This is a genomic window from Paracoccus tegillarcae, assembly GCF_002847305.1.
Taxonomy (GTDB): Bacteria; Pseudomonadota; Alphaproteobacteria; order Rhodobacterales; family Rhodobacteraceae; genus Paracoccus; species Paracoccus tegillarcae.
Window position 1 is genome coordinate 1 of the sequence record NZ_CP025408.1, and the last position, 113293, is coordinate 113293.

The 113293-nt window shown below is 61.3% G+C and carries 109 protein-coding genes, 3 tRNA genes and 9 pseudogenes (1 of these 121 cut by a window edge); 54 read left to right on the forward strand and 67 right to left on the reverse strand.

The annotated features are described in order from the left end of the window. Nucleotides 1-4: 4 nt before the first annotated feature. From CUV01_RS00010 to CUV01_RS20285, 7 genes and pseudogenes are all read left to right on the forward strand, one after another. A pseudogene (locus CUV01_RS00010) lies at nucleotides 5-493 on the forward strand (M3 family metallopeptidase); the annotation flags it as partial. A 105-nt stretch (nucleotides 494-598) separates the two neighbouring features. Further along, on the forward strand, nucleotides 599-883 hold the full coding sequence (locus CUV01_RS19865) for a GNAT family N-acetyltransferase (RefSeq protein WP_198731946.1): 285 nt from the start codon (nucleotides 599-601) through the stop codon (nucleotides 881-883). 104 nt (nucleotides 884-987) lie between these two features. Further along, nucleotides 988-1740 (forward strand): annotated as a pseudogene (locus tag CUV01_RS00015) (SDR family NAD(P)-dependent oxidoreductase). A 73-nt stretch (nucleotides 1741-1813) separates the two neighbouring features. Further along, nucleotides 1814-2218, forward strand: a complete 405-nt coding sequence (locus CUV01_RS20275; protein ID WP_338418327.1) for a hypothetical protein — start codon at nucleotides 1814-1816, stop codon at nucleotides 2216-2218. A 5-nt stretch (nucleotides 2219-2223) separates the two neighbouring features. Beyond that, entirely contained in the window at nucleotides 2224-2406 is a 183-nt protein-coding gene (locus tag CUV01_RS20280) for a hypothetical protein (RefSeq protein WP_338418328.1), read from the forward strand. Then, nucleotides 2379-2756 (forward strand): annotated as a pseudogene (locus tag CUV01_RS20335) (membrane dipeptidase); the annotation flags it as partial. The gene CUV01_RS20280 and the pseudogene CUV01_RS20335, both read left to right, overlap by 28 nt. A gap of 55 nt (nucleotides 2757-2811) precedes the next feature. Continuing rightward, nucleotides 2812-2943, forward strand: coding sequence for a hypothetical protein (locus CUV01_RS20285; RefSeq protein ID WP_338418329.1), 132 nt, complete (start codon nucleotides 2812-2814; stop codon nucleotides 2941-2943). A gap of 43 nt (nucleotides 2944-2986) precedes the next feature. Here CUV01_RS20285 and CUV01_RS00025 read toward each other — a convergent pair. The 3 genes and pseudogenes from CUV01_RS00025 to CUV01_RS00035 all read right to left on the reverse strand — a co-directional run bounded on the left by CUV01_RS00025 (nucleotide 2987) and on the right by CUV01_RS00035 (nucleotide 4748). Further along, nucleotides 2987-4029 (reverse strand): annotated as a pseudogene (locus CUV01_RS00025) (5-(carboxyamino)imidazole ribonucleotide synthase). Continuing rightward, nucleotides 4010-4493, reverse strand: a pseudogene (gene purE, locus CUV01_RS00030) (5-(carboxyamino)imidazole ribonucleotide mutase). Before purE ends, CUV01_RS00025 begins: the two co-directional pseudogenes overlap by 20 nt. A gap of 54 nt (nucleotides 4494-4547) precedes the next feature. Then, entirely contained in the window at nucleotides 4548-4748 is a 201-nt protein-coding gene (locus CUV01_RS00035) for a YdcH family protein (RefSeq protein WP_101458685.1), read from the reverse strand. On the opposite strand from CUV01_RS00035, the gene CUV01_RS20290 reads away from it, so the two are divergent. From CUV01_RS20290 to CUV01_RS00045, 3 genes are read left to right on the forward strand one after another with little or no spacing between them, the layout of a single operon-like run. Continuing rightward, nucleotides 4740-5045, forward strand: a complete 306-nt coding sequence (locus CUV01_RS20290) for a hypothetical protein (RefSeq protein WP_338418330.1) — start codon at nucleotides 4740-4742, stop codon at nucleotides 5043-5045. The two genes, CUV01_RS00035 and CUV01_RS20290, sit on opposite strands and share 9 nt — an antisense overlap. 2 nt (nucleotides 5046-5047) lie before the next feature. Further along, nucleotides 5048-5344 (forward strand): Hsp20 family protein, encoded by a 297-nt coding sequence (locus CUV01_RS00040; RefSeq protein ID WP_338418331.1) that lies wholly within the window; start codon nucleotides 5048-5050, stop codon nucleotides 5342-5344. Between the two features lie 16 nt (nucleotides 5345-5360). Next, nucleotides 5361-5585 carry a DUF1150 family protein gene (locus CUV01_RS00045; RefSeq protein WP_101458686.1) on the forward strand — a complete coding sequence of 75 codons (225 nt, stop codon included), beginning with the start codon at nucleotides 5361-5363 and terminating at the stop codon, nucleotides 5583-5585. A gap of 287 nt (nucleotides 5586-5872) precedes the next feature. Here CUV01_RS00045 and CUV01_RS00050 read toward each other — a convergent pair whose 3' ends face one another. The 4 genes and pseudogenes from CUV01_RS00050 to CUV01_RS20295 all read right to left on the reverse strand — a co-directional run. Continuing rightward, entirely contained in the window at nucleotides 5873-6130 is a 258-nt protein-coding gene (locus CUV01_RS00050; RefSeq protein ID WP_101458687.1) for a TolB family protein, read from the reverse strand. Continuing rightward, nucleotides 6124-6447, reverse strand: a complete 324-nt coding sequence (locus CUV01_RS00055) for a hypothetical protein (RefSeq protein ID WP_157994734.1) — start codon at nucleotides 6445-6447, stop codon at nucleotides 6124-6126. The genes CUV01_RS00050 and CUV01_RS00055 overlap by 7 nt, the downstream gene beginning before the upstream one ends. Nucleotides 6448-7738: 1291 nt before the next feature. Next, nucleotides 7739-7864, reverse strand: coding sequence for a hypothetical protein (locus tag CUV01_RS20340; protein ID WP_422385883.1), 126 nt, complete (start codon nucleotides 7862-7864; stop codon nucleotides 7739-7741). Nucleotides 7865-8175: 311 nt separating this feature from the next. Next, nucleotides 8176-8394: pseudogene (locus CUV01_RS20295) on the reverse strand (hypothetical protein); the annotation flags it as partial. Between the two features lie 339 nt (nucleotides 8395-8733). On the opposite strand from CUV01_RS20295, the gene CUV01_RS00070 reads away from it, so the two are divergent. Continuing rightward, nucleotides 8734-9126 carry a LysR family transcriptional regulator gene (locus CUV01_RS00070; protein WP_157994735.1) on the forward strand — a complete coding sequence of 131 codons (393 nt, stop codon included), beginning with the start codon at nucleotides 8734-8736 and terminating at the stop codon, nucleotides 9124-9126. 28 nt (nucleotides 9127-9154) lie between these two features. Then, the gene (locus tag CUV01_RS00075; RefSeq protein ID WP_157994736.1) at nucleotides 9155-9625 is read left to right on the forward strand and encodes a LysR substrate-binding domain-containing protein; all 471 of its coding nucleotides are present in this window, start codon (nucleotides 9155-9157) and stop codon (nucleotides 9623-9625) included. On the opposite strand, the pseudogene purN reads toward CUV01_RS00075, so the two are convergent. From purN to CUV01_RS00100, 6 genes and pseudogenes are all read right to left on the reverse strand, one after another. Then, nucleotides 9626-10215, reverse strand: a pseudogene (gene purN / locus CUV01_RS00080) (phosphoribosylglycinamide formyltransferase). It abuts the gene before it with no gap. Continuing rightward, nucleotides 10212-11258: a phosphoribosylformylglycinamidine cyclo-ligase gene (gene purM, locus CUV01_RS00085; protein WP_101458692.1), complete on the reverse strand. Its 1047-nt coding sequence runs from the start codon at nucleotides 11256-11258 to the stop codon at nucleotides 10212-10214. Before purM ends, purN begins: the two are co-directional and overlap by 4 nt. 370 nt (nucleotides 11259-11628) lie before the next feature. Continuing rightward, a tRNA-Ile gene (locus tag CUV01_RS00090) sits at nucleotides 11629-11705 on the reverse strand. A 76-nt stretch (nucleotides 11706-11781) separates the two neighbouring features. Further along, nucleotides 11782-12441 (reverse strand): alpha/beta fold hydrolase, encoded by a 660-nt coding sequence (locus CUV01_RS19870; RefSeq protein ID WP_198731853.1) that lies wholly within the window; start codon nucleotides 12439-12441, stop codon nucleotides 11782-11784. Further along, nucleotides 12390-12953: an alpha/beta hydrolase family protein gene (locus CUV01_RS19875; protein WP_198731854.1), complete on the reverse strand. Its 564-nt coding sequence runs from the start codon at nucleotides 12951-12953 to the stop codon at nucleotides 12390-12392. The genes CUV01_RS19870 and CUV01_RS19875 overlap by 52 nt, the downstream gene beginning before the upstream one ends. A gap of 147 nt (nucleotides 12954-13100) precedes the next feature. Continuing rightward, nucleotides 13101-13526 carry a Fur family transcriptional regulator gene (locus CUV01_RS00100; protein ID WP_101458693.1) on the reverse strand — a complete coding sequence of 142 codons (426 nt, stop codon included), beginning with the start codon at nucleotides 13524-13526 and terminating at the stop codon, nucleotides 13101-13103. 87 nt (nucleotides 13527-13613) lie between these two features. On the opposite strand from CUV01_RS00100, the gene CUV01_RS00105 reads away from it, so the two are divergent. The 4 genes from CUV01_RS00105 to CUV01_RS00120 are packed head-to-tail and all read left to right on the forward strand — an operon-like array spanning nucleotide 13614 to nucleotide 17149. Continuing rightward, nucleotides 13614-14534 carry a metal ABC transporter substrate-binding protein gene (locus CUV01_RS00105; RefSeq protein ID WP_101458694.1) on the forward strand — a complete coding sequence of 307 codons (921 nt, stop codon included), beginning with the start codon at nucleotides 13614-13616 and terminating at the stop codon, nucleotides 14532-14534. Then, nucleotides 14531-15391 carry a manganese/iron ABC transporter ATP-binding protein gene (locus tag CUV01_RS00110; protein WP_101458695.1) on the forward strand — a complete coding sequence of 287 codons (861 nt, stop codon included), beginning with the start codon at nucleotides 14531-14533 and terminating at the stop codon, nucleotides 15389-15391. Before CUV01_RS00105 ends, CUV01_RS00110 begins: the two co-directional genes overlap by 4 nt. A gap of 37 nt (nucleotides 15392-15428) precedes the next feature. Then, entirely contained in the window at nucleotides 15429-16319 is an 891-nt protein-coding gene (locus CUV01_RS00115; RefSeq protein WP_101458696.1) for a metal ABC transporter permease, read from the forward strand. Continuing rightward, nucleotides 16316-17149, forward strand: coding sequence for a metal ABC transporter permease (locus CUV01_RS00120; protein WP_101458697.1), 834 nt, complete (start codon nucleotides 16316-16318; stop codon nucleotides 17147-17149). The genes CUV01_RS00115 and CUV01_RS00120 overlap by 4 nt, the downstream gene beginning before the upstream one ends. Here CUV01_RS00120 and CUV01_RS00125 read toward each other — a convergent pair. Next, nucleotides 17146-18867: an amidohydrolase family protein gene (locus CUV01_RS00125; protein WP_101458698.1), complete on the reverse strand. Its 1722-nt coding sequence runs from the start codon at nucleotides 18865-18867 to the stop codon at nucleotides 17146-17148. The genes CUV01_RS00120 and CUV01_RS00125 overlap by 4 nt on opposite strands. Before the next feature lie 42 nt (nucleotides 18868-18909). Next, on the reverse strand, nucleotides 18910-20541 hold the full coding sequence (locus tag CUV01_RS00130; protein WP_101458699.1) for a GMC family oxidoreductase: 1632 nt from the start codon (nucleotides 20539-20541) through the stop codon (nucleotides 18910-18912). A 208-nt stretch (nucleotides 20542-20749) separates the two neighbouring features. Between CUV01_RS00130 and CUV01_RS00135 the strand changes: the two genes are divergently transcribed. The 3 genes from CUV01_RS00135 to CUV01_RS00145 are packed head-to-tail and all read left to right on the forward strand — an operon-like array spanning nucleotide 20750 to nucleotide 22934. After that, nucleotides 20750-21034 carry a virulence factor gene (locus CUV01_RS00135; RefSeq protein WP_101458700.1) on the forward strand — a complete coding sequence of 95 codons (285 nt, stop codon included), beginning with the start codon at nucleotides 20750-20752 and terminating at the stop codon, nucleotides 21032-21034. Nucleotides 21035-21046: 12 nt separating this feature from the next. After that, entirely contained in the window at nucleotides 21047-21928 is an 882-nt protein-coding gene (locus CUV01_RS00140) for a methylenetetrahydrofolate reductase (protein WP_101458701.1), read from the forward strand. A 19-nt stretch (nucleotides 21929-21947) separates the two neighbouring features. After that, entirely contained in the window at nucleotides 21948-22934 is a 987-nt protein-coding gene (locus tag CUV01_RS00145) for a methyltetrahydrofolate cobalamin methyltransferase (RefSeq protein ID WP_101458702.1), read from the forward strand. Nucleotides 22935-23059: 125 nt separating this feature from the next. Here the strand turns inward: CUV01_RS00145 and CUV01_RS00150 are convergent, their stop codons facing one another. The 8 genes from CUV01_RS00150 to CUV01_RS00185 all read right to left on the reverse strand — a co-directional run bounded on the left by CUV01_RS00150 (nucleotide 23060) and on the right by CUV01_RS00185 (nucleotide 32496). Continuing rightward, nucleotides 23060-23830 carry an enoyl-CoA hydratase-related protein gene (locus CUV01_RS00150; RefSeq protein WP_101461742.1) on the reverse strand — a complete coding sequence of 257 codons (771 nt, stop codon included), beginning with the start codon at nucleotides 23828-23830 and terminating at the stop codon, nucleotides 23060-23062. Between the two features lie 78 nt (nucleotides 23831-23908). Continuing rightward, nucleotides 23909-24367, reverse strand: a complete 459-nt coding sequence (locus tag CUV01_RS00155; RefSeq protein ID WP_101458703.1) for a cytochrome c-type biogenesis protein — start codon at nucleotides 24365-24367, stop codon at nucleotides 23909-23911. After that, nucleotides 24364-26325 carry a heme lyase CcmF/NrfE family subunit gene (locus CUV01_RS00160; RefSeq protein WP_101458704.1) on the reverse strand — a complete coding sequence of 654 codons (1962 nt, stop codon included), beginning with the start codon at nucleotides 26323-26325 and terminating at the stop codon, nucleotides 24364-24366. Before CUV01_RS00160 ends, CUV01_RS00155 begins: the two co-directional genes overlap by 4 nt. 97 nt (nucleotides 26326-26422) lie before the next feature. Next, nucleotides 26423-26956: a holin family protein gene (locus tag CUV01_RS00165; protein WP_101458705.1), complete on the reverse strand. Its 534-nt coding sequence runs from the start codon at nucleotides 26954-26956 to the stop codon at nucleotides 26423-26425. Beyond that, entirely contained in the window at nucleotides 26947-27558 is a 612-nt protein-coding gene (locus CUV01_RS00170) for a holin-associated N-acetylmuramidase (RefSeq protein ID WP_101458706.1), read from the reverse strand. The genes CUV01_RS00165 and CUV01_RS00170 overlap by 10 nt, the downstream gene beginning before the upstream one ends. Before the next feature lie 176 nt (nucleotides 27559-27734). Beyond that, complete coding sequence (gene ccmE / locus CUV01_RS00175) at nucleotides 27735-28184, reverse strand: cytochrome c maturation protein CcmE (protein WP_101458707.1); 450 nt, start codon at nucleotides 28182-28184, stop codon at nucleotides 27735-27737. Between the two features lie 18 nt (nucleotides 28185-28202). Continuing rightward, nucleotides 28203-29015 (reverse strand): glutamate racemase, encoded by an 813-nt coding sequence (gene murI, locus CUV01_RS00180; RefSeq protein ID WP_101458708.1) that lies wholly within the window; start codon nucleotides 29013-29015, stop codon nucleotides 28203-28205. Between the two features lie 76 nt (nucleotides 29016-29091). Beyond that, on the reverse strand, nucleotides 29092-32496 hold the full coding sequence (locus CUV01_RS00185) for an indolepyruvate ferredoxin oxidoreductase family protein (protein ID WP_101458709.1): 3405 nt from the start codon (nucleotides 32494-32496) through the stop codon (nucleotides 29092-29094). Between the two features lie 162 nt (nucleotides 32497-32658). On the opposite strand from CUV01_RS00185, the gene CUV01_RS00190 reads away from it, so the two are divergent. Further along, nucleotides 32659-33564 carry a LysR family transcriptional regulator gene (locus CUV01_RS00190; RefSeq protein WP_101458710.1) on the forward strand — a complete coding sequence of 302 codons (906 nt, stop codon included), beginning with the start codon at nucleotides 32659-32661 and terminating at the stop codon, nucleotides 33562-33564. Between the two features lie 384 nt (nucleotides 33565-33948). Here the strand turns inward: CUV01_RS00190 and CUV01_RS00195 are convergent, their stop codons facing one another. Continuing rightward, a complete protein-coding gene (locus CUV01_RS00195) occupies nucleotides 33949-34812 on the reverse strand; it encodes an SMP-30/gluconolactonase/LRE family protein (protein ID WP_101461743.1) in 864 nt (287 codons plus the stop codon). Between the two features lie 317 nt (nucleotides 34813-35129). Here CUV01_RS00195 and CUV01_RS00200 point away from each other — a divergent pair, with 317 nt between their 5' ends. Beyond that, nucleotides 35130-35417, forward strand: a complete 288-nt coding sequence (locus CUV01_RS00200; RefSeq protein ID WP_157994737.1) for a hypothetical protein — start codon at nucleotides 35130-35132, stop codon at nucleotides 35415-35417. Between the two features lie 36 nt (nucleotides 35418-35453). On the opposite strand, the pseudogene CUV01_RS00205 reads toward CUV01_RS00200, so the two are convergent. The 6 genes and pseudogenes from CUV01_RS00205 to CUV01_RS00230 form a co-directional block, all read right to left on the reverse strand. Continuing rightward, nucleotides 35454-36293, reverse strand: a pseudogene (locus CUV01_RS00205) (IS3 family transposase); the annotation flags it as partial. 32 nt (nucleotides 36294-36325) lie between these two features. Next, nucleotides 36326-37455 (reverse strand): IS3 family transposase gene (locus CUV01_RS00210; RefSeq protein ID WP_101458713.1). Its coding sequence is split into 2 segments (ribosomal slippage): nucleotides 36326-37221 and nucleotides 37221-37455, totalling 1131 coding nucleotides; the frame shifts between segments, so codons are not numbered across the junction. Nucleotides 37456-37879: 424 nt separating this feature from the next. Continuing rightward, nucleotides 37880-38758 carry a hypothetical protein gene (locus tag CUV01_RS19560; RefSeq protein WP_157994738.1) on the reverse strand — a complete coding sequence of 293 codons (879 nt, stop codon included), beginning with the start codon at nucleotides 38756-38758 and terminating at the stop codon, nucleotides 37880-37882. A gap of 741 nt (nucleotides 38759-39499) precedes the next feature. After that, nucleotides 39500-39589 (reverse strand) — tRNA-Ser (locus CUV01_RS00220). Nucleotides 39590-39633: 44 nt separating this feature from the next. Further along, a complete protein-coding gene (gene phaR, locus CUV01_RS00225; RefSeq protein WP_101461744.1) occupies nucleotides 39634-40266 on the reverse strand; it encodes a polyhydroxyalkanoate synthesis repressor PhaR in 633 nt (210 codons plus the stop codon). Nucleotides 40267-40734: 468 nt separating this feature from the next. Then, complete coding sequence (locus CUV01_RS00230) at nucleotides 40735-41166, reverse strand: VOC family protein (RefSeq protein WP_101461745.1); 432 nt, start codon at nucleotides 41164-41166, stop codon at nucleotides 40735-40737. A 229-nt stretch (nucleotides 41167-41395) separates the two neighbouring features. Here CUV01_RS00230 and CUV01_RS00235 point away from each other — a divergent pair, with 229 nt between their 5' ends. Next, the gene (locus tag CUV01_RS00235) at nucleotides 41396-42016 is read left to right on the forward strand and encodes a TetR/AcrR family transcriptional regulator (protein ID WP_101458715.1); all 621 of its coding nucleotides are present in this window, start codon (nucleotides 41396-41398) and stop codon (nucleotides 42014-42016) included. Between the two features lie 220 nt (nucleotides 42017-42236). Here the strand turns inward: CUV01_RS00235 and CUV01_RS00240 are convergent, their stop codons facing one another. Beyond that, on the reverse strand, nucleotides 42237-42689 hold the full coding sequence (locus CUV01_RS00240) for a phasin family protein (RefSeq protein WP_101458716.1): 453 nt from the start codon (nucleotides 42687-42689) through the stop codon (nucleotides 42237-42239). Between the two features lie 169 nt (nucleotides 42690-42858). Further along, complete coding sequence (locus tag CUV01_RS00245) at nucleotides 42859-44610, reverse strand: PHA/PHB synthase family protein (protein ID WP_232962358.1); 1752 nt, start codon at nucleotides 44608-44610, stop codon at nucleotides 42859-42861. An 88-nt stretch (nucleotides 44611-44698) separates the two neighbouring features. Here CUV01_RS00245 and CUV01_RS19975 point away from each other — a divergent pair, with 88 nt between their 5' ends. From CUV01_RS19975 to CUV01_RS00255, 3 genes are all read left to right on the forward strand, one after another. Next, entirely contained in the window at nucleotides 44699-45304 is a 606-nt protein-coding gene (locus tag CUV01_RS19975; protein WP_232962360.1) for a hypothetical protein, read from the forward strand. 154 nt (nucleotides 45305-45458) lie between these two features. Continuing rightward, nucleotides 45459-46763 (forward strand): polyhydroxyalkanoate depolymerase, encoded by a 1305-nt coding sequence (gene phaZ, locus CUV01_RS00250; RefSeq protein WP_422385856.1) that lies wholly within the window; start codon nucleotides 45459-45461, stop codon nucleotides 46761-46763. A gap of 121 nt (nucleotides 46764-46884) precedes the next feature. Continuing rightward, entirely contained in the window at nucleotides 46885-47358 is a 474-nt protein-coding gene (locus tag CUV01_RS00255; RefSeq protein ID WP_101458718.1) for a pyridoxamine 5'-phosphate oxidase family protein, read from the forward strand. Nucleotides 47359-47369: 11 nt separating this feature from the next. On the opposite strand, the gene CUV01_RS00260 is transcribed toward CUV01_RS00255, so the two are convergent. Together CUV01_RS00260 and CUV01_RS00265 are read right to left on the reverse strand one after the other, a co-directional pair. Continuing rightward, nucleotides 47370-48332 carry an alpha/beta hydrolase gene (locus CUV01_RS00260; protein ID WP_101458719.1) on the reverse strand — a complete coding sequence of 321 codons (963 nt, stop codon included), beginning with the start codon at nucleotides 48330-48332 and terminating at the stop codon, nucleotides 47370-47372. Nucleotides 48333-48344: 12 nt separating this feature from the next. Then, on the reverse strand, nucleotides 48345-49088 hold the full coding sequence (locus CUV01_RS00265) for an alpha/beta hydrolase (protein ID WP_101458720.1): 744 nt from the start codon (nucleotides 49086-49088) through the stop codon (nucleotides 48345-48347). A gap of 201 nt (nucleotides 49089-49289) precedes the next feature. On the opposite strand from CUV01_RS00265, the gene thrS reads away from it, so the two are divergent. The 5 genes from thrS to CUV01_RS00290 all read left to right on the forward strand — a co-directional run bounded on the left by thrS (nucleotide 49290) and on the right by CUV01_RS00290 (nucleotide 55168). Next, on the forward strand, nucleotides 49290-51236 hold the full coding sequence (thrS, locus tag CUV01_RS00270) for a threonine--tRNA ligase (RefSeq protein WP_101458721.1): 1947 nt from the start codon (nucleotides 49290-49292) through the stop codon (nucleotides 51234-51236). Nucleotides 51237-51446: 210 nt separating this feature from the next. Then, the gene (locus CUV01_RS00275) at nucleotides 51447-51653 is read left to right on the forward strand and encodes a cold-shock protein (RefSeq protein WP_101458722.1); all 207 of its coding nucleotides are present in this window, start codon (nucleotides 51447-51449) and stop codon (nucleotides 51651-51653) included. A 114-nt stretch (nucleotides 51654-51767) separates the two neighbouring features. Then, nucleotides 51768-53255: a class I adenylate-forming enzyme family protein gene (locus tag CUV01_RS00280; RefSeq protein ID WP_101461747.1), complete on the forward strand. Its 1488-nt coding sequence runs from the start codon at nucleotides 51768-51770 to the stop codon at nucleotides 53253-53255. Further along, the gene (locus tag CUV01_RS00285; RefSeq protein WP_101458723.1) at nucleotides 53233-53874 is read left to right on the forward strand and encodes a DsbA family oxidoreductase; all 642 of its coding nucleotides are present in this window, start codon (nucleotides 53233-53235) and stop codon (nucleotides 53872-53874) included. Before CUV01_RS00280 ends, CUV01_RS00285 begins: the two co-directional genes overlap by 23 nt. A gap of 67 nt (nucleotides 53875-53941) precedes the next feature. Further along, nucleotides 53942-55168: a multidrug effflux MFS transporter gene (locus CUV01_RS00290; protein ID WP_232962362.1), complete on the forward strand. Its 1227-nt coding sequence runs from the start codon at nucleotides 53942-53944 to the stop codon at nucleotides 55166-55168. A 77-nt stretch (nucleotides 55169-55245) separates the two neighbouring features. Here CUV01_RS00290 and CUV01_RS00295 read toward each other — a convergent pair whose 3' ends face one another. From CUV01_RS00295 to CUV01_RS00305, 3 genes are all read right to left on the reverse strand, one after another. Beyond that, complete coding sequence (locus tag CUV01_RS00295; protein WP_101458724.1) at nucleotides 55246-56019, reverse strand: ATP-binding cassette domain-containing protein; 774 nt, start codon at nucleotides 56017-56019, stop codon at nucleotides 55246-55248. Further along, nucleotides 56016-57089: an ABC transporter permease gene (locus CUV01_RS00300; protein WP_101458725.1), complete on the reverse strand. Its 1074-nt coding sequence runs from the start codon at nucleotides 57087-57089 to the stop codon at nucleotides 56016-56018. Before CUV01_RS00300 ends, CUV01_RS00295 begins: the two co-directional genes overlap by 4 nt. A gap of 81 nt (nucleotides 57090-57170) precedes the next feature. Beyond that, nucleotides 57171-58199, reverse strand: coding sequence for a sugar ABC transporter substrate-binding protein (locus CUV01_RS00305; RefSeq protein ID WP_101458726.1), 1029 nt, complete (start codon nucleotides 58197-58199; stop codon nucleotides 57171-57173). Nucleotides 58200-58317: 118 nt separating this feature from the next. Here CUV01_RS00305 and CUV01_RS00310 point away from each other — a divergent pair, with 118 nt between their 5' ends. The 3 genes from CUV01_RS00310 to rpsD all read left to right on the forward strand — a co-directional run bounded on the left by CUV01_RS00310 (nucleotide 58318) and on the right by rpsD (nucleotide 61660). Then, complete coding sequence (locus tag CUV01_RS00310) at nucleotides 58318-59445, forward strand: ROK family transcriptional regulator (protein ID WP_101458727.1); 1128 nt, start codon at nucleotides 58318-58320, stop codon at nucleotides 59443-59445. A gap of 22 nt (nucleotides 59446-59467) precedes the next feature. Beyond that, the gene (gene xylB, locus CUV01_RS00315) at nucleotides 59468-60895 is read left to right on the forward strand and encodes a xylulokinase (RefSeq protein WP_101458728.1); all 1428 of its coding nucleotides are present in this window, start codon (nucleotides 59468-59470) and stop codon (nucleotides 60893-60895) included. A gap of 144 nt (nucleotides 60896-61039) precedes the next feature. Further along, nucleotides 61040-61660, forward strand: coding sequence for a 30S ribosomal protein S4 (rpsD, locus tag CUV01_RS00320; RefSeq protein WP_101458729.1), 621 nt, complete (start codon nucleotides 61040-61042; stop codon nucleotides 61658-61660). Nucleotides 61661-61840: 180 nt separating this feature from the next. On the opposite strand, the gene CUV01_RS00325 is transcribed toward rpsD, so the two are convergent. From CUV01_RS00325 to CUV01_RS00340, 4 genes are all read right to left on the reverse strand, one after another. Beyond that, the gene (locus CUV01_RS00325; protein ID WP_198731855.1) at nucleotides 61841-61984 is read right to left on the reverse strand and encodes a hypothetical protein; all 144 of its coding nucleotides are present in this window, start codon (nucleotides 61982-61984) and stop codon (nucleotides 61841-61843) included. Nucleotides 61985-62047: 63 nt separating this feature from the next. Further along, a complete protein-coding gene (locus CUV01_RS00330) occupies nucleotides 62048-62311 on the reverse strand; it encodes a hypothetical protein (protein ID WP_101458730.1) in 264 nt (87 codons plus the stop codon). 107 nt (nucleotides 62312-62418) lie between these two features. Next, a complete protein-coding gene (mfd, locus tag CUV01_RS00335) occupies nucleotides 62419-65856 on the reverse strand; it encodes a transcription-repair coupling factor (RefSeq protein WP_101458731.1) in 3438 nt (1145 codons plus the stop codon). A gap of 41 nt (nucleotides 65857-65897) precedes the next feature. Continuing rightward, a complete protein-coding gene (locus tag CUV01_RS00340) occupies nucleotides 65898-66455 on the reverse strand; it encodes a hypothetical protein (RefSeq protein WP_101458732.1) in 558 nt (185 codons plus the stop codon). A gap of 70 nt (nucleotides 66456-66525) precedes the next feature. On the opposite strand from CUV01_RS00340, the gene hemB reads away from it, so the two are divergent. Both hemB and CUV01_RS00350 read left to right on the forward strand, forming a co-directional pair. Continuing rightward, the gene (gene hemB / locus CUV01_RS00345) at nucleotides 66526-67521 is read left to right on the forward strand and encodes a porphobilinogen synthase (protein ID WP_101458733.1); all 996 of its coding nucleotides are present in this window, start codon (nucleotides 66526-66528) and stop codon (nucleotides 67519-67521) included. 70 nt (nucleotides 67522-67591) lie between these two features. Next, nucleotides 67592-68161: pseudogene (locus CUV01_RS00350) on the forward strand (lipid-binding SYLF domain-containing protein); the annotation flags it as partial. Nucleotides 68162-68373: 212 nt separating this feature from the next. Here CUV01_RS00350 and CUV01_RS00355 read toward each other — a convergent pair. From CUV01_RS00355 to CUV01_RS00365, 3 genes are all read right to left on the reverse strand, one after another. After that, complete coding sequence (locus CUV01_RS00355) at nucleotides 68374-69126, reverse strand: intradiol ring-cleavage dioxygenase (RefSeq protein ID WP_101458735.1); 753 nt, start codon at nucleotides 69124-69126, stop codon at nucleotides 68374-68376. 100 nt (nucleotides 69127-69226) lie between these two features. Beyond that, nucleotides 69227-69892 (reverse strand): GntR family transcriptional regulator, encoded by a 666-nt coding sequence (locus CUV01_RS00360; RefSeq protein ID WP_101458736.1) that lies wholly within the window; start codon nucleotides 69890-69892, stop codon nucleotides 69227-69229. Between the two features lie 31 nt (nucleotides 69893-69923). Beyond that, nucleotides 69924-70610: a M48 family metallopeptidase gene (locus CUV01_RS00365; RefSeq protein WP_232962789.1), complete on the reverse strand. Its 687-nt coding sequence runs from the start codon at nucleotides 70608-70610 to the stop codon at nucleotides 69924-69926. Between the two features lie 102 nt (nucleotides 70611-70712). Here CUV01_RS00365 and CUV01_RS00370 point away from each other — a divergent pair, with 102 nt between their 5' ends. Both CUV01_RS00370 and CUV01_RS00375 read left to right on the forward strand, forming a co-directional pair. Next, nucleotides 70713-71036, forward strand: a complete 324-nt coding sequence (locus CUV01_RS00370) for a TIGR02300 family protein (RefSeq protein WP_101458737.1) — start codon at nucleotides 70713-70715, stop codon at nucleotides 71034-71036. Between the two features lie 215 nt (nucleotides 71037-71251). After that, a tRNA-Ala gene (locus tag CUV01_RS00375) sits at nucleotides 71252-71327 on the forward strand. Nucleotides 71328-71409: 82 nt separating this feature from the next. On the opposite strand, the gene CUV01_RS00380 is transcribed toward CUV01_RS00375, so the two are convergent. The 19 genes from CUV01_RS00380 to CUV01_RS00470 form a co-directional block, all read right to left on the reverse strand. Continuing rightward, nucleotides 71410-71913 carry a hypothetical protein gene (locus tag CUV01_RS00380; RefSeq protein ID WP_101458738.1) on the reverse strand — a complete coding sequence of 168 codons (504 nt, stop codon included), beginning with the start codon at nucleotides 71911-71913 and terminating at the stop codon, nucleotides 71410-71412. Further along, nucleotides 71910-72422, reverse strand: a complete 513-nt coding sequence (locus tag CUV01_RS00385; RefSeq protein WP_101458739.1) for a hypothetical protein — start codon at nucleotides 72420-72422, stop codon at nucleotides 71910-71912. Before CUV01_RS00385 ends, CUV01_RS00380 begins: the two co-directional genes overlap by 4 nt. Nucleotides 72423-72425: 3 nt before the next feature. After that, the gene (locus CUV01_RS00390; RefSeq protein WP_101458740.1) at nucleotides 72426-73502 is read right to left on the reverse strand and encodes a phage portal family protein; all 1077 of its coding nucleotides are present in this window, start codon (nucleotides 73500-73502) and stop codon (nucleotides 72426-72428) included. After that, on the reverse strand, nucleotides 73502-74056 hold the full coding sequence (locus CUV01_RS00395; RefSeq protein WP_101458741.1) for an HK97 family phage prohead protease: 555 nt from the start codon (nucleotides 74054-74056) through the stop codon (nucleotides 73502-73504). Before CUV01_RS00395 ends, CUV01_RS00390 begins: the two co-directional genes overlap by 1 nt. Further along, nucleotides 74056-75291, reverse strand: a complete 1236-nt coding sequence (locus CUV01_RS00400; protein WP_101458742.1) for a phage major capsid protein — start codon at nucleotides 75289-75291, stop codon at nucleotides 74056-74058. The genes CUV01_RS00395 and CUV01_RS00400 overlap by 1 nt, the downstream gene beginning before the upstream one ends. A gap of 8 nt (nucleotides 75292-75299) precedes the next feature. Next, nucleotides 75300-75635 carry an HNH endonuclease gene (locus CUV01_RS00405; RefSeq protein WP_101458743.1) on the reverse strand — a complete coding sequence of 112 codons (336 nt, stop codon included), beginning with the start codon at nucleotides 75633-75635 and terminating at the stop codon, nucleotides 75300-75302. Further along, nucleotides 75626-77083, reverse strand: coding sequence for a terminase large subunit domain-containing protein (locus CUV01_RS00410; protein WP_232962364.1), 1458 nt, complete (start codon nucleotides 77081-77083; stop codon nucleotides 75626-75628). The genes CUV01_RS00405 and CUV01_RS00410 overlap by 10 nt, the downstream gene beginning before the upstream one ends. Before the next feature lie 167 nt (nucleotides 77084-77250). Continuing rightward, on the reverse strand, nucleotides 77251-77805 hold the full coding sequence (locus CUV01_RS00415; RefSeq protein ID WP_157994740.1) for a head-tail connector protein: 555 nt from the start codon (nucleotides 77803-77805) through the stop codon (nucleotides 77251-77253). 206 nt (nucleotides 77806-78011) lie between these two features. Further along, nucleotides 78012-79139 (reverse strand): AAA family ATPase, encoded by a 1128-nt coding sequence (locus CUV01_RS00420; RefSeq protein ID WP_101458745.1) that lies wholly within the window; start codon nucleotides 79137-79139, stop codon nucleotides 78012-78014. After that, on the reverse strand, nucleotides 79136-79489 hold the full coding sequence (locus CUV01_RS00425; protein ID WP_101458746.1) for a hypothetical protein: 354 nt from the start codon (nucleotides 79487-79489) through the stop codon (nucleotides 79136-79138). The genes CUV01_RS00420 and CUV01_RS00425 overlap by 4 nt, the downstream gene beginning before the upstream one ends. Beyond that, nucleotides 79489-79692: a helix-turn-helix transcriptional regulator gene (locus tag CUV01_RS00430; RefSeq protein ID WP_101458747.1), complete on the reverse strand. Its 204-nt coding sequence runs from the start codon at nucleotides 79690-79692 to the stop codon at nucleotides 79489-79491. The genes CUV01_RS00425 and CUV01_RS00430 overlap by 1 nt, the downstream gene beginning before the upstream one ends. Nucleotides 79693-79782: 90 nt before the next feature. After that, nucleotides 79783-80397 carry a hypothetical protein gene (locus CUV01_RS00435; RefSeq protein WP_101458748.1) on the reverse strand — a complete coding sequence of 205 codons (615 nt, stop codon included), beginning with the start codon at nucleotides 80395-80397 and terminating at the stop codon, nucleotides 79783-79785. A gap of 2 nt (nucleotides 80398-80399) precedes the next feature. Next, entirely contained in the window at nucleotides 80400-81620 is a 1221-nt protein-coding gene (locus CUV01_RS00440; protein WP_101458749.1) for a tyrosine-type recombinase/integrase, read from the reverse strand. A gap of 519 nt (nucleotides 81621-82139) precedes the next feature. Continuing rightward, a complete protein-coding gene (locus CUV01_RS00445) occupies nucleotides 82140-82823 on the reverse strand; it encodes an aspartate/glutamate racemase family protein (RefSeq protein WP_101458750.1) in 684 nt (227 codons plus the stop codon). A 6-nt stretch (nucleotides 82824-82829) separates the two neighbouring features. Then, nucleotides 82830-83552 carry an ABC transporter ATP-binding protein gene (locus tag CUV01_RS00450; protein WP_101458751.1) on the reverse strand — a complete coding sequence of 241 codons (723 nt, stop codon included), beginning with the start codon at nucleotides 83550-83552 and terminating at the stop codon, nucleotides 82830-82832. A gap of 3 nt (nucleotides 83553-83555) precedes the next feature. Then, nucleotides 83556-84338, reverse strand: a complete 783-nt coding sequence (locus CUV01_RS00455) for an ABC transporter ATP-binding protein (RefSeq protein WP_101458752.1) — start codon at nucleotides 84336-84338, stop codon at nucleotides 83556-83558. After that, nucleotides 84335-85315 (reverse strand): branched-chain amino acid ABC transporter permease, encoded by a 981-nt coding sequence (locus CUV01_RS00460; RefSeq protein WP_101458753.1) that lies wholly within the window; start codon nucleotides 85313-85315, stop codon nucleotides 84335-84337. Before CUV01_RS00460 ends, CUV01_RS00455 begins: the two co-directional genes overlap by 4 nt. 4 nt (nucleotides 85316-85319) lie before the next feature. After that, complete coding sequence (locus CUV01_RS00465) at nucleotides 85320-86189, reverse strand: branched-chain amino acid ABC transporter permease (protein WP_101458754.1); 870 nt, start codon at nucleotides 86187-86189, stop codon at nucleotides 85320-85322. 88 nt (nucleotides 86190-86277) lie between these two features. Further along, on the reverse strand, nucleotides 86278-87465 hold the full coding sequence (locus CUV01_RS00470; protein ID WP_101458755.1) for an ABC transporter substrate-binding protein: 1188 nt from the start codon (nucleotides 87463-87465) through the stop codon (nucleotides 86278-86280). A 229-nt stretch (nucleotides 87466-87694) separates the two neighbouring features. Between CUV01_RS00470 and CUV01_RS00475 the strand changes: the two genes are divergently transcribed. From CUV01_RS00475 to CUV01_RS00510, 8 genes are all read left to right on the forward strand, one after another. Then, the gene (locus tag CUV01_RS00475) at nucleotides 87695-88414 is read left to right on the forward strand and encodes a GntR family transcriptional regulator (protein WP_232962791.1); all 720 of its coding nucleotides are present in this window, start codon (nucleotides 87695-87697) and stop codon (nucleotides 88412-88414) included. A 462-nt stretch (nucleotides 88415-88876) separates the two neighbouring features. Then, nucleotides 88877-91600, forward strand: coding sequence for a nitrate/nitrite transporter (locus tag CUV01_RS00480; protein WP_101458756.1), 2724 nt, complete (start codon nucleotides 88877-88879; stop codon nucleotides 91598-91600). A 13-nt stretch (nucleotides 91601-91613) separates the two neighbouring features. After that, nucleotides 91614-95381 (forward strand): nitrate reductase subunit alpha, encoded by a 3768-nt coding sequence (locus tag CUV01_RS00485; RefSeq protein WP_101458757.1) that lies wholly within the window; start codon nucleotides 91614-91616, stop codon nucleotides 95379-95381. Then, nucleotides 95378-96895, forward strand: coding sequence for a nitrate reductase subunit beta (gene narH / locus CUV01_RS00490; protein ID WP_101458758.1), 1518 nt, complete (start codon nucleotides 95378-95380; stop codon nucleotides 96893-96895). The genes CUV01_RS00485 and narH overlap by 4 nt, the downstream gene beginning before the upstream one ends. Further along, complete coding sequence (gene narJ, locus CUV01_RS00495) at nucleotides 96892-97578, forward strand: nitrate reductase molybdenum cofactor assembly chaperone (RefSeq protein ID WP_101458759.1); 687 nt, start codon at nucleotides 96892-96894, stop codon at nucleotides 97576-97578. The genes narH and narJ overlap by 4 nt, the downstream gene beginning before the upstream one ends. 12 nt (nucleotides 97579-97590) lie before the next feature. Next, on the forward strand, nucleotides 97591-98304 hold the full coding sequence (gene narI / locus CUV01_RS00500) for a respiratory nitrate reductase subunit gamma (protein WP_101458760.1): 714 nt from the start codon (nucleotides 97591-97593) through the stop codon (nucleotides 98302-98304). Nucleotides 98305-98319: 15 nt separating this feature from the next. Continuing rightward, a complete protein-coding gene (locus CUV01_RS00505) occupies nucleotides 98320-99150 on the forward strand; it encodes a peptidylprolyl isomerase (protein WP_232962366.1) in 831 nt (276 codons plus the stop codon). Continuing rightward, nucleotides 99147-99674 (forward strand): DUF2478 domain-containing protein, encoded by a 528-nt coding sequence (locus CUV01_RS00510; RefSeq protein ID WP_101458762.1) that lies wholly within the window; start codon nucleotides 99147-99149, stop codon nucleotides 99672-99674. Before CUV01_RS00505 ends, CUV01_RS00510 begins: the two co-directional genes overlap by 4 nt. Nucleotides 99675-99680: 6 nt before the next feature. On the opposite strand, the gene CUV01_RS00515 is transcribed toward CUV01_RS00510, so the two are convergent. The 3 genes from CUV01_RS00515 to pdxR all read right to left on the reverse strand — a co-directional run bounded on the left by CUV01_RS00515 (nucleotide 99681) and on the right by pdxR (nucleotide 101826). Further along, nucleotides 99681-99863 carry a hypothetical protein gene (locus CUV01_RS00515; protein ID WP_101458763.1) on the reverse strand — a complete coding sequence of 61 codons (183 nt, stop codon included), beginning with the start codon at nucleotides 99861-99863 and terminating at the stop codon, nucleotides 99681-99683. A 72-nt stretch (nucleotides 99864-99935) separates the two neighbouring features. Continuing rightward, on the reverse strand, nucleotides 99936-100112 hold the full coding sequence (locus CUV01_RS19565; protein WP_157994741.1) for a hypothetical protein: 177 nt from the start codon (nucleotides 100110-100112) through the stop codon (nucleotides 99936-99938). Nucleotides 100113-100350: 238 nt separating this feature from the next. Further along, nucleotides 100351-101826 carry a MocR-like pyridoxine biosynthesis transcription factor PdxR gene (pdxR, locus tag CUV01_RS00520; protein ID WP_101458764.1) on the reverse strand — a complete coding sequence of 492 codons (1476 nt, stop codon included), beginning with the start codon at nucleotides 101824-101826 and terminating at the stop codon, nucleotides 100351-100353. Between the two features lie 114 nt (nucleotides 101827-101940). Here pdxR and CUV01_RS00525 point away from each other — a divergent pair, with 114 nt between their 5' ends. From CUV01_RS00525 to CUV01_RS00565, 9 genes are all read left to right on the forward strand, one after another. Then, nucleotides 101941-102945, forward strand: coding sequence for a TRAP transporter substrate-binding protein (locus tag CUV01_RS00525; RefSeq protein WP_101458765.1), 1005 nt, complete (start codon nucleotides 101941-101943; stop codon nucleotides 102943-102945). 89 nt (nucleotides 102946-103034) lie between these two features. Next, nucleotides 103035-103595 (forward strand): TRAP transporter small permease, encoded by a 561-nt coding sequence (locus CUV01_RS00530; protein WP_101458766.1) that lies wholly within the window; start codon nucleotides 103035-103037, stop codon nucleotides 103593-103595. Beyond that, the gene (locus CUV01_RS00535) at nucleotides 103595-104935 is read left to right on the forward strand and encodes a TRAP transporter large permease (protein WP_101458767.1); all 1341 of its coding nucleotides are present in this window, start codon (nucleotides 103595-103597) and stop codon (nucleotides 104933-104935) included. Before CUV01_RS00530 ends, CUV01_RS00535 begins: the two co-directional genes overlap by 1 nt. Before the next feature lie 15 nt (nucleotides 104936-104950). Further along, nucleotides 104951-105346 carry a nuclear transport factor 2 family protein gene (locus tag CUV01_RS00540; RefSeq protein WP_101458768.1) on the forward strand — a complete coding sequence of 132 codons (396 nt, stop codon included), beginning with the start codon at nucleotides 104951-104953 and terminating at the stop codon, nucleotides 105344-105346. Between the two features lie 9 nt (nucleotides 105347-105355). Next, nucleotides 105356-106747: an NAD(P)/FAD-dependent oxidoreductase gene (locus tag CUV01_RS00545; protein WP_101458769.1), complete on the forward strand. Its 1392-nt coding sequence runs from the start codon at nucleotides 105356-105358 to the stop codon at nucleotides 106745-106747. A gap of 13 nt (nucleotides 106748-106760) precedes the next feature. Further along, entirely contained in the window at nucleotides 106761-108542 is a 1782-nt protein-coding gene (gene xsc / locus CUV01_RS00550) for a sulfoacetaldehyde acetyltransferase (RefSeq protein WP_101458770.1), read from the forward strand. Between the two features lie 55 nt (nucleotides 108543-108597). Next, complete coding sequence (locus CUV01_RS00555; protein ID WP_198731856.1) at nucleotides 108598-109623, forward strand: YeiH family protein; 1026 nt, start codon at nucleotides 108598-108600, stop codon at nucleotides 109621-109623. Nucleotides 109624-109737: 114 nt separating this feature from the next. Then, complete coding sequence (gene pta, locus CUV01_RS00560; protein WP_101458771.1) at nucleotides 109738-110694, forward strand: phosphate acetyltransferase; 957 nt, start codon at nucleotides 109738-109740, stop codon at nucleotides 110692-110694. A gap of 349 nt (nucleotides 110695-111043) precedes the next feature. Beyond that, on the forward strand, nucleotides 111044-112153 hold the full coding sequence (locus CUV01_RS00565) for a GTP pyrophosphokinase (RefSeq protein ID WP_101458772.1): 1110 nt from the start codon (nucleotides 111044-111046) through the stop codon (nucleotides 112151-112153). 60 nt (nucleotides 112154-112213) lie between these two features. On the opposite strand, the gene lpdA is transcribed toward CUV01_RS00565, so the two are convergent. After that, nucleotides 112214-113293, reverse strand: the 3' portion of a protein-coding gene (gene lpdA, locus CUV01_RS00570; protein WP_101458773.1) for a dihydrolipoyl dehydrogenase. Its footprint extends 312 nt past the window's final position; the window shows 1080 of its 1392 coding nt (coding positions 313-1392); its start codon lies off the right edge, out of view — the gene reads right to left on this strand; it ends in the stop codon at nucleotides 112214-112216.

Here is a 113293-nt window from a genome sequence, read left to right on the forward strand (position 1 = left end):
GGCATTGTTGGCAACAACCACCGATCCGGCGGAGAAAAAGGCGCTGCTGCCGGCAAGGTCGAGGATATGATCAACACGGTCGTCCGCCAGATCCTTCTATGATTTCGAATGCAAGCTGCATGCAGCCCGTGCCGAGGGCGAATTGACCCCTGACGATATCAACGCCTTGTGGATGAGCGTTCAGGGCGAAAGCCTGGGCCGATCTTTGACTTCATGCCGGGGTACGAGACCTTCTGGACCTACGTCCCGCATTTCGTCCACTCGCCCTTTTATGTCTATGCCTATGCTTCGGCGACGGGTTGGTGAACGCGCTTTACGCCGCCTACGAGGACGGCTTGCCCGATTTTCAGGCCAAGTATTTTGACATGCTGAAAGCCGGCGGGTCCAAGCATCACAAGGAACTGCTCTCGCGCCGTTCGGACTGGACGCCAGCGACCCCGCCTTCTGGGACAAGGGACTGTCGATGATCGAAGGGCTGATAGACGAGCTTGAGCGCTGGAGGAGTGATAACCCTGCACGATGTCCCCGCCGATGCGCTGAACCGGCTTGCCGGTCTGCGCCTTGGCGACGGACCCGAATATGCCTCGCCCGCGACAGGATGATCCTTGATACCACGCCGGGATCAGCTTTCACGATCAGGGCCGACGGGCAGTTGATCGGGGCCTTCAAGCTGGACCCGCATTACCATGAGCGTCACGATTTCGCCGGACCAGACGACATTGGCCTGCGCGGTGTGCTGATCGACGTTGATCATCGCGGCAAGGGTTTTGGCGCGCAGGCGATGGCCGCCTTGCCCGCCTTGGCACGCGCGCGGTTTCCAACAGCTACCGGGTTGGTCCTGACAGTGAATGTCAAAACCCGCAAGCCAGCGCCGCCTATCTGAAGGCAGGTTTCGCGGATGACGGCGAATTTATCATGGCGGCGCATTGGGCCGCAGCATATCATGCGCCTAGTCCTGCGCTGACGAGCACCAAGGAAGGTTTCGAGATGACCGAGGAATTTGCCACCTACCCCAGCCTGAAGGGTCGATCCGTCATTGTAACAGGCGGCGCATCGGGCATCGGCGCGGAAACGGTGAGGGCATTTGCTGCGCAGGTGCCAGGGTCGGATTTGTCGATCTGGATACCAAGGCGGGTGAGGCGCTGGCCAGCCAGACCGGCAGTGCCTTTGCCACCTGCGACCTGCGCGATATTGATGCGATGCGGTCGGCCTTTGCCGATCTGGCCGCGCAGAATGGCCCGGCCACAGTACTTGTCAACAATGCCGCGCGCGATGACCGTCATGACTGGCGCGAGGTGACACCGGACTATTGGGACGAACGCATGGCCACCAACCTGCGCCATCAGTTTTTTGCCATTCAGGCGGTCGCGCCGGACATGATTGCGGCCGGTGGTGGCTCGATCATCAATCTGGGCTCGAACAGCTGGTGGCAGGCCTCTGGCGATATGCCGGCCTATACAACGCGCGAAATCCGCAGTGCACGGGCTGACGCGCGGGATGGCGCGCGATTTGGGCGGGTATCGGATCAGGGTCAATACCGTGGTTCCAGGCTGGGTGATGACCGAACGCCAAAGGCAATTATGGGTCACCGAGGAAAAGATGTCCGCCCAACTTGCGCGCCAATGTCTGCCCGACGCGGTGCAGCCCGTGTATATCGCGCGCATGGTGCTGTTTCTGGCGTCCGACGATGCCGCGATGTGCACCGCGCAGAATTTCTTTGTCGAAGGTGGCGCCGTCTGATCTGCGCGCCGTTGAAGGGTGACGGGCGCATCCCGGCAGCCTATTCTGCGGCCAACTGGCAAGGGATGTGTTAATGCTGCGCAAGATTTTTTGGGGGCTTCTGGGTATGATCCTTTTGGCGGTCGCGGCTGTCCTGATCTGGGGGCCGGCCTATGTCGAGCGTGGGCTGAACCCGCTGACCACCCCCGCCGAAGGCTGGCCCGTCAGCGCCGAAGCGCAGGCCCTGCATGACCGGCTGGTGATCGGTGATTGGCACGCCGATCCGCTGCTCTGGGACCGAAACCTGCTGAAACGCCGATCGCGGCCTATTCCGCGTCTGGCCCAAGGCAATGTGCGGTGCACGGCCACCAAAAGCCCGCGCGGTCAGAATTACAGCGAAACAGCGCCGAGGCCCCCGACAACATCACCCCGCTTTTCATCGGCCAATTACGCCCGATCCGGTCCTGGGAACGCGCCCTGGTGCAGGGCGAGGCGCTGAACGCGATGGCCGCGGAGGCCCCCGACCGTGTCGCGATGATCCTGACACGCGGCGATCTGCAATCGGTGCTGGAACGCCGCGCGACGGGCGAACCGGTTCTGGGCGCGGTGCTTGGCAGCGAGGGCGGTCACCCGCTGGAGGCGAGATCGCCAATCTGGACGTGCTCTATGACGCCGGTTTCCGGCTGATCGGGCTGACCCATTTCTTCGACAACGAATTGGGCGGCAGCCTGCACGGTCAAGCCGATCTTGGCATCACGCCGTTCGGACGTGATGTGGTGCAGTCAATGATGGACAGGGCATGATCATCGATCTGGCCCATGCCAGCCCGCAGCTTGTCCGCGATTCTGGCGATCGACGGCACGCGGCCGATCGTGTCCCATACCGGCATCCACGGCCAGTGCCAGACACCGCGCAATCTGCCCGATGATCTGATGCAAGAGATCGCAGCCAAGGACGGGCTTTCGGCATCGGCTATTGGGCCGATGTGGTTTGGTCGCAGTCCCGCTGATATTGCCGCTGGCATCAAGTCAGCCATCGCCTTGCTGGGCGAAGATCACGTCTCGCTTGGATCCGACTATGACGGCTCGGTCGATGCGCCTTTTGACGTGGCGGGCTGGCGCGCTGACGCAGGCGCTGATGGATGCCGAGTTGAGCCAGGATCAGATCGCCAAGGTGATGGGCGGCAATATGATGCGCTATCTGGCCGAAACCCTGCCCGACTGACTTATCAGAATTGTTCAGGTGGCCAGGTGGAGCGGTCGGGGCGCTATCGCGTAACGCGGTTGACATGACCCATCTTGCGCCCTGCCCGCGCCTCGCCCTTGCCGTAAAGATGAACCTGCGTGTCCGCCGCGCGCATCAGGTCGGGCACCCGTTTCATATCGTCACCGATCAGATTTTCCATCACCACATCGGCATAACGCCCGCCGTCGCCCAAAGGCAGCCCGGCCACCGCGCGGATATGCTGCTCGAACTGATCGACGGCGCAGCCCGCCTGGGTCCAGTGCCCGGAATTATGAACACGCGGCGCGATCTCGTTCACGATCAGCCCCTGCGGCGTCACGAACAGCTCGACCCCCATGACGCCCACATAGTCCAGCGCATTGGCGATGCGCGCCGCGATCAGAACCGCATCGCTGGTCAGCATTGCCGGCAGACCGCAAGGCACGGTGGTCGTGCGCAGGATCCCCTCGCCGTGGACATTCAGTCCCGGATCATATGCGGCGACCTGACCATCCGCGCCGCGGGCAACGATCACGCTGATCTCGCCCGAGAACTCGACGAACCCTTCCAGCACCGAGGGCGCGCCGGTCCATTCAGCATCACCTGCATCGGTGATCCGCACCTGGCCCTTGCCGTCATAGCCCATACGCCGGGTCTTCAGGATCGAGGTGTTCCGATCTGCGCCAGCGCGCCTGCCAACGCATCCCGCTCGGGCACATCGGCAAACGGCGCAGTGGTCAAACCGATCTCGTTCAAAAACGTTTTCGGTCAGCCGATCCTGCGACACAGCCAGCGCGTGGCGGTTCGGCGGATCGGGACGATGCTTTCGATCAGGTCCAGCGCCTCGGTGGGCACATTCTCGAATTCATAAGTCACCACATCGACCGAGCCCGCGAAATCCGTCAGCGCCGCGTCGTCATAGGTGGCATTGGTCAGGGTATAGGCGACGTCGCCGGCGGGTGCCGCGCCGGGTTCATAAATATGGCAGCGCAGACCAAGCCGGCTGGCCGCGACCGACAGCATTCGGCCCAATTGCCCGCCACCAAGGATACCAATGGTGCAAACATCACTCATCGCGCGGCTCATCGGGTATGCTGGCTGACAATGCGGCGCGCCAGTCATCCAGCGCTGCGCAAGCGCCGGATCAGAGATCGCCAGTATCCCGCCGCCATCAACCCGGCATTGGCCGCGCCGGCGGCACCGATGGCCATGGTGGCCACGGGAAAGCCCTTGGGCATCTGGACGATGGAATAAAGCGAATCAACCCCTGACAGTGCACGGGTCTGGACCGGCACCCCGATCACCGGCACGCGGGTCTTGGATGCCATCATCCCCGGCAGATGGGCCGCGCCGCCTGCGCCCGCGATGATGACCTTCAACCCACGATCCGCAGCCGTCTTGCCATAGTCCCACAGCCGGTCCGGCGTGCGATGGGCACTGACGATCCGGGCCTCATAGGCGACACCCAATTCGTCCAGGATCGCGGCGGCCTCGCGCATGGTGGGCCAGTCGGATTGGCTGCCCATGATGATTCCAACGGGTTTTTCCATGATTTCCCCTTCCGCAGTCGGCCACGCCTTAGCGTGCAGCGCCAGCGGGCGCAATCAAGCGATAATATCCGGCGTCAGTTCATCTTCCAGCCGCGAGATCCGGTCCTTCAGCGACAGCTTCTGCTTCTTCAGCCGCTGCAAAGTCAGCGAGGATGACAGGTTCTGTGCGGCCAGCGCCCCGATCGCCTCGTCCAGATCACGATGCTCACGCCGCAGCACGTCCAGGCGGGCGCGCGTGATCTCTTCATGGGACATTTCGTGGTGGTGTTCATGCTGACGGGCTTCTTGCTGGCACTGTTTGACAGGTGCGCCGTTATAGCGCGCGAAATTCGCCTGTTAACAGTTTCTTGGTCCCCTTGCGTATATGACATCGAAAGCACATATTTTGTGTCACGGACCGCCGCGATCAGGGGCCCGGATTTGCAGTCGCTTTTGAAAGGGCTGAAGATGAACAAGATTTCACTGGGGACACATCCCTATCTTTTGGGCTTTGATCAGCTGGAACGGCTGGCTGAACGCGCAGCCAAAAGCACGATGGCTATCCCCCTATAACATTGAACATATTTGAGCCTGACGGCTTTCGCATCACGCTGGCGGTGGCAGGGTTTTCCGAGATGATCTGTCGATCACGTCGAAGAACGGCAGTTGTCATCGTGCCGGCAATCCCGAGTCGAGGAAGAGCGCGTTTTTCTGCACACGGGGCATTGCCGCGCGCGTTTCAACGCAGCTTTGTGCTGGCCGATGGCGTCGATGTGACCAATGCGAGCCTTGAAAATGGCCTGTTGAATGTCGACCTTAGAAGGGTGCAGCCACAACAAGTGGTGCAAACCATACCGATCAGCCGCAAGTAAAAGGGGATCAGAGCAGATGGATACGAAATACGATTTCCACGACGGTGAACAAAATACCGTTTATATTCGCCGCGTCGCGATGGAGAACCTTCCCGACGATGTTCGCGAACAGGCGCCCGATGTGGACGGCCTTTACGCAGTCCACGGCATGGACGGCGAGCGCCTGGCGTTGGTCAAGGACCGCAAGCTGGCATTTTTTCTGGCCCGCCAGAATGACCTGAGCCCGGTCAGCGTCCACTGAACAACACAGCGCCGCAGGGCTGACCTGCCCCGATAGCCGGTGCGGCGCTGCTGATTTTATATCAAATTGATCGCTTTGGTCAGTCCCGACCCGTTCAGCGGGCCGGCCGCTGGCACCAAGGTACGGGGCGTTCCTGATACGGGCTGTCAGCCAGCCGGACCTTCTTCGGGCGAATATCTCATAAACGCAACGAACGACCATCCGGCGACCAGCAGGGCGTATTGATCGTGCCCTGCCCGCCGAACAGATCAAACAGTTGGTTCGCCTGTTGCCGCCATCGGGCGCCATCAACCACAGACACGGGCAAATCGCGGGATGACCAAGGTGCCGGGCGGATAAGCCAGATACAGCACATGCCGCCCATCCGGCGATGGATGCGGAAACCAATTGACGTTCTGATCGCGAAAAACCGGCGCGGCATCGCTGCCATCGACCCGCATCCGCCAAATCTGCGCATGTCCTGTCGCGTCGGAGTTGAACCAGATGTAACCGCCAAAGGCCGAGAAATCCGGCCCGTCGTGATGCGCCAGACCTGGGGTCAGCACATCTCATCCCCGGTCTCCATATCCAGCACCGCAATCCGAACCGATTCGGTCGCCCCGCGCGCGCAGGCATAGGTGATCAGCCGTCCATGCGCCCCGTGCCACCAACTGGGCCGGGCCAGACCCAGATCACGCGCCTCAGCCGTGCCCATCGCGCGTGTCCGCGACATGGATCCCCGCGCCCTGATCGTATGGCAGGAAAAGACGATGCGCCCATCAGGCAGAAACCCGTGATCGTTATTGCAGCGATCCAGACCGCCGATATCGACCGGGCGCAGGTCAGGCATCATCTGATCGACACCACAAAGCGGCCTCGCCATTCACCATCAGCCAATCGTCCGGGTGCCAGTTTCGCGCCTCGATCACCCGGGGTCCGCAGCATAACCGTGTCTCGCCGCTGGCAAGGTCGCATATCTCAAGGGATGATCGCCAGTTCATCGCGCGTCTCCGGGGGCTCATGCCGCCATGATCCGTCGCAGGCAAAGAATAGGCAAGCCAAAGCAAACGGCCCGCCCAAAGGCGAGGCCGCAATTATATCCGCAAAAATCGACGATCACTTCAGACCGATCAGACCATATTTTCCAGCGTCAGCAAAACCTGATGGCGGCGTTGTCGACGGTCTGATCTGAGTGGTGTCGACGCGCAGTTCGGCTTTGCGGTTCTTCGTAGGGGTCCGAGATCCGGTGAATTCCTTGATCTTGCCCTCACGCGCCACTTGTAAAGGCCCTTGCGATCGCGGCCTCGCATCTTCGACCGGCGGTCGAGATATGCACCTCGGCGAAGGCACGTATTGTTCGATCATCTCGCGCACCGCGCGGCGGGTCGCGTATACGAGGGCGCAATGGGTGCGCAGTCGCGATACCGCTCCTTTGTGATTTCCGACGCAACATAGCCGATGCGCTTGATGTTGATGTCGCGGTGTTCGCCTGGAAAAGCCCAGTTTCGGAAGAGACGGTGCTTGCGCACACTCACCGTCCGCACTCACGGGCGGCCACCCATTCCATCAGCTTGACCATACAACAGCGCGTTGGCCACCGTCGATTTGCCCGATCCGGACAATCCGTGAAGAAGACGGTAAAGCCCGTGATGGCCCGCGGCGGCGGAGTGTGCGGCGCAATTCGCGCACACCTCGGGGAAGCTGAACCATTCGGAATGTCAGACGCTTCGCGCAGGCGGCGACGCAGTTCGGTGCCGCTGATATTCAGAACGTCACGCCCTCTTCGATTTCATCGCCGGTTCGTATTGGCGCGCTCTCACATAGACCATGTGCTGAAGTCGACCATTTTGACGCGATCTCGTCCTCATACTTCCGGAACAGTTCCTGGCGCCTCATAGGCCCATAGAAATCCTCGCCGGCGCTGTTCTGCCGGGCCGATGGCGGCCAACGATGAAGTGGGTCACACCGGCGTTCGGCGATCAACCCGGCCACACGGCCTCGCGCGGGCCGGCCATGCGCATGGCCAGGTTCAGCACGACAGGCTGGTGGTGCGGCCGATATTGTCCAGAACCGCCTCATAGCAGCGAACGCGGTAAAATGTCCACATCGCCCGCTTGGTCATGCCGACGACGGGATGGATCACAGTGTGCCTGCGCCTCACGCGCGCGCGAAGGTCAGTTCCTGATGCGCGGGTGCAGCGGGTTGCGCGTCGCGAAGGCCACGATCTTGCGCCAGCCCAATTCTTGAAATGCGCGCGCAATTCGTTGGCGTGTCGCGACGACCGCGGAAATCGTAAGCATCGGCTCTGCAGGCCCTTGACCGGACCGCCAGATAGACTGGGCCAGCGCTGTTGTGCATAATTCAATCGCAGATGGGCCACGTCATAGCACAAAGACTGTTTTCGGCTCCACGATTGTTTCGTGCACCATTTGTCGTGACCGACATCGCCAGGATCACGCCTTCCTGATCGCGCAGGCGATATCGGTGCCGGGCTCCAGCCCTTCGGCGAATTTCTCGGACACATCCAGATTGATCGGCATTGGCCAGAGGCTGCCATCGCAAGGCGCATCTCGTTTACGACGCCGTCGTAATCTTTCTCGGTCAGGAAACCTTTCAGCGGATTGAATCCGCCATTCATCAGCAGTTCCAGATCGCAGATCTGGCGGGTGTCAGTCCAGCTAAGCATTGCGCCTGCTTCGTCCTTGAGGGCGCGCGGCATCGGCAGAGACATAAAGTCGGAATCGCGGTCTGATTGGCTACGGTCATCTATTGGCTCGGATAAACTCGGGGAACAAATTCGCGCTGAAAGCGCGCGGCTTGCGCCGGCCATAGCCCTGTCCGGCGCGACAATCAACCGACACGCGCGTGAATTCGCCGATCGTTGCTGCAACGCAGCAATTCCGTCGGCGCATGGCAGAGGCCATCTGCTGACGATCGACGCTGCCCTCCGCCTCACCCTCGGCGATCGGTCGCGGCAGGCAGGTATCCAGTTCCCTCTGTGTCATGCGTGAAATTCGGGTTGATCCAGCGCGTCACGGATCGGCGAGGGCGGGCAGTCTTTGCAGGATGTGGCGAATGAAATGTCTCATAAGCTAAATATGAGAGATCCCATATCCGATTAAAATTGAGATTTGGCGATCATCACTTTAGTTTACCTAAAATGAACGCATTGAATCGCATCTCTCTGTCCGGCCTGCGCGCCATCGAGGCCGCTGCCCGTCTCGGCACACTGAACGCGGCCGCCGATGAACTGGGCGTCACAGCCGGCGCGCTCAGCCAGCGCATCGCCCGGACCGAGGCGCAATTGGGCCAGCCGGTCTTTGATCGGTCGGGCCAGAGCCTGCGCCCCACCGAACTGGGCCGCGACATCGCCGCGCGGCTGACACGCGGCATGTCGGAACTGTCGGCCGCCGTAGCACTGGCAGATCCGACGGCGGATACGACGCTGACCATCTCGGTGGCGCCGCTGTTCGCCAGCCGCTGGCTGGTCTGGCGGTTGCCGCGTTTCTCTCAGGCCCATCCGGCATTCGTGTCCGCATCGAACCGGCAAGCCGCATGGTGAGCCCGGGCATCGACGGATTGATATCGGATTGCGCATTGGCCAAGGCAATTGGCCTGGCCTGCGGCTGGACCGGCTGATGCCGCAACGGTTTTTCCCCGTCTGCGCACCGGCGCTGGCCGATCGGTTGCACCATGCGGATGACCTGCGCAATATCCCGGTAATCCGCGAAAACGCCCGGTTACAGGGCTGGCAGGAATGGTTGTCACCTCATCGCATGCAGCCGGACGATCTGCCCGATGGCCCGGAACTGGCGGATGGCGGGCTGTGCCTCAACGCGGCGATCTCGGGCCAGGGTGTGTTCATGGCCTGGGCGGTGCTGGCCGCCGATGCCTTGACCGAAGGTACGCTGATCCGGCCCTTGCCGGGTGAGGCCACGAATAGCGAATATTACTGGCTGGCCACAGCGCCTGAATCGCATCGCAAGCCTGCCATTGGATGGTTTCGCACATGGCTGCGACAAGAACTGGCCGCTTCGCTGGGCAAAGGAGACGATGGCTGATCAGTCGCCCAGCAGGACCGGCGTGGGATCATTCTCGGCGAACCGCCGCAGCACCGCAGGATAAAGCCGGTGCTCTTGTACCAGCACACGCGCGGCCAGCGTATCAGACGTATCATTGGCAGGACCGGCACACGTGCCTGTCCCAGAACCGGGCCGGCATCCAGATCGGCGGTCACCTGATGCACACTCGCGCCAGCCTGCGCATCGCCCGCCTCGATGGCGCGGCGATGGGTGTGCAGCCCCGGATATTTTGGCAAGAGTGAGGGATGAATATTCAGAATTCGGCCCTCAAAACGCCGCACGAAATCCGATGTCAGGATACGCATGAAACCGGCAAGGCAGATGATATCGGGCCCAGCCTCCAGCAGCGGCGGCAGCAGCGCCGCCTCGAAATCGGCGCGGCTGGCGAAATCGCGATGATCGACCGAAAACACCGGAACGCCACGCGCTGACGCCTTTGCCAATCCGCCGGCGGTGGGATCGTTCGAACCGACCAGAACGGGCCGCGCCGGGTGATCGCCAGTCATGCTGTCCAGCAGGCGCAGCATGTTCGAGCCGCCGCCAGAGATCAGAATGGCGACGCGCTTCACTGCAGCTTGCCGGTGTAACGCACGCCCTGTCCCGCCACGACGCGGCCAAGGCGGTGCACCTTCTCACCTTGCGCTGCCAGCAAATCGCTCAGCGCGTCTGCGCGATCTTCGGCCACGGACAGGACCATGCCAATGCCGCTGTTGAATGTTTTCAGCATTTCGGCCTCGGCGATGCCGCCCGCCTGTTGCAGCCAGGCAAAAACCGGCGGCAGGGACCATGCGGACAGGTCGACCTCGGCACCCAGATCCTTGGGCAGGACACGCGGCAGGTTCTCGGTGATGCCACCGCCGGTGATATGCGCCGCCGCGTGAACGCCGCCCTCGCGGATCGCGGCCAGCACTGACGAGACATAAAGCCGTGTCGGCACCAACAGCGCCTGCCCAAGCGTGCCATCGCCAAAGGGCGACGGCGCATCCCAGCCCAGCCCGGCGGCCTCGGCCACGCGGCGCACCAGCGAAAATCCGTTGGAATGCACCCCGTCCGAGGCTAGCCCCAGCAGTACATCGCCCTCGGCCACATTTGCAGGCAGCGCGGCACCGCGTTCCAGCGCGCCGACCGCGAAACCGGCCAGATCGAAATCGCCCTTGGCATACATGCCCGGCATTTCGGCCGTCTCGCCCCCGATCAGTGCACAGCCAGAGCCAGAGCAACCCTTTGCAATCCCCTCGATCACCCGCGCCCCCTCATCGACCGACAGCTTGCCTGTGGCGAAATAGTCCAGGAAAAACAGCGGCTCGGCCCCTTGGCAGACCAGATCGTTGACACACATTGCCACCAGATCAACGCCGACGCCGTCCAGATGGCCCGTGTCGATGGCGATGCGCAGCTTGGTGCCCACCCCATCGGTCGCAGCCACCAGCACCGGATCGTCGTAACCCGCCGCGCGCAGATCAAACAGCGCACCAAAGCCGCCCAGCCCATCGACCACGCCAGCCCTCTGAGTGGCAGCGGCGGCGGGCTTGATGCGATCAACCAGCGCGTTCCCGGCGTCAATATCGACGCCCGCCTCTGCATAGGTCAGACCATTGGGTTTATCGCTCATCTCGCCGCCCTTTCGTGGTTGGCGTCCCAATAACTGAACCCAAGGCTTGGGGCAACGGATGATCCCGCGCGATCCATTCTGTTGTTGTCTGCAGCGCCCGATGATAGGTCTGCGCGAGTGGCAGCGTGTAAAGACTGTCCGCATATCAGGATGATCCTCATGTTAAAAAGCGCGCTTTTGATCCTGGCGTCCATGTCGCCTTGCTTGCCTGCATCTGCCGAGGAATGGTCAGATTTGCCCGCTGAAATAGAGCTGATCAGTCCTGTTCTGCAATCAGTGCAGATGGGAGTGGTTGTCCCCCGCGCCATCCACGCCCAGACCTATCAGGACGGCGAGTTCAGCGTGGTCGATATATCAAGACGCGTTCATCTGGTAGGCCCGGAGGGACTTGAACCCCCAACCAAGGCGTTATGAGCGCCCTGCTCTGACCAATTGAGCTACAGGCCCCCAATGATCGCGATCTGACTAGGGCCTGCGGCTTGCCGGGTCAAGGCAGGCCGCAGGCTGCTTGGTTGCGGCCGTGTTATTCGGCCTCGATGAAGGCGCGGATACGTTCGCCGGCCTGCGCGATGCCCAGCACGCCATCCAGATGGCCGCGCGTGCCCTGCAGTTCGACGATCTCGACCGGCGTGCCGTCGGATTTGATGATCGCGCCGGTTTCGCGCACCGCGTCGCCCGGAAAGACCAGATCCTCATCGGTGTGGATTAGCATGACCGGCACGTCGATATCCAGAAGGCCCTGATACAGGTTTTCGCCCGCGCCACCGGCCACGAACAGCTGGTTGGCCTTGACCAGATAGAGAAAATGGTTGGCATCGGACAACCCGGCACGCGCGGCGCCCGCAGCGTTCAGCGCGTCCACGACAGCGAACTCGTTGTCCCAGCCAGCAGCCGGATCGGCGCCATCCTCGGCCCAGTTTCGCCCGAAGGTTCCATTGGACCATTCCGCCGAATTCGCGTGCAGAGTCAGCGTTTTCAGCGCATCGGCCAAGCCCGCATTCGGCGGCTCGCCATCATAATAATCGCCGCCGTTCCAATTTGGATCCAGCCGGATGGGCGAGGCCCAGATATCCAGCCAGGCGATCAGATCAGCATCGGCCCAACCCGAGGCGATCACCGGCACGACGCGATCTAGCAGATCGGGATAGCGCGCGGCCCATTCATAGCTCTGGATGCCCCCCATTGAGGCCCCATCACCGCGTGCCATTTCGGAATCTCAAGCTGATCCATCAGCCCCTTTTGCGTTTCAACGAAATCGCCCATGGTCAGGATCGGGAAGTCCATGCCCCATGGCTGGTCCGTCGCGGGGTTGATGCTGGCCGGTCCGGTGGTGATGACATTGGGATCATTGGCACCCAGATTGACGGGGCTGTCCACCGACACGACGAACCATTTGTCGGTGTCGATCGGCTTGCCCGAACCAATGATCGCATCCCAATAGCCAGGCGCGGCATCGCCCTCGGCATATTTTCCGGCGGCGTGGCTGCTGCCGCTGAAATAATGCGGAATCAGGATCGCATTGTCGCGCGCTTCGTTCAGCGTGCCATAGGTTTCATAGCCCAAGCGCATCTCGGGGATCGTCTCACCCCCATCGGTGACGAACTCGGTCAGCGTGAATTCCTGCTTTTCGACCAATGGCTCATATGCGGCGGCGGGCATGGCGATCACCACACCCATAACGATTAATTTTATCATCTAAATCCTCCCGTACGTGTGTATCCGACGGATGGAACAGGCTGAGGAAGGATTCGTCCAGCCTTGGTGACCGACCCGGCTTGAAGTGCCGCCACGTATAAACCGATCGACGTCGAAGATGCGCCATCGCGCGCACCGGTCAGGTGGTCACCGTCGCGTGCGCCTGCGCACATACAGTTCCAGCCTGTGATGCACGATCTCATAGCCCATTTCGGCGGCGACCTCGGCCTGCAATCGTTCGATGCGGTCATTGGTGAATTCGATCACTTGCCCCGTCTCGACATCGATCATGTGGTCATGGTGCTGCTGGTCGGCGGGCTCCCACCGTGCGGGTTCGCCCTGAAATTCCAGTTTATCAATCACGCCCTGCGCCTGCAGTGTGGTCAGCGTGCGATAGACCGTTGCCAGCGAGACGCCTGCGCCTGCGGCCTCGGCCCGGCGGTGCAACTCGGCTGCGTCAGGGTGGTCGTCGCAAGCTGCCAGCACTGCCAGCAAGGCCGCGCGCTGGCGCGTGATGCGAACGCCGGCCTCTCGCAGCGCGTCTTCCAACTGTGTGGCACGGTCATTGGACATGTCACCTTTTTGCCCGAGAACACCGCCAGTTGCAACTGAGTCGCAACTATTGACAGTTGCGAACGATTCGCAGATACCCTGATCATCATGATGCAATCTCTCGCCCGGCCCCCGTTACGTCTTGCTGCGCTGGCAGTGCTAACGCTGCTGACTGCCCTGCCCGTTCAGGCACAGGATCAAGCCCAGGATCAGCGGCTGAAGGTATCGACAAGTTTCACCATTATCGCCGACATGGCCCGCAACGTCGCAGGCGACGTGGCAGATGTAGAGGCGATCACCCGCCCCGGCGCGGATATCCACAATTACCAGCCCACGGCGGGAGATATGATCCGGGCCTCGGATGCCGGGCTGATCCTGGTCAACGGCATGAACCTTGAGGCCTGGTTTCAGCAATTCATCGACAAGCTGGGCGATATCCCCGTGGCGGTCGTCAGCGACGGGGTCGAGCCGATCGCCATCAGCGGCGGCAGCTATGACGGCAAGCCCAACCCCCATGCCTGGATGGCGCTGGATAGTGCGCTGATCTATGTCGATAATATTGTCGCGGCACTGTCTACCGCCGACCCCGACAATGCCGCGACCTACCGTGCCAATGGTGACAGCTACAAGCAGCAGATCAGCGAAGCCATCGCCCCCCTGCGCGACGCCGCCAAGAACCTGCCCGACAACCACCGCTGGCTGGTGACCTCAGAGGGCGCCTTTTCCTACCTCGCCCGCGACTTCGGCCTGTCCGAGTTGTTCCTCTGGCCGATCAACGCCGATGGGCAGGGCACACCCCAACAGGTGCGCCGGGTGATCGACACAGTACGCGACCAGGCAATCCCGGTGATCTTTTCGGAATCCACCGTCTCGGATCGCCCGGCCCGTGCTGTCGCAGGTGAAACCGGCGCACGCTATGGTGGCCAACTCTACGTCGACAGCCTGTCCGAGGCAGACGGGCCGGTGCCCACCTATCTAGAGCTATTGCGCACCACCAGCGACATCATCCTCAGCGAGTTGCAGAAATGACCGAAGGCATAACCATCACCGATCTGACCGTCACCTATCGCAACGGCCATACGGCGCTGCGCAATGCCAGCCTGACGGTGCCCTCGGGCTCGATCACGGCGCTGGTGGGGGTGAACGGTGCGGGGAAATCAACGCTGTTCAAGGCGCTGATGGGCTTTATCCCGGCCGCGCGAGGCTGCATCACCGTGCTGGGCCAAAGCGTCGATGAGGCACTGTCGAAAAACCAGATCGCCTATGTTCCGCAGGCAGAAGAGGTCGACTGGTCGTTTCCCATTCTGGTCGAGGATGTGGTGATGATGGGCCGCTATGGTCACATGGGCTTCCTGCGTCGCCCGCGCGCCGCCGACCATGCCGCCGTCGATCAGGCCCTGGGCCGGGTCAACATGGCCGAGTTCCGCAAGCGTCAGATCGGGGAACTGTCCGGCGGCCAGAAAAAGCGCGTCTTTCTGGCGCGCGCGCTGGCACAAGAGGGGCAGATCATTCTGCTGGACGAACCCTTCACCGGCGTCGATGTGAAGACCGAAGAGGCGATCATCGCATTGCTGCGCGATTTGCGCAGTGAGGGGCGGGTGATCCTTGTCTCGACCCATGATCTGGGTTCTGTGCCCGAATATTGCGATCGCGTGGCGCTGATCAAGGGCACGGTGCTGGCGTCTGGCCCGCTGGCCACCACCTTTACGCAGGAAAACCTGAAACGCGCTTTCGGCGGTGTCTTGCGCCACTTTGTTCTGGGCGGCCCGACCCTGCATGACGACCCTGATGCTCGCGCGGTCGATGTCTTCAGCGACGACGAACGCCCGCTGATCTTCTATGGCGATCAGCACCGCACCAGAGATGACCGGGGGGACGCGTCGTGATGCCCGCCCTGCTGCGAGAACATCATGCGGGGTCATCATGCTAGAGACGCTGCTGATCCCGTTTCAATACAGTTTCATGTCCAACGCCATCTGGGTGTCGGCGCTGGTCGGCGGCGTCTGCGCCTTTCTGTCAGCCTATCTGATGCTGAAAGGTTGGAGCCTGATCGGCGACGCCCTGTCGCATTCCATCGTGCCGGGCGTTGCTGGTGCCTACATGCTGGGCCTGCCCTTTGCGCTTGGTGCGTTTCTGTCGGGCGGACTGGCGGCGCTGACAATGTTGTTTCTCAGCAATCGCAGCGGGTTGCGCGAGGATGCGATTATCGGGCTGATCTTCACCAGCTTCTTCGGGCTGGGGCTGTTCATGGTTTCGCTGAACCCGATGGCGGTGGATATCCAGACCATCACCATGGGCAATATTCTGGCCATCTCGCCCGGCGATGCGCTGCAGCTTGCGATCATCGGCGTTGTCTCGCTGGTAATCCTGCTGCTGAAATGGCGCGACCTGATGGCCGTCTTCTTCGACGAGACCCACGCCCGGACCATCGGCCTGAAGCCCGACAGGCTGCGGGTCCTGTTCTTCACGCTGCTAGCGGCCTGTACGGTTGCCGCGATGCAGACCGTGGGGGCGTTTCTGGTCGTGGCCATGGTCGTCACGCCCGGTGCCACCGCCTATCTGCTGACGGACCGCTTTCCACGGCTGATTGCGCTGTCGGTGACCATCGGCACGCTGACCTCGGGCGTCGGTGCCTATCTGTCTTTCTTTCTCGATGGCGCCACCGGGGGGATCATCGTGCTGATGCAGACGCTGATCTTTCTAGCAGCCTTTGTCTTTGCGCCCACGCACGGCATGCTGGCAGCGCGACGCCGCGCGGCGCAAGCCCTGCGCCGGGTCGACGCCCGGTCGGCAGAAGAGGAGGCCGCATCATGATCGAGATGCTGACCCAGCCCTTCGCCTATCCTTTCATGCGCGACGCGTTCCTGATCGCCGCGATCATCGCGGTTCCGGCCGCACTGCTGTCCTGCTTTCTGGTCCTCAAGGGCTGGAGCCTGATGGGCGATGCCATCAGCCATGCGGTGCTGCCCGGTGTGGTTCTGGCCTATATCCTTGGGCTGCCGCTAATCATCGGTGCCTTTGTGGCGGGGATGATCTGTGCGCTGGCCGCAGGCTTCCTGCAGGAAAACAGCCGGGTCAAACAGGACACGGTTCTGGGCGTTGTCATGTCGGGCATGTTCGCCCTTGGGATGGTTCTGTACGTCGCGATCTCGTCCGGGGTGCATCTGGACCATGTCCTCTTTGGCAATATCTTCGGCGTCGATGCCGCGCAGATGATCAACACCGCGATCATCTCGGTCATCGTCAGCGCCGGCATCGTGATCAATTGGCGCGATCTGACATTGCACAGCTTTGATCCGGTGCAGGCGCGTGTCGCCGGCCTGCCTGTGCGCTGGCTTCATTACGGATTGTTGTCAGCCATTTCGCTGACGGTCGTGGCAATGCTGTCTGCCGTTGGCATCATCATGGCCGTCGGTCTGCTGATCGCGCCCGGTGCCATCGCCTTTCTGCTGACCCGGCGTATGCAGACGATGATGATCGTCGCCTCGGCTGTGTCGCTGTTTTCATGCCTCGCCGGTGTCTGGATCAGTTTCTGGCTGGACAGCGCCCCTGCCCCCACCATCATTCTGGTCCTGACCGCGATCTTCATCGCCGCCTTCACCTGGCGGCAGTTGCAGACACGCCGCATGGCACAGGCGGGCTAAGCGGGGGCTATCAGAGACCGCCAGATGCGATGCCCGCCAAACCGCGCGGCCAGCCGGGTAAACTGATCTCCCTCTGGCCGATCCAGCCCCAGCCAGCGCATCGCGTTGCCGCCCATGATATCGCCGACCCGTCCGGCGTCGCCTTGCGCCACCGCACCGACAAAGCCGCGCAGCTGACCGTGATAGGTCGTCTGCACCGGCTCTCGGGCGATCATGTGCCAGTCGCTGCCATACATCATGCGCCGCCACGCCACGCCATTCTGGCCCAGAAATTCCTGCGCCGTTCGCAATTGGGCCGACGACACCGCCGACGCCTCGTGCCAATAGCCGGTATCGAAATAAAGGTTGATATCCTCACGCATCAGCGCACCCAGTTGCGCCTGCCATGATGCCGGATTGTGATCGCCGAACCCGCCGAAATGCGCCAGATTGACCCGCAGCTCTGGGCGCGCGGCCAGAACATCCTTCCACAGCCACGGCGCGCAATAGGCCTCGGTCCCCGGCCCCGCACCCATGCTGTGCGAACCGTGGGTGGCAATGGGCACGTCATTTTCCTGACACCAGTCATACAGCGCGGTCAGCGCCCCGTCCAACGCGCTGCGTGCCGGCGGATTGCGCCGCACGGCATCGCTGGCATGAGCAAAGCTGATGCTACTGTTATCGTCGGGTCGAAAGCCCATCGACGGGTAGAGTTTGACCCCCGCAAAGCCTCGGTTCAGGATAGCGTGCTGCACATCGCGCATTGCCTGACCCTGATCCATTGCTGCGCGCAGCGGACAGAAAGGCACGAAATTCAGCACCAGAACATCGCGCTGATCCTGCGCCAGCCGCGATGCCAGTTCGATCTGATCGCGCATCGTGCTTTGGGTCCGCGTCTCGGGGTAATCCAGCCACATGCCCAGATCGACAAGGTAGTTGCAAAAGATCTTGGCCTCGTTCTGCTTGCCGTAAAGCTGCCTTGCCCGGTCCCAGATAAAGCGTCGGTCGCGGGTCATCAGCACGGCCCATTGCAGAATGCCCGCCAGATTTAGGCTTTCGGCGGCGGCATCCTGCCGGTCGGGTTGCAGCAGACCGGGCGCCAGCTGTTGGCCAAGGCTGGCACTGGCTGCTGCGGGTGCGGCGCTGCGCATGCGGGCATCTGGCGCCGCAGCCGGGGCAATGCTCGGTGCGGGAATGCCGGCTGCCGCCTCGTCCAGCGGGACGCCTGCGGCATCTGCCATGGCATCCAGCAACAACGCATCGGGCGCCATCAGCGGAACTGTCGCGATCTCCGCATCAGCCGGTATGATCGACCTTTGCGCCTGCCGGGCTTGCACCCCCTTGTCGCGCGCGGTGCCGTAATAGCCATCGATGGCCTGCGCCAATCGCGCCTCATCGGTATCGGGCCGCGTAAGCGCCTTGGTCCGTGCCCCGCCGCCCATATCGGCCAGTTCCTCGCCAGCCGTCCGCGTTCCCGTCAGCAGAAAATCGACGATCATCGCGGCCAAGGGCTGCACGACCCCGACGGGCAGTTCATCGGCCAATTCGGGAAACACGACCTGCCGCAGAAATCCCTGTGCGGGCACATCGCGGCCATTGAACAGGTGCATATGCGTGTCGACCGCGTTCGCGCCCAGATCAAAGGTCTGCGCATCCGGAAAGCTTAGCCAGTCGCAACCTGACAGCGACATGACGCCAGATGACAGCGCGGTTGCGGTGAAAAGGCGGCGTGTCAGCATGGTGCGCTCTGCAAAGTTGCCCTTGTGCGTTGATATCACGGCTTACAGATTCGTGACAGGCTGTCGCGCATCCTCCAAAATCATCGCGGCGGCCTTTTCGCCGATCATCGTGGCTGGCGCATGGGTGTTGCCCGACGGAAGCGTCGGCATCACCCCCGCATCGGCGATGCGCAGACCGGCCAGCCCGCGCAGCCGCAAGCGAGGATCGACCACCGCCATGTCATCGGTGCCCATCTTCGTCGTGCCGACCGGGTGAAAGATCGTGGTGCCGACATCGCCTGCGGCGCGTTCCAGATCGGACTGCGATTTCAGCGCGGCGCCCGGCAGGATCTCTGCGGGGGAAAAATCGGCCATGCGGTGCGTGGCCATCAATCGGCGGGCATGGCGGATGCTGTCAGCCGCCACCTCGCGGTCGCTTTGCGTTGACAGGTAGTTCAGCACGATGGCGGGCGCATCCCCTGCGCGCGGGCTGCGGATATGGCTGTGACCCCGGCTGTCGGGGCGCAGATTGCAGATCGAGATCGTCAGCCCCGGAAACGGGTGCAACGGGTCACCGAACTTGTCCAGCGACAGGGGCTGGACGTGATATTCAAGGTTTGGTGTCGCGAAACGGTCATCGCTGCGCGCGAATATCCCCAACTGAGAAGGCGCCATGGCCATCGGCCCGGTCCGGCGCATGGCATATTCCAGCGCGATGCCGGCCTTGCCCCAGATCGTGGCCGCGCGATCGTTCAGGGTGCGCGCGCCGCTGATCCTGAACACCGTGCGCAATTGCAGGTGATCTTGCAGATTCGCGCCCACACCCGGCAGATCCAGCACAACGGGCACACCCAGACCGGCCAGATGCGCGGCAGCACCGATCCCCGACAGTTCCAGCAGCGCGGGCGAATTGATCGCACCCGCCGCCAGCACCACCTCGGCCCGCGCCCGCGCGATGCGCTGCTGCCCGCCCTGTTGAAAGACGACGCCCCTGACGCGGCCCTCGTCTATCACCAGCCGCTCGGCCATCGCACCGGTCACGATGCGCAGGTTGGGCCGGCGGCGCGCAGGGTCCAGAAACGCCTTGCGCGCGTTCCAGCGGACACCTCGGCGCTGGTTCACGGGGAAATAGCCGACGCCCTCATTATCGCCGCAGTTGAAATCGGCGCAGGCCGGCAAGCCCATCTCTTGGGCGGCCTCGGCCACCGCATCGAGGATCGGCCAGTTCAGCCGCTGCTGCTCGACCCGCAATTCGCCCTCGTTGCCGTGCAAATCGCTGGCCTCGCCAAAATGATGCTCGGATTTGCGGAAATAGGGCAGCACATCATCCCAGCCCCAGCCCGGATTGCCCGCCTGCCGCCAGCCGTCAAAATCAGCCGCCTGCCCGCGCATATAGATCATGCCGTTGATCGAGGAGCAGCCGCCCAGCACCTTCCCTCGCGGATAGTTCAGCACCCGGCCGTTCAGCCCTGCCTCGGGCTCTGTCTTGTAGCACCAGTCGACCGCTGGATTGCCCATCGAATAAAGATAGCCAACCGGGACATGCACCCAAAAGCGATTATCGCTGCCACCAGCCTCGAGCAGCAGCACCCTGTGGCGCGGATCGGCTGATAAACGGTTCGCCAGGACGCAGCCGGCACTGCCTGCGCCGATGATCACGAAATCATATTCGCCAAAGTCAGAAAGCTGGTTCATGGGCAAAGGCTAGCGGCAGGCAGGCCGCGACGCAATCGGCCGGCCCATGATGAAGTTGCAAAGGTTTCACGCCCCCGCCCGTTGCGCGCTTGCATCAGCCGCGCCACAAGCGACCCGCGAGGTCGCAAATGGCCCGCGTGATGGTCGCAAGCGTCTTATCAGCCTTGGCGCTGCGGCCCTAATGAGACCAAAGAAACAGGAGTTCCGAATGTCCGGACTGACGCTCGTCTATTGGCGCGACATCCCTGCCCAGGTGACCATGGGCAAGGGCCGAAACGCGACGCGCGTCATTCTGAGCGAACGCTTTGAACAGGCAATCGACCGGGCCGCGATGAAGGCCGGCTTGGCAGGAACCGATGATTATCTAAGCCAGTGGCGGCGTGCAGCCGCCGATGGCGACGACCCGCAGGCCGAAGCCACCAGGATCGAGGCCGAATATGACACCGCCCGTCTGAAGGCGCTGATCGCCAATGACGGCTGGAACACGGACTGAAAGGCTGCAAAAATGACGCTTATGCAATTTCGGACCCCAAGAACCGGCGCATCCGCGCTTCCGGCCTTTTTGCAAGGCGCCTCGGTCGAGGTGATGCCGCGCACGGCGGAGAAGATCACCGATTTCCGCGATCACCTGCCGGCAGGCACGCAGGTCTTTGTCGCCCATATCGACGGCACCGATGCGTCAGAGATGCAGGCAACCGTGGCGAGACTGGCACGCGAAGGCTTTGCGCCCGTCCCCCATATCCCCGCGCGCATCGTGCCGGACCGCGCCGCCCTGGCGCAGTGGATCGCTGCCTATCGCGATGCCGGCGCCACCAGCGCGCTGCTGCTGGGCGGTGGTCTGAACGCGCCCAAGGGCGAGTTTGCCGATTCGATGCAGATGCTGGACACCGGCCTCTTTGGCGATTTCCAGCGGCTTTACGTGGCCGGCCACCCCGAGGGGAACCGCGACATCGACCCTGATGGCGGCGATGCGCAGGTCATGGCGGCCTTGCGGTGGAAAAAGGCATTTGCCGAACGCAGCGACGCGCAGATGGGAATCGTGACCCAGTTCTGCTTTGAGGCGAAACCCGTGATCGAATGGGTCAACAAGCTGCAGGCCGCCGGTCTGGACCTGCCGATCCGCATTGGCGTGGCCGGTCCTGCCAAGCTGCAAACCATGCTGAAATTCGCCATCATGTGCGGTGTCGGCCCCTCCCTGCGCGTGCTGCAACGCCGCGCCCGTGATGTGACCAAGCTGCTCAAACCCTATGAGCCCAACGAATTCATCACCCGGATCGCACGTCACAAAGCCGATAACCCGGATTTCGCAATCGAGGCCGCGCATCTCTTTCCGCTTGGTGGTATCACCGCTTCGACCGATTGGCTGACGCGCTTTCGCGACGCCTGAACCCCTTGAAAGGCCCTTTATGACCCGCACTGTTCTGGAATCCGCCACAAAGACCGTGATCATCGGCTTTGACGAACCCTTTTGCGTCATTGGCGAGCGTATCAATCCCACCGGACGCAAGAAGCTGGCGGCGGAACTGGAGATGGACGATTTCACGACCGTCGAAAAGGACGCGCTGGAACAGGTGGCTTGCGGGGCCACGGTGCTGGACGTGAACTCGGGCGCGGTTTTCACCAACAAGATGGCCGATGATCCGCGCTATGCCGACAACAACTTTGTCGAGCCGATGCTGATGCCCGAACTGATCAACCGGATTCAGGCGCTGGTCGATGTGCCGCTGTGCATCGACAGCTCGGTTCCCGGCGCGCTGAAGGCGGGGCTCGAGGCCTGCAAGGGGCGCCCGCTGCTCAACAGTGTGACCGGCGAGGAAGAGCGGCTGGAACTGGTTCTGCCGCTGGTCAAGCAATACAACGTGCCGGTGGTGGCGATTTCCAACGACGATACCGGCATCAGCGAGGACCCCGAGGTCCGCTTTGCCGTGGCCAAGAAGATCGTCGAACGCGCCGCCGATTTCGGCATTCCCGCGCATGACATCGTGGTTGATCCGCTGGTCATGCCGGTGGGCGCAATGGCATCCGCCGGGCGTCAGGTGTTCGCGCTGGTGCGCAAGCTGCGCGACGAACTGGGCGTGAACACGACCTGCGGCGCCAGCAATATCAGCTTTGGCCTGCCCAACCGCCACGGCATCAACGCGGCCTTCCTGCCCATGGCCATTGGCGCGGGCATGACCAGCGCCATCATGAACCCGGTGCGTTCAGCCGAGATGGAGGCAATCAAGGCCGCCAATTTCCTGATGAACCACGACCCGAATGGTGGCGACTGGATCCGTTTCAGCCGCGTGATCGAGGCCGTTCATGCCGGCACCCCCTTCCCCGAGGCTGCCAAGGCAGCCGGCGGTGGTGGCGCAGCTGGTGGCCGTAGGGGTGGCCGCCGCGCGCGGGGTTGAACACACGAAAAAAGGACAGCGCCCGACCGTGACTGGGCGCTGTTTAGCCTATGTGGATTGCAGTTTACCGCGCAGCCACGACCTACGCCTGTGCCGTGTGTATCGCCCGGCCCGGGCTTCGAACCCTACCGGCCGGTGAATTTCGCCGGACGCTTTTGCAGAAACGCCTGAACACCCTCGCTGAAATCTGAACTGCGGCCTGCCTGGCCTTGTAGCTTGGCCTCCAGCTTCAACTGATCGTCCAGATCGTTGTCCATCGATTCGGCAACCAGTTTGCGGACCGCCCGATAGGCACTGGTCGGGCCATCGGCCAGCTTGCGCGCGGTCTCGACCACGCCCTTAGCGAACTGATCATCGGGCAGCGCCTGCCAGATCAGCCCCCAATCAGCCGCCTTCTGCGCGGGAATCGCATCGGCCATCAACATCATCCCCATCGCACGGGCATGGCCGACCAGACGCGGGATAAACCATGTACCGCCCGCATCCGGGATCAACCCGATACGGGTAAAGGCCTCAATGAAGCTGGCGCTTTCGGCGGCGATCACCACATCACAGCACAGCGCCAGATTGGCACCCGCACCCGCAGCGGTGCCGTTTACCGCCGCGATCACCGGCACCGGGCAATCGACGATCGCTCGCAGCATCGGCTCGTATTCATCGCGCAGGGTGCCTTCGATATCGGTGACCGAGTTGGTATCGGTAAGGTCCTGCCCGGAACAAAAGGCCCGGCCCGAGCCCGTCAGAACAACGCAACGAACATCGTCGCCCAGCCCCGTCAGAGCCTGCGTGATCTCGGCCCGCATGCGGGTGTTCAACGCATTCATCAGATCGGGCCGGTTCAGGATGATGGTCGCGATGCCGTCACGGATGGAAAACTGGATGGTCTCGAAGCTCATGGTGCTGCCCTCGCTATCTGTCGGCATCTTGCCGGTTTTCGGCGCCAAGAAAACCCCGGACCGCACGTCAACCGACGGTTAGTCGCGCATGATCCGGTCCAGCCGGGCGCGTTCTTCATCACTTAGCGGCGCTGATGTCTCTGTTTCCGCGCGCTGGCGGCTGCGCAGGAAAGACCAGCCGATCAGCAGCGCGATGAACGCCATCGCCGGCCCCGCAAGCCACAGCAGCAGATTGACCCCGCGTGCCGGCGGCTCGAACAGGACGAACTCGCCGAACCGGTCCGTGACCGCCTGAATGACTTGCCCGTTATCGTCGCCTGCGACCAGCCGTTCGCGAACATAGAGCCGCAGGTCACGGCTGATCGCCGCATTGGATTCGTCGATATTCTCGCCCTGGCAGACCGGACAACGCAGTTTTTGCGAGATCTCTCGCGCACGCGTTTCCAGCGCCGGATCGTCCAGCACCTCATCGGGCTGCACCGCCAGTGCCAACACTGGCATCAGCAGCACAAACAGGATCGCAAATACGCGCCTCATTCGGCGGGTACAGCGTTGGCGGGCGCCTTGCGCGCGCCGGCAGCCACCCGGTAGCGCCGATCCGACAGGCTGATCAGCCCGCCGATGGCCATCATGATGCATCCGAGCCAGATCCAGTTGGCGAAGGGTTTGATATAGGACCTCACCGCCCATCCCCCGTCTGCCTGCCGATCGCCAATCACCAGATAGATGTCGCGGAAAACGCCATTGTCGATCGCCGCCTCGGTCGTGGGCATGGCCTGAACCGGATAGATCCGTTTTTCCGGGTGCAGCGTCGCCACCGGCTCGCCATCCTTGGACACATCAATCGCGGCCATGGTCGACAGATAGTTCGGCCCCTGCACCTCATCGACCGAGCGCAGCGTCAGACTGTAGCCGCCGACATCATAGGCCTCATCGATCTGGGCGACGCGGATGTCCTCGACCTGCCAGGCGGTCAGCAGGGCCACACCGATAAAGGTGATCCCCAACCCGCTATGCGCCACCGCCTTGCCCCAGTCTGCACGCGGCAGCCGAACCAGACGCGACAGGCCGGAACGTCCGGTGCGGTGGATCAACTCGGACGCAGCGCCCAGGACCAGCCAGACGCCCAGACCGGCGCCGATGACCGCGATGGCCGAATGGCCCGTCGAGACGGCCCAGATAAGCAGCATCACAGCACCGGTCAGCACCAGCGCGCCGCGCAAGGGCCGGATCGCACGGGCGATATCGCCACGCTTCCACGGCATGATCGCGCCAACGGGCAGGACCACCGCAAGCACGATCATGAAAGGCGTGAAGGCCTGGTTAAAGAACGGCGCACCGACCGACAGTTTCCGATCCCAGAAAAACTCGGCCACCAGCGGCCAGATCGTGCCGATGAACACCACAAACGCCGCCACCGCCAAAAGGATATTGTTCAGCACCAACGCCCCCTCTCGCGAGACAGGCGAAAACACCCCCTTGGCCGTCATCGCCCCTGCGCGCGCGGCATAAAGTGTCAGCGCGGCGCCGACGAAAACCGCAAGGATGGCGAGGATAAAGACCCCGCGTTCGGGATCGTTGGCGAAACTGTGGACCGAGGTGATGACCCCCGAACGCACGATAAACGTCCCGATGAGTGAAAAGCCAAAGGCCATGATCGCCAGCAGGATGGTCCAGCTTTTCAACGCCTCGCGCTTTTCCACGACGATGGCCGAATGCAGCAGGGCTGCTGCCAAAAGCCAGGGCATGAAGCTGGCATTCTCGACCGGGTCCCAGAACCAAAAGCCGCCCCAGCCCAATTCGTAATACGCCCACCAGGACCCCAATGCGATGCCCACGGTCAGAAACATCCAGGCCGCCAGCGTCCACGGCCTGACCCAACGCGCCCATGCCGCATCTACGCGCCCCTCGATCAGGGCGGCCACGGCAAAACTGAACGACATGCTCAGGCCGACATAGCCGAGGTAAAGGAACGGCGGATGAAAGGCCAAGCCCGGATCTTGCAGCAGCGGGTTCAGGTCGCGCCCGTTAAAGGGCGGATTGGCCAGCCGAAGAAACGGGTTCGATGTAAAGATGATGAACGCATAGAAGGCCGCGCCAATCGACGCCTGCACCCCCAGCACCCGCGCCCGCAGGCTGGGCGGCAGATTGCCCGAAAACGCCGCCGCCGCCGCGCCAAACAACGCCAGAATCAGCACCCATAGCAGCATGGAACCTTCGTGGTTCCCCCAGACGCCCGTCACTTTATAGAGCATCGGCTTGTCGGTGTGACTGTTCTCATAGACCAGCTTCAGCGAGAAATCCGAGGTGACGAAGGCAACCGTCAGCGCCGCAAAGGAAATCCCGGTCAGCCCGAACTGCGCCAGCGCAGCCGGTCGCGCACTGTCCATCCAGGCGGGAAGGCCCCGCGCCGCGCCGATCATCGGAATGACCATCTGATAAAGCGAGACCGCAAAAGCAAGGATCAGGGCGAAATGGCCAATCTCGGCAATCATGGGTTCTCCTACGTTCAGAGGCCCAGTCTAGCACGCGAAAAAGGGGGGAACAGTCCCCCCTTTTGACGCATCTCATCAGTATTCGGTGTGAATACGCCTAGACCAAGGTCACAGCCCAGTCCCGCAGCGCCGCATTATCGGCAAAATTGTCGTCGGGCCGGACATGAGCCTGCAAGACGCCCTGCGCCGCGGCATCCGTCACAGGCGGCTGCTCACGCCAGGTCGGGATGCCGTCACGATTGCGGAAATAATGTGCCTCACGCGCGCCAAAATAAAAGCTGACGATGGCGCCCAGCAACCACCACAGCGGCTCGGGCACCAGCGACAGGCCCTGCATCCGCACAGAAAAACCCAAAGGCTCGACCATGGCGTAGAGGAAAAGACCCAGCACTCCCATCGTCAGCACCGGCCGAGGCAGCCGGTTCAACCCGTTGATAAAGCTGTCGAACCAGCCGGCGCGGGCAATCTCGAACTCCTGCCCCATCTGGACCATGGCGCGGGCATAAGCCTCTTCGTCCAACTCCATCCGCCGGGTGACGTTCTGGGTGAATACCTCGGCCATACCGGTCGCGGCATGCCCGACAGCAGTGACCGTCGCCCCGGCGCCAAGAAAGCGGTCAATCATGCCCATTTGGCGGTCCTCTCACGATGTTGCGCGGAACTCAGATGGTATTTCTCGGCAATGAACTCTTCGGCGCGTGCGATCCAGCCACCCTTGCCGCCATCACGCCGCCGCGCATATTTCCGACTGGCCGGGCGCTGATCGGCCAACGCGTAGTAATAGTTCCTGCGCGCAATCCCATAAGCATCCGCCAGATGCCCCGGCGCAGCCTCGGCCGCCGCATGGACGGCCTCGATGGTCTGGGGACCGACCACCCCATCATCGCTGGCGGCAAACCCCATCCGGCTGACCATGCGCTGCAGGATCTTCACGGCATTCGTACCCGCATTCACATACATATCGAAAACGCTGGCCTGCACCGCCTCGGGCAGCTCCGCCAGACGCGGGCCTGCAAAGTAATGGTCAATGAAAATCCCGGTGGCCTGCGCCCGCGTCAGCGCCTTGACATCGGCCGTATCCACGCGGCCATCCCGGTTCAGATCCTTGCCCAGGCGACGCATCGTGCCAATCGTGACGCCGTAGTTCGTGGCCCCGCCCGGATCATCCGGATCGTTCACGAAACCGCCCTCACGCGCCACGATATCGCGCGCGATCTCTTCGACACTCTTCATCGCAATCCCCCTTGCACCAACCGCCCAACCAGCGAATGATCCAAGGCTGCGCCTCCGCGGTTAACCTCCGATTAACCAAGCGAGCGTTGCCGCAAACCCCACATTCTTCTTCATGAAAATATCCTGCAGGGGGTCCGGGGGACGCAAAGTCCCCCGGCTGTCGCGGGACGCAAGGATCAGGAATTCGGGTCCTGATAAACGCCGGCTTCCTTCAGCGTGTCGACGACCTCTTTCGGCATATAGGTCTCGTCATGCTTGGCCAGCAGATTATCCGCCTCGAACTGCCCATTGCGGAAATACCCCTTGGCGATGGTGCCCTGACCTTCGGTGAACAGATCGGGACGCGGGTCGCCGCCGACATAGCGCACCGGGATCTCGGCCACGCCGTCCGTCACGACAAAGTCGAAGGCTACCCCGTCCAAATTCGTGATCGACCCGTCTTTGACCAGGCCGCCCAACTGAAAATACTCGTCCGGCCCTGGCGCCACTTCGGCCAACTGACTGGGCGAACGATAGAGGTTGATGCCATCGCGAAAACCGTAGCCGATCAAGACAACCGCCACCACCAACGCCACAAAGGCCGCCATGATGACCTGAACGCGCCGCCGTTTTTTTAATGATTTCATACCAGACACGACGATACCTCAAGTTTTTTCAAACTGAATCGAATGGCGCAGGAATTGCGTCGCCTTTCCCGATACTCGGACCGGATCGCCGGTTGTCAGAAACTTGCTGGCAGTTCCATCGCCCTGCATATCCGGGTGACGCTCAAGATAGTCCGTCAAACTGTCGGCGACCAGTCCGGCTTGGGAATAGACGGTCACATTCTCGCCAAGCGCACGCTGAAAGGTCTCTTCCACCAACGGATAATGCGTACAGCCCAGAATCGCCGCCTCTGGATGCGGCATTCGGCGCAGCAGGGCCTCGACATGGCTGGTGACCAGCGCCTCGGCCAGAATCTCGTCACCCTGCTCGATCGCATCGACAACACCGCCGCAAGGCTGCGCCTCGACATCGACGCCCACGGCTCGAAAGGCCAGTTCACGCTGAAAGGCGCGGCTGGCGACGGTTGCGGGCGTGGCAAACAGGGCGACATGCTTGACCGCCACTTCGCGCGGCGGTGAATTGTCACCCCATTGCCTTTCGGTCAACGCCTCGATCATCGGCACAAACACCCCAAGCACGCGCTTGTCCTTGGGCAGCCAGGTTTCCTGCATGCGCTTCAGGGCAACGGCGGCGGCGGTGTTGCAGGCCAGGATGACCAGATCACAGCCCTCATCCCACAGCCGCTCGACCCCCTGGCAGGTCAGCTCAAAGATATCCTGCGCATCGCGCACGCCATAAGGCGTATTGGCATTGTCGCCGTAATAGACCAGCGGCAGATCGGGCAAACGATTGGCAATGCCCTTGTGCACTGTCAGCCCGCCAAGCCCCGAATCGAATACTCCAACCGCCATGCCCGCCTCCAATCACCACGCCGGGACCTTCTAAGCCCCGGCGCAGAGTTTGGGAATGGGGCCTTTGGCCAATGCGTCACTCGGCCGCTTGCAGCACCGGTGCCCCGCCACTGCGGAACTGTTCCAGCAATTCGGCCCGGCGCGCCTCGGCCTCGTCTGCGGCCTTGTCCTTGACCAGACCGTAGCCGCGGATCGACAGAGGCAGTTCGGCCAGTTCAACGGCAATGGGCATGGTCGCCGGCGTCACCTTGGCGATGACCTCTTCCATAGTGGCCCGGTAGTCGCGAATCATCGCGCGTTCGCGGCGGCGTTCGGGGAAATAGCCGAACACATCGAACGGTGTGCCACGCAGCCCCTTCATCGCCGCCAATGCCTTGAACGCGGTCAGAACCCAGGGACCGAACTCGCGCTTGAGCGGTCGGCCTTCGGCATCCTTGCCCGGCAGCATCGGCGGGGCCAGATGGAAGGACAGCTTCACATCACCATCCCACTGCGCCGCAACTTGATCGGCCGTGGTCAGGTGCAACCGCGCGACCTCGTATTCATCCTTATAGGCCAACAGCTTGTAATAGCCGCTCGCAACGGGTTCCCGCAGTTCTTCGGGCGCACTATCAACCAGTTTGCGGAACTTTTTCACCAGTCCCTTGCCCTGATAATCGACCAGCCGCGCCTCGCGATAGGCAATCGGATCCTCGACATGATCTGGCTGTTCATTGGGCAGATGCGCCATTTCAGCCGCCTGCTCGGAAAAGGCCACCGCCCAACGCCCGATCTGGAAGGCACGCTGGTTTTCCGCGACCTTGGCGCCGTTCAAGCGGATCGCCTCGAGGATCGACTCTTCGGCCAAGGGCAACAGACCCTGCTGCCATGCACCACCCAGCACCAGCATGTTGGAATAGATCGAATCGCCCAGCAAACGCAGCGCCAGGTTATTGGCGTCGAAAAAGGCCAGATTGTCCTTGAGCCGTGCCTCCAACGACAGCTTCAGCCGATCCGAGGGCACCTGAAAATCGCGGAAGCGGGTGAAATCGCCGGTGATGATCTCGTGATCATTGACGACGGCACCGCTGCGCCCGGTGGTCATCAGGCCGATGGTCTTGGCCCCTGCCGTCACCACCAGATCACCGCCGATCACACAGTCTGCCTCGCCGGTTGCCACGCGAATGGCACTGATATCTTCGGGCTGGTTGGCCAGACGCAGGTGGATATGCACTGCCCCGCCTTTCTGGGCCAGACCGGCCATTTCCATCATGCCGGCGCCCTTGCCGTCGATCTGGGCGGCCTGCGCCAGCACGGCGCCGATGGTCACAACGCCGGTCCCGCCGACGCCGGTGATCACCACATTATGCGTGCCATCAATGGCGGGCAGTGTGGGTTCGGGCAGATCGGGCAGATCGAATTGCGTGGCCTCGGGCTTTTTCAGCGTGCCGCCGCGGACCGAGACAAAGCTGGGGCAGAAGCCTTTGACGCAGGAATAATCCTTGTTGCAGGACGACTGGTCGATCTTGCGCTTGCGGCCCAGTTCGGTGTCTTCGGGCACAATCGAGACGCAGTTCGACTGCACCCCGCAATCGCCGCACCCTTCGCACACCTCGGGATTGATCCAGACACGGCGATCGGGATCGGGGAAGGTGCCGCGCTTGCGACGGCGGCGCTTTTCGGCGGCACAGGTCTGGATATAAAGGATGGCGCTGACACCGTTTTCCTTTTCCAGATCGCGCTGAACGGCCATCATCTGGGCCCGTTCCTCAAAGCGCAGGCCGGACGGGAACTGCTTGCGCTCCACATCCTCTTTCTCGTCATAGACCACGACCAGCGGATCGACGCCCATCGCCACCAATTCGCGTGCGATCTGCGGCGCGGTCAGGCCGCCTTCGTTGGGCTGGCCGCCGGTCATGGCAACAGCGTCGTTATAAAGCACCTTGTAGGTGATGTTGGTGCCCGCGGCCAAAGCGGCGCGGATCGCCAGATTGCCCGAATGGTTATAGGTGCCATCGCCAAGGTTCTGGAACATATGGCCGCGCTTGGAAAACGGCGCCTCGCCGATCCAGTTCGCGCCCTCGCCGCCCATATGGGTAAAGCCCTCGGTATCGCGGCCCATCCATTGCACCATGTAGTGACAGCCGATCCCGGCATAGGCGCGGCTGCCCTCGGGCAGTTTGGTCGAACTGTTATGCGGACAACCCGAACAGAACCACGGCGTGCGGTTGGCGATCTCGGGCGCGTTATCGTTGCGGCGCACCTCGGTCAGGCGGTCCATGCCGGCCTTGATGCCGTCAGTGCCGCGACCTTCCTCGACCAGGATACCGCCGATCTTTTGCGCGATCATCACCGGGTCCAGCGCATAGCGGGTCGGGAACAGCTCTTCATGCGTGCGGTCATGCTTCCAGCCCAGCACGCGGCGACCGTGGCGATTGTCGAAGATCGCCTCTTTCAACTGCACTTCGATCAGCTTGCGCTTTTCCTCGACGCAGACGATCACGTCCAGATCCTCGGACCATTCCTGCATGGATTTCATATCCAGCGGCCAGGTCTGCCCGACCTTGTAGGTGGTGATGCCAAGCCGGTCCGCCTCGGCCTCGTCGATGCCCAGCAGTGACAACGCGTGAACCAGATCCAGCCAGTTCTTGCCCGCCGCGACAAAGCCGATCTTGGCACCGGGCTTGCCCCAGATCTTACGGTCAATGCGGTTTGCGCGGCTAAAGGCCTCGGCTGCCCACCGCTTGTAATCGATCATCCGCGCCTCTTGCACCACGGGCGTGTCGCCAAGGCGAATGTTCAGCCCGCCCTCGGGGATCACGAAATCGGTCGGAGTGACAAATTGCAGCCGGTGCGGGTCGCCATCGACGACCGCCGTGGCCTCGACCGTGTCCTTCATGGTCTTGAGGCCAGTCCAGACGCCGGCAAAGCGCGACAGCGCATAACCGTAAAGGCCGTAATCCATGATCTCCTGCACGCCCGCGGGCGACAGGACCGGGATATAGGCGTCGATCATCGCCCAGTCCGACTGATGCAACACGGTCGAGCTTTCGCCGGTATGATCATCGCCCATGGCCATGACAACGCCGCCATGTTGCGACGATCCGGCCATATTGGCATGGCGCATCACGTCGCCGGTGCGGTCGACGCCCGGCCCTTTGCCGTACCACAGCGCGAACACGCCGTCATATTTGCCCTCGCCGCGCAATTCGGCCTGTTGGCTGCCCCAGATCGCGGTGGCGGCCAGATCCTCGTTCAAACCCGGCTGGAAGGAGACATTTGCCTCGGACAGTCGCTTGCCTTCACGCATCATCTGCAAATCGACGGCGCCAAGCGGACTGCCGCGGTAACCCGTCACCAGACCCGCTGTGTTCAAGCCTGCGGCCTTGTCGCGCGCGTGCTGCATCAGCATCAAACGCACCAATGCCTGCGTGCCATTCAGCAGCACATGACGCTTTTCCAAATCAAAGCGATCGGATAGTGAAAATTCTTGCTTGCTCATCTGGCGGTCTCCCCAACGGCTTGATGAAAGTTGCGGCATTATAGGTCAGAATTGCTGACCGATGAAGGAAAAACTTCACAACTCACAGCTATTGTGAGAATGAGGGGCGAATTTTCAAAGTTGTTAATTTTCACGGGTTAACCACGCAGGATTGTGATCGCTATGGACTGGGACAAGCTAAGAATATTTCACGCCGTCGCTGACGCAGGCAGCCTGACTCATGCTGGCGATGTGCTGCATCTGTCGCAATCGGCGGTCAGCCGGCAGATTAGGGCGCTGGAAGAATCACTTGGCGTGACCCTGTTTCACCGCCATGCACGGGGACTGATTCTGACCGAGCAGGGTGAGCTTCTGTTCGAGGCAACGTCCTCGATGGGGCGCAAGCTGGACGCCGCCGCCGCCCGCATCCGTGACAGCGAAGAGGATGTGTTTGGCGAGTTGAAGGTCACCACCCCCGTGGGCTTTGGCACGCTATGGCTGGTCCCGCGGCTGCCCAAGCTTTACGAGAAATACCCGGATCTCAAGATCGAGCTGCTGCTGGAAGAGCGCGTTCTGGACCTGCCCATGCGCGAGGCAGACGTGGCCATCCGCATGAAAGAGCCCAGTCAGTCGGACCTGATCCGTCGCCGGTTGCTTAACATCCGGATGCGGCTTTACGCCTCGGAGCAGTACCTGGCCGAAAACGGCACACCGCCCAGTATAGAAGAACTCGGCAACCACCGGCTGATCTGCCAAAGCCCCTCGACACCGCAGGTCAGCTCGGGCGCCGTGCTGACACAGATGCTGTTGGCGCAAAGCCTCGGCTCCACCTTGATGGTCAACAACTATTTCGGCGTGCTTCAGGGCGTGCTGGCCAATCTGGGCATCGGCGTGCTGCCCGATTATCTCGTGGCCGATTTTGAGGGGCTTGTCCGGGTGATGCCCGAGATCGAATCCGGTGATGTCCCGGTTTTCCTGGCCTTCCCCGAGGAATTGCGCCAGTCGCGTCGGGTCATGGCCTTTCGTGACTTCGTGCTTGAGGAAATCCAGTCCTATCGCAAATGGCAAAGCGAATCAGGGGGGGACTGATCGCGGCCGATCAGCCCGCGCGACCCAGAAACCGAAGACCTTTGTCGCAGAAATCCTGTTGAAACTCGCCCTTCTACAACTTTTGCGTGTAGCTATTCAGCAACTGCATGGCGGGTATGCTGCGTATGCAGCATGAAAAAACTTGCAGAATGAGCAAGCTGCCCATAAATCTGGCTGTGAAGGCAAGAGGCAGCATTGCTGCTGGCCTTCAACCTCCCTGTTGGACTTAGGCCGGGCCTCGTGCCCGGCTTTTTTTTATTCTGCAAACGGTCGTCACAAACGTACGCCGAAACAACCTGCGAGATTTGCGGCCAAGTCATGTGCGACCGCCCTCGGCCAACACGGTGCCGCATTGCCTGATCCACGCCACACCGCAGATCCCGGTCAGTCCAGCAGCACCTGATGCTCGGCCTGCCCCCTGACGTCCAACCCATCGACAACGAATGTCATCCCGTCAGACTCGCCATTTAGACCCTCGCCCGCACTGGTCACCATCATCCGGTCCAGATCAGCGCCGATAAAGGCCGGGCATGTCGTGTTTCGGGCCGGCACATTGATCACGCACCGCTCTGCACCATCGGGGCCATAGCAGACCACCCGCGATGCACCGAATTGCGCGTTCCACATGTTGCCCTCGGCATCAACCACCGCGCCGTCCGGGCGCAGCCCCTCGGCCTTGAGATCAGCAAAGACCCTTGGCTCACCCTTTGGCCAGCCCTCGCCGTCCAGATCCTGACACATGATGATCGCCACATCGGTATCTGAATAATAGGCAAGGCGTCCGTCAGGGGCAAAACAGATCGCGTTCGATACACCGATCTTGTCGTAGAGCTTACGGATCTCACCCTTGTGGAAACGATAAATCGATCCGCGCTGCCCCCTCGGCTTGTCAATCGCCATGGTTCCGATCCAGAAGCCACCCATCGGATCAGCCCTTCCGTCATTCGCGCGAGTCGCGATGTTCTGCGCCTCGAGCGGCCAGCTTTGGCCGTTGCTGCCATCAGCCAGGTCAAACACCGTCAGCGCTGTCTGGGATGCGACCAGCAATCGGTCATGGTCGATCCATCCGGCGGCCGAGACGAACTCATCGAATTGCCAATCACGCTGGCCGGTCGCGTCGCGGGTCATCAGTTTCCGGCCGTGAATATCGAACCAAAAGGGCTGCTGCCGCGCGGGATGCCACAATGGCCCCTCGCCCAGCAAACAGCGACGCTGATCAAAGATCGAAACTACGACATCGTCGGTCATTGGCATCCCCATCGCCATGTATCGCGCCCGGACTGTTCGGGTCAGGTGCTCATGCTAGGCTGGCCCGCACCCCGAAACCAAGGGCTTTTACAAAGCGGCATCACCGTCGGGTCGGTGAGGTTTACCATCGATCAGAGTTCACAGTAACCACACCTCCTCTGGCGATTGGCAAAATAGATCACCGGCGAGGCAATCCAAAACCCCTATCACACGACCTACCACCCCCACCCTCGACGATGCCCTAAACGAATCTGATAACGGATGTCGCTGCAGATACCCAAATCCGAACGTATTTGACCGCAGAGTTCAGAATTGAGGTGCCTGACGGCAACGGCGGCGTCACCACTGTCACGAAAAGCGGCGTCTTGCTGCAAATGAACAATGGCGATATTTTCATCAGGCCAAGAGCATATATAGCCGATCAATGGACGGATATTTCGGCGGTCGCGAGCGTTACCCTAACGTCTGTTGGTCTCATCGATAGCGCCGCCTTCGTCTGCAGCCGTACCGAATTCAACGCTGATATCTACGACATTCCGCTCGTTTGCGTTGGCACGGGTACGCTGATCCTGACCGATCGCGGCGAAGTACCGGTCGAGGATTGAGCTACTCCCCATCTCTTGGACAGGATCTGGCGTAGATTAAGCTACTCGTTGCACCTGCTGATCGGGTTGGTTGATATCATTTCTCTTCCAGTAGACCAGCGCCGGAGGCTTGCCGCCGAGGGCCGAGTGCGGGCGCTGGTGGTTGTAGAAGGTCATCCATTTCCGGATGGCCGCCTTGGTCTCTGATCCTGTATCCCAGGCATGCAGGTAGACGCACTCGTATTTCAGGGTGCGCCACAGCCTCTCGATGAAGATGTTGTCCAGGAAACGGCCTTTCCCATCCATCGAGATCCGCACGCCCGACCGGCGGAGCCGATCCGTCCAAGCGAAGGACGTGAACTGAGATCCTTGATCAGTATTCATTATCTCGGGCGGGCCAAATTTGTGGATGGCCTCGTTCAGCGCCTCGACACAGAAGTCGGCCTCCAGCGTGTTCGAGATACGCCAGGCCAAGACCTTTCGAGTGTGCCAGTCCATGATTGCGACGAGGTATAGGAAGCCGCGCCGCATGGGCAGGTAGGTGATATCCGAGCACCAGACCTGGTTCGGGCGTTCCACACGCAGCCCTTTCAGCAGGTAGGGATAGGTCTTGTGCCCTTTCGCCGGCCTGCTGGTATTGGGCTTCTGGTAGATCGGCATCAAGCCCATGAGGCGCATTAGCCGGCGTATCCGCTTCTCGTTCACGAGATGCCCCTCATTGCGCAGGTGCCAGGTCATCTGCCGGACGCCGAAGAACGGGGTCTCAAGGAATTGCTCGTCGATCTGCCGCATCAGGCCGAGGTTCTGTTCGGTTTCTCCCTTGGGCTCGTAGTAATAGGACGAGCGCGCGATCGAGAGCAGTTTGCACTGCTGACCGATGGACAGCTGGTGTGCACCTGTCACGTATTTGTGCCGCTCCGAGTGCTCGTTTAAGCCACCTTCCGTTCAAAAGCGACCGGGCTTTTCCAGCCCAGTGCTGAGTGCCGTCGACGCGGATTGTAGAACCCATTGATGTATTCGAAGATCGCCATCTCAGCGTGCCGCCGGGTTACCCATGACCGCCGCCAGATCAGCTCGGCCTTGATGGTTTTGAAGAATGTCTCGACGGCCGCATTGTCATAACAATTACCTTTGCCGCTCATCGAGACTTTGAAGCCATGCTGGCGCAGGATCTTCTGGTAGTCATGCGAACAGTATTGGCTGCCCCTGTCGCTGTGGAAGATGCAGCCTTTGGGTGGCGACCTGAAGGCAATCGCCATCTTCAAGGCCCGGATCGCCAGATCGCGCTTCATCCGGTTGCTGACAGCCCAGCCGATCACGCGGCGGGAGTGCAGGTCCAGGATGACTGCCAGATATAGCCAGCCCTCGCGGGTCCAGATGTAGCTGATGTCGCCCGCCCATTTCTGGTTGGGCCCGGCTGCACTAAAGTCGCGATCCAGCAGGTTCGGGGCGATGTTGAACGTATGGGCGCTGTCGGTCGTGGCTTTGAACTTACGCGTTCTTTCAACGATGATCCTGTTTTCGCGCATCAGGCGACCGACGCGTCGATGCCCGACATCGACACCAACCTCTTTCAGCTCCTCTGTCATCCTCGGCCGACCATAGCTGCCCAAGCTCAGACGCGACTGTTCCTTGATATGCGCCAGAACGACCATGTCCATGCGCTGCCTGTGGCTGGCTGGGAGGCTGCGGAAGGCCCGTAATCCACGCGGGCTGACATTCATCACCTGGCAAAGCCGGTCGATCGGGAAGGCCCCGCGCTGTTCTTCGATGAACCTGAACCTCACGGCTTTTGGCCCGCGAAGAACTGGGTGGCTTTTTTTAGGATGTCCCTCTCCTCCTTGAGGATACGGTTCTCGCGCCGAAGCCGTTCGTTCTCACGCGCCAACTCGCGATCCTCGGCTGAGACTACGTCCGTGTCCCGGTGTGCGTTCACCCACTTATTGAGGGTCGACAAGCCGACCCCAAGATCATCCGCAACTTGACGCCGCGAAAGCCCGCTGGTCAGCGCAATCCGCACTGCATCCTTGCGAAATTCATCCGTCCTGACTGTGCCCATGGTTCATCTCCTTTGCTGCACATTACGTGGTCAAAGGAGCGGCACCAAACCGCGACAGGTCCAGTCCTGAGGCGCGAGCCAACGGTGCCGTCGATCTTCGACATCTGCGGCGTGGCGGAGCTACCGTGGGTAGAGCAGCCGGAGAGTGTTTTTGATTGACAAATTGCCAACCAAGCGTGGAGATCGAAAGCCGTTAGTGGCCTCCTACAACTGAACTAGGAGAAATCCCGCAACCGAGGTCAAAATTCGCCGCTTTGCCATTTGGGGCGTTACCGTTAGTGCTGACAAACTCAACTGGTCAGAGCTGTTCCAGACATCAGATGCCCATGGAAGCCCTTGGTCAGCCAGACAGTATTTACGAGCTGGTGCAATTCAGCTTGGCCCGCGAAATCGCGAATGCCGAAATAAAGTTGACTATCCAATACTACTTGCAATTATTCACTGTAAGCCCAGACAAACAGGGACAAAGGTCATTCCTGTTGAACAAATGTGCTTGCCTCTTTCTAACGCGATGCATGGATTTCCTGTTTAGGGCGCTAACTTCATTACTAAACGCATCAAGGTCTGAAAGAATTTTTGGAAGTTGATCTGTTATAGATCGCACAATATCTAGAGCCTTTGATAGGCAGTCCACCAGGTCTTTCGCTCCAGAAAATTCGTGCCTTCCAAGTGAAATCTCTCGCGTCAAATGACGTGTGCCCCAAGCGTCCGTGCGCGAAGCTGCATGCTTTGTAGTCGCGAAAAGGTCACCAACGTTTGGGTGTAAGAATTCACATAGAACATCATACGCAACACGGCTTCCCGGAACCCGCTTTCCCAATTTATCAACATGGTTCAGTATTTGATTTGCGGAAACGTCCATGAATTTTTCTTTTGGCTCATAACTAAGCTCTCGGGCCTTGGCAGTCGTAAAGTCCGAACCTGCCAGCTTTTGCCAATCCATTCGTGTTCCGTACAGGCTTTTCCCAATGAGTTCTGCGATGCTGGTCTCATAGAACACTTCATGAAATCCCCTTTCTTTCGCTTTCTCTCGCCATGGCCCAGAAAGTTTAGACCTAACGGTCTCCGCCAGCGATGCCCTCTCAATCAACCCCCGAAGCAGCGAAAGCGAAACGATGGCCGAGCCCTCGTCAATTGATGATATCGCTCCTTTCGCATGCTCGTAGCAAGCCAACCGAGATACATGAACGAATCCATTTATCTGCTGTGCGTAAAGAGATTGATTATAGATCGAGGCACGGATTGCGCCATTCGAGTGTCCCGATGGAACGCCATGTTTCCCGGAGCCAAACCAGTCTGCCATGCTATTTGCCACAGGGACAGCTTGAGCTTGGCTTACCATCCGAAATGTATAGCTGCGCCGAGTTGAAGTGAATGCGGCTTCGGAAAATGACTCGAGAGAGGCTCGAACGCACTCCCAATCCAAGGAGACAGAATTATCTTCCATTCAGCGTAAGCTCCCGTCGTAACTCCCTTTCAGGCTACTTCATGAGTCGCGGGTTCACCACGTCCATACACAGCTACGGCGATCATTTTGTTGAGGCACCACCTGGTGGCGAGGGGGTTCCGATTCCAGCCCAAAGCCCCACCATCGATCCTTTTCGTGCTGTCCCCCGGGTGACTTATTATACGGAATCCGCAAATCGCATTGGAGGCGGCAAAGTGGGCAGATGTGTCAGTTCGACTGAGGTCTTCCTTTGGGTAGGAAAAGGGTATGCGAACCATCGCCAGAAACGCGCCGCCTTACGCTGGCATCCCGAGCAACGCGCCTACCGCGCGTCCTGTCTATCTTGCCATCGATATCGTTCGGAACGCGAATTTGGGTTTTGGCGGGGATCAACGACAGGCCATTGACAAATATAAGAAAAACGGGACCGAACCGGAACGGACGAGGTTCGCCCAAACTGAGACTGAGGGGCATTCTGAGCCCAGCTTTGGCCAGACGGCGCGTCTATGAGGTTCGGACGGTTCCCGCAAACCCCTTTGATAACACGGAAAATTCCGTGCCCATCGGGTCGGTGTCACTGGTTCGCAGTGGGGATAATGGCGGAGAGGAAGGGATTCGAACCCTCGAGACGGTTCCCCGCCTACACACTTTCCAGGCGTGCGCCTTCGACCACTCGGCCACCTCTCCGTCGGGCGGTGTAGCGCGAGGCGTTCATGCGCGCAAGGGTCGGATCAAAGCTTGGAAATGCGTTGCTGCAATTCGCTCAGCTGACGACGTATTTCGGTCATGTCTTCCGCATCGCCCGTCGGCGGTGCCTCGGGCGCGGGCTTGGCCTCGCCCTTTGTTGCCACAGGGTCTGGTGGCGTCGTCTGATCTTGTTTCTGGCGATCGCTATCGTCCGGCTCTGGCCCGGAATTGGCGCCGCGCCAGCCGCCCATCATCGCCTTCAGGAACAACTGCTGCTGGCGTTGCAGCGCATCGAAGCCCGGCATCGAGGTCATGGGCGTCGGTATCGTTGTCATATTTTCCATCAGCTTCGACTGACCATCGCGCAGCATCTCGAAGCTGGCGGCCAGGAACTGCGGGACAACCGATTGTGCCTGCGTCGTGTAGCTGCGGACAAGATCCGTCAGTACGTCGATGGGCAGGACATTTTCGCCCCTGCTTTCGTGCTCGGCGATGATCTGCAGCAAATATTGGCGGGTCAGGTCATCGCCTGATTTCAGATCGATGATCTTGACCTCGCGCCCCTCACGGATGAACAGGGCAATATCTTCCAGCGTCACGTAATCGCTGGTCTCGGTGTTATAGAGCCGCCGACTTGCATAACGCTTTATCAGCAGCGGCGTTTCGGTAGCGGCCATATTCTCGCGCACCCCGCGTTGTTGCATTTGCAGCATGATGGGCGCAGCAGCGCCAAAAGGCAAAAGAAAAAGCCATGCTGCACGCTGCGTTGTCCCGCAGTCACAGCACGGAGACCGTGCACTAGCAGGTCGATTTTGCGCTGCGGCGCGGCAATAGTACGAAAGTCAAACGGATAAGTCCCGACGCGCACATCCTGCAGATTAACCGACTGAATGGCATTTGGGGCGACGCAATTGCCTATGCGCTTCCTGGAGCCCATCCTCATGACCAGCAGAGGCATGAGTGGGAAAGCGCTTCGCTTCTTGCTGCGTTCGATCACAACAAGCGCAGTGAACAATCAACCCCCTCAAGTAGTGGATTGTAACATTCGCGGAAAAGCGGCGAAGCGCGCCTCAATTGGCCGATCCCCGATCGCGCGCGGACGATGGCCTCAGCGTGTCGCGCTGCGACGGGAATGAAACCGCATTTTACTGTTGAGGTACGGGAAAGCGGTCCCAGTAACCGGCCTCCGGTTCGGTCTGCTGAACCACGTCGATGAGGACACCGGCCGGATCGCGCATCATGAAACGGCGCTGGCCCCATGGCTCGTCAGTCAGCGGGTGAACGATTAGGGCACCATCCCCTGCGAGGCGATCGAACATAGCCGCCGAGTCAGGCACCTGAACTGTCAAGATCATCCCCCGCCCGTCGAAGGACTCGGGGCCTGGCGGATTCGAGGGGTGGTCGGGATGCATGAACGCAAGCGTTGCGCCGCGTGTGCCATCCTCTCCGGGCGCCGCTAGATAGACGAACCAGCCCGCCTCGAATTGCACGTCAAAGTCAAAGTGGCGAACGTAGAAATCCCGCGCTTCGAAAAGCCGGGCTGTGGTGATCAGAGGGTAAAGGTCATAAATCGGCATCGAGTGCTCCTTTACGGTGTGCGTCGCTAACGGCTCAGACGCAGATTGCGACAATGCTGGTGTGATTGTGAAAACGCCGCCGTCGCATCGACGAGGCGGCCCCACGACGTAAGCGCTGAATGTGTATGCGGTCGTTTCATGCTGGCGCCCTTCCCTTTCCAGGGCTTGCTCTCGGATCAGTTTACATACACAGTGTATGTATATGTCAATATACATACAGGCTGCATGTATGCAAGAAAAGTTTTCAAACGCAGATCGTCGCGAAGGCACGCGTCGTGCCTTGCTTGGTGCCGCCCGCGAACTTTTTGGCGCGGCCGGCTATGCCGCGACCGCGACGCCCGATCTGGTCAAGCGCGCCGCCGTCACCCGCGGCGCGCTCTACCATCACTTCGCAAACAAAGAGGCGATCTTCGAAGCCGTTATCGAGGCCGAAGCTGCGCAGATCGCGGCAGAGGTGGCTGTGGAATCCAGCGACGGCGGCACCCCCCTTGCAAACCTTCAGGCAGGTGCGAAGGTCTATTTTGAGGTCATGCGCCGACCGGGGCGTGTGCGCCTCATGCTGCTCGACGGGCCAGCCGTCCTTGGTCCTGAAACCATGCGACAGATCGATCTTAGGACAGGCGGGTTGGAATTGCGGCGAGGGATCGCTGAGGCTCTAGGGCCGCGTGCGAAAGACAATGACGCCGTGGCAATGGCTGACCTGCTATCCGCGATGTTCGAACGCGCCGTCCTCGCAGCCGACGGGGGCGCTGACAGCAAGAGCTACGAGCAGGCGATCACCCGGTTGCTGGAGCTTTTGATCAAGTATCATCCGGATGAACAAACAGCCGGCGACAGGCAGGATAGCTGAGCCCGTGTGATCCGCTCGGTGCAGTAAATTCTTTTCTACGATAAAATATGTAAGCTGCCTTTTGCGGAATGCCTGACGATCTTCCGCCTCGTCCGCATCGCGGTTGATTGGCCGACGGGGGCAGATGAGGCTCGTCGATGAGCTCCGCTGTTCGGGCGGCGCAAAGAAAAAGGGGCGCGTGATGCACCCCTTTTCCCGAAACTTCCGCTTCTGTCAGCGATTACTTGCTGGCAGCCGTGGTTGCTTTCTTGACGGCAGCCTGCGCGTCTTTGGTCGCTTTTTCAGCGGCTTTCTGAGCGTCTGCAGCAACGTCTTTGCCAGCCGACAGCATCAGGTCGACGGTGTCCATTTGGACTTTCTTGGCAACTTCAGCGAAAGCAGCGATGTGCTCTGCGGCCAGCTCGGCCGATGCCGATGCGAAGTCGGACATTGCTTTGGCGTAGTCGGTGGGCTCTTGCTTGGAAGCAGCCAGTTCACCAACGCGAGCAATGCTGTCTTTGGTCCAGCGAGCCGAGATGTCGGTCGAACGCTCGGCAGCTTCCAGAGCCACTTTCGACAGTTTCTCGTTCAGAGCGGTTTGCGATTTGAACGCATCCTGGATGGACGAAGTGTCAACCGGGAAGTTCGCAAACATGTCCTGGAAAGCTTTGGTGTAGTCGGGGGTCTTAGCCATGTCATATCTCCTTTACGGTGCTACGGTAAAAAAGGGTCATCCCACGCAACCGCAGCGTTAATTCGTTCGTGCAGCCAATATGCATGCTGCACTGCGGCATTTCAAGGAATTTTTGCTGCAATGCAGAAAAATTTCAGACTAATCGCGGGATTTCAGGCTAAGCCATTGATCAATCTTCGGTATTTTTTCCGCCGCGCTCATGAACATAGATCCCAGGTGCGGGCCCATACCCCTGCCCGGGATCACGCGCCGCGGTCTTTTCACCCGATCTTTCGGACAGCCAACCATCCCAAAGCGGCCACCAGCTGCCCTGCGTAAAGCCGGCGCTGTCCTTCCACGCCTGAAATCCGTTCTCGAAATCGCTGCCACCGCTGTAGTGGCCGTATTTCTTCTTGGAGGGCGGATTGACGATGCCGGCGATATGACCCGATTCGGACAGGATGAACCTTTTGTCCTCGCTGCCCATCAGCGACACGCCGCGCCAGCAATCCTTCCAGGGTGCGATATGGTCGGTCTCGCAGGCAATCGAGCAGAGCGGCAGCGAGATATCGGACAGCTGCACCTTTTGCCCCAGCACTTCGAACCCGTCGGTGGCAAAGGCGTTCTTCTGGCAAAGGCCCCGCAGATATTCGATCGTCATCCTTGCCGGCAGGTTGGTGCTGTCGCCATTCCAGTAAAGCAGATCAAACGCGGGCGGCGTCTCGCCCATCATATAGCTGCGGATGGCCGGACCCCAGACGAGGTCATTGGCACGCAGAAAGCTCATGGTGCGCGACATGACCTGCGATTTCAGAATACCGTCGCGCTGGACTTCGGCCTCGATCCCGTCGACGAAATCATCCTGCAGAAATGTCGTGAACTCTCCCTGATCCGAGAAATCTGTCAGCGTGGTAAAGAACGTCGCGCTGTTGATGCGGGTGTCGCCCTTTTGCGCCATCAGGGCCAGCGTCAGTGACAGCGTTGTCCCGGCGATGCAGTACCCAACCGCGTTCACCTTTTCCTGTTCGGTCAGCGTCAGGACGGTCTCGATCGCGTCAAGATAGGCGGCGACATAGTGGTCCATGCCGACATCGGCGTAATTGATGTCGGGGTTCTTCCAGGACACGACGAACAGCGTGTAGCCCTGCTCGACCAGCCAGCTGATCATGCTGTTTTGCGGCTTCAGATCGAGGATATAGAACTTGTTGATCCAGGGCGGAAAGATGATCAGCGGCATCTCGTGGACCTGATCCGTCGTTGGCTTGTACTGGATCATCTCGTACAACGGCGTGCGGTGAACGACTGTCCCTTCCGACGTGCCGATATTCTCGCCCACGGTAAAGGCGTCGCGGTCGGCCAGTGTCACCAGCATCTCACCGCCGTTCAATTCGACGTCGCGCACGAGGTTCTCGAGCCCCTTGACCAGGCTCTCGCCCTCGGTCTGCAGCGCCTTTTCCAGCGCATCCGGATTGGTCGCCAGGAAATTCGTCGGTGCCATCATGTCGATGATCTGCGACGTCAGCCAGTTCAGCCGGTGACGCGCAGTCTCGTCCGTCAGGTCCAAATCGGCGGTTGCCGCAGACATGGCCTGGGAATTTATCTCGTATTGCCGGCGCACGTAGCTGAAAAAGGGATGACTGCGCCATAGCGGGTTGCTGAAGCGCTTGTCCTTGGGGCCGTCCTCTTCGTCCTCAGGCGCCGAGCCACGCACCAGGGCGGTCTGCGCACGGGCATATTGCTTGAGCGTCTCGCCCCAGAAATTCACCTGCTGTTCGATGATCCGGGTGGGTCGCTCGGCAAGTGTTTTCATCCAGGCGCCGGCCGTGGTCATGTAAAGGTCCGGTCCGGGCATCTCGACGGCGGGATTGGGCGCATCGCGGCCCGCCAACGCCCTGACAAGGCGTTGTTGCAGCAGTTCGATCCGCTCAAGATTCTCGGTCATGGCCTGCGCGGTCACCATACCCGATCCGCTCGGCAGCAGTCCTGCGAAAGCGGCCTCGATTGCGTCAGCACCCTGATTCTGCTGGGTCTTGCTGCCGCTGTCGGGCTTCGGGGCTTTGGCCTGCGGCGAGGATGCGGGCGTCGCCGCGCTGTCGCTGGCGCGGGTCGAGGCGACATCTGCGATCGGTGCTTCGGGCTTGGTCGGCGCCGCGGGCTTGGCGGCAGGTTTGCGTGCGGATGTGCCGGAGGATTTTTTCGCCGCAGGTTGTTTTGCGGCCGTTTTGGAAGGGGCCCTGGTCTTGGCCGCAGCCTTGGTTGAAGCCTTGGCAGTAGATTTCGCAGCCGGTTTTTGCGTTGTGGGCTTGGCCGCAGCCGCTTTGGCCGGTGATTTTGCCGCAGGCTTTCTGGCTGATGTTCGCGAAGATGTCGGTTTTGCTGTGCTTCGGCTTTTGGGCCTGGTCGCTTTCGCATCCGCGCTGCCCTTTGCGGCGGTCGCGGTCTTTGCTTCCGTGGCTTTCGCCTCGGTGCCAGCAGCCTTTGCCGCACTGCGGCGTTTTGTGGGTTTTTCGGCCGTTTCAGACTGTTTTGCCTTACCCTCCAAAGGCTTTTCGGATGTCGCATTCGTGCCGCGCCGCCGCGACGCATTACCTTTGGAACCGTCAGCCTTGCTTGCCATAAGCGAAACTCCCCCCTAACTATAACCACGATCATATGCGCAGAGCGCAGGGGCCGTAAAGGCGGGTTTCATTCGCAGGCTCGCCGCGAAACCCCAGCAAATTCCGCTCTGCGGCGAAGAAAGGGACCGCTGTGGCAGCAAGGGGTATAAAGGGAATCGTCTCCTACGACGCGATGGAAACGATTCGGAATACCAATGAATGGATCGGCGCGACAACCCGTGCCTTTTCCTCTTACCCGGCCTTTGCGATGGTGCCGAACCCGATGTTCCGGGTGCTCAGTGCCTGGGGCAGCGTCGTCGAACGAAGTTTTTCACGCATGGTGGTCAAGCCGGATTGGGAAATCCCGCCGATCGCCGGCGAGGACGGGCAGGACCACATCGTCTATGTCGAACCTGAGCTGGAAAAGGATTTCGGCGATCTGGTTCGCTTTCGCGTCGCCCGCCGCAATCCAATGTCGCGCAAGGTCATGCTGGTCGCACCCATGTCGGGGCATTACGCAACCCTGCTGCGCTCAACAGTGACATCGCTTTTGCCCGATTGCGACGTCTATGTCACCGATTGGCACAATGCCCGCGACATTCCGGTCAGCAAGGGCAAGTTCGATATCGAGGATTACACCCGCTATCTGGTCGATTTCATGCGCCATCTGGGCCCGGACACCAATGTGATCGCGATTTGCCAACCAGCGCCGCTGGCATTGGCCGCGACCGCGATTCTGGCCGCCGAAGATCCCAAGTCGCAGCCCCGCACGCTGACCCTGATCGGCGGTCCCGTCGATCCTGACGCGGCAGCGACCGAGGTGACGGATTTCGGCAACCGCATGACAATGGGACAGCTGGAACATCTGGCGATCCAGTCGGTCGGCTTCAAATATGCTGGTGCCGGGCGGATGGTCTATCCGGGCCTTGCGCAGCTCAGCTCGTTCATCGCCATGAACGCCGAAACTCACGCCAAGGCGTTCGCCGACAAGGTTCTGGCGGATGCGCAGGGTACGGGCAGCGAAAGCGACCGGCACAACCGCTTTTATGACGAATATCTCGCCGTCATGGACATGACCGCCGAATTCTACCTGTCCACGGTAGAGCGTATCTTCAAGAAGCTCGAGATCGCCCAGAACGCCTTTACCGTCGACGGCAAGGCAGTCGATATTGGCAATATCTCGGATGTGGCAATCATGACGGTCGAGGGCGGGGATGACGATATCTCGGCACCTGGCCAATGCGTTGCGGCGCTGGATTTGTGCACCGGTGTGCCCGATGCGAAAAAGACCCAGCATCTGGAACCCGATGCCGGACACTACGGCATCTTTGCCGGCAAAAGCTGGCGCCTGAATATTCGGCCTCTGGTTCTTGATTTCATTGATGAAAACATGGGCAGCACCCAACGACGCCGTCGGTCTGGCCCCGCGCCAGTCGATAGCGGAGAGCCCAACGGTGCCAAAACTGGCCCGAAAGATACCGGGAAAATGGCCGTCTGATACCGGTACAGACGCGCCTCTTAGCCAAAGTCCTGATCGGGGCGGGAACCTTTCCCGCCCCGATTTGCGTTTGTGCCCAATACCGCACGATCACGATGCGGCTTGCCGAAAGGACCAACAGATGGCTGACGAACGCGAGACATTCTGGAACAAGCTGGGCGACATCAACGCGGGCATGCTGGGCCTGAGCGATGATCAGCGCTTTATGCCGATGTCGCATTACCCGGACCCCGATGCATCTGCGCTGTGGTTTATATCCGCGCGCGGCACTGATCTGGTTCAATCGCTTGGCAATGGACCACAGGCTGGTCTGCATATGGTCAGCGACGGTGGCGAGGGGCTATATGCCTGCATTCGCGGCCGGCTGTCTCTGTCCGACGACGACGCCAAGCTGGAAGAGCTGTGGAACGCCATTGCTTCCAGCTGGTTCGAAGACGGCCTGAAGGATCCTGATATCCAACTGGTGCGCTTTGACATGGAAAGCGCCGAATATTGGGTGACCGGCGGGTCAATGTCCTTCCTGTACCAGATCGCCAAATCAAAGGTTTCCGGCGAAAAGCCCGATCTTGGCGACCATGGCAGCCTGACATTCTGACGCTTTGGGTTTTACCGGACGGTCTGGCCGATCCAGTCACCGATGATCCTGATCACATCGGGCGTCAGGCCCGGCGACAGGATTTCGCCCGCAATGACGTGATGTGACGGGTCATCATCGGGTCCGGGCTGGACCGTCTCCACCGATACCGGGCCGCCCCAGCCGCCGGATACGGTGCGGGCGGCGGCGGGGTCGATGACGGTATCGGTCTCGGCCCAGATGAACAGCGCGGGTTGCCGGGCCTGCGCATAATGCCCCTTGACCGAATGGCCGACCAAAGCCGCCATTGGCAGGGTCGCCACCGTGGGATAGCAGGTGGTCCAGGCTGCCTGATGCTCTGCGTTCAAGGGCTCAAAGCAGCGGGTCCGACCCGCGATCAACGGCACCCACCAGCGCGCCAAAGGCCAGCGCAACATCCCCGCCGCAGGATTCTGCAGCCCGAAATTGGGCGAGATCATCGCAACAGCGTCGATCCCCCGCCCCAGCACCGGATCACGCGCCGCCTCTGCCGCAAGCGTTGCACCGGTCGAGGTTCCGATAACGATCAGCCGCTTGCCCAGCCTTTGACCAATGGCGACCGCCTCGGACGTGTCGCGCCACCAGTCCGCGACGCTGGCCTGCGCCATCGCTTGCCCGCCCAGACCATGCCCCGTCAGCCGCGCCACATACAGATTGGCGCCAAAGGCCGTGGCCAGCTGCTCTGGCACGGGCCGCAACTCGGCCGGCGAGGCAGAGAAACCGTGCAGATAAACGATCGCCAGATCGGTCTGTTGCCCCGCCTGCCCCGCCCAGTCGATCCGGGCCGCCAGATCGGGCGCAATCCCGGCCTCGCGGGTGGTCAGCCAGGCGTCAAGATCCTCTGGCAAATCATCGATCCGCACCGGCAACAGACGCGCCTCTTCACGCGGCGCAAACAGCCAGACAACCAGCGCCGCTATCACCGAAAGCAGCAGGATCGCCGGCAGAACCCGCATCAGCGCAGGCCCTCAGGCATCACCCAGCACCTCGGTCACCGCCCTGACCGTCAGCGCCAGACATTCGGGCGAGGAAAAGCGGTGATCTGCCCCCTTGACCAAGGTCAGCCTCAGGTCATTGCCCGTCGCGTGCTCCAGCAGCCGCAACGCCCAGTTCATCGGCACGTCTTCATCAGCGGTGCCTTGCAGGAAGCGCGTCGGAAAGGGCAGCGGCAAGCTGTCGCGCAAGACAAGATTGCCCCGCCCATCCTCGATCAGACGGCGGGTTATGACATAGGGTTCGTCGCTGTATTCACTGGGCAGTTCTATCCGGCCATCGCCCATCACCGTGTCGCGCTGCGCCTGCGTGAAACCGGCCCAATAACCGTCCTCTGTGAAATCTGGGGCGGCGGCGATGGTGACCAAACCCGCCAGCCGCTCAGGCATGTCGCGCGCCACCAACAGGCTGATCCAGCCGCCCATGGACGAGCCAACCAGCACCTGTGGACCATCGGTTAGTGCGCTGATGGCCTGCGTCGCGTCGTTGAACCAGTCACCGATACTGCCCGCTTCGAAATCACCGCTGCTTTGGCCGTGCCCGGAATAGTCAAAGCGCAAAAAGGCCCTGCCCTGTTCCTTGGCCCAATCGCGCAGGAACAATGCCTTGGTGCCCGCCATGTCCGATTTGAATCCGCCCAGAAAGACAATCCCGGGCCCCTTGCCCGGCACCCGTTCATAGGCGATGCGGCGCCCCTGCTTTGTCTCCAGAAAGTCCATCACCGCCAATCCTCCCTAACAGTCCTACGTCGATAACTGCATTGGGACGGCGCGTCAAAGCCAGCACCTGTGCCAGCCAACGCGCCCGCCGCTTTAGTCGATTGCATCGGTTGACTTCACCCAAGCACAGGCGCAAAAGCACCGCTGACATAACCCGCAATCGGGCGTTCCGTGGGCGCCAAACTGACGAGGAGGACAGCCATGTCCCAGATTTCCTTGACCTTTCCCGATGGCAATGCGCGCGATTATCCCGCCGGCGTGACGGCAGCCGAGGTCGCAGAAAGCATCGCCCCCAGCCTTGCCAAGCGCGCGATTTCCGCCGCGCTGGACGGTCAGCATATCGACCTTGGCTGGCCGATCAACAACAGCGGCAGCATCGCCATCAACACGATGAAGGATGACGGCCCCGCGCTGGAACTGATCCGCCACGATTTTGCCCATGTCATGGCACGTGCCGTGCAGAAACTCTGGCCCGACACAAAGGTCACCATCGGCCCGGTGCGAGACTATGGCTGGTTTTACGATTTCGACCGCGCCGAGCCATTCACGCCCGAGGATCTTGGCGCCATCGAGGCCGAGATGAAACAGATCATCGCCGCCCGTGATCCGGTCCGCACCGAGGTCTGGGACCGCGACCGCGCCATCGCCTATTACAAAGAGCGCGGCGAGCCGTTCAAGGTCGAGTTGATCGACCGCATCCCGGGCGACGAGGATCTGCGGATGTACTGGCATGGCGACTGGCAGGATCTGTGCCGCGGCCCGCATTTGCAGCACACGGGGCAGTTGCCCGCCGATGCGTTCAAGCTGACGCATCTGGCCGGCGCCTATTGGCTGGGCGACAGCACGCGCCCGATGCTGCAGCGGATCTACGGCGTCGCCTTCAGGAACCGCGACGACCTCAAGGCGCATATGCACATGCTGGAAGAGGCCGCCAAACGCGACCACCGCAAGCTGGGCCGCGAAATGGACCTGTTCCACATGCAGGAAGAGGCGCCGGGGCAGATCTTCTGGCACGCGAATGGCTGGAACATCTATGTCGCGTTGCAGGATTACATGCGCCGCCGCCAGCGCGCAGGCGGCTATATCGAAGTGAACACACCGCAGGTCGTCAGCCGCAAGCTGTGGGAAGACAGCGGTCACTGGGAGAACTATCAGGACCACATGTTCATCGTCGAAGTGGACGAGGAGCATGCCAAGACCAAGACGATCAACGCGCTGAAGCCGATGAACTGCCCCTGTCATGTGCAGATCTTCAATGTCGGTCTGAAATCCTATCGCGACCTGCCGCTGCGCATGGCCGAGTTCGGATCATGCAACCGCTATGAACCATCCGGCGCGCTACACGGCATCATGCGGGTTCGCGGCTTTACGCAGGATGACGCGCATATCTTTTGCACCGAAGATCAGATCGAGTCCGAGACGATCCGCTATATCGACTTCCTCTCCAGCGTCTATCGCGACCTGGGCTTCGAAGAATTCCGGGTCAAGTTCGCAACGCGCCCCGAGACGCGCGCCGGTTCCGATGAGATCTGGGACAAGGCCGAGGCTGCCCTGTTGTCAGCGACACGCGCCTCGGGCATCGAGCCCGAAATCAACCCCGGCGAGGGCGCGTTCTACGGCCCGAAACTGGAATTCGTGCTGACCGACGCCATCGGCCGCGATTGGCAGTGCGGCACGCATCAGGTTGATTTCGTTCTGCCCGAGCGGCTGGACGCCTCTTATATTGGCGAAGACGGCGCCAAGCACCGCCCGGTGATGCTGCACCGCGCGACACTGGGATCGTTCGAACGCTTCATCGGCATCCTGATCGAAAGTTTCGCCGGCAAACTGCCCTTGTGGCTGGCCCCGCGACAGGTGGTCGTCGCCGCGATCGTGTCAGATGCAGACGACTATGTGCACGAGGTCGTTCGCGGCCTGCAAGCAGCAGGGATCCGGGCCGAGGCTGATACGCGGAACGAGAAAATCAACTACAAGGTGCGCGAGCATTCCGTAGCCAAGGTCCCGGTAATTCTTGCAATCGGAATGAAAGAGGTCGACAATCGCACTGTCTCGATGCGCCGGCTTGATAGTCAGGGCAGCCAGACGCTCGCATTAGATGAAGCTACGGCACAGCTTGCCCAAGAGGCAACTCCGCCCGATCTGCGCTGAAAAGTGCCGATGTCATGAAATCTTCACGCCGCAGGGCATACTGCGGCGGGTTTCCTGCTTGCGTTTTATCACGATTCGTTCATCTTTTGATTGCGTGAGCAACTTTCTACCCTACCGCCTCCCGTCTCAGTGGGCAGCCGGACGACTGAAAGACTGGCTGCACGACCCGCGGCAATCTCGCAGCGGGAATATTGGAAGGAGGGCACGGTAATGGCTACCGGCACTGTTAAATGGTTCAACACGACCAAGGGATTTGGCTTCATTGCCCCCGATGATGGCGGCAACGACATTTTCGTCCATATCTCAGCGGTCGAGCGCGCCGGCCTCAAAGGCCTGCAGGACAACCAGAAGGTCAGCTATGAGCTGCAAGCAGGACGCGACGGCCGCAGCTCGGCCAGCGATCTGCAACTTCTCTGACGCCCGCTCATTTGCGAGGTGCCAGATGTGCGGCCCGTTTGCGCGGGCCGTTTTTCTTTGCCAATGTCGCGGCTGTCCTGATTATCGCGCCTTGGATCGTTCAACATGGATGAAATGAACCTTGCCCAACATGTCCTCAGCGCCGGCGCGTCCTCGCCCGACAAGTTGGCCCTGTCGGTGGTCGGGCCCTCGCGTGCCGAACGCTGGTCCTATGCCCGGCTGATTGCGGCGGTCCGGGGCACAGCGACCGGGTTATTGCGGGCGGGCTTGCGCCCTAGTGATCGGGTGCTGCTGCGGCTTGGCAATCGACCGGCCTTTCCGGTGGCCTATCTGGGCGCAATCGCGGCGGGGATCGTTCCCGTTCCGACCTCTGCCATGCTGACGGCCCGCGAAGTGACCAAGCTTGCCGCAGAGCTGTCCCCCGCCATGGTGATCGCAGGCGACGGCATTGCCCTGCCCGATCATCACGCCCCGGTCCTGACCGAGGCGCAACTGACCAGTTTCGCCGATCTGCCGCCCGCCGATTACGCGCTCGGCGCGCCCGACCGGCTGGCCTATATCATCTACACATCGGGATCTTCGGGCAGTCCGCGCGCGGTCATGCACGCGCATCGTGCGATCCTGGCGCGTCGACTGATGTTCGAGGGGTGGTACGGGCTGCGCGCAAGTGACCGCTTGATGCATGCGGGCGCTTTCAACTGGACGTTTACACTGGGCACCGGGCTGATGGACCCGTGGACACTAGGGGCAACCGCGCTGATCCCCGCCGACGGCGTCGCAATCGAACAACTGCCGCTGCTGGCCGCCCGACACGGCGCGACGATTATGGCCGGCGCGCCGGGTATCTTTCGCCGGATGCTGCGCGCGGATTGGGCGACACCAGCTGGCCTGCGCCACGGGCTGAGCGCGGGCGAACGGCTGGACCCGGCCCTGCGCACTGCCTGGCGCCAACGCACCGGCACCGATCTGCACGAGGCGATGGGCGCGTCCGAACTGTCGACCTTTATCTCGGGCAGTCCAGCGCGGCCGGCACCCGATGGCAGCGCCGGCTATCCCCAGCCCGGCCGCCATGTCGCGGTGCTGGCAGATGACGGCACGCCGCAGCCTGTGGGGCAGCCGGGATTGCTGGCCGTGCGCGGCGACGATCCCGGCCTGTTCCTTGGCTATCTGGACCAGCCCGGGGAAACACGCGCACGCTTTCTGAGGGACTGGTTCATCACCGGCGATCAGGCGCAGATGACCCCAAACGGCGCCATCACCATGCTGGGCCGCGCCGATGACATCATGAATGCCGGCGGATTTCGCGTGGCACCGCCCGAGATCGAAGAACATCTGGCCAGCCATCCGCAGGCCGGCGATCTGGCGGTGGCTGAAGTCGCAACCGGCACCGGCAGCAGCTTCATCGCGGCCTTTTGGACCGGCACCGTGACAGAGGCTGACCTGCGCGCACTGGCCGAGCTCGGGCTGGCCCGCTATAAACAACCGCGCGCCTATATACATATGGACGCGCTGCCCCGCACCCCGACGGGCAAGATCAACCGCCGCGCCCTGCGCGACGCCCACAGCAAGGCCCGATATGATGAGCGACCCCGTAAACCTTGATATCTTTGCAGATCCCGTCTGCCCCTGGTGCCTGATCGGCAAGGCTGAACTGGACCGCGCATTGGAATCGCGGCCTGATCATGATTTCCGGCTGGCGTGGCACCCGTTTCGGCTGAACCCGCAATTCCCGCGCGAGGGCATGGATCGCGGAGATTACCTGCGCGCCAAATTCGGTGACCGCGCCGAAGAGGTGATGACGCCTGTGGCCGAACGCGCCGCACAGCTGGGCTTGCAGCTGGCGCCTGTCGCGCGCCAGCCCGACACGACGGATGCGCATCGGCTGATGCATTGGGCGGGGATCGAGGCCGCGCAGACCCGCGTCATGTCCGGCCTACTGCGCGCCCACTGGCAGGAAAGCCGCGATATCGGCGATGCGGCAACGCTGACCCAGATCGCAGACAAGGCCGGTATGGATGCAGACATGGTCGCGCGCCTGCTGGCCAGCGATGCCGATCTTGACACCGTTGCCTCGCGCGAAATGCACGCACGCGAGCGCGGCGTCAGCGCGGTTCCGACCTTCATCATCGCCGACAGCCACGCCGTCAGCGGCGCACAACCGGCCAAGCTGTGGCAGCAGGTGATCGACGAACTGTCCCAGCCCGCCGGGATCGAGAACTGACGATCCCGCACTTGCACGCTGTGCAAATAGGCGCTAATTGCCGGGGGTAATCCGAAGGGCAATTGCCATGGACGCACCCCAAGACAGCATGTCAGACCTGCAGCCCGTCAAACGGCTGCCGCTGCCAGAATTCATCACGATGCTGGCTTTTCTGTTCGCCACCATCGCCTTTTCCATTGATGCGATGCTGCCTGCACTGCCCGACATCGCGCAGGCGCTGACCCCTGATAATGTAAACCGGGCGCAGTTGATCCTGACCTCCTTTATCGCAGGCATGGGGGTGGGAACGCTGTTTGCCGGGCCGATTTCGGACGCGATCGGGCGCAAACCGGCGATCACGATCGGCTTCGCCATCTACGCGGTCGCGGCAATCGCCGCCATGTTCGCCAATTCGCTGGAATTCCTGCTGCTCGCCCGCTTTGTTCAAGGTCTTGGTGCATCCGGCCCGCGCATCGTCGCATTGGCTTTGGTGCGCGATCTCTACGATGGGCGCGAGATGGCGCGGATCACCAGTTTCGTGATGATGATCTTTATCATCGTGCCGGCACTGGCGCCCTCGCTTGGGCAGGTGATCATCTGGGTTGCTGGCTGGCACGGTGTTTTCGGCGCCTTTCTGGTCTTTGCGCTGATTGGCACGCTTTGGCTGAACCTGCGCCAGGCCGAGACGCTGCCGCCGCAGCGCCGCCGTCCGCTGCAAACACATACGCTGATCAACGCGGCACGCGAAGTGCTGTCCAACCGCCAGGTCATGCTTGCAACGATCATCCTGACACTTGGCTTCGGGCAGATGTTCGCGCTGCTCAGCAGCGCCCAGCAACTGTTCGGAGAGGCCTATGGCCTTGGCGACAGCTTTCCGATCTGGTTTGCGGGGATGGCCCTCTTATCTGGCAGCGGAACCGTGCTGAACGCGATCTTCGTGGTCAAGCTGGGCATGCGCCGCATCGCCAAATGGGCCTATATCATGCAGACCTGCGTCTCAGCGGTGATGCTGGCCCTGTTCCTCACCAACGCGCTGCCCTCGGCGCTGGAATTCCCGGCCTTCTTCTTCTGGGCGGTCAGCGTCTTCTTCATGGCAGGCGTCACCTTTGGCAACCTCAACGCCCTCGCCTTGCAGCATATGGGCCATATCGCCGGCATGGCCGCCTCGATAATTGCCGCCGTCTCGACGATCCTTGCCACGCTCATCGCGGGCCCGGTTGCGTCGCTCTATAACGGTACGGCATTGCCGATGATCGTCGCCACACTGATCTGCTCGGGCCTTGCCTGGTTTTTGATGGGCAAGCTTGAAGACTGAGGCCCGCCCTTCTTCTTCATCAAAATATCCTGGGGGAGTCCGAAGGACGGGGGCAACGCCCCCGCCAGTGGTTCGGGCTAGGCCGCGGCCTCTTCGGGCAGCTTGGCGCCGGTCATGAAGGCCACGGCATCCGACATCGAGTACTCATCCGGCCGGATCACCGCGAGGCGACGGCCAAGCCGGTGAATATGGATACGGTCGGCGACCTCGAACACATGCGGCATATTGTGGCTGATCAGGATGATCGGCACACCGCGTTCGCGAACGTCGCGGATCAGTTCCAGCACCTTGCGGCTTTCCTTGACGCCAAGTGCTGCCGTGGGCTCGTCCAGGATCACCACTTTCGATCCAAAGGCCGCAGCCCGCGCCACCGCGACACCCTGACGCTGACCGCCCGACAGGGTCTCGACCGCCTGATTGATGTTCTGGATGGTCATCAGGCCCAGCTCGTTCAGCTTTTCACGCGCGAAAGCCTCCATCCTCGGGCGGTCAAGCTGACGAAAGACACTGCCCATGATGCCGGGTTTGCGCAATTCCCGGCCCATGAACATGTTATCGGCAATCGACAAAGCCGGTGACATGGCCAGTGTCTGATAGACACATTCGATGCCATGCGCCCGCGCCTCCAGCGGGTTGTCAAAGCGCACGCGCTGCCCCTCAAGGGTGATCTCGCCCTCTTCGGGCTGCACCGCGCCGGACAGCGCCTTGATCAGCGACGATTTGCCCGCACCGTTATCGCCGATGACGGCCAGGATCTCGCCCGGCATCAGGTCGAAGTCGCAGTGATCCAGCGCCGTCACCTTGCCGTAGCGCTTGACGAGATTGCGCGCGAATAGAATGGGTTCGGTCATGACGACACCTTTCTGATCCACTGGTCCACGGCGACGGCAAAGATGATCAGCACGCCGATCAGGAAGAACGTCCATTGCGGATCGGTCCCGACCAGCCGCAGACCCATTTCAAAGACCCCGACGATCATTGCGCCGAAGAACATGCCAACAATACTGCCGCGGCCGCCGAACAATGAGATCCCCCCGATCACCACAGCGGTGATCGACTGGATATTGCCCAGTTGGCCCGTCGAGGCGGTGGGCGAGACCGAGCCAAAGCGCCCGATCATGACCCAACCCGCGATGGCGCAGAACAGCCCCGCCAGGGTATAGACCTGGATCAACATGCGCGTGGTTCGTACACCCGACAGCTGCGCGGCCTCGGCATCATCGCCCAGGGCATAGATATGGCGGCCCCATGCGGTCTGTCGCAGCACATAGGCCATCAGCGCGACCAGCGCGATCATCAGAAAGACCGCATACAGCACCTTGACCCCGCCGGGTTCGATCGAGTTTCCCCAGAACTGCAGCGCCGGTGCCTGTTCGCCGATCTCGCGCGAGCGGATGGTTTCATTGGCCGAAAAGATGAAATTCGCCGCAAGAAAGATCTGCCAGGTTCCCAATGTGACGATAAAGGGCGGCAGCTTCAGGCGCGCGATCAGAAAGCCGTTGATCGCACCCATCGCGGCACCGCAAGCAAGGCCAAGCGCGATCGCCGCCGGCGCGGGAATGCCATAGCGAAAGGTAAACTGCCCCATCAGCACCGAGGAAAACACCGCGATGGCCCCCACCGACAGGTCAATCCCTGCCGTCAGGATAACAAGGGACTGGGCACAGCCGATGATGCCGACGATGGCGATTTGCTGCATGATGGTCGAAATGGTCGTGGCGCGGAAGAAATTGTCCGAAAGCAGCGCAAAGATGATGACGGCCACGATCAGCACGATCATCGGCACAGCCGATGGCGTCTGGTGCAGCCAGTGATGGATTTTCTTCAGCATCCGGCCGCTTTCGTCAAAGCTGGCCACGGTTTCCGAAGCGCCTTTCAGGCCCTCTTCATAACCCGATGCCGATTTCGGCTCGTTCGCCATGTCTCGCCTCCTTCGACCATGACATTGGGGAAAAGGGCGACCGATCCAGCCGCCCTTTAGCAATTCAGGTGAGACCGGGGGTCAGCCCCAGCATTTGTCCATACCCTCGGCGGTATCGATGGATTCGACACCGTCGACGGGTTTGTCGGTGACCAGCGCCACGCCGGTATCGGTGAAATCCTTGCCCTCGGTCGCGGCGGGCATCGTGCCATCAGCAGCGAAGGCCGCGATTGCCTTTACCCCGAGCGAGGCCATCAACAGCGGATATTGCTGGCTGGTCGCACCGATGATCCCGTCCTGCACGTTCTGCACGCCGGGGCAGCCGCCATCGACCGAAACGATCAGCGTGTCCGCCTCGCGACCGACCGCTTTCAGCGCCTCATAGGCGCCTGCAGCGGCGGGCTCGTTGATGGTGTAGACGACGTTGATGTCCGGATCCTTGGCCAGCAACGCCTCCATCGCGGTCAAGCCGCCCTCTTCGTTGCCCGCGGTGACCTCATGGCCCACTATACGCGGATCTTCCTCGTCGCCCCACCGGGCGGGATCACCCAACTCGACGCCAAATCCCTGTAGAAAACCCTGATCGCGCAGCACGCCGACCGAAGGCTGGCTGATGGCCAGGTCCAGCATTGCGATCCTGGCATCGGCGGCAGCGTCACCCATGGTCGCGGCTGCCCATTTGCCGATCAGTTCACCAGCGGCAAAGTTATCGGTGGCAAAGGTCGCGTCCGCCGCATCGATCGGGTCAAGCGGCGTATCCAGCGCTATCACCAGGATGCCGGCATCCCGCGCGGGCTGCAGCGCATCGACAATCGCCTTGGTGTCCGAGGCGGTGATCAAGATGCCCTTGGCCCCGTCTGCGATGCAGGCCTCGACAGCCGCGACCTGTCCTTCGTGATCCCCGTCGATCCGCCCGGCATAGGATTTCAGCTCGATCCCCAGTTCCTCTGCCTTGGCAGTGGCACCCTCTTTCATCTTCACGAAGAAGGGGTTGGTATCGGTTTTGGTGATCAGGCAGGCACTGGTCATGTCCTGCGCCAGTGCGCCACCTGCGCCAAGCGCAAGCGACGAAACCGCCAGAACGGCGCTGAATATCGTTTTCGGGGTCATGTTTTCTCCTCCACCCAAGCGCGGGAATCGTCCTCCGCGTTGACCAAACTCAACCACATCAGAAATCCTCTTGTCAATAAATCAATTTTGTTGATTTATATGGGCAGGAGGATTTGTGATGCGAACAACAGCGGGCGAAGCAGCGGAAATCAGCAATAACGAGAGGCTCTTTATGGCAATCCTGCGCCGTGACGGCCCGAAATCGCGCGCAGAAATCGCTGCTGCAACGGGCCTGTCCGCGCAAAGTGCGACGAATATATCCAGACAATTGATTGATGCCGGATTGATCGCGCAGGGAGAGGTTGTCCGGGGCAAGGTCGGTCAGCCTTCGACCCCGCTTTCGCTGGCCCCGGACGGCGCGCTTTTCCTTGGCCTCAAGGTGGGCAGGCGCATGGCCGAACTGGCCCTGGTCGATTTCACCGGCACGATCCGGATGCACCGACAAGAGGTGTATGACCACCCGGAGCCCGACCGGCTGCTGCGTTTCGCCCGCAGTGCCATCGCAGCGATCATCGACAACCTGCCGCCCGAACAGGCAGGGCGCATTGCCGGGCTGGGCATCGCGACGCCCTTTCAGTTGTGGGATTGGGGCTGCGAAATGGCCGGCTGGCGGAACCGCGATCTGCGCGCCGAGATGGCAGATGGCCTGCTCTTTCCGGTCTGGCTGGAAAACGACGGCAACTGCGCGTGTGCGGCGGAACTGGTCTTTGGCCGCAGCGAGTTGCCGGCTGATTTTCTCTATATCTACGTCGCGCATTTCGCCGGTGGCGGGATGGTACTGGATGGGCGGCTGCGCCTTGGGCCGCGCCGCAATGCCGGCGCCATTGGCTCGATGCCGGCGCGGCAGGGCGGGCAGGTGCTGGATCATGCCTCGGTGTCCCGGCTAGAGACCATGATCGGCCATACCTTGCCGCCCGACAACGCCGGCTGGACCGTGCCGCCCGAGATCGAGGCGGACTGGGCACGCCAATCAGGCGAGGCGCTGGCATGGGCGGCAACCAGCGCGTTGGCGCTGGCCGATCTGAGGGCGGTGCTGATCGACGGCGCTGTGCCCAGAGCCACGCGAGACCTGTTGATCGCCGCCACGCAAGAGGCGATGACACACCTGCCCCTGGCCGGGCTGGAGGCGCCGCCGATCCTGCCCGGCACGCTCGGCCGCGCGGCACGAACGCTCGGGGCGGCAGCCCTGCCCCTGTCGCATGTCTTCTTGCCCGACGGCGCGCCCGGGGCTCTGGCATCTGGCTGACGAATCGCGGATAGTCGGCCGCATGTTTCTAGGTCTTGATCTTGGCACTTCGGGCGTAAAGGCGGTTCTGATCGACGACGATCAGACCGTGATCGCGACCGGTCACGCCCCGCTTTCCGTCAGCAATCCAAATCCCGGCTGGTCCGAACAGGCCCCGGCAGACTGGATTGCGGCCTGCCGCACGGCCATCGCGGCGCTGAACCAGCCGCTAAGCCGTGTTGCCGGCATTGGTCTGTCCGGTCAGATGCATGGCGCGGTTTGCATCGACAGTGCCGAGCAGGTGCTGCGCCCCGCGATCCTGTGGAATGACGGTCGCGCCCATGCCGAGGCCGCCGCGCTGGACGCCGATCCGCAGTTCCGCAGGGTGACCGGGAATATCGTCTTTGCGGGCTTCACCGCACCAAAACTGGTCTGGATGGCCAAGCACGAACCTGACCTCTTCGACCGCACCGCCCGCGTGCTGTTGCCAAAGGATTACCTGCGGCTGTGGCTGACGGGCGAGGCTGTGGGCGAAATGTCGGATGCCTCGGGGACGGCATGGTTCGATCCCGCGCACCGTGATTGGTCCGACGAACTGCTGGCCGCCACAGGCATGAGCCGGGCTCAAATGCCCACTCTGGTCGAGGGCAGTCAGGTTTCGGGCCAACTACGTGCTGATCTGGCCGCGGAACTGGGCCTGCCTGCAGGCATTCCGGTTGCAGGCGGCGCCGGCGACAACGCAGCGACCGCCATTGCCGCCGGGATCGCCGGGCCGGGCATGGGCTTTGTGTCGCTTGGCACCTCTGGCGTGATCTTTGCGGCAACCGACCGGTTCTTACCCGCGCCCGAAACCGCCGTTCATGCCTTTTGCCACGCCCTGCCCGATCGCTGGCACCAGATGGGCGTGATGCTGTCTGCGGCAGCCTGTCTGGACTGGTGGGCGCAGATTCTGGGGCAGTCGGCAGGCGACCTTCTGGGCGGTCTTGGGCCTGTGGCGACCCCCGGCAAGGTGCGCTTTCTGCCTTATCTGTCGGGCGAGCGGACGCCGCTGAACGACACCGCGATCCGCGCGCAGTTCGCAGGCATGTCCGTATCCCATGGCCGCGACGACCTGACCCGCGCAGTGCTGGAGGGCGTTTCGCTGGCGCTGGCCGAAAACATGGCCGCGCTGAAGAATGCCGGCGGCGGGTCCGATGCGCTGATCGCCATGGGCGGTGGCGCGCGGTCAGATCTGTGGCTGTCAATGCTGGCGCAGGCAACCGGTGTGCCTGTATTGCGGCCTGCAGGCGCGGAATCGGGCGGGGCCTTCGGGGCGGCACGCCTGGGGCTGATGGCCGCCACAGGCGCGGGCGATGAGGTGCTGTCGCAGCCCGATATCGCCGCCGAATTCGCGCCAGATCCGGCGCTGACCGGTGCCTGGGCCGATGCGCTGGCGGAACTGCCGGCATTGCGCGGCGAAAACAAAGGCTAGTGCTGCACCGCAGCGCCTTGACACCACCTGAATCACCTCTATAAGCGCAGCCTTCATTGGTGTTGGTGGCCCTCGCAAGGGGATGCCTGTCGGGCTTCGGCCAAAGGACAACGCCCTTCGACAATCTAGAGAAGGAGAACAGCCGTGACCAAACGCACGTCTGCCAAGTACAAAATCGACCGCCGCATGGGCGAAAACATCTGGGGCCGCGCCAAATCCCCGGTGAACCGCCGCGAATATGGCCCCGGCCAGCACGGCCAGCGTCGCAAGCAGAAGCTGTCGGATTTCGGCACCCAGCTGCGCGCCAAGCAAAAGCTCAAGGGCTATTACGGCGACCTGACCGAGAAACAGTTCCGCCGGATCTATGCAGAGGCAGAACGCGTCAAGGGCGACACCGGTGAAAATCTGGTTGGTCTGCTGGAGCGTCGTCTGGACGCCGTCGTCTACCGCGCCAAGTTCGTGCCGACCATCTTTGCTGCACGCCAGTTCGTGAACCACGGCCATGTCGAAGTGAACGGCAAGAAAGTGAACATCGCGTCCTACCGCGTCAAGGAAGGCGATGTCGTTTCGGTTCGCGAGCGTTCGCGCCAGTTGGCCATCGTGCTGGAAGCCGTCGGCCTGCCCGAGCGTGACGTGCCCGACTATGTCGAAGCCGACCACAACAAGATGACCGCAACCTTCGTGCGCACTCCGGCCCTGGGCGATGTGCCTTACGCCGTGCAGATGGAACCGAACCTGGTCGTCGAATTCTACGCAAAGAACTGATCCGGTTCTTTGCCGCTATTTGGAAAGGCCGTCCCTCGGGGCGGCCTTTTTCTTTGCTTGCCAAGCTGCGTGTCTGTCCGAGGCGCCCGGCTGACCGTCAGGCTACCGGGCGATCATTACTCACGCGCAACAAGACACAAGCAGCAAAGGACGATCGCCTTTCTCAATGCGCCGCCAATTTCAGAAAGCCGCCAACTCTAACGTCTCGGTCAAAATGTCCGGGGCTAAGCGCTTTAGCTCGCTTGCTTGAGACAGCTCAGGCAACACGATCTCTTCTGGCAGGGCCTTGAATTCCGACATGCCGTCCATGTTCGGCCATGTCATGCAGTCGACCTGGAGTTCCCCCGGTTTGATGGGCACTTTTCACTTGATGAAGGAGAGTGTTTTTCATGCCGAAAAGAGGAACCCGTAGATCAGAATTGGATATGTCACACCAGACAATTTCGGCGGCCGCACCTCGCCTGCCACGCATGCTGCAGCATGCAGAAACAGCCACAGCGGCTGGACTGACAGCCCGCCTTGGCCACCATTGCTACACGTCAGAAACGACAGATAGTCCTCAGGCGGCGCATTTTTCGACGCGTCAATCAAATCGGCCAACTCTTGTGCCGGGCCCCCTGCTTCTGTCTGCCGATCTTTGTCGATCAACATCTTTGCTCTCGTATCCTGGCCTGGCCCTCTCAAGGCAGGTTAACAGGTGGATGCGACGGCAGAAATGTCCCGTATAGCCGCCGGCACGACCCGGCGAACCATTAGCCCTACGTCTGTATAGTTACCTTGGCCTTGGCCGCCAGATCGCGCGCGATGCCGTAGGCGCCCTTGATCCGGTCGGCGTCGCTGGTCCAGTCGCGGCGGATGATGATCTTGTTGCCGTCGACCTTGGCTTGCCCGCGCTGTTCGGTCAGGAATTCGACCAGACCGGCGGGGTTGGGATATTTGTCGCCGTGGAACTGAACCGTCGCCCCGCGCGGCCCGGCATCGAGCCGCGAGATATTGGCCTGTTTCGCCCGCGCCTTGATACGGATCACGTTCATCAGGGTCGAAACCTCTCGCGGCAGCTTGCCGAAACGGTCGATCAACTCGGCGGCAAAGCCCTCCAGCTCGACCTTTGTGGTCAGTTCGGCCAGACGGCGATACAGGCCGAGCCGCACGTCCAGATCGGGGATATAACTTTCCGGAATGGTAACCGGCACGCCAAGGTTCAGCTGCGGCGCCCATTCATCCTCGGGCGTGCCCTCGATCTCGCCCGACTTCAGCTTGGCGATCGTTTCCTCCAGCATCGCCTGATACAGTTCAAAGCCGACCTCTTTGATATGACCCGACTGTTCCTCGCCCAGCAGATTGCCGGCGCCGCGCAGATCCATATCCTGCGAGGCCAGATTGAAGCCTGCGCCAAGGCTGTCGATGGAGCCCAGAAATTTCAACCGCCGCATCGCCTGAGGCGTCAGCGGCGCGCGCGGTTTGGTGGTCAGGTAGCAATAGGCGCGCGTCTTGGAGCGCCCCACACGACCCCGGATCTGGTATAGCTGCGCCAGCCCGAACATATCCGAGCGCCAGACGACCATGGTATTCGCCGTCGGAATATCGAGGCCCGATTCAACGATGGAGGTCGCGACCAGCACGTCATGGCCGCCATCATAGAAATCGTTCATCCGGCTATCCAGATCGCCCGCCGCCATCTGGCCATGGGCGACCAGATACCTGACCTCGGGTACGTTCTCGGTCAGCCAATGCTCGACATCGGGCAGGTCCGAGATCCGCGGCACCACAAAGAACGACTGCCCGCCGCGATATTTCTCGCGCAGCAGCGCCTCGCGGATGGTGACGCTGTCGAATTCGCTGACATAGGTGCGGATCGCCAGGCGGTCGATGGGTGGCGTGCCAATGATCGACAGATCGCGCACCCCGGTCAGCGACATCTGCAAGGTGCGCGGGATCGGGGTGGCGGTCAGGGTCAGTACGTGGATATCGCTGCGCATATCCTTGAGCCGTTCCTTGTGGGCGACGCCGAAATGCTGCTCCTCGTCCACGATCAGCAGACCAAGCTGCTTGAAGCGCACTGCCTTGGCCAGCACCGCATGGGTGCCCACGACGATATCGACGCTGCCATCGGCAAGCCCCGCGCGCGTTGCCGCAGCATCCTTGGCAGCCACGAACCGCGACAGCGGACGCACGGTGATGGGTGTGCCGCGAAAACGCTCGGCGAATGTCTTGTGGTGCTGTCGCGCCAGCAGCGTGGTCGGCGCGATGACGGCGACCTGCTGGCCCTGACTGGCCGCGATAAAGGCCGCGCGCATGGCAACCTCGGTCTTGCCAAAGCCCACATCGCCCACGACCAGCCGGTCCATCGGGCGACCGATGGCCAGATCGCCGGCCACGTCCTCGATCGCCGTCGCCTGATCGTCGGTTTCGCTATAGGGGAAGCGGGCCGAAAAGGCCTCCCAATCGTGATGATCGGGTTCCAGCACCGGCGCCGGACGCAGCAGACGTTCGGCAGCGATGCGCATCAGCTTGTCGGCGATCAGCTTGATGCGTTCTTTCAGCCGCGCCTTGCGGGCCTGCCACGCGCCGCCGCCCAGCTTGTCCAGCAGGCCTTCTTCGTGGCCATAGCGGGTCAGCAGTTCGATATTCTCGACCGGCAGAAACAGCCGATCCCCGCCCGCATATTCCAGCGCCACGCAATCATGCGGCACCTTGTTGGCGGTAATCGTTTCCAGCCCGGTATAACGCCCGATCCCATGTTCGACATGTACGACCAGATCGCCGGGCGTCAGGCTGGTGGTGTCCTTCAGAAAATCCTCGGCCCGGCGGCGTTTTCTGGCGCCCCGGATCAGCCGGTCGCCCAATACATCCTGTTCCGAAATAACGGCCAGTCCCGGCGCGACATAGCCTTGTTCCAGCGGCCAGACCGCCAGCCCGATTGCGCCGGGTTGATCGGGCAGATCGCGCAGGTCGGCGATGTCCCTGGCGCCCTCGATCCCCTCATCCGCGATCAGGCCTGCCAGACGTTCGCGCGCACCATCAGAAAAGCTGGCGATAACGACGCGCCCGTTCTTGCGCAGGCTGCGCAGGTGATCGGCCAGGGCGGCGAACAGATTGATGCCGTCGGCCTGACGTTCGGGTGCAAAGTTCCGCCCGATGCGCCCGCCGCCGTCCAGAACCCCCGGCCCCGGCGGGGCGGGCAGCACGCGCAACTGGATCACCCGATGCGCGGCCAGCCAGCGCAGCCATTCGTCGCGCGCGGGAAACATCTCATCGGGCGGTACCGGGCGGTAAACGGTATCGGCACGCCCCTTGGCGGCCAGCGCGTCGCGGCGGGCCTGATACTGTTCCGCGATCATGCCGCGCCGTGCATCCTCGACCTGGCTGATCTGATCGTCCAGCATCACCGAAGCGCCCGGCAGATAGTCGAAGATGCTTTCCATCTTGTCGTGGAACCAGGGCAGCCAGTGTTCCACACCAGCCTGCTTGCGCCCGGCACTGACGGCCTCATACAGCGGATCATTGGTGCCGCCACCATAGGCATGGCGGTAGTTCTGGCGAAACCGGGTGATCGCCGCATCGTCCAGAATGACCTCGGACATGGGCGCCAGTTCGACCCGCTTGAGCGTCTCGGTCGTGCGCTGGCTGACCGGATCGAACCGGCGCGCACCGTCCAGCACATCGCCGAACAAATCCAGCCGCACCGGTCCGGTCGCACCCGGTGAGAAAATATCGATGATGCCGCCGCGAATGGCGTAATCTCCGGGTTCCGTTACGGTGGGCGATTGCACAAAGCCCATGCGCACCAGAAACCCGCGCAGGGCCTCTTCGTCGATGCGGTCGCCCACACGGGCGCTAAAGCTGGCGCTTTTCAAAAGATCGCGTTGCGGCAGGCGTTGCAGCACCGCGTTCAGCGTTGTCAGCAGCACGAACGGTCCCTTGATCGCCCCCTGCGCCAGCGCCGCCAGCGTGGCCATCCTTGCGGCCTGCACGCCGCCCGCAGGCGAGATGCGGTCATAGGGCGTCGTATCCCAGGCCGGGAAGTCTACCGCAACCGCGCCGGGCGCGTGAAAGGCCAGCGCCTCGCGCATCGCCGCCATCCGTCGGTCGTCGCGTGCGATGTGGATGACAGGCGTGCCGCGCGTCAATTCGCGGGCGATCAGGGCGGCATCATGGCCCTCGGGGGCGCCGGAAAGGGTGATCTGTTCGGACATCAGCAGTGAGGTAAGCCAGTGGCAGTTGGTGTCAAGGCGAACTACAGCCCATTGGGGTGCAAAAGCTGCCAGACAGTGCCCCACAAGGCGGTGATGCCGATCGCCAGAAGCGACAGCACAAAAGCCAGCCTGCGGTGGATCACGATCAGCCGCAGGACCCGCGCCACGGCATCACCCGGCGTGACAGATCCATCATGCGCCCCGACCATCACCTGCTGCAACCTTTGCGCAAGCCGAAGGCGCATCAGAAACAGGATCAGCAAGGGTATCCCCAGCAGCGACGCCGCCTGCGCCAGTTCCATGCCATAGCCAAAACCCAGCATCGCAAGCGATGTGGTCGCGAACGCCGCAAGACCCAGCATCACAACGCCTTCGGTGCGTCCCAATCGCCAACGCGGCAGGGCCAGCGTCAGCCAGTCCAGCAGGGCCAGTCCCGGCTCGCCCTCGGGGTCGCGCCGCGCGCGATTGACGACATCTGTCGGCACGCCGACGACGGCGCGCCCGCTGCTGCCCCACAGCAGGATCAGGGCAAGCCAGTACCAGACGCTGCCAAAGCTGCGGGCGTCCAGCAGGTCCAGAAATCCGGTGAATTGAGGCACGCTCGGTCTTTCTTGTGGTCAATCGCGCGCGACCTTAGAACGGGGGGCAGCCCAAGGAAAGGCCCCCAAAATGGCAACGCCGATCATCGCCCCCTTCCCTGCCTCGCGCTTGCGCCGCCTGCGTCGCACGGCGCAGCTTCGTGACATGGTGGCCGAGGTGAACTTCACGCCCGCAAATCTGATCTGGCCGATCTTCGTGTCCGAGGTTGCGGGTGCAGAAGGGGCGATCCCCTCGATGCCCGGTGTCGAACGGCTGACACTGGACGGTGCGCGGCGCGCGGCTGAACAGGCGATGCGGCTGAACATTCCGGCCATCTGCGTCTTTCCCCATTCCGATCCCGATCTGAAGGACGAGACCTGCGAAAGGGCCTGGGACCCGGAAAACATCGGCAACCGCGCCATTCGCGCGATCAAGGAGGTCGCGCCCGATCTGGCGGTCATGACCGATATCGCGTTGGATCCATACAACATCAACGGCCATGACGGCTTTGTCGTCGATGGCCAGATCCTGAATGATGAAACCGTCGAGGCGCTGGTCAAGATGGCCTTGGCGCAGGCCGATGCGGGGGCCGATATCCTTGGCCCAAGCGACATGATGGACGGGCGCATCGGGGCGCTGCGGGCCGCACTGGAAGGCGCAGGGCACAAGCATGTGGCGATCCTGTCCTATGCTGCGAAATATGCCAGCGCCTTTTATGGACCGTTCCGCGATGCCGTGGGGGCATCGGGTCGGCTGGTGGGCGACAAGAAAACCTATCAGATCAACCCCGCGAACCGCGACGAGGCGATGCGCTGCGTTGCCCGCGATCTGGCCGAAGGCGCGGATATGGTCATGGTCAAGCCAGGCATGCCCTATCTGGACATCTGTCGCGCTGTCAAAGACCAGTTCGGCGCGCCCACATTTGCCTATCAGGTCAGTGGTGAATACGCGATGATCGAGGGCGCGATCCAGAATGGATGGCTGTCGCGCGATGCGATGATGGAAAGCCTTTTGGCCTTTCGCCGGGCAGGTTGCGACGGGGTGCTCAGCTATTTCGCGCCCAAAGCGGCTGAAATGCTGGTCTGAACCTGCGAATTCGCGTATTGTTGCCCCGAACGGGCCGCAAAGTGCCCGGCGGATCAATGATGAGGCGACAATGAGCGATTTCACCACCATAAGCCGCCGTGGGCTGCTGCTGGGCGCAGGCGCGACCGCAACGCTGGCCGTTGCGGGCTGCAATAACGGGACCAGCGAGAACGCCGCCGGCCGGCTAGAGGCCCGTGTCGATGCGACGCATCAATACATGGTCCAGACCTATCCTTCGACCGCCGCCATGGCCCAGTCTGCGGCAGGCATCCTTTACATGCCGTTGATGACCGAGGCGGGGTTCGGAATCGGCGGTGCTTATGGACAAGGCGCGCTGCGCATTCAGGGCGCGACGGTCGATTACTATTCCGCGACGCAGGCCAGTGTCGGCTTTCAGGCGGGCGCGCAGCAATATGCGCATGTGCTGGTGTTCCAGTCGCAGCAGGCGCTGGCCGCGTTCCGGGCCTCGCCGGGTTGGGTCGCAGGGGCCGATGCCTATTACGCCATCCCGACCGGCGGGCTGGCCGTGGGCGCCGATACGGTCACCGCACAGCACCCGGTCGTTGCACTGGTCTTTGGTCAAAGCGGGCTGATGGCCGGTGCCAGCATCGAGGGCACGAAATACACGCGCATCATCCCGTCGGCCATGAATGTCGGCGTACAGCCGGGCGCAGCCGCGACCGGCCTGCAAATGCCACGTTTGCAGATGCCCAGATTTGGCGGCGCCGGCTAAGCGCCTTACCAGCTGCTATCGGGGTCATTGCGATCCGGGGCGCGCGAGCGCAAATCATCACAGATGTGTCGGCGGTTCAGGCAATCGCCGAGGCACAGCAAACCCGAGAGGCAGCCCCGCTAGGTCCCTGTCGCCAGTTCGTACTCTGCGCCCCGCGTCACCGAGGCTCCGCGACGTTCCGTATAATCGACCGCCACAACCAGCGACGCGTCATAGCCGTCGCTGCGTTCTTTGACCTGGGCATAGGCACCCTCGCCCGCGTCGATCGCGATCCAGTCATCAACATTGGTGGTGTCCTGCAGCGCCGCGCGGTCATAGGCCGAGGCGTTTTCGAACACATACTGGCTAAGGGCATCGGGAAAGAAGATCTGTCCGGTCAGCGCCTCGTCACGCCCCAGAATGACCTTGAAATGCATGTGTGTGGTGCGCCCGCGATACCAGCCGGGAAAGATGGTCTGGAACGCCACCTGCCCGCCGTTGCCACTGATCTGCGTGCCACGCAAAAAGGTCTGCCCCCGCGTGTCCCGCGTGTTGTCGCTGCCCTGCCGCGCAAATCCACTGTAATTTCCCTGCGCGTCGCAATGCCACAGATCAACGCGCGCGCCATTGATCGGGCGACAATCGGCGGTCACAACCTGCACGTTCATCGTCATGGGAACGCCGCCACGATCCTCGCGGATATCACGGCGAACAAGGTTCGGATCCAGATAGAACGGCCCTTCGGTCACTTCCGGTGAAAGGCTACAGACATTTGCGGCGATCAACCCCGCCCGTTCGGCCTGAGCCTGCAAAGAGCTGGGCCAAAGCCCGATCCCGGCAGCCGCAGGCGCAGATGCAGCCAGAAGACGCAACAATTCGCGTCGATTCGTCATACGACCTCCCCCACAAAGGCGTATGTGACAGAACGCAACCTTTTGGCGATCTGATCCAGCATTTTCTGCGATGACGGCGGCAATCCGCCGATAACCCGACCTAAGTGCTGGTCAGATGCCGTAGCCCGTGGGTCACATCAGCGCGGATGGCGAGGCGCAAGGCGGGCTCGTCCCCGGCCCGCAAGGCCGCCAGAATCATCCGGTGGTGGCGCGGCGGCTCGTTGCGTTTGACCCGCCCATACAGCGCGCGCATGGTCGGCCCCAATTGCAGCCAGATGGTCTCCAGCATGGCCAGCATCAGCGGCGCCTGTGCGCGCAGATACAGCGTGCGGTGAAAATCCAGATTGGTGCGGATATAGCCCACGGCATCGTGCCGCTCTACCGCGTCGGCGATCTGGCCATTCATTCGCGTCAGCCGGTCGATCAGCGCGAAATGCGCCCGTGGCAGCGCGCGCGATGCCAGTTCCGGCTCGATCAGCGCGCGCAGGGCCGCCAGTTCTTCGATCCGCTCATCGGTCAGTTCCGGCGTCGATATCCGGCCCGAGGCCGACAGCGTCAGCGCGCCCTCGGCCACCAGTCGTCGCGCCGCCTCTCGCGCCGGGGTCATCGAGACGTGATGCTCGGCCGCCAACCCGCGCAGCGTCAGCGCCTGCCCGGGCGGCAACTCGCCCAGCATGATCTGGCCGCGAAGGCTGCGGTACAGACGCTCATGCGCGGCGGTGTCATTGGTGGTGGCGCGCTGAGGCGTCCCGGCAAGCGTATCCATGCGCGGCTTGTGATCACAAATCGCGCGCAGGTCAATCGCCGAATCGCCAGGCCAGCAATGTATCGCCCTGTTGGCGCAGCCAGGCACGCTGCGGGGCATAGCCCGGCATCAGCCGCTCGACTGCCGCCCAGAACCGTGGCGAGTGATCCATATGCGCCAGATGCGCGACCTCATGTGCCGCCACGTAATCCAGCACTGGATAGGGCGCCATCGCCAGTCGCCAGGAAAACATCAGCCGCGCATCGCTGGTACAACTGCCCCACCGCGAGCGCGTATCCCGCAGGGCTATGGCGCGGAAGGGTTTGCCGAGGGCAGCCGCGTGGCGGGTACATGCCTCCAGCAGCGCCTGTTGCGCCTGATGCTTCAGAAAGGCGCGCACTACCGGACCTGCCGCCCGGTTTTCCGGCACCAATAGCGCCTCGCCCGCGATCCGTGCGCTGGACAGCGGCGACGGCGTGATCAGCAGGCCCTGCCCGGCGACGGGCAACACCGCACCATGCGCCGCGATCCGGGCCTCTGGCATCCGTGCGCGCACCTGCCGCAGCCAGCCGGACTTGGTTTCGGCAAAGGCGCGGCCCTCGTCCGCGCTGATCCGCGGCGGCAGGGTCAGCACGACCTCGCCACCATGCCGCGCCACCCGCAGCGTCATGCGCCGCGCCCTGGCCGAGCGCCGCAGCAGGACCTGAGTACCATCGGCAGTAGTAAAGCTTTCGCCCAAAACCAGAATTCCCGTCAGAAAAGCCTTTGACACCCCCCTTGCACTATGGCAGGGGAACGCCGATTTACCCGAATTCCCTAATAGCGGCTGAAGGAGATTACCATGCCCAAGGAAGAATGGGGCACGAAACGCCTGTGTCCGCATTGTGCGACCCGCTTTTACGACCTGCAGACCGATCCGATGACCTGTCCCGCCTGCGGTGCAAGCTTCTCGGTCGAGAGCCTGACTGATGGTCGTTCACGCCAACTGTCGACGGAAAAACCGTCCAAAGCCAAGGACAAGCCGGACGCCGCCACCGACGACGATGACGATCTGGATGATGACGACAGCGGCGATCTGGACGATGACCTGCTGGACGATGATGATGATGACGACGACGTTTCGCTGGACGAGATCGCCGACGTCTCGGACGAAAAAGACGACTGATCGTCTGCGATCCGGCGCCATGCAGCCGATGTCGAAACGAATTGATTCAAAGGGGCGAGCGCCGGAGAAACGGCGCTCGCCCTCTGCTTTGGCAAACTGGCTCTACGACCTTGAACAATCTCGCATTGGCACGAGATTTCCCCTTGCACCCCCGTCCGCCCGCCCATATACGACGCTCCACGCGCCGAGCAGCGATGCTGCGCGAGACCTCCGGTGGGGCCATAGCTCAGTTGGTAGAGCGCTTGAATGGCATTCAAGAGGTCAGGGGTTCGACTCCCCTTGGCTCCACCAATAAAATCAGACAGTTAGACAGAACGACAGACGCGAAAGACCGCACTGATTTCTGTTAGGGTAACGTTTGGGGTAACGAAATTCAGATTTCGTTTTTCGCCCTCTTTGCCGCCACGCGCGCCCGCGCGGCGCAGGTGCTGCAACAGTATTTCGCCGCTGCCCGCCTCGGGTTCTCGATCATGGTGTCGCACCATTCGCAGGGTCGCGGATGGTGCTTTCGGATCGTCGCCTGCGCCCGGCACCATTGGCCACAGAACCGCTGATCCTTGGTGTTCGGGACATAGGGCTTACGGCAATGCTCACAGATACGGGCCAGCCTGAGCCGCCATTCCGCCCGGCCACCTTTCCGCTGGCACTGCACAGAACAATAGACCGCCCGCCGGTCCTTGTGGATGGCGACAGGCCCGCCGCATTGCTTGCAGGGCGGTCGGGCGCGCTTGGCGTCCAGCCGGGCTTGCTTGTCCAGATCGTGATAGGCCCGCATATAGCATTTCTGGGAGCACCATTGCCGCACCTCGGCATATGGGCCGCTCGGCAACTCCGTCCCGCAGCCCTTGCAGAAGGTCTTGAACAGCGCGTCGGTCATTCGCGTCCGACCGCCATATCAAGCGCGGCGTCCTCGTCCGCACTCATAAGCCGCTCCAAGCTGGTATGGTGCGCGTCCCGGCACAGCTTGCCGCAAAACTTGCGGTGCCCCTCGGGCAGTGGCTTGCCGCAGCCACGCCTTGCACAGCGGTCCCTCTGAATCAGTGTGCCTGCCTCGATCAGCCATTCCGGCTGCCCTTCGTTCCACGGCGGCCTGTGTGCACCAAGGCGGTTGAACGTCGCGTCCAGCAAGTCGCGGGCCATGGCATCGGCATCGGACCAGCGCCAGCCCTCGCGGCACAGCTTGGCCCGGATCGCGTGGCGCAGCGGTCCTTCCAGATTAAACGGAACCGCGATGCGCCCGGCCTCGCGCTCGGTCCTGATGACCTGTGCCAGCCTGTCGACAAGCGCCCGATGCCGACCCTCGCCCAGCTTGCCGCGCATGGCATCACGTTCCCGGCGGCGCTCTTTCCGCAGCATCGCCTTTGCTTCCGGGGTCATGACCAGCATGGCTCAATCCGCCCAGTCGATGAAGCTTTCCGCGTCCTTGATTGTGGCAAGGTCCAGCCCTGCCGCCTTGGCCTCGGCCAGCGCGCCCAGCATGGTTGCGAAGGCCCGCGCCTTGCCGCCAGCGTCAAACGCCTGCATCGGCCGCACCACGTCCAGTTTTACGGCCTGCCCGAATTTCTCGGTCGCTTCCTCGGCCATCAGCCCGGCAATGGGTTGCAGGACAAGCTGCGCCAGGTGCCGCTGTGCCTCTCTGACCAGCGGTCCCTGCGCATTCTGGGCGAACATGGCAGGCAAGATGCCATAGACGGCGAAGATCGCGCCCTTGGCCTCGCTCAGAAACTTGTCGGCCAGCGTCTTTTCCAGATCGGGCGAAAGCTGATCCGGCGATTTGCCAATGTTCGGATGCATACCAGCCGCCGCCGCCTGGGCCACGCCCTCGATCACCAGAGAGGCCCCGCGACGGCCACGGAAGCCGCGCCGCAACTCGGCCATATCCTCGGTCGATCCCTCGGGAACGGGGACAATCAGGCTGCCCAGGGGCGCGTCCTTGAACACGTCGCGCAGGGCGGTTTCCACCTCATGCAGCAGTTGCGCCGATAGCTGCGCCCGCCGCAGCGGTGCCGTGCCGGTCCAGGGTGTCACGTTGTCGCTGCCAATGCGGAAGTGCAGCACCTCGGCTGCCAGCGCGTTCTCGGATCGCCCGCCGCCCGCCTCGGGGATGCCAAGGCGATACACGCGGGGAATGCCGTTGCGGGTGGACAAGTCCCAATCGACCGCCGGAATGAGCCGATCGCGGATCAGAAACACCGCCTCGCCGCGCAGCGCCAGCGCCCGCGCCGTCATCGCCAGAGTTCGCCGGTCCAGCAGATCGGTGCCGCTCACATCGGCCAGCGACAGGCCCGATTCCCAGAGGCTCACGCAGGTCTGCACCGCCGCCGTGACCTCGGCCAGCCCGGATGTGCCGCTGATCCAGTTTTCACGGGCAGCCATGACGGCAGCGGTATAGCCGGGGGCCACAGCGCGGGTTTCCTGAGTAGCAACTTGCGACTGCGACCGCCGGAACAGATCCATGATGCCCATCAGAGCCTCCACCGATTGAGGGGATGAATAGCACCGCGATAGGGCTGGCGATCCTGATGCGTTTCCCATGCCCGCGCCTCGATTTGTGCAGAGGGATAGGCGGGCCGGGTCACGGCGCTGATCTCGAACAAAGCCGCCCGCGTGATCGTGCGCAACACGTCCGCGCCGCGCCGCTCGATCCGCTCGCCGTCAGACTGGACGCGAAAGCCCGGCGACAGGCCACGGATCAGCCCGGACGCATGAGCCGCCAGAAAGTCCCGCGCCCAGCTTGTGCCCGCGTCAATCCGCGCCTCGATGCGCAGCGCGTCATCGGTATCGGTCAGGGTCAGGTTGCCCGCCGCCCGTGAGGCAAGCGGGCGATCATAGGAATGCGCGACCAGCAAGTGAACATCTTCGCCCGCCTCGATCCGATCCGCGAAGGCACGCGCGGCGATGACTTCACGTCGCCCCGGTGCCAGTTCGGTTTCCGCGCCATAGGGGAACGTCGCAGACAGGCGGGTTCCCCCGCCCTCGCTGCGCAGTTCAAGCGCGCCGATGGACGCCCCCCACAGCATTACGGTGCACCGATGCCGGTCAGGATGCGGGTTTGCAGGCCGCGCGCCACGGTCACATCCGCCGTCAGAAGGCCGGTCAGGCGCAGGCCACCGTTCTGCGCATCGGTGTAGGGATCGCGGATCATATCCACCCCTCCCCAGAGGCCCAGGAAAGCCGGGGGAACGCCGCCTGCCGATGTGGTCAGGATTGCCGTGCCTGCGTCCAACTGGTTCGCCAGGGCGATGTTGCCCGCCGGAATATGCTTCACAAGCCGGTCCCATTCGGAAACCGCCGTGCCCGCAATCAGCGTGTCGTCCAGTTCCGCCCAGATGGCCGGTTCAAAGGCCATGTTGACGCCCGATGCGGCGCTGATCGCATTGGCTTCCATGAAGGCTACCGCCTCGGCCCTGAAGGCCGCCCAGCTTGCCGCGGCGCCCACCGCCGTGCTGGTGATGCCATAGGTCGCTGCACCGGGGACGATGCCCAGAGGCTCGCCGCCCGCGCCGCTGCCCATCAGCACCGCGCGGTCCAGTTCGGCACCGATGGCCGCCGACATGTCGCGCCGCACGGCCTGTTCCAGTCCTTCACCAGCTTGTTTTAACGCCTTGCGGGTGATCCGCATATGTGCGCCAAGGGTGTGATCCGGGGCCAGTGCCCGCTCGGCAGTCTGGAACGGGTTCGGGCCGGGAACGTCTGCCCCCTCGGTCGCCGCCCAACCGGCAATAGCGCCTGCCGTGGCAACCGGCCATTCGACCGATCCTTGCGCGATGTTGATGGTCTGGACGCCCAGCTTGGCCGCGACCGATGCCGGGAACAGCCGGTCGATGATCGGGCGCGTCTGCACCGGGTTCGGCACGTCAGCCGATACGGTGTTGCGCTGTTCCAGGGCTTCCAGCGGAACCGGGATACCGCGATAGCCGCCCGCGTTGCGCATTTCCTGCACGATCTCGGCAGTCTGCCCCGACAGGGTGCGCCCCTCGTCCAGTGCCAGCACCACCTGCCGCAGCTCGAACCGGCCCATCATCTCGGCCCATTCCTGCGAGGAACGGGTTTCCAGATCGGCCCCGCCTTCGCGGCGCTCGGTATCTTCCGCGATCAGGGCGGCACGATACCGGGTTTCATTGGCACGATACTCCGCATCCATGCTTTCCATGTTGCGGGTTTCGTCATCGGTCGGCTTGTCCTTGCCCACCAGTTCGGCCAGTGCCTGCCGGATTTCCGACTGGCGACGGGCGATTTTCACAGAGTCCAGCATGATATACCTCACATTGCCGGGTTGGGTTGTGTCGCCAGTTCGGCAACGGCTTTTCCCCAGGCTTCACGCTCGGGGGTGATGATCGGCGCGGGATGCCCGCATTCGATCCGGGTTTTTTTGGTGTGGCACCGGCTGCACCGCGTGGCGCAGTTGGTCGGGTCAAAGGCAAGTTCCGGGTTGCTGCGCACCGGCTTCACATGGTCGATTTCCAGCCGACCGCGCGCCGTGCCGCAATCGACACAGGCCCAGCCGTCGCGTTCCAGCACCGCTTGGCGCAGCACCTGCCAGCGCCGGGTTGACGTGACACGCTTGGAATGCCGCTGATATTCGCGCATCAGGCCCATGCCACCCTCGCTTTCCGCGTCGGTGCCGCTTTCATCCGTTGGCCTTGCGCCACTGCCAGCAGAGCCGCAGCCGCCGCGTCGATCCGGCCAAGGGACCGGGCTTTTGCCAACTTGGCGTTGTTCGCCGGGTCTAGCAGGACGATGGCATCAGAGAAGGCAGAGCGCAGCAGCAGGGACGGGGCCACCTTCACCTCGCCGTCAAACAGCGCCCGGCGGAACCGTTCAATATCTTCGCTGCCGTCTTTCCAACCAAACCCGCGCCACAAGAACGGGACACGGGCCAGACCGGCCTTTTCCATCGCCTCGATAAACTCGGCATGGCGGAAGCGGTCGCCCACGATGCAAGCGGGCTGGATGCCGTCAAGTTGTCGCACGATCTCGGCCAGCCATGGGCCGGGCGGCACGGTCGCATCGCCCATGACGGTCATTTCGCCGCGTTCCTGCATCTCGACATAGCGCCCCGCCACGCCGTCAGCCGCGCCACGGTCGGCAAGCGAGGGGTTGCCGGGAAAGGTGCCCAGAGCCTCAAGCCTGCCAGTATCGGGCCAGTAGAACGCCGCCGCCGACATGCTGCGACTGCCGCCCAGGTCAACGCCAAGGATGCACGGGCCATCACGCGGGGGAAGCTGATCGGGGTTCACTTCCGCCGACAGCCATTCGTCAACCGTCACCAGAACCGAACGATCCTCGGTGCTGACACGCTCGTTCCGGTTCAGGTTGCGGAAACTTGACAGCGCCGATCCGCCGCGCGCAATCGCCCGCTTTGCCTGTGCCAGCAGCCATTCCGGTGTGGAGCCAATGCCTTCGGTCGCGCCGGGATTCGCTGCCAGCAGGCTTTCCAGATCGTCGGCAGGCAGCCCGAAAGCCGGGCGATGTTCCTGCACATAGGTGCCGGGCGGGGGTTCATCCAGCCATCGGGAAAAGGTGTTGGCGTCATCGGGTGCGCTTGTGCTGATGATCAGCGCCCGCCCGTCGCGCTTCCCAAGCCCCGACAGGATAGCGTTTTCCAAATTGTCGCCCTTCTCGCGTTCCCACGCTGCGCGTTCGTCCATCAGGGCCAGCGTTGGTGCGCCGCCCAGGATCGACTTGCCGTCAGCCGCAATACAGCGGGCCAGCCCGCCGCCATTGCCGCTGTATTCGACCTCTAGCTTGGAGCCGCGCCGGATCAGGAATTGTTCCTTTTCATCCTCTGGCAGGCCCTCGATGAAGCCGACTAGAAACTGAAACGCCGTCTTGGCCTGATCGCGGTTGCGGGCGGCAAACAGGATTTCCCGTTTCGGCTGATCGTCCCACACGCCCTTGAGCGCGCCCAGAGCCAGCCCGGCAGACAGGGCCGTCTTGGCATTGCCTCGACCGATCGACAGGCAGGCCACCATCACGGCATTGCCCAGAGCGCCGCGCACGAACCGTCGCTGAAACTCGGCCAGCTTGAGCGGCTGCCCGGCCATTTTCCCCTCTGGAATTTTCAGGGTTTCCAGAAAGGCAATCGCCAGATCGGCAGGATTCGGGGTCGGAAGAGAGAGCGGAACACTCTGCGCCCGGTCCCCTGCCTGAGACGATTTCGGGGCATTGGGACCAGCGCCAGCCCGGCCCTTCGCCTTGGTCGCAGCCGCCGTCATACCGCAACCCGCCGATGCCGCGCGGCGATCCGCGCCGCTGCATTGGTCAGCCCCTGCGGTCCTTCCGTGTCGCCGCGCTGGTCATAGAACGCCGCCGCCTGATCGTTGATCGCAAGTTGCAGGTCAGCCGGGATGCTGGCGTGATCCGTGCCATAGCCCGCCGGATAGCTGATGCGCAGGTGCTGGCCCTGTCCCATGCTGGTCAGGCTGATGACGGGATAACGGTCGCCCTCGATCCACCAGCCCGCCGGGTGCGGTGTCACGTTGCCCGCCTCGTCTATCAGTTCTACAGTCAACGGATGGTCGGTCAGCCCCTCGGTCCAGATCGGGCCAATGGGCAGAGGAATGCGGCAGCACCACGATCCAAGCGTGACGGTGATCCGCTGTGCCAGCAGGGCCAGCCCGCAATGTGCCTCGATCTCGCGCGCCGCTGCATCGGCCATCTGCGCAATCTGCCAATCGTCATCATCGAACATCACGCGGCAATGCGCTTTCACGTCGCCAAGCTCGAAAGGTGCTGCCGTGCTGATCTGGGTGCGTTCGGTGTTCATGGAAACTCGATTGCTGCGCACCGCAATCATAGTTCATGCTTAACTATCTGATAAGATTATCAAACTATAACGTCAGCTAACACGCAGGGGATTATCTGCTTTTGCGCAGCCCCGCGCCAAGCGGGTGCGCAGCATATAGGGGTATGGGGGTTGGAAGGAACAGGGGTTGGAAGGGGGTTGGAAGGGGGTTGGAAGCGGTCGGAACGTCATTCAACCGCTTCCAGAAATTGCCGCCGTTTCGATGGCGGGCCATCCTCGGCAAGCCTGATCTTGCCCGCCGCCAGCAAGGTTTCCATGGCAGAACGAAAGGCCCGCTTATTCACGCCCTCGGCCTCGGGGTGATTTGAAAACACGGTTGGTGCATAGGTCTGCCCGCCACCAGTGTTCACCCGCCGCCCTTGCGCTGTCAGAAGGCCCAGCAGCTTGAGGAACACCCGCTCGGACCTTGCGCTTGCCGCCATGCGATCCAGCCCCGTTTCAGACTCATCCGCGACGAAAACGCCCGCGCGCCAAGTCATGCAGATTTCGCCGCCGGTCGTGGAATAGTTCGCCTTTTTGGTCGAAAGTATCCGGGCATCGGGATTCGCCTCGTATCCGTCCTGCATGACACGTTCCAGATACAGGCGGCTGCGCACCGAATTATTCCACGCCGTTGAACCGCTCGTCCCTGAACCGCTGTTTAGCCCGGAGAGCGACGGATGCGCCAGCAGCAACACGGCGCAATCGTGGCGGATTGCCAGCCCGCGCAGGATGCCGACAAACTGCCGCGCCTGCGCCCTGTCATTCTCGTTGCCGGGGAACAGGTCCGCCAGCGTGTCCAGCACCACAAGCGCCGGGCGTTCTTCGTCGGTCCGCTTGTCGATCTCGGCAAACAACGCAGACGGGTGAAGCGCGCCGGTCTTGCCGTCTTGCATGGCAAGCAACGCATCCTCACCCGCAAGGCTGCGCATAGTCAGGCGGTCCAGATCATCGAACCGCAGGCCATCCGCCTGCACTACGTCATTCAGGCGGCGGTGCAATTCCGCCGTGTCATCCTCGGCACTGATGAACAGCGCCCCGCCCGACGATACGGCCCGCCCCATCCATTTGCCGCCGGACGCAACGGCACAGGCCAGTTGCAGCGCCAACAGGCTTTTGCCGGTGCCGCCATCGCCGCCCAGCAAGGTCACGGTCCCGGACGGCACCAGATCGCGCACCAGCCATTCCCGCGAAGGGACCGGCTTTCCCGCCAGATCGGACGCGGGGAAGAACCGCGACAAGCGCGGATCGGGATTTTCGGTGTAAGGATTGTCATATTGTGCCGCCACGCGGTCGAGATTGGCAAATTCGTTCATGCTGCCCCCGCCACATATTCCAGAAAGGCTTGCTGGTCGTTGCGTTTCAAACGCCGCCAGCAGGCCAGCAGGTAAGCCTTCCGCTCGGCCCGGCTGGCCCAATCGGCCCAAAGTGCCGCCTCGGCCATCACGCTATCGAAAGGCGCAATAGGCTGGCCCGCGCGCAAGGCATCGTGCAGGATTTCAAGGAATGGCAGGCGGTCCCGCGCGTCACAATCCACAAGCGCGCGGATCAGCGCCGTTGCCTTATCCTGTCGTTCCGAGTTATGATCGAACCAATCCCACCAGGATTGAATTTCGTCCCCGGCTTGGTTCACGGCCTCGCCGGGGAAGTCTTTTTCGTGGATCATCACAGCGCCCCCTGTGATGCCACGGCCTGCGCCTCAATCCAATCGAAAACCTCGGCCTCGTCAAAATAGCGCCGATTGGCGATATAGATGGGGCGCGGGAAATTCAGTTCAGGGTCATTCAGCTTACGCCAAAGCCACATGTCCGATGCGCCATCAAAGATTTCGTTGCGGAGTCGAGTCGCCGAGATAAGCTTGCGTGCCACTTGGGTGCCTTTCGCTTGGTTGCGTTAGGCCTCCCAATATTCACACGATTGCCGGTTTGAGAATTTCCCAAATTACGACGGAAAGCGGCGCTAGTTTGGGGAACCGGCCTTCAAGGCGTTTTCGACATAGCGCGCGCGGCCAGATTTAACTGTCTCCGGCGGGAAAATCAAACCGGGTCGCAGCGCCTCGATCTCGCAGAGAAACAGAACAAAGCTGGAAGTCTTATGGACCGCGACATTGCCGCCAGCATTTTTGATCATGCTGTGAAGGCGACCGATTGTGCGACGGTAACTTGCAGCCGGATCATACCCCGTAAAGTATCGTTCTCGTAGTTTGGCGAGGCGCAACAACCACTGATACAACGGTAGTGAACCGCGATGTCCGCCCTCCATCTGGGCGATTTCGCCTTCTATCGAAAGAGATACCTCAGCGAAATCTTTATAGGCCCGAATGGCGGCAAGTAGTTCTTTCGCTGCATTTTCTATCCTATCGATCTGCCTTTCCGATCCACGCAGAACAGTCGGCGCCAGATCTATCATTGCCAACCTATCCTTTAAGAAATCGGCCATCTCTGATACCAAGCCTTCGTCGTGCGGCAGGACCTTTGACCGTAGCACGCTGGCAATCGTCTTCGCGTCCAACTCGTCACGCAGCCATCCACCCGCGTGAGTCAGTGACAGAGTTTTGCGCCCACGGGTCTGCATGATCACCGCCCCCCTATCCGAACGATGTTGCCCGGCTCGCCCTCGACAAGCTGCGTGACATAGCGCGCCCATGCGTCCAGAGCGGCCCGCTTTTCGTCGGCATAGTCAAAGCGATTATAGACGCCCGCCACGCCCCGCCGGGTGCCGCTGCGATGGTTCAATACGGCCTCGACCACATGCGGCGGAAACCGTAGCCCTGCCATGCCAGTTGCAGCCGTGCGGCGCAGGTCGTGGATCGTGAAAGCCGGGATCGGATCGTCGGACGCCTCGGCCATCAATTTATCAACGCGCTCCTTGGCGCGGGTGAAGCCTGACACGGGGCTGTTGCCGGTGGTGGTGAACACATAGCGCCCACCAATGCGCGGCAGGCTGTCAAGCACCGCCAGCGCCTCTGGCGAAAAAGGGACGACATGTTCATCGGCATTCTTGCTTCTGGCGTCGGGCAGCGTCCAAGTATCGCCGTCGATCTCGCGCCACGACATTTCGGCCACCTCGCGCAGCCGCTGGCCGGTCAGCAGCAACAGCCGGTAGATCGGTCCGAACGGATAGCCCAAGCCGTCGCAGGCATTCCAGAACAGTTTGATCTCGTCGTCAGTCAGGACGCGGTTGCGGGGCTTTTCCGGTGCCGGCGGCTTGATGCCGTCCAGTGGGTTCGCCTCGATAATGTCCCTGCCCTTCGCCCAGTTGAAAAGCGTATTCAAATGCGCCCGCAGGCGGTTTGCAGTCACGGGGCTGCCCCGATCAACAATGCCGTCCAGAACCTCGATCACGTCACGCTTGGCGATACTGTGAATATCCCGGTCGCCCCATTTATCCATGACCTCGCGCCGGAACATGGCAAGCACATCATCCCCGCGCCGGTTGCGGCTGGCGTGGCGTTTCATGAACAGGTCGATCACATTCGACAGCTTGTCGCGGTCACCGTCTGCGCTCGCCTCGGCCTTCGCGGCTTTCTTCGCCTCTGCCGGGTTGCGCCCGTGGTGGATTTCTTCCAGCGCGTCAGTCGCAGCGCCTCGCGCCTCGGCAACGCCCATGATCGGCCAGCGGCCAAGGGTCAGCTTTGCAGGCTTGCCACCGAACCGATAACGCAGCGCCCAGGATTTCGCACCGCTCTTTTGGATCACCAGATAAAGCCCGGACAACGCCGGGTCTGGAACCTCTATCCGCTTGTCAGGATCGGCCTTCAGGGCATCAACTGCCCGCGTCGTGAGTGCCTTTGCCATCAGTCAAGAAACCTTCTGGGGTAACGCTGGGGTAACAGATTTGGCCGATTTCGACCGTTACCCCAAGTTAGTAACGCTTCCTAACGATAAGCGCAATACCCAGCAATTCAAGGCGCTTCATGCAATGCAGATGTTATGATTTGCGCGCCTTCGTTTTAGCCTGTCTTTTGAATGGCATTCAAGAGGTCAGGGGTTCGACTCCCCTTGGCTCCACCAAGATCTTCCTGAAAAACGGCTGTTGAGTTTGTTCCTCTCGGCAGAGGATGAGCGTTCGTTGTGCATCAGAGGCAACGCGCTGCCTCGGGCCAACCGCACCAGCCAGGCAGAAGAATAGTGGTGGGAGGTCGACGTCGTGGGACTGCCTCACAGACCCTCTGACGGCCTGTGCGCCTCCACCGCATCACCCCCCCTTGGGCGAACTTCCGTTACTGGGCTCGCCGCACGGTGTCGCGGCTCCTGCAGCGGTGGTTGGCGGCATCCATGCCGCCATGGCCTTGCGCCACCGACGCGAGGAACTGATCAGGCGCTTGAATAGGCTCCGATTTTCGACGTGCTGAGTTTGTTGTTCACCAGCGCCTCGGCAAATGTGACGCCGGCTGCAACCCCATCGATGACCGGCAGGCCGAATTCTTCGCTCAGCTCCGCCATCAGATCGGCCATCCCGGCGCAGCCAAGGACGATTGCCTCTGCCTTGTCCTGTTCTATCGTCTCGCGGATCTCGGACCGGATTTTCAGCATGGTCGCTGGATCACCTTCTTCAAGCTTGAGCACTGGAATATCCGTTGCCCGCACCGCGACGCATTTCTGGGCAAGCCCATAGCGCATCAGGTTGTTTTCCAGCCCCGGGACAGAGCGCGACAACGTCGTTATCACGCTGAACTTGTTGGCGATCATGCTGGCGGCGTGATATCCGGCCTCGCCAATTCCCAAAACCGGAACCGAAACGGACATCCGTACAGCGTCGAGCCCGGTATCATCAAAACAGGCGATGACAATCGCATCGGCATCGGGATGCCGGGCGACCTCTTCCAACAGCCCCGGCACGCAGGTTGCAGCATCAAGAAAGCCCTGAATGCTGGCTGGGCCCTTGCTGGGATTGGTGGTGACAATCTCTGTATCCGGGCGGGCAACGGCGCGCGCCGCCTTGGCGATCTTGTGGGTCATGGACACGGTCGTGTTGGGGTTAACTACCAGAATTTTCATGTCACATCATACCTCGCCGCCAAGGTAGGCGGCCTTGATCCGGTCATCATGCAGCAGCTCTTTCGAGACGCCCTCGATCACCACCTTGCCGGTTGCCATGGCGTAAGCGCGATGCGAAATGCTCAGCGCCATGCGCGAATTCTGTTCGACCAGCAGCACCGAAACGCCCTCGTCACGATTGATGGCAACGATTGAACGGGCAATGTCCTGCACCAGCTTTGGCGCGATCCCAAGGCTTGGCTCGTCCAGCAACAAGAGCTTGGGCTTGGCCATCAATGCGCGACCAATCACCATCATCTGCTGTTCGCCGCCCGACAGCGTTCCCGCACTCTGGCCGTAGCGTTCCCTGAGGCGCGGAAAGCGCGTCAGGATGCTGTCCAAACTGGTCTGGATCCCGGCTTTGTCCTTGCGTGTGAACGCCCCCATCATCAGGTTGTCTTTGACCGACATGTAGGGGAACACGCGGCGCCCCTCGGGCACCATGGCGATGCCGCGCCTGACGATGGCGGAAGGGTCGGTGCCATCCACGCGCTGACCCTCGAAGCTCACCGCGCCTTTCGCCGGTTTTGCCAGGCCGGTGATGGCGCGCAGGATAGAGGACTTGCCCGCACCATTGGCCCCGATCAACGCGACGGTTTCACCCTGATTTACATGCAGGGATACGCCCTTGAGCGCGTAAACATGGTCATAATACAGTTCGACGTCCTTGAAATCCAACATGGCTGTCATGGTTCACATCCCGATCTCGTCGTCGACGCTGCCAAGATAGGCCTCGATGACTTTGTCATTGTTCTGGATTTCGGCTGGCGTCCCCTCGGCGATCTTTTCGCCAAAGTTCAGCACCACAATCCGATCCGAGATATTCATGACTGCCGGCATATCGTGTTCCACGAGCAAGACCGTCACGCCGCGTTCATCACGCACAGAGCGGACCAGTTTCACCATGTTCATGGTTTCATCATGGTTCATTCCGGCGAAAGGTTCGTCCAGCAGCAGCACCTTGGGATCCGTCGCAAGACCGATGGCAATGCCAAGCGCGCGCAGGCTGCCCTGCGGCAGATTGCTGGCCTGTTCTTTGCTGATCTCGGACATGCCCAGAAACTCCAGCAATTCATCTGCATATCTCTCGAACGCACTCACATCGTCCTTGGCCGTTTTCGTGCCCCAGAAATAGCCCGCAAGAGAGGCCCTCGCCCGCAAGTGCTGTGCCACGACAACGCTTTCGCGCACCGTCATGCTTTTGAAGATCGTGGTTTCCTGAAAGGTACGCACGACCCCTTTGCGCGCCACGATATGCGGCTTGAGATTAGAGATCCGCTCGCCCTGATAGATCACCTCACCCGACGTGGTCGGCGTGAACGATGCGATCATCTTGAACAGCGTGGATTTCCCCGCACCGTTCGGCCCGATCACGGACAGGATCTCGTTTTTCGCGACGTCAAAGCTGATGCTGTTGTTTGCCGTAAGCCCACCATATTTCTTGGTGACATTCTTGACCTGAAGAAGCGGGCTCATTTGTCACCCCCTTTGCCAAAGCGAATACTCATCAGCCCATTGGGAAGGAAACGAATGATGAGGATCAGGATCGTTGAATAGATCAGCATCTGATATTTGCCGAACTCGAACAGCAGGTCCCAGCCAAAGTACAGAACCAGCGTGCCCAGCATCGGGCCAAAGACGTAGCCAAGACCACCAAGAAAGCAGTTCAGCATGAAGTTTACTGAATCCGCGACCTGAAAGCTGGACGGATAGACCGATTGCGCGATCGAGCCGAACATGGCCCCGCCCAGCCCGCCGAAAAAGCTGGAAATGGCGAATATCACGATGCGGATATAGGAAATGTTGACGCCGATCGAACTGGCCAATTCCTCGTTCTGCTGCATGGAACGACACAGATGCCCCAGCCGGGAATTCACCAGCCGATAGAGCGCCGCATAGGTCATGACCATGATGATGCAGGCGGTATAATAGAAGGCCAGCTTGGTGTTTTCCATTGCAGCAAAGTCCGGCAGGATTGAAATCCCCAAGACCGATATGCCCTTGGGCAGCGGGATGTTAGAGATGCCCGTAGCCCCGTTGGTGATCGGCAGCGCGAGGGCCGTCAGTGTCACGACCTGCGTCAGAACCAGCGTGATCATCGCGAAATAGACGCCGCGCAGCCGCAGGATGGGCAGGCCGATCAGAATCGCCACCAATGCCGGAAAAAGACCCGCGGCTGGTAGGGAAATCCAGAATGACCATCCTGCTTCGACCACCAGAATGGCCGAGACGTAAGCGCCGATCAGCGCGAAGGCGCCTTGGCCGATATTGATCCGCCCGATGTAAAAGGTCAGCCAGACACCGGCACTGGCGATCGCCAGCAACGCGACGGATGTAAGCGTGAAGTAAAAGTCCCAACGCCCTGTTGCACCAATGATCAGCGGAATGCCGATGAAGATCATGACCAGGAAGATGCCGACACCGATCAACTGTTTCGAGGTAAATCCAGCCATCAGATCAACCCCACGGCTTGCCCATCAGGCCTTGCGGCCGGATGGCGAGAAAGATCATCAGGGACACGAAGATCAGCAGATAGGTGATGTCACCGTACTGATAGAGCAGCGCAAGACCGATCGCTTCCATGAAGCCGAGGATAAAGCCGCCCCAAATTGCGCCGGATATCACACCAGCGCCGCCGATCATCACCATCATGAAAGCCTTGATCGAGGTCGGTCCGCCCATCCCGAGGTTCACCCCGGTGATCGTGACCAAAAGACCACCGACCAGCCCGGCCAGCATCGCGCCAAGCGCGAAACCGATCATCGAATACCGGTCCACATTGACGCCCATCAACTGCGCCGCGGTGCGATCCTGGGCCAGGGCGCGCAGCGCACGTCCGGTCCGCGTGTATTGCATCAATCCGATGAAAGCGACGATCGACAGGATTGCGAGCAGGCAGATCAGAATGCGATCGTAAGGCATGATGATCCGGAAATCCCAGTTGAACACACCGTCAACGATTTTCGGAACGCCGCGCTGCTTTTCACCGAAAACCAGCAGGATCACCGCATCAAGAAAGAAGGCGATCCCGGCGGCCAACAACATCGTGCTTTCTTCGCGCGCCGATCCCTTGATCACCGGCGCAAAGAGAAATTTCTCGATCAAGGCACCAAGAATGGCAAGCGTGACGCAAGACATCACCAGCGCCAGTACAAACGGCACGCCCCACTGACCATAGAACGTATAGGTGACGAAACCGCCAATGACGTACATCTGACCATGAGCAAAGTTGAGGACATTCATGATGGCAAAGATCAGGGTCAGACCAAGCGCGATCATCGCATACTGGGACCCCAGATAGACGCCATTGGCAAATATCTGTTCCATGAGGCTTCTCTTTCTGGGAAATGGCCCGGGCCGGCGCGGCCCGGGCATGTTCTGCTCTGGAAGAATTCACAAGCAGAAGACGGCGTGATCAGTCGACTTCAGCGACGAACAGCGTTTCAAACGCCCCGTCCTTGTACACATTCACAACCAGAGGAACCGCGATCTGGCGGCGCTGGCCAAAGGATGTCATGCCGACATAGCGCAACGTCGCATCGCCGCTCATATAAGGGTTCGGTGCTTCGAACGTGTCCATCGTGGTCTTGAAGGCATCGACATCATCAATGGCGGCTGGATCAGCCTTCAGCGTCTCGAGGATGTATTCCAACGCATAGACCTTGGTGTTCGACTCGTCGTTATATTCGCCGAACATGTCGCTGTATCGCTGAACGAACTCATCCATCATCGGTGACGCAAGCTCTGGCGTGGAGGCACCGCCGACCGAGATGAAACCGTTGGCCAGATCACCAGCACCCTCGGCCAGAACACCCGCATCCTGCGCGGTTTCCGTCGAGATCACCCCCTCAAAGCCCAGTTCACGCGCGGAACGGATCAGCTGCGGTGCATTTGCGGGCGACACGCCGGACAGAACCAGAAGATCAGGCCGTTCGCGCATCACTGGCGTCAGAACGGGCGTAAAATCGGTCGTATCGACCTGATAGGTCACATTGGACGAAACCACGTCCAGACCGAGGGCCGTGGCCGCTTCGACGCCGCCATCGCGCTGGCTCAGGGGATCGGATTCGTTGGCCGCGACAAAGGCCACGGTTTTCACGCCTTCTTCTTCCATCAGGTATTTATAGATCGCCGGTCCGGACTGGTAGTTCGCAACCATGCCCAGCACCGCGTTCGAGGCCGGGGCCTCGTAGAGAGACTTGGGGAATGCATAGGGGAAATACATGATGCCGTTGGATTCAGCCACCGGCCGCACCGCCGCCGCACCGTCGTCGACATTTGGCCCGACAACATAATGGATGCCCTCTTGGGCCATCTTTTCCATGCCTGCGATCGCGCGCTTGGGATCCTTCTGGTCGTCAAAAGAGACGATTTCGATGTCATACGTCGTATCACCGATCGTATAGCCGCCGGTTTCGTTGATCCAGGCCGCACGGGCCTCCATCGAGCGCTGGTTTGAAATGCCCCATGCCGCGGCGGGTCCGCTGGTCACACCGACAAAGCCGATCTTTAGCGCCGGGTTCTCTGCAGAGGCTGCGGCTGCACCAAATGCTGTCAGTGCTGCCGCTGTCAGCGCCGCGTTCACAAGTGTTTTTCGTTGCATGTCCAAACTCCCGTTGGGTTCAAATTCCGCGCGTTTTGCGCCTTTTTGGCCGGCAGTTTGATGGAAGTCCCATTCATGCCGTAGGGTCACTTCACGATTGTTAACAATATATGTCAACAAATTTTGTATTTTGGTCGACAAAATCCAGCGCTTGGCCTTAGATGAGTGGGATCGTAAGTCTGTAGTTGCGCCCACATCCCAAACACCAATCAGCTTTGAAAGTGCTCTTGTGCCCGTCAATCCTCAGCAAAGAAGCGTCACCGCGACGGACCCGAAAACGGGTGTGGACGAAAACCTCATTGTCGAGCGTATCTACCGGGCGGTCATGGAACAGCGGCTGGCGCCGAATACCAAACTCAGCGAAGCCCGCCTGTGCGAAACCTTTGGCGTCGGCCGCATGCGCGTTCGGCGCGCGCTGCTTTTGCTATCCAGTCAGGGCATCATCAAGCTGCAGTCAAATCGCGGCGCATACGTCGCCTGCCCCGACAAATCCGAAGCGAATGATGTCTTCGCGGCCAGAATGCTGATTGAACCGCCGCTTGTCCGTCAGTTGGCGAGACAGTCCAGCGATCTTGATCTCACGCTTCTCACAGACCACATCGCGCTGGAAGACGCAGCCCGTGAAAAGAACCAGCGTACCGAGATCATTCGCTTGTCCGGTGAGTTTCACACGAAACTCGCGCAAGCGACCGGAAACCAGTTCATCTTCCGCATGATGCGTGAGTTGGTGACACGGACATCATTGATTGTCGGGCTGTTTGGTTCATCGGAAGATGCCAGTTGCCCCGATCACGAACACAACGACATCTTGCAGGCGATTCTGGCGCAAGAACCGGAGAAGGCCGAACAGATCCTGATTTCTCATTTGCAGCACATCCAAAACGGTCTCGATATGGACGCACGCCAAGAACCTCAGGATGACCTTGCGGTTATCCTGGGATCAGACTGATCAGGTCTTCGCGTTTTCGGGTATCACAGGCTGGATTGATGCGTGCCGGTCTTGATTGGGCCTCATCTGCCTGTCGCCTTGGCGCAGGACAGGCTGTGTCAGGTGAAAAACTCACGGTTTGACCGCCCGCTCGACCGCCCTAATCCCTGTGGGCAAGCGGTCGCGGCCAGTTCTCTCTTGCGAAGAATCGCGGTCATACGCCACCAGACTAACCAGACAGCCAATGTTTTGGCGACCGGAGATCATCGTTTCCACTACCCAGGCAGCAACGCCCATCCGCTGGCTTGCACCATCCATGGCTCACAGGACCAGAAACCGTTCCTGGCCAAAATAAAAATCGCCGACGACCAGATTCCGCCCCCTGACTTGACATAGGTCAAGGCGACAACACGCATGACGTGTTTTTTGAGCGGTGATCCTCGCGCAATCCTGCCTCGCGGCGATCACGCGGAGACAATCGTCATGGCCAACCAAGCTTACCCCGACCACACCGCCCAGAATCGCGCGCTTTCGCTAAGCACGCTGGCCTTTACCCTTTGTTTTGCGGTCTGGACGATCTTTTCGATCATCGGGCTGGCGATCAAAGAGGAACTGGGCCTGAGCGAATTCCAATATGGCATCCTGATCGCCACGCCGATTCTGACCGGATCGCTTTCACGGCTGATTCTGGGTGTCTGGACCGAACGTTACGGCGGCAGGCTGGTCTTTACGCTGCAAATGGTCCTGACGGGTGCCGCCACCTGGGCGCTGACCTGGGCTGACAGCTATCCCGAATTTCTGCTGGCAGCCCTTGGTGTCGGGCTTGCGGGTGGCTCTTTCATCATCGGGGTGGCCTATGTGTCGAAATGGTTTCCACCCGAAAAGCAGGGAACCGCACTGGGCATCTTTGGCATGGGGAATGTCGGCGCGGCGCTGACAAAATTCGTAGCCCCCTTTGTGCTGGTCGCCGGCGGCTGGCAAAGCGTGGCCCAAATCTGGTCGCTGGCCATCATTCTGATGGGCATCGTCTTTTTTCTGGTCGCGCGCGATGATCCGGCGCTGCTGGAACGTCGCGCAAGCGGTGTCCCTGCCCCCAGTCTGGCCCAGCAGTTCGCACCGCTGAAAAACCTGCAGGTCTGGCGGTTCGCGCTGTATTACTTTTTCGTCTTTGGCGGCTTTGTGGCGCTGGCGCTGTGGCTGCCGCATTACCTGACCGATGTTTACGGCGCGGATGTCCGGTTGGCTGGTGCCGCCGCTGCCTCGTTCAGTTTCGCCGCCAGCGTATTCCGCGCCTATGGCGGGGTGCTGTCGGACCGGTTCGGTGCCCGGACGGTGATGTATTGGACGTTCGGCTTTTCGGCCGTGCTGCTGTTCATGCTGTCCTATCCGCCGACCGATTATATCGTGCATGGCAAGGACGGGCCGATCGCCTTCTCGACGCAGATGGATATGTGGCCCTTTGTCACTGTGCTGTTCGCCCTTGGCTTTTTCATGAGCCTCGGCAAGGCTGCCGTCTTCAAGCATATCCCGGTTTATTACCCCAATCATGTCGGCGCGGTAGGCGGTCTGGTCGGCATGATCGGCGGGTTGGGTGGGTTCATCCTGCCGATTACCTTCGGCGCGCTGCTGGACCTGACCGGCGTCTATACATCATGTTTCGCGCTGCTGCTGGTCATCGTTCTGGTCTCGCTTGCCTGGATGCATCTGTCGGTTCGCGCGATGGAACGCCGCGCACAGGGTGCCGCGCTGGACCGGCTGCCCAGCTTTCCCGAACTTGAGGAAATCCACGATCCCGAGCGGACGGCCATGCCGCACACGCTCGACGACTGGCACCCAGAGGATTCCGGTTTCTGGGCGGAAAAGGGTCGCAAGATCGCACGGCGCAACCTGTGGATTTCCATCGCGGCGCTGCTATTGGCCTTTTCGGTGTGGATGGTCTGGTCTGTCGTGGTGGCGCGGCTGCCCTCGATCGGGTTCGACTTTTCGCAAAACCAGTTGTTCTGGCTGACCGCCCTGCCGGCCCTGTCAGGGGCGACGCTGCGGATCTTTTACAGCTTCATGGTGCCGATCTTTGGCGGCAGGCTTTGGACGACGCTGTCCACCGCATCGCTGCTGATCCCTGCCATGGGCATCGGCTATGCGGTGCAGGACCCGACCACGCCTTACCTGATCTTTGTGACGCTGGCGCTGCTATGCGGGCTGGGTGGCGGCAACTTTGCCTCGTCCATGTCCAATATCAGCTTCTTCTTCCCAAAGGCCGAAAAGGGCAACGCATTGGCCCTGAATGCGGGTCTGGGCAATCTGGGCGTGTCGGTGATGCAGTTCGTGGTGCCGCTGGTTATCACCATCGGCATCTTTGGCGCGCTTGGCGGCGAACCACAGCAACTGTCCGACGGTGGCCAGTTGTGGATGCAGAATGCGGGCTTCATCTGGGTGCCGTTTATCGCGGTCGCGACCTTCCTTGCCTGGCTGGGGATGAACGATATTACCGATGCCAAGGCCAGCTTCCGCGAGCAGGCGGTGATCTTTCAGCGCAAGCATAACTGGCTGATGTGCATCCTCTATATCGGCACGTTCGGCAGCTTCATCGGCTATTCGGCCGCCTTCCCGCTGCTGATCAACCTGTCCTTCCCCGAAGTGAACGCGGTGCAATTCGTGTTCCTGGGGCCACTGGTCGGCGCGCTCAGCCGCGCCGGCACGGGTTGGCTGGCCGACCGTCTGGGCGGTGGACGCGTGACCCTGTGGGTGTTCGTGGGCATGATCGCCTGCGTCCTTGCGGTGATCTTTTCGCTCAGCGCGCTGTCCTTTGCCGGGTTCTTCCTTGGCTTCATGGGGCTGTTCTTCTTTACCGGGGTCGGCAATGCCTCGACCTTCCAGATGATCCCGGTGATCATGACCAAGGAAACCGCGCGTCTGGCGCCGCATCTTGCGCCCGACGACCGGCGCCGCCAGTCCGAACGTGAATCGGCGGCGATCATCGCCTTTACCAGTGCTATCGGCGCCTATGGCGGGTTCTTCATCCCCAAAGCCTATGGCAGCTCGATCGCCATGACCGGATCGGCCAATGGCGCATTGTGGCTGTTCCTGGGCTTTTACATCCTCTGCCTTGCCGTGACCTGGGTCTATTACGCCCGCCCCGGCGGGCTGCTTTACGACATCGAACACCGCCGCGCGGGCCCGACCGGGTCACAAGCTGCCGAACTTTGAGAAGGAGACAGCGATGAGCCATCTGCTGGATCGCCTGAACTTCCTGAAATCCGTTCGCAAGGACGAATTCGCGGAAGGTCACGGCCAGACCACGAATGAAAGCCGCGATTGGGAGGATACCTATCGCTCGCGCTGGCGGCACGACAAGATCGTGCGCTCGACCCACGGGGTGAACTGCACCGGGTCCTGTTCGTGGAAAATCTACGTCAAATCCGGCATCGTGACCTGGGAAACCCAGCAGACCGATTATCCGCGCACGCGGCCCGATCTGCCCAATCACGAACCGCGCGGCTGCGCGCGCGGCGCCTCATACAGCTGGTATCTGTATTCCGCCAACCGCGTGAAAACGCCCCTGATCCGGGGCAGCCTGATGCGTCTGTGGCGCGACAAGCGCCAGACCCTGTCGCCCTTAGCCGCATGGGAGGCGATCCAGAACGACCCGCAGGCCCGCGCCAGCTATACCACCACGCGCGGCAAGGGTGGTTTCGTGCGCGCCACCTGGGATGAGGCGACCGAAATCACCGCCGCCGCGAATGCTTATACGGCCAGGAAATACGGCCCCGACCGGGTTTTCGGCTTTTCGCCCATCCCGGCAATGTCGATGATTTCCTACGCCGCAGGGACGCGCTATCTGTCGCTGCTGGGCGGCACCTGCATGTCATTTTACGACTGGTATTGCGACCTGCCACCCGCCAGCCCGCAGACATGGGGTGAACAGACCGATGTTCCGGAATCGGCCGATTGGTACAATGCCGGCTATCTGATCCTCTGGGGTTCCAACGTGCCGCAGACGCGGACGCCGGATGCGCATTTCTATACCGAAGTCCGCTATAAGGGCACGAAATCGGCGGTGATCTGTCCCGACTATTCAGAGGCCGCGAAGTTCAGCGATATCTGGCTGAACGCCAAGCAGGGCACTGATGCGGCACTTGGCATGGCCTTTGGACATGTCATCCTGCGCGAATTCCATCTGGACCGGCAGGTGCCCTATTTCGAGGACTACTGCCGCCGCTATTCCGACATGCCGATGCTGGTCCGGCTGGACCGGCAGGGCGACCGTCTGGTGCCGGGACGCCAGTTGCGCGCCGCCGATCTGGCAGACGGGATGGGACAGGCCATCAACCCTGAATGGAAAACCATCGGCATCGACGAAAACAGCGACGATCTGGTCGTGCCGAACGGCTCTATCGGGTTCCGTTGGGGTGAGGAGCGTGGCCGCTGGAACCTTGAGGAAAAGGCCGCAGGCGCGGATACGCAGCTGCGTCTCAGCCTGCTGCTGGAAGAGGACCATGACGAGGTCGCGGCAGTCGATTTCCCGTTCTTCGGCGGTGCTGCAAGCAATGGCTTCGCCGTGGACGATCGGGGCGAGGTGCTGACCCGCAACGTGCCCGCGCGCCGCATCACGCTGGCCGATGGCAGCGAGGCGCTTGTGGCCACCGTCTTTGATCTGCTTTGCGCCAATTACAGTCTGGATCGCGGGCTGGGCGGCGATCATGTCACCGACGACTACAGTGCCGACGTGCCCTTCACGCCCGCATGGGCCGAACGGATCACCGGCGTTCCTGCGGACCGTATCGTGCAGGTGGCGCGCGAATTTGCCGCCAATGCCGAAAAGACCAATGGCCGCTCGATGATCATCATCGGGGCTGCGATGAACCATTGGTATCACATGGACATGAACTACCGCGCCGCCATCAACATGCTGGTGATGTGCGGTTGCGTGGGCCAGTCAGGCGGCGGCTGGTCGCATTATGTGGGCCAGGAAAAACTGCGCCCGCAGACCGGCTGGACGGCGCTGGCCTTCGCGCTGGATTGGTCGCGCCCGCCCCGGCACATGAACGCGACCAGCGCATGGTATGCACATACCAACCAGTGGCGCTATGAGACGGTGACGTCGAATGAGATCCTGTCACCCACCGCGCTAGAGGGCGATTGGGGCAGCCTGAGCCTGATCGACTATAACATCCGGGCCGAGCGGATGGGCTGGCTGCCCTCTGCCCCGCAGTTGAAATCCAACCCGCTGGAGGTGGGCCGCGCCGCGAAAGAGGCCGGCGTCGAGGTCAGGGATTACGTCGCCGAGCGGCTGAAATCGGGTGAATTGCAGATGTCCTGCGAAGACCCCGATGCACCCGAAAACTGGCCACGCAACCTGTTCGTCTGGCGTTCCAACCTGCTGGGCTCTTCCGGCAAGGGGCATGAATATTTCCTCAAGCACCTGTTGGGCACCGATCATGGCGTGCAGGGCAAGGATCTGGGCGAGGAAGGCCGCCAAAAGCCGGTCGAGGCCGTCTGGCATGACGAGGCCCCCAAGGGAAAACTGGACCTGTTGGTGACCATCGACTTCCGGATGTCCACGACCGCCGTCTATGCCGATATCGTTCTGCCAACCGCGTCCTGGTACGAAAAGGACGACATGAACACCTCGGACATGCATCCGTTCATCCATCCGCTGCAAGCGGCGGTGGACCCGGCATACGAGTCGAAATCGGATTGGGAGATCTTCAAATCCATCGCCCACAAGTTTTCCGAAATCGCGCCCGAGGTGCTGGGGGTCGAAACCGACGTGGTGCAATTGCCGCTGCAGCATGACAGCCCCGGCGAAATTGCGCAGAATGTCGTGGCCGACTGGAAACGCGATGAATGCGAACTGATCCCCGGCCAGACCGCGCCGGCCTATATCTCGGTCGAGCGGGACTATCCCAACCTGTACAAACGGTTCACAGCACTTGGTCCGCTGATGGAAAAGATCGGCAATGGCGGCAAGGGGATTGCCTGGAACACTGAATCCGAAGTGTGCCACCTGCAAGACCTGAACGGCATCGTAACCGAGGAAGGCCCGACCAAGGGCATGGCGCGGATCGATACGGCCATCGACGCCGCCGAAGTGGTGCTGATGCTGGCCCCCGAAACCAATGGCGAGGTTGCGGTCAAGGCGTGGCAGGCGCTTGGCGAAGTGACCGGACGCAGCCACACCCATCTGGCCGAGTCGAAAGAGGACGAAAAGATCCGCTTTCGCGATATCGCCGCCCAGCCGCGCAAGATCATCTCCAGCCCCACCTGGTCGGGGATCGAAAGCGAAGAGGTGTGCTACAGCGCCGGTTACACCAATGTGCACGAGTTGATCCCGTGGCGCACGGTTTCTGGCCGCCAGCAGCTGTATCAGGACCACGAATGGATGCGCGCCTTTGGCGAGGGTTTCGTGACATGGCGCCCGCCGGTTGACCTGAAAACCGTGGGCTACAGTGCCACGAAATCGCTGGCCGACGGCGAAAAGCATGTCGTGCTGAACTTCATCACGCCGCACCAGAAATGGGGCATCCATTCGACCTATTCCGACAACCTGCTGATGCTGACCCTGAACCGGGGCGGCCCGGTGGTCTGGCTGTCGGAAATCGACGCCCGCAAGGCCGGGCTGGTCGATAATGACTGGGTCGAGGTCTTTAACAGCAACGGCGTCATTGCCGCGCGTGCGGTGGTCAGCCAGCGCATGAAGGAAGGCACGCTGTTCATGTATCACGCACAGGAAAAGATCGTGAATACGCCGGGCAGCCAGATCACCGGCCAGCGCGGCGGCATCCACAATTCGGTTACCCGCGTGGTGCTGAAACCCACCCATATGATCGGCGGCTATGGGCAGCTGTCCTATGGCTTCAACTATTACGGCACGGTCGGCTCGAACCGCGACGAATTCGTCATTGTCCGAAAGATGAACACGGTCGACTGGCTGGATGAGCCGCTGAAGGACACGGCCGCAACCCAATCAAAGGAGGCAGCGGAATGAAAGTCCGAGCACAAATCGGCATGGTCCTCAACCTGGACAAATGCATCGGCTGTCACACCTGTTCCGTCACCTGCAAGAACGTCTGGACCTCGCGCGAGGGCGTTGAATATGCCTGGTTCAACAACGTCGAAACCAAGCCTGGCATCGGCTATCCCAAGGATTGGGAAAACCAGAAGCGCTGGAAAGGCGGCTGGACGCGGACCCGCGCGGGCCATTTGCAGCCGAAACAGGGCGGTAAATGGCGGATTCTGGCGAATATCTTCGCCAACCCCGATCTGCCCGAGATCGACGATTTCTACGAACCGTTCACCTTCGATTACGACCACCTGAAATCGGCACCCGATATGCCGGCCTTCCCGACCGCGCGGCCACGGTCGCTGATCTCGGGCGAGCGGATCGAAAAGATCGAATGGGGTCCGAACTGGGAAGAAATTCTGGGCGGTGAATTCGCCAAACGGTCCAAGGACTACAATTTCGAGGGCGTGCAGAAAGAGATTTACGGAGAGTATGAAAATACCTTCATGATGTATCTGCCGCGGCTGTGCGAACATTGCCTGAACCCGGCCTGCGTCGCCTCCTGCCCCTCTGGCGCGATCTACAAGCGCGAAGATGACGGCGTTGTCCTGATCGATCAGGAAAAATGCCGGGGCTGGCGGATGTGCGTCAGCGGCTGCCCCTACAAGAAAATTTATTACAACTGGTCCACCGGCAAATCCGAGAAATGCACCCTGTGCTATCCGCGTCTGGAATCGGGCCAGCCAACGGTCTGTTCGGAAACCTGCGTCGGTCGCATCCGCTATCTGGGTGTGATGCTGTATGACGCCGACCGGATCGCCGAAGCCGCCAGCGTGGAATCCGAGGCGGATCTGTATGACGCGCAGCTTGGGGTGTTCCTGGACCCCAACGATCCCGAGGTGATCGCAGCCGCGCGCGCCGAGGGTGTGCCCGAAGACTGGATCAAGGGGGCGCAGAACTCGCCGATCTGGAAGATGGCGATGGAATGGAAGATCGCCTTCCCGCTGCACCCGGAATATCGCACCCTGCCGATGGTCTGGTATGTGCCGCCGCTGTCACCCATCCAGAACGCCGCCGAGGCAGGCAAGATCTCGGCGCAGGATGATATGCCCGATGTCCGCAGCCTGCGTATTCCGCTGCGCTATCTGGCGAATATGCTGACCGCCGGGGATGAGGCGCCGGTGGCCGCCGCACTGGAACGGATGCTGGCCATGCGGTCCTATATGCGGTCGAAATCCATCGACGGCGTGGTCAATCTGGGCGTCGCGCAGCGCGTGGGCCTGACCCCGCAGCAGATCGACGAAATGTATCACCTTCTGGCCATCGCCAATTACGAGGATCGCTTTGTCATTCCGACGACCCATCGCGAATTGGTCGAGGACGCCTATGACCTGAAAGGCGGCTGCGGCTTTACCGATGGCAATGGCTGTTCATCGGGCAATAGCGGGTCGATGTTCGGCGGCAAGAAATTCCGCAGCCCACAGGAGTTCCTGTCATGAAAACCTTCAAGGCATTCTCGGCGCTCCTCAGCTATCCGTCCGCAGACCTGATGGCCGCGATCCCGGATATCGACGCGGTTCTGCACGCAGATGGTTTGCTGGGCCCGACCCGGCAGGCCGAACTGGCGCCGCTGCTGCGCGAGCTTGGCGGCGGCGACCTGCTTGATCTTCAGGAACGCTATGTGCTGCTGTTCGACCGCTCGCGCACCTTGTCGCTGAACCTGTTCGAACATGTTCACGGCGAAAGCCGCGATCGGGGCGGCGCGATGGTCGATCTGTTGGAAACCTATCGTGCCAATGGCTTTGATCTGGTCGGCACTGAATTGCCCGATCATCTGCCGGTCGTGCTGGAATATCTGTCCACCCGGCCTCTGGACGAGGCAAAGGCGATGCTGGCCGATGCTGGCCATATCCTGCTGGCACTTTCCGAACGCCTGCAACGCCGCGACACGCCCTATGCGGCGGTGCTGACGGCGCTGGTTGCGCTGGCGGAAACCGATGCCGAACTTCCGGCCGAATTGGCCGACATCCCCGACGACGACCCCGAGGATCTGGCTGCGCTGGATGCCGTTTGGGAAGAGGCGCAAGTCACCTTCGGACCCGATCCCGATGCAGGCTGCCCGATCACCCGCGATATCCTTGCCCGCATGGACCCGCCCCCCGCCGCAACGGCGGCTGAATAACAGGAGGCTTTGGTGCATAACTTCTTTTTCGGAATCTATCCTTATATCGCCATCACCGTGATGATCGTCGGCTCGATCATCCGGTACGATCGTGATCCTTTCACGTGGAAATCCAAATCCAGCCAGCTCTTGCGAAAGCGGCAGTTCGTCATCGGATCAGTGCTGTTTCACGTCGGCATTCTGGTGATCCTGTTCGGCCATCTGGGCGGGCTGTTGACCCCCATCGCGGTTTTCGACGCACTTGGCATCAGCCACGGTGCCAAGCAGATCCTGGCGGTGACGGCAGGCGGCATAGCCGGGATCATGGCGCTGATCGGGGGGGCAATCCTGCTGCATCGCCGGATGACCGATCCCCGGATCCGGGCCAATTCGACGCTGGCAGATACCGGCATCCTTGCGCTGCTGCTGGCGCAGCTTGTGCTGGGGCTGATGACGATCTTCGTCTCGCTGCAACATATGGACGGCGAAGAAATGACCCGCCTGATGGCCTGGGCGCAGGGCATCGCCTATCTGCGCCCCGATGCAGCCGCCCATATCGTGGACGTCAACCCACTGTTCAAGCTGCATATCTTCCTTGGCCTGACCATCTTCCTGCTGTTCCCGTTCACCCGTCTGGTTCACATGATCTCGGCCCCGATCCGTTATATCTGGCGGCCCGGCTATCAGATCGTGCGGACCAAACGCCAAATGCCCGAGCGCACCAAGCCGCGCCACCCGGCAGAATAAGAGGTCGTCATGCAGATGAAATCGCTTCTTCCGCCCGTCGTTGTGAACGGGGTCACGCTGGACCCGGCGCGAATTGCCGCCGAGGCCCAGAACCACCCTGCCCCCAAAGGCAAACCCGGCGCCGCATGGCAGGCCGCAGCCCGCGCGCTGGCAACGCGCGAGTTGCTGCTGCAAGAGGCCGTCCGGCGCGGGATCGAACCCACCCCGGCAGAGATCGCGCCGGGGCAATGGGAAACCGAGGATGAGGCGCTGATCACCGCGCTGCTGGAAACCGCCGTCACACCGGTGTCGGCGGATGAGGCGCGGATGCGCGCGATCTATGAGGCCGATCCCGACCGGTTTCGCGCGCCCTCGCTTTACGAGGCGGCGCATATCCTGTTGGCCGCATCGCCCGACGATGCCGGTGCAGTGGCCGATGCCCGAGCAACCGCCGATAAGCTGCTGGCGCAACTGGCCACCTCGCCGCAGGCTTTCGGCCGGCTTGCCGCCGAATACAGCGCCTGTTCGTCTAAAACCTCTGGCGGTGTGCTGGGCCAGCTATCGTCAGGTGACACGGTGCCTGAATTCGAGGCGGCACTGGCGCAAATGCCCGAGGGCAGCATTGCGCCCGAACCCGTGCAGTCACGCTATGGTCTGCATGTGATCCGGTTGGATGGCCGTATCATCGGCGAGGTGCTGCCCTTCGAATCCGTCCTGCCCGGTTTGCGCGATGCCCATGACAAGGCCGCATGGCTGCGCGCCAGCCGGGATTTTATCGCAGAGCTCTTCAGCCGCGCCGAAATCAGCGGGTTCCGGATCACGACCGAAGCCCCGGCAGGTGAACCCGATAAGCGAGGTCTGGCATGAACATCGCCTATGTCACCCTGTCCGGACGCGGCGAAATCGACCGCCTTCTGGCCCACGCCGTCAGTCGCCTGGAAACCGCCGGCCTGGCCCTTGCAGGGACCGTGCAGACGAATATCGACCGCGATGACCGCCCGCGCTGCGATATGGACCTGCGATTGCTGCCCGATGGCCCCACCATCCGGATCAGCATTGATCGCGGCGCAGAGGCACGCGGCTGCCGCCTGGATGCAGGCGCTCTGGAGCAATCAGTGGTCTGGACCGATGCCGCGCTGGAACGCGCCGAACTGCTGGTCGTCAACAAATTCGGCAAGCAAGAGGCCGAGGGTCGGGGGCTGTCGAACACCATCGCCAAGGCGCTGGATAGCGGCATTCCAGTCCTGGTTGGCGTCAACGGGCTGAATCTGGGGACATTTCTCGCCTTTGCCGGCGACCTCGCGCAGCCGCTGCCCGCAAGCTCAGACGCGATTGTAGATTGGTGTCTGGGCACGCGCAGCATCGCACATAAACTGACAGCGGTCGGATGAAAGGGATCAGGCCAGCTGCTTTCCAAATCGCGCAACCGTGCCTTCTGGACGCACCTGCCGCTCGGGCTCACCGAAGGTGGTCGTTCCGTAGTCATAGTCAGGCATCTTCTGGGCCTGGCAAAGCGAGCCTGTGACGGTATGTTCGCCATAGCCCGCAAACTGACGCAGGTCAGTCCACCGGGTCGTCATAAAGACCCGGTTGTTTTACAGAACCAGCGTTGGCATTGACCGAAACTGCAGCCTGCCTCCCGGCAGATACGGTCAAGTCGCCTGTCCCGCACCTGGCCACTTTATCTCTGCGGCTTCGGCCATGTCGCCGGCGATAATCGTCGCTTCGGCATCCCTTGAAGCAGATCGCATCGCTTCGCCGAGGCCAGTCAAAAAAGCAGGGGCGGCGATTTCGTCAATATGGAGATCCGCCAGAACCAGGATTTTCATTCGGAACCTCCCATAACACCTTATGCGAACCAATCGGCGAGGCAGGGTTCGTCCTCGCAGCATGCTTGCAGCTTGTGGAACTGTTGAACGGCATCGGTCGCGATCAACGCCCTAACATCATACACATGGGTCCGGTTGCGCAGCGGTGCCGAACATGGGCCGGCATGAAAGCGGATTTTGTCGTCGTTTGCTGCGCCCCCGCCGGCGCTACACCAGAGACAACCTGCGAGACACAGCTTTACGACGACAAGCGCTGTGACCGGGCTTCGATCAGTCTGACTCCCTCAGCGATCTGTTTATCGGGGATTGACCCATAGCCAAGGCGGAATAAGGGGCAGGGCTCGGGAGGGTTCTCGAAAAACACTCTGCCCGGCTCGATCAGAACGCTGTCCTGCTCGAGACGGGCCGCAAGGATCTGGCTGTCGCTGCCCTCGGGTCCGCAGACCCAGACGCTGGAACCGCCCGCGGTTGGGGCACCGGCAATCTGCAGCGACGTCCGGTTCAGGGCCTCTTCCAGAATGCTTCGCCTGCGCCGCAACGCTTCACGCAACCGGACGATGTGTGCGTCGTAGTGGCCGAGCGCCAGGAAATAGGCCGTGATACGCTGCAGATGGCTGGGCGGGTGGCGCAGCATGATTGACCGCAAGGCCCGTGCGCGGGCGATAAACGCGGCGGGCCCAACCATGTAGCCAATGCGCAGCCCTGGAAACAGCGATTTTGAGAAGCTGCCCAGATAGATCACCCGGCCTGCGTCATCCAGTGATTTCAGGGCCGGTGCTGGTAGCGACAGATAGGACATCTCGAAATCGTAGTCGTCTTCGACGATCAAAAAGTCCTGTGTCTTGGCCAAGGCGATCAACTCTCGTCGGCGCGCCAGCGGCATGGTAGCGCCGGTGGGGATGTGATGGCTGGGCGTGACCGTGACCAGCCGGGTATTTCTCGGCAGGTCGGCCGGGTTCAGACCCATGGCATCGACCGGCAGGAATGTTGTCGGACTCTGCGCGCGGCGCAGTGTTTCGGCGAAATCGGGATAGCCCGGCTCTTCCATGACCGAGAGACGGTCGGCGCGGGCCAGCAATTCAACCGTCAGATACAGTCCGTTTTGAGCACCCAATGTCACCAGAACCTCATCAGGGCGCGCATTGATCCCGCGACGCTGCAAGGTGTTGGAACAGATATAGTCAACCAGCAGCGGGTCATCAGCGCCATAGCGGTCCGCCGCCAGATCGGCGAAATCGCGTGTGCCCAATGCCCGACGCGCGCAATCGCGCCAGGCATTGTGATCGAACAGCGCCTGATCGGCCTGACCGAAGATGAACGGATATTGATAGGCGCGCCAATTTGCCGGTTTGCGGATAACTCGGCGCGGCTGATCATGGTCCGACAGCCAGTCCGCCCAGTCCAACGGCTTTTCACCTTGCACAGGCTCGGTGGGGCGCAGGCGGCGATGTGGCACGGTCGCGGCCACCGCCACGCCCGAGCGGGGTATCGTCTCCAGATACGCCTGACTGACAAGTTCCTGATAGACCAGAGTGACGGTCATCCGAGAAATGCCCAGCGCTTCGGCCAGTTTGCGGCTTGACGGAAGGCGCGAGCCCGGTCGGGCCCTGCTTTCCAGAATGGCGCGCACGATGGCTGCCAACAGACGGCCCTGCAATGTCGGGGCGTCATTGTCGCGCATATAGATCGTCTCAGTGGGAATACGGTTTCGCATCTGGACCTAACTTTGAATCAAACTGGTCATATCCACTGACGCTAAGTCAAGCAATAAACCGCGCCATGGCGACCGTTGGAAATGCGGCGCCGATGACTGTCAGGGAGGATAGACATGAGCTTTGCAACCCGTTTGCTGACCGGTACGGCCGCCGCCTTTGTGTTGGCGCTGCCGGCCGCTGCCGTTGAATACAAGATTGCCGTGGGCGATGGTGCCGGCGGCACACAAGAGGCGCTTGGCAAGGCATTTATCGAAGCGCTGGAAGAGCAATCCGGTGGCGAGATGACCGGCAAACTGTTTCTGAACGGCCAGTTGGGCGACGAGCAGGACACGGTCAGCGCAGCTGCAACCGGCACGCTGGACTTCTCGATTCTGGCGATCAACAACATTACGCCCTTCTCGCCCTCGGTCGGCACGCTGACCTTGCCCTATGTCATCCTCAGCCAGGACGACGCCGAAACGGTAACACAAGGCGAGGTCGGCCAGCAGATGGTCGCCCAGACCATCGAGGACGCCGGCGTGCGTATCATCGGTTGGGGATATTCGGGCTTCCGCGTTCTGACCAATTCGAAACAGCCGGTCTCGACGGTGGCCGACCTGCAGGGGCTGGTGATCCGCGTTCCCAAGAACGAGATCATGATCGAAACCTACAAAAGCTGGGGCATCAACCCGACGCCGATGGCTTGGGGCGAAACCTTTGCAGCGCTGCAACAGAAGGTCGTTGATGGTCAGGACAACCCCTACATGACCGTCTATGCGATGAAGTTCGACGAGGTTCAGAACCACATCACCGACTTGCACTATCTGTTCTCGATCGAACCGCTGATCGTCAGCGAGTCGATCTTCCAGGATCTCAGCGCTGACGAACAGGCCCAGGTCTTGGCTGCGGGCGAGGCTGCGACCCAAGCTTCTGCCGAATTCCTGCGCGCGGAAGAAGCCAAGATCCGCGAAGAGCTGGTCAGCCGCGGTATGGAAATCACCGAGCCTGCCGATGACGAGCAAGAATTCATCGATCTGGCGACCACAGCGGTCTGGCCAAAATTCTATGACCAGATCGGCGGGAAAGAGGTTCTGGACAATGTCTTGACCTCGCTGGGCCGCGAACCCGCGGCAGAGTGACCCCGGCAGCGCGCGGCCCTGCGTCGCGCGTAGCCTTTCTCTAAAAGTTCGTCTCTTCCGTTTCCGTCATCTTTGCCCGGAGGCCGGTCATGCCCGCGCTGTGGTCCTTTCTGGATAAGTTCGAAAGCCATGTCTGTCGCATACTGCTGGCTGTCTTTGTGACGCTGCTGTTTACGCAGATCGTGGCCCGCCAGATCTTCGGTTTCTCGATCACGTGGATCGAGGAACTCTCGGTCATCCTGTTCGTGTGGTTCGCCTATTTCGGGGCATCTTATGCCGCGCGAATGGCCGCACATAACCGGGTGACATTCCAGTTCAACACCCTACCACGCGCCACCGCCCGTAAAATCGAGGCAATCGGCGATCTGTTCTGGATCGGGTTCAATCTGGTTTTCATCTGGTATTCGATCGAATTTATCAGCCGTCTCAAGCCTTTCGTAAAGGCTCAGACCCTCGGCTGGGAAATGCGCTGGGTTTATCTGGTGCTGCCCATCGCCTTCATCCTGATGACCTTCCGCATCGTCCAGGTGAACTACATGAAACTGGTTCTGGGCGTCGATCCGCGTGATCCCGACAAGGTCGAGGTCGAAGACATGCTGGAACTTGCCGAAGACGAAAAACGCGCCTTCGAGCAAGAGGAGAACAAGTGATGGACGATCTGCTGATCGAAATCCTGTTCGGATCGTTCTTTGCACTCATGCTGCTGGGCGCGCCGATCACCGTGGCGCTGGGCGTGTCATCGCTGTTCGCGATGTACTATCTGGGCGACAACCCGATCAAGATGGTGCAGATGGCCTGGTCTTCGGTTGGGTCTTTCCCGCTGATGGCGCTGCCTGCCTTTATTCTTGCCGGTGCGCTGATGGAGGCCGCTGGCCTGTCCCGCCGGTTGATCAACGTGGCCGAAAGTCTGGCCGGGCCGTTTACCGGCGGGCTGTCCGCGGCGACCGTCATGGCCTGCCTGTTCTTTGGCGCGATTTCCGGCTCTGGCCCCGCGACCACTGCGGCTGTCGGCATGCTTATGATCCCCGCCATGGTGCGTCAGGGATACGGGCCTGGCTACGCTGCATCCGTCACCGCCGCCGCCGGCGGTCTGGGCATCATTATTCCGCCCTCGATCCCGATGGTCATCTACGGCATCTCAGCCATGGGCCTGCAAGCCCCGCCCGAAGCGGTCGAGGCGCATGGCGTGTTCCAGTCGGTGTCCATCTCAAAGCTGTTCATCGCCGGCTTCTTCCCCGGCGTCGTGATGGCTGGCGGCCTGCTGATCATGAACTATATCCGCTGCCGGATGCGGGGTTTTCACGGCTCGGCCGAGGCACTGTCGCTGCACAAGGTTGCCTGCGCCTGCTATCAGGGCTTCTGGGCGCTGATGGCCCCGGTTGTGATCCTGGGCGGCATTTACTCGGGCTTCTTCACGCCCACCGAGGCCGCCGTTGTCGCGATCTTCTACACGCTGTTTGTCGGCGCGGTGATCTATCGCGAACTGGACCTGCGCGAGATTATCAAGTCCCTGGATACGACGACCTGGTTGTCTGGCCGCGTTCTGCTGGTGCTGTTCACTGCGACGATCTTTGGTCGCATTCTGGTCGAAAACAACGTGCCCGGCGTCATCGCGGGTGGCATCCTTTCGTTGACCGACAATCTCTACATCATCTGGGCAATGATCATCGCCCTGCTGCTGATCGTCGGGATGTTCATGGAAACGCTGGCCGCGATCATGATCCTGGTCCCGGTGATGCTGCCGGTTGCCTATATGATGGGCATCGACCCGATCCATTTCGGGATCGTCATGATCTGCACCCTGTCCGTGGGCTTCCAGACGCCACCACTGGGCGAGAACCTGTTCATCGCCTCTGGCATCTCGGGCGTGTCGATCGAACGGATCAGCCTGCGGGCAATCCCCTTCGCGATCGCCTCTATCACCGCAATTTTCATCATCGCCATCTTCCCGGAAATCGCCCTCTGGCTGCCGCGAATGATGGGCTACTGAGCAAGGAGAAAACGCATGTCCCGCAATCTGACCGCCGACGATCTCAAGGCCACCTTCGACGCCTTCAACCGCCACGACATCAACGCTGTGATGACCCATTTTGCCGATGACTGCGTGTTCTACACCGTCGCGGGCGAAAATGAATATGGCAACAAGATCGAAGGCAAGGCTGCCATCGCCAAGGCGTTCAAAGGCGTGTGGACCGCGATGCCCGACGTCGAATGGGCCGATCACAGCCATTTCCTGTCGGAAGACGGCAGCCGGGGCGTGTCGCAGTGGACTTTCCGCGCGACAAATCCTGACGGCACGCGGACCGAGGTCCAGGGCGTCGATCTGTTCCGCATCAAGGACGGGCAGCTGGTCGAAAAGCAGGCGATCCGCAAACAGCGGCCACCGGTTCCGGCGAAGTGAGGCGGGGCCATGAAACAAATTGAAAAGCGCCCCGGATCGGTGCCGTTCGATCCGCATTACGATCCGATGAAGGCGCGCGGTCTGGGTCCGAACAGCGATTATGCACCAACCTACTGGATCGGTTCCGCCGGACCCCTCCCCGAGGATGACGGCCCCGTCACGGGCGATCTGGATGCGGATGTGGTGGTGATCGGGTCTGGCTATACCGGGCTATCAACCGCCATCCACCTGGCCAAGATGCATGGCATCAAGGCCATAGTGCTGGAGGCAAACGGCGTCGCCTACGGCTGTTCCACCCGCAATGGCGGACAGGCGCAGATCAGTTCTGGCCGCTTGAAGCGCAGCCAGTGGATCAAGCGTTGGGGCCTTGATGTCGCCAAAGGGATGCATGCCGAGATCGTCGAGGGCTTTGACCTGTTCCGCGGTCTGATCCGCGATCACGACATCGCCTGCGAGCCGCAGGATGGCGGCCATTACTACATCGCGCACAAGGCTTCGATGATGCCGACGTTGAAATCGGAATCCGCGTTGCTGAACGATACCTTCGGCTACGGCTCAAGGATGCTCGATCGGGATGAATTGCACGAAACCGTGGCCCGCGACATGGAGGCTCATGGCGCAATGTGGGAGCCTGACGGCGTCGGCGTTCACGCGGCCAAGCTGGCCTTCGGCTATCTTCGGGTGGCGCGCGAACTGGGCGCAACGGTGCATACCGACAGCCCGGTTCAGGGATGGGAGATGAAGGACGGCGTGCATCATCTGCGCACGCCGGGCGGCACCGTTCGCGCGCGCCGTGTTGCGGTGGCGACGGCGGCTTATGCGCCGCGCACCCTGCACCCGCGGCTGAAGGACCGGCTGATGCCGATCATGTCGAACAGCCTGGTCACCCGCGTCCTGACCGACGATGAATTGGCCGCGGTCGGCATTCAGAAACGCTCGCCGCTGACCGATACCCGCACGCTGCGCCATTACTATCGCCTGTTGCCGGACAACCGGCTGCAGATCGGCTCGCGCGCGGCGATCACCGGGCGCGATGCGTCCAATCCCGCGCATCTGAAGGCGCTGCGTGAAGGCATGGCACGGAAGTTTCCGGCGCTGCGCGATATTGATCTTGATTACAGCTGGTGGGGCTGGGTCGATGTCAGCCATGACATGATGCCCCGCATCACCGGCCTACCGGATCTGCCGGGCGCCTTTTATGCGCTTGGCTATGGCGGCAACGGCGTCATGTATTCCGCGATGGCGGGTCGCCGGATGGCACAGATGGTCGCGGGCGAGGCGGTGCCCGATCTGCCGATCTTCAACTGCGAATTGCCCCATGAGGGCTGGAAGACGCCATTCCGGCGGCTTGGCCAGTGGGGCCTCTATCACCTTTACCACTTTCAGGACGAACGCAAATAAGGAGCGACGCGATATGAAAATGACAACCGAGGAAGCCTTCGTCAAAGTGCTTCAGATGCACGGAATCGAACATGCCTTCGGCATCATCGGGTCCGCCATGATGCCTGTCAGTGACCTGTTCCCCAAGGCCGGGATTACCTTCTGGGACTGTGCCCATGAAACCAATGCCGGGCTGATGGCCGATGGCTTTACCCGTTCATCGGGCAAGATGTCGATGGCGATTGCCCAGAACGGGCCGGGCGTCACCGGCTTCGTCACGCCGATCAAGACCGCCTACTGGAACCACACGCCACTGCTGTTGGTCACTCCGCAGGCCGCCAACAAGACCATCGGTCAGGGTGGTTTCCAGGAGATGGAGCAGATGCGCCTGTTCGCCGACAGCGTCTGCTATCAGGAAGAGGTCCGTGACCCCTCGCGCATCCCCGAGGTGCTGAACCGCGTGATCATGCAGGCATGGCGCAACAGCGCACCTGCGCAGATGAACATTCCGCGCGACTACTGGACGCAGGTGATCGACGTCGATCTGCCGCAGGTCGTGGCATTCGAGCGCCCCGCAGGCGGCGAAGAGGCCGTGGCCGAGGCTGCAAAGCTGCTGTCCAGCGCCAAATTCCCGGTGATTCTGTCAGGCGCGGGCGTTGTCTTGTCGGGTGCGATCCCTGATCTGATCAAGCTGGCCGAACGTCTGGATGCCCCTGTTGCATCGAACTATCAGCACAATGACAGCTTCCCCGGGTCGCATCCGCTGGCCGTCGGCCCGCTGGGCTATAACGGCAGCAAGGCCGCCATGGAACTGATCGAAAAGGCCGATGTGGTGCTGGCACTTGGCACACGTCTGAACCCGTTCTCGACCCTGCCGGGCTATGGCATCGACTATTGGCCCAAGGATGCCAAGATCATCCAGGTTGATATCAATGCCGACCGGATCGGGCTGACAAAGAAAGTCACCGTCGGGATCCAGGGCGATGCGGGCAAAGTGGCCCGTGGAATTCTGGCCGCGCTGTCCGGCACGGCAGGCGATGACGGCCGCAAGGAACGCACCGACCTGATCGGCCAGACCAAATCGCGCTGGAAGCAGGAACTGTCCAGCCTGGATCACGAGGACGACGATCCCGGCACCGAGTGGAACTCTGACGCTCGCGAACGCGATGCCGATCTGATGTCGCCCCGTCAGGCATGGCGTGCGATCATGCAGGCGGTACCGGACGACGCCATCGTCAGCAGCGACATCGGCAACAACTGCGCCATCGGCAACGCCTACCCGACGTTCGAGGCAGGCCGCAAATATCTGGCACCGGGTCTGTTCGGTCCCTGCGGATACGGATTCCCGGCGATCCTTGGCGCAAAGATCGCCAACCCGGATACCCCGGTGATCGGGTTCGCTGGCGATGGTGCGTTCGGCATTTCGATGAACGAAATGACCGCCTGCGGTCGCGACGACTGGCCGGCGATCACCATGGTTATTTTCCGCAACTATCAATGGGGTGCGGAAAAGCGCAACACGACGCTGTGGTATGACAACAACTTCGTCGGGACCGAACTGGACCGTGACACCAGCTATGCGAAGATCGCGCAAGCTTGTGGGGTCGAGGGCGTGCAGGTGACATCCGCCGAAGACTTGACCGACGCTTTGCACAAGGCGGTCGATCGGCAGTTGAAAGAGGGCAAGACCACCTTTGTCGAAGTCGTGCTGAACCAGGAACTGGGTGAGCCGTTCCGCCGTGACGCGATGAAAAAGCCCGTCGCCGTGGCCGGTGTCGACGCCGGCGACATGCGCCCGCAAGCAGGCGCGGCCTGATCTGGCCCGGCCCGGCGGCTTTGGTCGCCGGGCCACAAACCCGCAGGAGTTCGCTATGACCACCATTGCCACCCGCTTCGGCGGGGTCGATTGGCTACGCCCGATGTTTCCGGGCTTCGCCGTTTCGGTCCTTGTTGCCGCTACCGCGCAGTTCCTATCCGAACATTACGGCGCACCCGCCATGCTGCTGGCGTTGCTTCTTGGTCTGGCGCTGAACTTTCTGGCCGACAAAGGCACCCGCACAGCGCCGGGCATCGAATTTACCGCCCGCACCGTCCTGCGCTTGGGTGTCGCACTGCTGGGTGCGAGGATCAGCGTCGACATGCTGGCAGGCCTTGGCGGTCCGGCGATCGCGCTGGTAATCGCCGGTGTCGTGCTGACCATCGGATTTGCCCTGGTGGCCAGCCGCTTTGTCGGGCGCAAATGGCGTTTTGCGCTGCTGACCGGTGGTTCGGTGGCAATCTGCGGTGCCTCTGCCGCCATGGCCATCGCCGCCGTCTTGCCCCGCCACGAAAAGTCCGAGCGCGACCTCGTCTTTACCGTGCTTTGCGTCACTGTGCTGTCGACAGTTGCCATGGTTATCTACCCGATGCTGGCACAGGTCTTTCACTTCGACGCCCGAGATTCAGGCGTGTTCCTGGGCGGCACAATCCATGATGTCGCGCAGGTTGTCGGTGCGGGCTTTTCTATCAGTCCCGAAACCGGCGACACCGCAACACTGGTCAAGCTGATCCGGGTGTCGATGCTGGCGCCGGTCGTCCTGTGCTTCTCGCTCGTGATCCGACAGATGGGCCTCGCGGATGAAATCGTCGGCGGCAAGAGGCCGCCCCTGATGCCGGGCTTTGTCATAGGTTTTCTGGTTCTGGCGGCGGCAAATTCGGTCGGGCTGATCCCGCAGATCGTCGCCGAATGGGCCGGTGGCCTGTCCCGTTGGGCGCTGCTGATCGCAATTGCGGCGGTGGGCATCAAGACCTCGCTTGGCCGCATGGTCGAGGTGGGCGCGGGTGCCATCGTGCTGATAGTCGCCGAAACGGTGTTTCTTGGCGTCTTCATCGTCGCCGGCTTGCATTTTATGGGCTGAGGGCATGATCCGGACCGGTGGACCACGACATTGTAAGTCGCGACCGAAAGTTACGGCGACTTGCCCTGACCATGCATCCCCACAGTTTCAGGGGCACTTTGAAAGGTTCCTGCCATGAAGCCGCTCGACAGAATTTTTGAAACAGCTCGTGCCAATCCGCGCCACATCATCCTGCCCGAAGGTGATGATCCGCGCGTCGCGGAAGCCGCCCGGCGTTTGGCTGCAGAAGGTCTGGCCCAGATCACGATGATGAATGGCCCTGATATTCCAGGCGTCACCGCGATAAATTCCGCGGAAGCACCCGACCTTGTCGAGCTGTCCACACACTGGCACAAGATGCGGGCGGCACGGGGCATGACCGCCGAACGCGCCTTGGAGGAAATGCGCGATCCTATCCGTCAGGCGGCGATGCGGGTCAGGCTGGGTCAGGCCGATGGCACTGTCGGGGGGGCCGTGGCCACGACGGCAGACACTGTCCGCGCGGCACTACAGATTATCGGAAAGGCACCAGATGCGGGCATCGTTTCCAGCTTTTTTCTGATGCTGTCCTGCGGCCCCGACGCGCCGATCAAGGGCGGAATGATCTTCGCCGATTGCGGGCTGGTGATCGAACCAAACGCCGCAGAACTCGCTGCAATTGCCCGATCAGCAGCCGCGTCTTGCCAGCAATTGTTGGCAGAAACGCCGCGTGTCGCACTGCTGTCCTTCTCGACCGCGGGTTCGGCCGATCACGCGAGCCTTGGTCGCCTGCGCGAGGCGCTGGCCCTTATCCAGGACGCCGACCCCGAACTGGAAGTCGACGGAGAGCTGCAGTTTGATGCGGCTTTGGACGACGCGATACGCGCGAAAAAAGCACCCGGCAGCAGCCTTTCAGGCCGCGCGAACGTCTTCGTTTTCCCAGATCTGGCATCGGGCAATATCGGCTACAAGATCGCCCAACGCCTTGGCGGCCTTACCGCCGTGGGACCAATCCTGCAGGGCCTGGCAAAACCCGCGAACGATCTCTCACGAGGCTGCACGACCGACGACATCATCGCAGCAACCGCAGTCACCGCCGTTCAAGCCAGCTAGGTCTGCCGCCCTTGCCGCCCGAGACACGCGCGGAACTGCTGGGCCTGCTGCGCCCGCCGGATCCGATTTCGTTGCGTTGGGGGCTGTAGAGCAACGCGCGTTGCGTGAGGCCACCCGCGCAGTCCGGCCGCGCTAGGGGCTGCAATTGCCGGGTTTCTGACTGCACAGAGCGTGCACAGAGCCGACACCGTATGTGCACAGGCTGTACACAGGTTGCGAACGTTGCGTGGGACGGGATGGAAAACTTAAGTCTGCCTTGCGCTTGCTTACCGCAAATCGAACGACAAATCATTGCACTGAGTATGAATCTGTGAACACATTTTTAGATCAATGTTTAGAGCGCACCCACATGCAAAACACAGACTTTGAAAAAGCTCGCAGTGCTTTCCTCGACTTCTACAACGACAACTCTCTCACATTAGAAAACGCCAAGCAATCGCTAATAGCACTGCTCTCATCACTTCTTAGCGGGACCGAGACGGTCGGCATATCGAAAATTGAAGGGCGGGTGAAAAACAGAGACGAATGCTTAGCGAAATTTAACCGAAAGTACCGAACAAGCATCGAATCCGAATGTAATAGCTATACAATAAAGGACTACATATCAGACCTCATCGGAGTGCGCATTGTCTGCCTTTACTCAGGGGAGATTGAAGAAATAGTTTCCCTACTCAAAGAAGAATTTGACGTAAAAGACGTAACGGACAAGAGCGCTGAATTGGAAGGGACCGATGCAACCTTCGGCTATAAAGGGGTGCACGTTGACTTAAGGTTAAATAAAAAACGCTCAACGCTTCCAGAGTATGTCAAGTTTTCCGAGTTTTCATTTGAAGTGCAACTTAGAACTGTTGTGCAAGACGCCTGGAGCGTTGTTGATCACAAAATCAAATACAAAAAATCGATCCCACAGAACTTGAAGCGACGGATCAACACCTTGGCGGCATTGTTCGAACTCGCTGATCGTGAATTCATGGCAATTAGGGATGAAACGCAGCGGCAAGAAAATGATCCTAACGAATCCTATGACGAAATTAACAAAGAAACTGATCCAGGGCCAGTTCAACAAGACAAAAAACTAATACCCAAGTATAAAACAGCAACTCTTGACGCATTTTCCTTTCAGCGAGTAGCTAACCATTTTTTCAATGATTTTAAATTCGAGGATTACAAAATTGACGGGTTTGTGGATGAGATTCAGAAAGAGCGACCAGACACCACAAGAGGAAAGTTCAACTTTTATCTGAAAAATGCGATAGCCATCGCTAAAGTTTATGCAGAGCATCAGGAAGAAAATGGAAAAGAAAAATTGAATCCTTTTTCTATGATTAGGCACTGTTTATACTACAGCGAGCCAAACGATTTCTCCAATATACTCACGATTTCACGGAAATCGGAATTCGAGCAATGGCTGAAGAAAAACCCACAGAACAAGCCTAGAAACTCAAGCACAGTATTGTGAGAATGAGAAGCCGGCCCCTCCTGAGGCCGGTCCCAATTTCAAGTCAATCGCGCCACCAACTCAAAAATGAATCGCGCGCCCGTAAGCGTCCAGCACCGACTCGTGCATCATTTCTGACAGTGTCGGGTGCGGGAACACCGTTTCCATCAGGTCTTGCTCGGTCGTCTCCAGCTGGCGGCCGACGATGTAGCCCTGGATCAGCTCGGTCACTTCGGCGCCGACCATGTGGGCCCCCAGGAGTTCGCCGGTTTTGGCGTCGAAGATGGTCTTGATCATGCCTTCGGGCTCGCCCAGCGCAATCGCCTTGCCGTTGCCGATGAAGGGGAAGCGGCCGACCTTGATGTCGAAGCCGGCCTCTTTCGCCTTGGCCTCGGTAAAGCCGACCGATGCGACTTGCGGGTGGCAATAGGTGCAGCCGGCGATGCTTTCGGGTTTGACCGCATGGGGATGCCCGCCATTGATCAGTTCGGCCACCATGACGCCTTCGTGGCTGGCCTTGTGTGCCAGCCAGGGCGCGCCGGCCACGTCGCCGATGGCATAGATGCCGTCGACGCCGGTGCGGCAATATTCGTCGGTGGTGATATGGGTGCGGTCGGTCTTGATGCCCAGATCCTCGAGCCCCAGACCTTCGACATTGCCGACGATGCCGACGGCGGAAATCACCGTGTCGAATTCCATCTTTTCGGATTTGCCGCCGGCCTCGATGGTGGCGATGACCTTGTCGGCCTTGCGGTCCAGCGACTTGACGGTCGCCTTTTCCATGATCTTCATACCCTGCTTGACGAAGGCTTTCTTGGCGAAGGCGCTGATTTCGGCGTCCTCGACCGGCAACACACGGTCCATCACCTCGACGACCGTGGTATCGGCGCCAAGCGTGTTGAAGAAGCTGGCGAATTCGATGCCGATGGCGCCCGATCCGATGACCAGCAGCTTTTTCGGCATATGCGGCGGTTTCAGCGCGTGCTTGTAGTTCCAGACGCGCTTGCCATCGGGCTCCAGCCCCGGCAATTCGCGGGCGCGTGCGCCGGTCGCGATGATGATGTTCTTGGCGGTGATTTCCTCACTGCCCTTGTCGGTTTTTACCGTGATCTTGCCTTTGCCGGCCAGTTTGGCCTCGCCCATGATCGTGGTGACCTTGTT

Coding starts and splice junctions, on each gene's coding strand:
- CUV01_RS00155 (WP_101458703.1), bottom strand. CDS start 24,367: ATGAGGCGCGTATTTGCGATCCTGTTTGTGCTGCTGATGCCAGTGTTG.
- phaR (WP_101461744.1), bottom strand. CDS start 40,266: ATGGCCGCTACCGAAACGCCGCTGCTGATAAAGCGTTATGCAAGTCGG.
- CUV01_RS00360 (WP_101458736.1), bottom strand. CDS start 69,892: ATGGATACGCTTGCCGGGACGCCTCAGCGCGCCACCACCAATGACACC.
- CUV01_RS00485 (WP_101458757.1), top strand. CDS start 91,614: ATGAGCCATCTGCTGGATCGCCTGAACTTCCTGAAATCCGTTCGCAAG.
- CUV01_RS00555 (WP_198731856.1), top strand. CDS start 108,598: ATGACCACCATTGCCACCCGCTTCGGCGGGGTCGATTGGCTACGCCCG.
- hemB (WP_101458733.1), top strand. CDS start 66,526: ATGGCAACGCCGATCATCGCCCCCTTCCCTGCCTCGCGCTTGCGCCGC.
- CUV01_RS00255 (WP_101458718.1), top strand. CDS start 46,885: ATGGCTGACGAACGCGAGACATTCTGGAACAAGCTGGGCGACATCAAC.
- CUV01_RS00160 (WP_101458704.1), bottom strand. CDS start 26,325: ATGATTGCCGAGATTGGCCATTTCGCCCTGATCCTTGCTTTTGCGGTC.
- CUV01_RS00380 (WP_101458738.1), bottom strand. CDS start 71,913: ATGACCGACGCGCTGTTCAAGACCTTCTGCAAGGGCTGCGGGACGGAG.
- CUV01_RS00185 (WP_101458709.1), bottom strand. CDS start 32,496: ATGAGCAAGCAAGAATTTTCACTATCCGATCGCTTTGATTTGGAAAAG.
- CUV01_RS00385 (WP_101458739.1), bottom strand. CDS start 72,422: ATGCTGGTCATGACCCCGGAAGCAAAGGCGATGCTGCGGAAAGAGCGC.
- CUV01_RS00420 (WP_101458745.1), bottom strand. CDS start 79,139: ATGAACGAATTTGCCAATCTCGACCGCGTGGCGGCACAATATGACAAT.
- CUV01_RS00535 (WP_101458767.1), top strand. CDS start 103,595: ATGGACGATCTGCTGATCGAAATCCTGTTCGGATCGTTCTTTGCACTC.
- CUV01_RS00510 (WP_101458762.1), top strand. CDS start 99,147: ATGAACATCGCCTATGTCACCCTGTCCGGACGCGGCGAAATCGACCGC.
- CUV01_RS00310 (WP_101458727.1), top strand. CDS start 58,318: ATGCGAACAACAGCGGGCGAAGCAGCGGAAATCAGCAATAACGAGAGG.
- CUV01_RS00425 (WP_101458746.1), bottom strand. CDS start 79,489: ATGATCCACGAAAAAGACTTCCCCGGCGAGGCCGTGAACCAAGCCGGG.
- CUV01_RS00545 (WP_101458769.1), top strand. CDS start 105,356: ATGAAACAAATTGAAAAGCGCCCCGGATCGGTGCCGTTCGATCCGCAT.
- CUV01_RS00145 (WP_101458702.1), top strand. CDS start 21,948: ATGACCCGCACTGTTCTGGAATCCGCCACAAAGACCGTGATCATCGGC.
- CUV01_RS19560 (WP_157994738.1), bottom strand. CDS start 38,758: ATGGCAGACTGGTTTGGCTCCGGGAAACATGGCGTTCCATCGGGACAC.
- CUV01_RS00565 (WP_101458772.1), top strand. CDS start 111,044: ATGCAAAACACAGACTTTGAAAAAGCTCGCAGTGCTTTCCTCGACTTC.
- thrS (WP_101458721.1), top strand. CDS start 49,290: ATGTCCCAGATTTCCTTGACCTTTCCCGATGGCAATGCGCGCGATTAT.
- CUV01_RS00390 (WP_101458740.1), bottom strand. CDS start 73,502: ATGGGCATCATGGATCTGTTCCGGCGGTCGCAGTCGCAAGTTGCTACT.
- CUV01_RS00275 (WP_101458722.1), top strand. CDS start 51,447: ATGGCTACCGGCACTGTTAAATGGTTCAACACGACCAAGGGATTTGGC.
- CUV01_RS19565 (WP_157994741.1), bottom strand. CDS start 100,112: ATGAAAATCCTGGTTCTGGCGGATCTCCATATTGACGAAATCGCCGCC.
- CUV01_RS00045 (WP_101458686.1), top strand. CDS start 5,361: ATGGATACGAAATACGATTTCCACGACGGTGAACAAAATACCGTTTAT.
- CUV01_RS00290 (WP_232962362.1), top strand. CDS start 53,942: ATGGACGCACCCCAAGACAGCATGTCAGACCTGCAGCCCGTCAAACGG.
- CUV01_RS00120 (WP_101458697.1), top strand. CDS start 16,316: ATGATCGAGATGCTGACCCAGCCCTTCGCCTATCCTTTCATGCGCGAC.
- pdxR (WP_101458764.1), bottom strand. CDS start 101,826: ATGCGAAACCGTATTCCCACTGAGACGATCTATATGCGCGACAATGAC.
- CUV01_RS00240 (WP_101458716.1), bottom strand. CDS start 42,689: ATGGCTAAGACCCCCGACTACACCAAAGCTTTCCAGGACATGTTTGCG.
- CUV01_RS00405 (WP_101458743.1), bottom strand. CDS start 75,635: ATGGGCCTGATGCGCGAATATCAGCGGCATTCCAAGCGTGTCACGTCA.
- CUV01_RS20280 (WP_338418328.1), top strand. CDS start 2,224: ATGGCCGCGGAGGCCCCCGACCGTGTCGCGATGATCCTGACACGCGGC.
- CUV01_RS00190 (WP_101458710.1), top strand. CDS start 32,659: ATGGACTGGGACAAGCTAAGAATATTTCACGCCGTCGCTGACGCAGGC.
- CUV01_RS00135 (WP_101458700.1), top strand. CDS start 20,750: ATGTCCGGACTGACGCTCGTCTATTGGCGCGACATCCCTGCCCAGGTG.
- CUV01_RS00230 (WP_101461745.1), bottom strand. CDS start 41,166: ATGCCGATTTATGACCTTTACCCTCTGATCACCACAGCCCGGCTTTTC.
- CUV01_RS00370 (WP_101458737.1), top strand. CDS start 70,713: ATGCCCAAGGAAGAATGGGGCACGAAACGCCTGTGTCCGCATTGTGCG.
- CUV01_RS00125 (WP_101458698.1), bottom strand. CDS start 18,867: ATGCTGACACGCCGCCTTTTCACCGCAACCGCGCTGTCATCTGGCGTC.
- CUV01_RS00540 (WP_101458768.1), top strand. CDS start 104,951: ATGTCCCGCAATCTGACCGCCGACGATCTCAAGGCCACCTTCGACGCC.
- CUV01_RS00100 (WP_101458693.1), bottom strand. CDS start 13,526: ATGTCCAATGACCGTGCCACACAGTTGGAAGACGCGCTGCGAGAGGCC.
- phaZ (WP_422385856.1), top strand. CDS start 45,459: ATGGAAACGATTCGGAATACCAATGAATGGATCGGCGCGACAACCCGT.
- CUV01_RS00235 (WP_101458715.1), top strand. CDS start 41,396: ATGCAAGAAAAGTTTTCAAACGCAGATCGTCGCGAAGGCACGCGTCGT.
- CUV01_RS00530 (WP_101458766.1), top strand. CDS start 103,035: ATGCCCGCGCTGTGGTCCTTTCTGGATAAGTTCGAAAGCCATGTCTGT.
- CUV01_RS00165 (WP_101458705.1), bottom strand. CDS start 26,956: ATGGGCATGATTGACCGCTTTCTTGGCGCCGGGGCGACGGTCACTGCT.
- CUV01_RS00470 (WP_101458755.1), bottom strand. CDS start 87,465: ATGCAACGAAAAACACTTGTGAACGCGGCGCTGACAGCGGCAGCACTG.
- CUV01_RS00480 (WP_101458756.1), top strand. CDS start 88,877: ATGGCCAACCAAGCTTACCCCGACCACACCGCCCAGAATCGCGCGCTT.
- CUV01_RS00505 (WP_232962366.1), top strand. CDS start 98,320: ATGAAATCGCTTCTTCCGCCCGTCGTTGTGAACGGGGTCACGCTGGAC.
- purM (WP_101458692.1), bottom strand. CDS start 11,258: ATGAGCGATAAACCCAATGGTCTGACCTATGCAGAGGCGGGCGTCGAT.
- ccmE (WP_101458707.1), bottom strand. CDS start 28,184: ATGAAATCATTAAAAAAACGGCGGCGCGTTCAGGTCATCATGGCGGCC.
- CUV01_RS00130 (WP_101458699.1), bottom strand. CDS start 20,541: ATGAACCAGCTTTCTGACTTTGGCGAATATGATTTCGTGATCATCGGC.
- CUV01_RS00265 (WP_101458720.1), bottom strand. CDS start 49,088: ATGGACTTTCTGGAGACAAAGCAGGGGCGCCGCATCGCCTATGAACGG.
- narH (WP_101458758.1), top strand. CDS start 95,378: ATGAAAGTCCGAGCACAAATCGGCATGGTCCTCAACCTGGACAAATGC.
- CUV01_RS00305 (WP_101458726.1), bottom strand. CDS start 58,199: ATGACCCCGAAAACGATATTCAGCGCCGTTCTGGCGGTTTCGTCGCTT.
- CUV01_RS00285 (WP_101458723.1), top strand. CDS start 53,233: ATGAGCGACCCCGTAAACCTTGATATCTTTGCAGATCCCGTCTGCCCC.
- CUV01_RS00150 (WP_101461742.1), bottom strand. CDS start 23,830: ATGAGCTTCGAGACCATCCAGTTTTCCATCCGTGACGGCATCGCGACC.
- pta (WP_101458771.1), top strand. CDS start 109,738: ATGAAGCCGCTCGACAGAATTTTTGAAACAGCTCGTGCCAATCCGCGC.
- CUV01_RS00410 (WP_232962364.1), bottom strand. CDS start 77,083: ATGGCCGGGCAGCCGCTCAAGCTGGCCGAGTTTCAGCGACGGTTCGTG.
- CUV01_RS00440 (WP_101458749.1), bottom strand. CDS start 81,620: ATGGCAAAGGCACTCACGACGCGGGCAGTTGATGCCCTGAAGGCCGAT.
- CUV01_RS20275 (WP_338418327.1), top strand. CDS start 1,814: ATGCTGCGCAAGATTTTTTGGGGGCTTCTGGGTATGATCCTTTTGGCG.
- murI (WP_101458708.1), bottom strand. CDS start 29,015: ATGGCGGTTGGAGTATTCGATTCGGGGCTTGGCGGGCTGACAGTGCAC.
- CUV01_RS00295 (WP_101458724.1), bottom strand. CDS start 56,019: ATGACCGAACCCATTCTATTCGCGCGCAATCTCGTCAAGCGCTACGGC.
- CUV01_RS00110 (WP_101458695.1), top strand. CDS start 14,531: ATGACCGAAGGCATAACCATCACCGATCTGACCGTCACCTATCGCAAC.
- CUV01_RS00455 (WP_101458752.1), bottom strand. CDS start 84,338: ATGAGCCCGCTTCTTCAGGTCAAGAATGTCACCAAGAAATATGGTGGG.
- CUV01_RS20290 (WP_338418330.1), top strand. CDS start 4,740: ATGGGACATTTCGTGGTGGTGTTCATGCTGACGGGCTTCTTGCTGGCA.
- CUV01_RS00280 (WP_101461747.1), top strand. CDS start 51,768: ATGAACCTTGCCCAACATGTCCTCAGCGCCGGCGCGTCCTCGCCCGAC.
- CUV01_RS19870 (WP_198731853.1), bottom strand. CDS start 12,441: ATGGGGGGCATCCAGAGCTATGAATGGGCCGCGCGCTATCCCGATCTG.
- CUV01_RS20285 (WP_338418329.1), top strand. CDS start 2,812: ATGCGCCTTTTGACGTGGCGGGCTGGCGCGCTGACGCAGGCGCTGATG.
- CUV01_RS00465 (WP_101458754.1), bottom strand. CDS start 86,189: ATGGAACAGATATTTGCCAATGGCGTCTATCTGGGGTCCCAGTATGCG.
- CUV01_RS00115 (WP_101458696.1), top strand. CDS start 15,429: ATGCTAGAGACGCTGCTGATCCCGTTTCAATACAGTTTCATGTCCAAC.
- CUV01_RS00325 (WP_198731855.1), bottom strand. CDS start 61,984: ATGACATGGCCGAACATGGACGGCATGTCGGAATTCAAGGCCCTGCCA.
- CUV01_RS00435 (WP_101458748.1), bottom strand. CDS start 80,397: ATGCAGACCCGTGGGCGCAAAACTCTGTCACTGACTCACGCGGGTGGA.
- CUV01_RS00260 (WP_101458719.1), bottom strand. CDS start 48,332: ATGCGGGTTCTGCCGGCGATCCTGCTGCTTTCGGTGATAGCGGCGCTG.
- CUV01_RS00330 (WP_101458730.1), bottom strand. CDS start 62,311: ATGTTGATCGACAAAGATCGGCAGACAGAAGCAGGGGGCCCGGCACAA.
- narJ (WP_101458759.1), top strand. CDS start 96,892: ATGAAAACCTTCAAGGCATTCTCGGCGCTCCTCAGCTATCCGTCCGCA.
- CUV01_RS00245 (WP_232962358.1), bottom strand. CDS start 44,610: ATGACCGAGAATCTTGAGCGGATCGAACTGCTGCAACAACGCCTTGTC.
- CUV01_RS00515 (WP_101458763.1), bottom strand. CDS start 99,863: ATGACGACCCGGTGGACTGACCTGCGTCAGTTTGCGGGCTATGGCGAA.
- xylB (WP_101458728.1), top strand. CDS start 59,468: ATGTTTCTAGGTCTTGATCTTGGCACTTCGGGCGTAAAGGCGGTTCTG.
- CUV01_RS00450 (WP_101458751.1), bottom strand. CDS start 83,552: ATGACAGCCATGTTGGATTTCAAGGACGTCGAACTGTATTATGACCAT.
- CUV01_RS00400 (WP_101458742.1), bottom strand. CDS start 75,291: ATGCTGGACTCTGTGAAAATCGCCCGTCGCCAGTCGGAAATCCGGCAG.
- CUV01_RS00460 (WP_101458753.1), bottom strand. CDS start 85,315: ATGGCTGGATTTACCTCGAAACAGTTGATCGGTGTCGGCATCTTCCTG.
- CUV01_RS00525 (WP_101458765.1), top strand. CDS start 101,941: ATGAGCTTTGCAACCCGTTTGCTGACCGGTACGGCCGCCGCCTTTGTG.
- CUV01_RS00415 (WP_157994740.1), bottom strand. CDS start 77,805: ATGAACACCGAACGCACCCAGATCAGCACGGCAGCACCTTTCGAGCTT.
- CUV01_RS20340 (WP_422385883.1), bottom strand. CDS start 7,864: ATGCTTACGATTTCCGCGGTCGTCGCGACACGCCAACGAATTGCGCGC.
- xsc (WP_101458770.1), top strand. CDS start 106,761: ATGAAAATGACAACCGAGGAAGCCTTCGTCAAAGTGCTTCAGATGCAC.
- mfd (WP_101458731.1), bottom strand. CDS start 65,856: ATGTCCGAACAGATCACCCTTTCCGGCGCCCCCGAGGGCCATGATGCC.
- CUV01_RS00055 (WP_157994734.1), bottom strand. CDS start 6,447: ATGGCGAGGCCGCTTTGTGGTGTCGATCAGATGATGCCTGACCTGCGC.
- CUV01_RS00355 (WP_101458735.1), bottom strand. CDS start 69,126: ATGACGAATCGACGCGAATTGTTGCGTCTTCTGGCTGCATCTGCGCCT.
- CUV01_RS00170 (WP_101458706.1), bottom strand. CDS start 27,558: ATGAAGAGTGTCGAAGAGATCGCGCGCGATATCGTGGCGCGTGAGGGC.
- CUV01_RS19865 (WP_198731946.1), top strand. CDS start 599: ATGATCCTTGATACCACGCCGGGATCAGCTTTCACGATCAGGGCCGAC.
- CUV01_RS00140 (WP_101458701.1), top strand. CDS start 21,047: ATGACGCTTATGCAATTTCGGACCCCAAGAACCGGCGCATCCGCGCTT.
- CUV01_RS00395 (WP_101458741.1), bottom strand. CDS start 74,056: ATGCTGTGGGGGGCGTCCATCGGCGCGCTTGAACTGCGCAGCGAGGGC.
- CUV01_RS19875 (WP_198731854.1), bottom strand. CDS start 12,953: ATGATAAAATTAATCGTTATGGGTGTGGTGATCGCCATGCCCGCCGCC.
- CUV01_RS00300 (WP_101458725.1), bottom strand. CDS start 57,089: ATGGCGAACGAGCCGAAATCGGCATCGGGTTATGAAGAGGGCCTGAAA.
- CUV01_RS00445 (WP_101458750.1), bottom strand. CDS start 82,823: ATGAAAATTCTGGTAGTTAACCCCAACACGACCGTGTCCATGACCCAC.
- CUV01_RS00105 (WP_101458694.1), top strand. CDS start 13,614: ATGATGCAATCTCTCGCCCGGCCCCCGTTACGTCTTGCTGCGCTGGCA.
- CUV01_RS00035 (WP_101458685.1), bottom strand. CDS start 4,748: ATGTCCCATGAAGAGATCACGCGCGCCCGCCTGGACGTGCTGCGGCGT.
- CUV01_RS00195 (WP_101461743.1), bottom strand. CDS start 34,812: ATGACCGACGATGTCGTAGTTTCGATCTTTGATCAGCGTCGCTGTTTG.